Source organism: Flavobacterium branchiicola (assembly GCF_018383905.1).
In the GTDB taxonomy this organism is placed as follows: domain Bacteria; phylum Bacteroidota; class Bacteroidia; order Flavobacteriales; family Flavobacteriaceae; genus Flavobacterium; species Flavobacterium branchiicola.
Genome location: NZ_JAGYWA010000005.1, coordinates 173015 through 288357 on the forward strand (window position 1 = coordinate 173015; position 115343 = coordinate 288357).

A 115343-nucleotide genomic window follows, 5' to 3' on the forward strand; every position below is an offset into this window, starting at 1 on the left:
TGAAACAAGTGAAATAGAACATGCATTTGAAAATTTTGATATTGTCGAAGAGCAGCCAATAGTCATCAAAATAAATGAAACCAAAAGTACCCTGCCTTTACCAAAAGAATTAACAGATGAAAAAAAACAACTTTATCTGTCTAAACTCGAAAGCATTTTTGCCTTAGAAGAACTCTTCCTGAAGAAGGATTTAGTAATTCGTGACATTTCTAATGCCACAGGAATTCCGGTACATCACATTTCAAGTTTAATCAATTCAGAATTCAATCTTCATTTTCAGGATTATGTTAATCTGAAAAGAATTGAATATTTTAAAGAAAAAATAAACGATCCCGAATGGAAAGAACTTTCTCTGGAAGGTATGGCCTGGGGATCTGGTTTTAAATCAAGAACGACTTGTTTTAGGGCTTTTATAAAACATACAGGAAAATCTCCATCAGAATACTTTAAAGTAATCCGGATTAATCCTGATGATGAAAATACCTATTATTTAAATCAATCCTCTAATTGACATACAATTAGTTTACATGTTTCGTCCTAATTATTTCTAAAGCAATAATAAAATAAAAATGATGAACACAAAAACTGTTATACAAACTCGTAAATCTTTTCTGTTATCAATTTTAATATTGATTAGCTTTTGTGGTCAGGCGCAGCTAAAAGGAGGCCATATTCTTGGCTCAATGGGATTACAATCGGGGACACAGACACCTGCAAATACCCTGAGCCTTTATATTCCCGGATACATTTACACGGCCAATTCTTTGCGGGATGCCAATGGAGATAAATCTGTCGAAAATCCGGATATAAACATGTATGTAACTGGTTTGGGAGCATCCTATGTAAGCGACTTCAAAATTTTGGGAGCCAATTATGGCGCAACCGTTTTACTGGCTTTTGCAGCAAATACCATTCAGGGAAACAGTACAGAAGTCGATAACTCAATGGCACTCACAGATACTTACATTGTTCCTGTACAATTGGGCTGGCACCGCAAAAGAGCCGACTTTGTTTTTAGCTATCAATTGTATTTACCCACCGGAAAATTTACAGCCGGAGCCTCAGACAACAGTGGTTTAGGTATGTTCATGAATGAATTTTCAGGTGGAACAACCTTGTATTTTAATGATAAAAAAACCTTTCATTTTTCAACTTTAGCTTCTTATGAAATAAACGGAAAAAAGAAAGATACCAATATAAAAACCGGAGACATTTTAAGTATTGAAGGAGGTTTAGGGAAAACATTTTACGCCATGAATTCCGAAAAAACCGCTCCAACCGGAATTTTTAATGCCGGCTTAATTTATTATCTCCAATACAAAGTAAGCCACGACGAAATCCCGGTTCCCGTTCTTGGAATTGTTCAGGGACATAAAGATCGGGTTGGCGGTATTGGTGCCGAAGTAAATTACTTTCACATAGGCTGCAAAACTTCGGCAGGATTTAGATGGATAGCCGAAGTAGATGCCATAAACAGATTTCAGGGAAATACCTTTTTTATCACTTTAGCACACGTATTTAGTTTCAAAAAAGAATAGTTACACGATTATTTAAATACCACTTTTTTATTCGCACAATAAATTTTAATACAATTTAGGATGGAAAAAAATATTCGACTTACCACCGATAAGAAAAGAGCAAATTTCCTCCGGAAAATTATTCTGATTAATCTTCTTTTACTTTTATCATCGAGTATGATGGGGCAAAAAATGAAAGTCAGTTTAAAAGATTCATTAGACGGAGCAGTCGATTTGAGTGATTTTCTTATTTACGCCAACGGATTTATTGTAGTTCCAACCATTATTACAGAACCAGCCGTGGGAGGATTTGGTGGTGCGGTCGCCCCTATTTTCTTAAAAAAACATGCACCGGTTATTGAAGAAGACGGAAAAAAACGTTTTATAAACCCCGATATTACAGGAGGAATCGGAATGTATACTGCAAACAAAAGCTGGCTTGCCGGCGGTTTTCGTTCTGCAACGCTTATAAAACCAAAAATATTATACCGCGTTTTTGCCGCTTATGGCGATATGAATTTATCCTTTTATGCCAATAATAGACCCAATCTTGCAGATCAGGAATTTAAGCTCAATTTTAAATCGACCATTTTTTATACCCAATGGCTCAAACAATTTAAAAATGCAAAATGGAGCGCGGGACCGCAGTATTTACTTTTAAATTCTAAAATAAATCTGCCCGACTTTAATCTCCCGCCACCATTTGTAGACCCAAAAGATATTAAAAGTACAGTCAGTCAGCTTGGGGGAGCAGTTCAGTTTGACGGACGCGACAATATATTTACCCCCGATAAAGGAATACGGATACAATCTGATTTTTTCTGGTCAGACAAAGGGTTAGGCAGCGATTATAATGCCTGGCGTATCAATTTGTCTGCGATAGGATATTATCCAATAAGTGAAAAATTAATTGGCGGGCTCAGGATAGAAGGAGAGCAGGCGTTGGGGAGTCCGCCTTTTTATCTTAAACCGGGAATTAATATGCGAGGAATTCCCGCAGCAAGATACATGGGCAACACCAGTATAGTTACCGAAGGCGAATTACGATGGGACTTGTACAAACGCTGGAGTTTAATGGGCTATGGCGGCGTAGCAAGCGCCTTTGATGATTGGGACAAAGCCTTTGCAAAACCAGTCGTGTACAGTTACGGAACCGGTTTTAGATACCTATTGGCGCGAAAATTCAAACTTAGAATGGGTATTGATGTCGCCCGGGGTAACGAAGAATGGGCCTATTACATTGTTTTTGGCAGCAACTGGATGAGATAATCCATCTAAAAAAATAACCTAAAATCCCCGACAGCATTTCTTGTAGGGGATTTTTTATTTTTAGTACTAATTAAGTATTTTATTTCAGTTATTTTCAGCTTATTGACTTAAAAACAGTTTATTCTGATTTTGCTTATTTTGTAAGTTTTTAATGCACAATAAAAATATTATATAAAGATTAACTGTTAAATAATAGTTTCTTTACCGAATATTTAATTGTTTTGTAACAAAAATAAATTTCTGGCTACTAACTAGTCAACTATTTAAATTATTGATTATGTATAAAATTACAATTAAATCAGTTTTCGCAGCATCTGCTTTTTTAGTAGGTGTAAGCAGCTGTTTTGCACAAGACGTTTTAGTTAACTCATTAAAGCTAAATGCAAGCGATAAAAGTAAAGAAGCTTTTAAATTTACCGAAGTAGTAAACTTAGGAACTACATCTGTAAAAAACCAGGGTTCATCTGGAACTTGCTGGAGCTATTCTACAAACTCATTCTTAGAGTCAGAAATGATTCGTTTAGGAAAACAGCCTGTTGAGCTTTCTCAGGTTTTTTCTGCAAGAAACGTTTATGTAGAAAAAGGAATTAACTACGTACGTATGCACGGAGCAATTACTTTGGGTGATGGTGGTGCTTTGCACGATGTTACCAACATGTACAAAAAATACGGAGCTGTACCTAGAGAAGTTTACACAGGATTAAACTACGGTACCGATAAAAATAAATTTGGTGAAATGGCAGCACTTATCGAAGGTGTATTGGCTGCTGTGGTTAAAAACCCTAACGGAGAATTAACGCCAAACTGGCAAAAAGCATACGCTGCTGTTATTGATTCTTATTTAGGAAAAGTGCCGGATAACTTTACTTACAAAGGAAAAAACTATACGCCACAATCTTTTGCTAAAGAAGTAGTAGGAATTAATCCAGATGAGTATATCGAAATGTCATCTTTTACAACCTCTCCATACTACCAAAAAACAACCATGATGGTGCCGGACAACTGGTCTCTTGATCAGGTTTACAATGTAAAAGTAAATGACATGACAGATGTTATCGACAATGCATTGAAAAAAGGATACACTGTAGCTTGGGCAACAGACGTAAGTGAGAAAAGCTTTAGCTGGAAAAATGGTGTGGCTTATGTACCAACAAAGAAATTTGATGATATGACTGCCGAAGAAAAAGCAGACATGTTTAACGGACCAAAAACAGAACCGGAAATTACTCCAGAAATGCGTCAGGCTGCATTTGATAACTACACAACAACAGACGATCACGGAATGCACATTATTGGTCTTGCAAAAGATCAAACCGGAAAAGAATATTATATCGTAAAAAATTCTTGGGGAGAATCAAACGACTACAAAGGTTTCTTGTTTGTAACCAAAAATTTCGTAAAATATAAAACTACTGCATTACTAGTAAACAAAGGCGGAATTCCTGCTGATATCGCTAAGAAATTAGGGGTATAATTTAAACTAGTTTTACAAAATAAGAAAGCGCCGCAATTTTTGGATTGCGGCGCTTTTTGCATAAAAAATTGTATAATTAAAATTTTTAAAGAAAAAAAAGGTATATTTATTTTTTATATTTTTCACAAAGAAATACTTAAAAATTTGAAAACCATTTCTTTGTATTTTTGTCTTAGCTCAGTAAATTAAAGAATAGAATCAACTTTTAACTATGGAAATCTTAAACATCATTACATCATTAGCAACTATATTTTCTTTTATACTAGCACTTTTAGTATATAATAAAGTAACTAAAATTGATAAGAGTTTGAATGTAAAAAAAATAAAAAAGGAAAAAAATAATACAGTAAAAGGAGATCATAATATTGTTTCAGGCAGAGATTCTAATATTAAATCATGAAAAATAATTCTGTAGACGGCAATCAAAATATTGTTGCTAATCGAGATAATATATTCTTGACACAGGCAGTAAGTCAAGAAATTGAACTTGGTGTAATTAATAATATATTCGATTTTGTAATTGAAGAAGCAAAAAATTTAGATTTAGAAAGTAGTAAAAAAGCTTTTACATCAGATAGGCTTGTTCATATAATGAAAAAAATTAATATTAATTTTTCTGAAAAAGAGGAAGTTGAAGAAGTAAAACGGTATTTCACTAATTTATATTCTAAAATTCACAGTGTTGAGAAATCTTTTCAGACTCTTAATGAAGATGATCAAGAATCTATTCATTTTTATGTTTCTAGTAAATATTTTGACCTTAAAAGGACTGAAATGAAACCTATAGAAATTCTAAAAAAACTAGCTGACATTTTTATCCCACCGCTAAATATTAAAAACCCTACTTATGTTAGTATTGCTCAATCTATTATACTTTTTTTCTTTGATGACTGCACTATCTTTGAAAAGACATTTGATGAAGGAAAACAACAAGATCTTTTTGCAGATTTATAATTATGTTATTACCAACTAAACATCAAGATTTAAATAGCAATATTCTAGTATTGGGTGCGGACATTTTATTTTTTTTAAAAAAAGATAGTTACACCCCAGAAGAAATTTTTCAAAGGCTCAAAAAAGAAAAAAATGTTACATTAGAGTATTTGTTCGATGCCTTAACTTTTTTATGGCTAATTGAAGCTATAACTTTTACAGATAATAAAGTCGCTAAATGTATTTAGAAAAAATTTATTCCGAACCAGACGGTCTTTTTAAAACAACAAAGTTTAGAAATGGACTTAATATTGTATATGGACAAAAGGAACAGCAAAGCCCAAAAGACTCTCTAAATAGTATTGGAAAATCCACATTTTTGGATTTAATTGATTTTTGTCTACTAGCGTCTTACCAAAAAAATCATAATCCAAGATTATTTGCTGCAAAGCACTTAATGGCAGGTTTTAATATTGTCTTGGAATTTTCTATAGGTGAAGTTAAATACATTGTCAAAAGGAATGTAGATGATCCAAATGTTGCAGAATTTGGGAGATTTGGAGAAGAATTAGGGCTATATTCGATTGACAATTTAAAGGTAATTTTTGCGGAACTGATCTTTTTCCAAAAAAAATATCCTGGAAAATTTAATCCAAAATGGTATAGGCAACTTATATCTTTTTATATAAAAATTCAAAAATTTAAGCAAGCAAAATTTTTAGATCCAATAAAATATATTCCAGAACTTTCGGAAGTTCAATTAAATATATTTCATTTCTATTTGCTAGGTTTAGACAACACGATCCCTTCTAAATTATTTAGATATAGAACTGATCAAAAGGGTTTAGAAACTTCATTGGCAGAAATTAAAAGATACGCAGAAGAGAAGTATGATTTAAAAAATCTTAAAGATACCCAAAACGAAATAAACAGATTAAAAGTTGAAATTACAAAGTTAGAAATAGCAATTAGCAAATTCGAATTAGGAGAGCAATACAGCGATGCAGAAACTGAAGCCAATAAACTCACAGAAGCAATTAAAAATAATTTATATCACAGTTTTGTAGATAGAGAAAAGATTAAATCTTATGAAGAAAGTTTTCTGTTGCCTGAAAAAGTAAATGTACGAAGAATAACTTCGATGTATAAACAAGTTTCAGAAGATCTATCTATTAAAGTTAAAAAGACAATCCAAGAGGCAATAGCATTCAGAACTGAATTATCTAATTCAAGAAGAGAATTTATTAGTAATGAAATTGATAGATTGAAAGAATTCATCAAAGATCGAGAAGAGATTCTAAAAGATTTAGAAGAAAAAAGAACAAAATTATTTTATTTTTTGTCTGCGAAAGAAGCTATTGCTGATTTAACAGAAGCGTTTTTTAATTTAAGTGACAAAAAATCTAAACTATCAGAATTAGAATCGAACACTAAAATCTTATTCGACTTGACAAGAGAGCTAAATGAGATAGAAGCAGAAATCAATAAATTAAAAAATGAGTCATTAAATTATATAGATTCAATTGCAAATATTATTGCAGATTTTTATAAAAATTTTAATGATGTATATAATTCGATTTATATCGGAAATAGCGAATTTTCTAGATTTTCAATAACGCAGAATTTAAAAAAGGATAGTTTAATAGAAATTGATATATCATTGCCAGATATGTTTGGAAAAGGAAAAAATCAAGGCAGAACTTTAATTTATGATTTATCTATTCTTATATCAAATATTATAAATACCGAAAATTTTCCAAGATTTTTAATTCATGATGGTATTTTTGACGGAGTAGACAAAGCTCATTTTGTATCTGTTTGTGAATTTATTGATGGTTTTTCGAACGTAGGAAAAAAAATACAATACATTACAACTATAAATGAAGAAGGAACTTTGACAGCAGACAAATTTGGAGACATTGATCATGTGGATCCCAAATATATTGAAGAAAACTCTATCCTAATTCTATCACCGAAAAACAAATTATTTGGTAATGATTTTGGACAATCATCTTAACTGAGAATTGTCTCTCTCTAAATATTTATTTCTTATTTCCCTCCCATCAACTTCTCCAAATACTCCACCTTATCTTTCTCCGCCTGAACCAAACGCTCATAAAGCTCTACAACTTTATCAAGAGGATTGAAAGTTGGCTGAACATTTATTCCATTAATAGTTGAGTTATCATGACTTGTAAAAGTATTATTGATAATATTCAAAACCACTTCTTCAGAGAAATTTTTAATTCCTTCAGCAGAAACACCTAAAACTTCGGCAATTGCCTGAAGTCTTTCTTCGTCTATAGTTTCACTGTTTTCAATAGCCGAAACAGCTTGCTGGCTTAATCCTAAAGCCTGCGCCAAAGCTTCTTGTTTCATGTCACGAAGTTCACGAATACGGCTTATTTTTCGCCCTATATGGCTTGGTTTTGTAAGTGTGCTCATAATTCAAAGATATTTAAAAATTCGCGAAAAAGTATTGGTGTCGTAAAATACCATTGCACATTTGTACAATACATTTTCTGCTTTTTCGAGACAAGACAAAAATACAATTTTTCGCACAGTAAATAATAAGCCTAAAAACAATTTACAGTTGCCCAAAAAGTAAATCGTACGCTTTGTCGTATTTATACGCCATTCATAGTAAAAACAGGGCTAACAGCAACAAAATCAATACCTTTATACTACACAAAAACACAAACCCACTTAATCGAATTCTAATGAAAACTTATGCAACACTTTTACTAGCGATTGTATTTGTTTTTCCTTTTACCTGTTTTTCTCAAAAACCAAAAAACGCAACTAAAAGCCCAGAAAACGGAAAAGCAATACTAACACCAAATAACAAGGACGATGACGCACCTGTTATAGCAGCTTATTATGTTGAGGAAACAATCAATATGACCTTCGGGAGAAGGATAACCAAATACGAGGTTTCGAAACTCGATATGGTTAACACATATGATCTCGGCCCGAACAACACCAGAACCGTAACTCCAATTTACCGAAAACCAAAAGCAAAACCCACAGAGGTTCCTTTAATGGCCAAAATAGTAGTAGATGTGCCCAACGAAACGGTTAAACCCGTTAAGGTAGAAGTGGCACATGTAAAAGAAGCGCCAAAATACATCGACATCGATATATCGCGCACCTACGAGAAAGTTTTAGACAAAGGGTACAAATCTCCCGACATGCTAAGAAAAGTCGCTGACAAGTCTTATTTTGACGGCGATATGGATGAAGCCGCCAAATACTACGGAGAACTCCTTAACATGACTCCAAATATGGAATCTATATATTACTACCGATACGCCGAAGCTTTGAAAGCAACTAATCAAACAGACAAAGCCAATGAAATGATGGTACTGTTTGAAAGTAAAAATACAAACAGCAAAGTAGCCGCTAAAAAATAGTAAAGCTAGATTTAAAGCAAAAAAAAAAGACTATCGTTGCGATAGTCTTTTTTTTTAAGCTCCCCCTCTTTCCCGATAGCTATCGGGAGAACCAACCCCGAAAGCTTTCGGGGCTCTGATTAACAGTCAGTATATTTTTCCAAGAGTTTCTTTGATATTTCAGGATATTTAAGCAAGTTTTCGACATACACTTTACTCTTCATATTCTTGATATGTCTTTCTATAGAAAGTGCCTGAGTTTTGCTTGTACAGCTTAAACTAAAAAACAATACCCAGTCATTTGCATTTGCTGTAAATTTATTTGGAGGTGAATTTCTATGAAATTCCAATCTTACATCAAAATTAGAAGTATAACCTATATAATATCGATTCAGCTTTTGAGAATGTAAAATATATACAATATGATTAATCATTGTCTTTCAAAAATATCCATTTACAATTTATTGATCTTATTTATAAAACTCCCCTCTTGAGCTCGAACCAACCCCGAAAGCTTTCGGGGCTCTGATTAACAGTCAGATGCTCTAACCAACTGAGCTAAGGAGGAATCACCTTAAAGGTAAATATGTTTGCTAAAAAAAGTTGCTCCCCCTCTTTCCCGATAGTTATCAGGAGAACCAACCCCGAAAGCCTTCGGGGCTCTGATTAACAGCAATTACTCCAAAAAAAAATACCACTTACAAATTGTAAAGAATATCTATTAAACTTCTTCTCTTGGGCTCAACCAACCCCGAAAGCTTTCGGGGCTCAGATTAACAGTCTTTACAGTAAAAAAACCACTTACGAATTGCAAGGAACATTTATTAAACTTTTTCTCTTGGGCTTAACCAACCCCGAAAGCCTTCGGGGCACTGATTAACAGTTATTACTCCAAAAAAAATACCACTTACAAATTGTAAGGAATATCTATTAAACTTCTTCTCTTGGGCTCAACCAACCCCGAAAGCTTTCGGGGCTCAGATTAACAGCAATTACTCCAAAAAAAAAAATACCACTTACAATTCGTAAGTGGTATTTAATAAGCTCCCCCTCTTGGGCTCGAACCAACCCCGAAAGCCTTCGGGGCTCTGATTAACAGTTATTACTCCAAAAAAAAATACCACTTACAATTCGTAAGTGGTATTTAATAAGCTCCCCCTCTTGGGCTCGAACCAACCCCGAAAGCCTTCGGGGCTCTGATTAACAGTTATTACTCCAAAAAAAAATACCACTTACAATTCGTAAGTGGTATTTAATAAGCTCCCCCTCTTTCCCGATAGCTATCGGGAGAACCAACCCCGAAAGCCTTCGGGGCTCTGATTAACAGCAATTACTCCAAAAAAAATACCACTTACAATTCGTAAGTGGTATTTAATAAGCTCCCCCTCTTGGGCTCGAACCAACCCCGAAAGCCTTCGGGGCTCTGATTAACAGTTATTACTCCAAAAAAAAATACCACTTACAATTCGTAAGTGGTATTTAATAAGCTCCCCCTCTTTCCCGATAGCTATCGGGAGAACCAACCCCGAAAGCCTTCGGGGCTCAGATTAACAGCAATTACTCCAAAAAAAAATACCACTTACAATTCGTAAGTGGTATTTAATAAGCTCCCCCTCTTGGGCTCGAACCAAGGACCCTCTGATTAACAGTCAGATGCTCTAACCAACTGAGCTAAGGAGGAATCACCTTAAAGGTAAATATGTTTGCTAAAAAAAGTTGCTCCCCCTCTTGGGCTCGAACCAAGGACCCTCTGATTAACAGTCAGATGCTCTAACCAACTGAGCTAAGGAGGAAGTTGTTGCTCTTTTTAGCGAGTGCAAATATAATCGAATTTTTAGTTTCTCAAAAATATTTTCACTCTTTTTATTAATTTTTTTTTCTACTTCATAATTGCCTTATAAATATCGTTCCCATTTGCGAACAAAAGCAGCGCTATAAGTAGTACGAAGCCAACCATTTGGGCGTTTTCAAGGAATTTATCGCTTGGTTTTTTGCCACTAATAATTTCGTATAATAAAAACATCACATGACCACCATCAAGAGCCGGAATTGGCAATAAATTCATAACTCCAAGCATAATTGACAGCAAAGCGGTAATTGACCAGAAGACTTCCCAACTCCAAGAACTCGGAAAAATATTATAAATCGCAGCAAAACCACCAACTTGTTTGTATGCTTTTGTCTCTGGATTAAAAATCATTTTCAATTGTTTTCCATAACCTACCAATTGATCTTTCCCTTTTTGAAGCCCAACCGGAATTGATTCTGCAAAACTATATTCTTTTGTACTTATTTTATAGTAACCTAGTTTTTCTAAAGATTGCATGTCTAAACCACCAGCCATAACTTCTAAAGTTCCTTTTGCAGAAACTTTTAACTCAAGTGGAGTTTCTTTTAAATCGCGTAAAACAACTGCCGGAATTGATTTTCCTTTATTAGCTGCCAGGATTGCTTTAGCTTCATCAAAATATTTAATCTTTTGTCCGTTAAGAGAAAGAACTAAATCTTTTGCTTTTAAATTTTGATTTGGAGACTCATCAGTAATTTTTCCAATTGCAAAAGGTCTGCGAATATCAATAAGAATCCCTTTATCTGTTTTAGAAAGCTGATCTACAAAATCAGTTGGCATTTTGATTGTTTGCTGTTGTCCGTTTCTTTCAATCAAAACTTCTTTTGCCATGATGACATTCATATTCATCTCTTTGTCAAAACTTTCAACAGGTTTACCGTCTATAGAAATAATTTTATCACCGGTTTTAAAACCCGCTTTAATCATAACAGGATTATCTATCGCAACTCCGTCTTTTAAATCGGCGTTTGCAATATAAGTATCACCGTAAGCAAAAGCCATTCCTATATATATAATAAAAGCCAGTATAAAGTTTACAGTAACACCACCAAGCATAATAATCAAACGTTGCCAAGCTGGCTTAGAACGAAATTCCCATGGTTGTGGTGGCAAAGCCATTTGTTCCTTGTCCATACTTTCGTCGATCATTCCGGAAATTTTCACATAACCTCCCAGCGGCAACCATCCGATTCCGTATTCTGTTTCGCCAATTTTCTTTTTTAACAGAGAATATTTAACATCAAAAAACAAGTAAAATTTTTCGACTCTGGTTTTAAACAATTTTGCAGGGATAAAATGCCCTAATTCGTGAAGAATAATAAGTAAAGATAAACTCAATAGAAATTGAGAGAGTTTGATAACTATATCCATTTTAAAATTTTAGTTCGTATTTAACGCACAAAAGTAACGTTTTCTATTTTAATTTAAGCCCGCAATATAATACTTAAGGTTTTAAATGTTTGTTAATTAATAAAGATTTAGATTTCTCCTTTTATAAGGATGCCGTAACTTTACTTTTTATAAGGTTACCTATTCAATTGGTAGCACAAATCCCTTAAAAGTTACAATTATGGCCTCACAATTATTTTCTCCCATAACTTTAAAAAACGTCACTTTAAAAAATAGAATCGTTATTTCGCCCATGTGTCAATACTCTGCAATCGACGGATTTGCAAACGACTGGCATTTGGTTCATTTGGGAAGCCGCGCAAGCGGAGGCGCCGGACTAATTATTCAGGAAGCAACAGCGGTTTCTCCCGAAGCCCGAATTTCTCCTGCCGATTTAGGAATCTGGAAAGACGAACATATCGAAAAACTGAAACAAATCAATGCTTTTATCATTTCACAAAATGCGATTCCCGGAATTCAATTAGCACATGCGGGACGAAAAGCAAGTGTTTCGGCCCCGTGGCTTGGTAATAAAAAGTTGGATTTCGTTCAAGGCGGATGGCAAACAGTTGCCCCAAGTGCCATCGCATATCACGATAACGAACCTTTTCTTCCCGAAGCTTTGGACAAAAACGGAATTCAAAAAGTAATTTCCGATTTTAAATCTGCTACAAAAAGAGTGGTTGAAGCCGGATATCAGGTGCTGGAAATTCATGGTGCACACGGTTACCTTTTACATCAGTTTTTATCGCCTCTTACCAATATCAGAACCGATGAATATGGAGGAAGTTTTGAAAACAGAATCCGTTTTACACTTGAAGTTTTAGAAGCCGTACAATCAGAATGGCCTTCAAACCTGCCACTAATAGTCAGGATTTCAGCAACAGACTGGGCAGAAGGTGGCTGGAATTCAGAAGAATCTGTAGCACTTTCGAAAATATTAAAAGAAAAAGGAGTAGATTTAATTGATGTCTCTTCTGGAGGATTGGTTTCTCATCAAAAAATTACGCTTGGACCGGGTTATCAGGTTCCGTTTGCAGAAAAAGTAAAAAAAGAAGCAGACATCTTAACCGGAGCTGTTGGTTTAATTACTAATGCAAAACAAGCCGAAGGAATTCTAACGAAAGGTCAGGCCGATTTAATATTATTCGCAAGGGAATCATTAAGAAACCCGAACTTACCTTTGGATTTTGCCAACGAATTAAAAGACGATATTCAATGGCCAAAACAATACGAAAGAGCTAAACTTTAATATTTCATTAGCCACGAATTGCACAAATAAGCACAAATCAGTGCACATAAAAAATTTAAATTCGTGAAAATTCGTGCAATTCGTGGCAACAAAAAAACAAAACAATGCAAAAAATAAGAACAGCATTATTATCATATGGAATGTCGGGAAAAGTTTTTCACGCGCCTTTCTTAGACATTCATCCCGGATTTGAACTATTAGGATCTTGGGAAAGAAGTAAAAAACTCATTCAGGAAGATTATCCTGAAGTAAAAAGCTACCCTTCTATAGATGCTTTATTAGAAGACGATATTGAACTTGTTATTGTAAATACACCCGTAGGCACACATTACGAATATGCCAAAAAAGTACTTTTGGCCGGAAAACATGCAGTTGTAGAAAAAGCATTTACAACAACCGTAGCAGAAGCAGAAGAATTAACTCAAATCGCAAAAGAGAAAGGACTAAAACTAGCCGTTTTTCAGAACAGAAGATGGGACAGTGATTTTAAAACAGTTCAGAAAATAATTAACGACGGCGTTTTGGGCGAATTAGTAGAAGCCGAATTTCACTTTGACCGCTACAATCCCTTATTAAGCGCAAAAGCACACAAGGAAACCGCAAATGACGGAGCCGGAATCCTGAAAGATTTAGGTCCGCATTTAATAGATCAGGCCGTTTGTTTATTTGGCTCTCCAAAGTCGGTTTTTGCTGATATCAGAATCACACGAGAAAATTCTTTGGTAGATGACTGGATTGATTTACTATTGATTTATGAAGTTTTCAGAGTTAGATTGAAAGCCGGATTCTTTGTACGAGAAGCCAATCCTGCTTATACCATTCACGGTAAAAAAGGTTCTTTCTTAAAACCACGCGGCGATGTTCAGGAAGATGAATTAAAAATTGGAGAAAAACCTAATTTAGAAAACTGGGGAACAGAATCTGAAGATTTACAAGGTCTTTTACATACTGAAATTGACGGAACACCTGTTCGCAAAAAAGTTCCGACACTACAAGGAAATTATTTTTCGTTTTTTGATGGCTTTTACAATTCTATTACCAACAACACAACAGAACCAGTTACCGGACAAGACGGTGTTAAAGTAATGCAGATTATCGAAGCCGCAATTGCAAGTAACAACGAACAAAGAGTTGTTGACTTGTAATTTGTTAATTAGATAATTTGATAATTTGATAATTTGATAATTTTACAACAAAATAACTTAGTATATCAACATCTTAGAAATTAAAAAAGATAAAAAGGACTTCGACTTCGCTCAGTCTGACAGCAGGACAACAATTTTAATCGTAAAAAACTCGTGTACGTTTGTCTCCCTGAGCGGAGTCGAAGGGCGATCCAATTGAAACAAAGGCTTCGACTTCGCTCAGCCAGACAGAAGAAAACCTTAGTACTTCAGCACCTTAGAAACAAAAAAAGCCCCAATCTTGCGATTGGGGCTTTTTGTATAGAGTGAAAAAAATTATTTTTTCTTTCCTTTTGCAGGAGCTTTTGCAGCTTTTGCAGCTTCTTGAGCAGCTTTCATAGCAGCACGAGAAATTCTTACCTGAGCAACAACAGTGTTCTCTGGGTGCATAATTTTGTATTCTGGTTTTCCAACTTTAGTAACATATAATTTGTTACCCATTTCAAGTGGAGTGATGTCAGCTTCAACAAAATCAGGAAGATTTGCTGGTAAAGCTTTAACTTTTAATTTACGAGTGTTAAGACGTAAAACACCACCTGCAAGAACACCTTTAGATGTACCAACGATTTTCACAGGAACTTCCATAGTGATTTCTTTATCATCAAATAATTGGAAGAAATCAATGTGTAAAATTTTGTCAGATACCGGGTGAACCTGGATATCTTGTAAAATTGCGTTGAATGATTTTCCTTTTCCAAGCTCAATCACAACTGTGTGTGCGTTTGGAGTGTAAACCAAGTTTTTGAACGCTGCAGCGTCTGCTGAGAAGTGTACTGCCTGATTTCCTCCGTATAACACGCAAGGAACCGCTCCAGCATTACGTAAGGCTTTAGTTGACACTTTGCCCACGCTTTCTCTTTCTGATCCTTTAATTGTAATCGATTTCATTGTAAAAAAATATAATTATTAATAAATATTATTCTTTGTTGTAAGCTTTAAGCAATACGCTTTAGGCTTTTTTTAATGATTTTTTTGCAAAATGCTTAAAGCTTACCGCCTAAAGCCTATTGCCAAAAATTACATTATGAATTTTCCACTAATGGAATTGTTGTGGTGCACCATGTGCATAACTTCTGCAAAAAGAGGTGCACAACTCACGACTTTTATTTTGTTTGACTGTTTCTTTAACGGAATAGAATCGGTAACGATTAACTCTGTTAATTTTGAATTTTCAATTTTCTCATACGCACTACCAGATAATATGGCGTGTGTGCAAATTGCTCTTACGCTTAGTGCTCCTTTTTCGATCATTAGATCTGCAGCTTTCGCCAAAGTTCCTCCTGTATCGATCATGTCGTCCACTAATATTACGTTACGTCCTTTTACTTCACCAATTAGCTCCATAGTGTCGATAACGTTGGCTGCTTTTCTTTGTTTGTAACAGATTACTACATCTGATTCTAAAAACTTAGAGTAAGCATATGCTCTTTTTGAACCTCCCATATCCGGAGATGCAATTGTCAGATTTTCTAACTTTAAACTTTCCACGTATGGTAAAAAGATGGTAGATGCAAATAAATGATCTACTGGTTTTTCGAAAAACCCCTGGATTTGATCTGCGTGTAAATCCATTGTCATTACTCTTGTCGCTCCGGCAGCATCTAATAAATTAGCTACTAATTTTGCTCCAATCGGTACTCTTGGTTTGTCTTTTCTATCTTGTCTTGCCCAACCAAAATAAGGCATTACAGCTGTAATATGTCTTGCCGATGCACGTTTTGCTGCATCAATCATTAATAACAATTCCATCAAATTATCTGCAGTTGGAAATGTTGAGCACACGATAAAAACGCGTAATCCTCTTATTGATTCTTCGTATGATGGCTGAAATTCTCCATCGCTATACGTTGACATCGTTACTTTTCCTAACGGAATTCCGTATTGTTCTGCAATTTTTTCTGCAAGATAAACACTTTGTGAACAAGCAAAAATTTTAGCTTCTGGTTCTAGGTGCGACATTATAATTGTTGTTTTTGCTCCGTTGCACTTAGTACAATTTTACTTTATCCTTTTAGATAAAGCGAAACGCGTATAAATGCCTCGGGTGTAGTTAGTTGTGTGTGCGTCGTTTTAACGAGGTGCAAATTTATAAAATTTATTGAACACTGAAAGGAAATATTTAAGTATTTTTATTAGAATGTTTAAATTTATTTTTTACATTTGCACCGTGTTAAAGGAATGACAGTATTTATGACTTCATTCTATTGCGTTAAAATGATCGTTTAGATTGTTTTTTCGTCTGCTAAGCCCGGATGGCGGAATTGGTAGACGCGCTGGTCTCAAACACCTGTGGGAAACCGTGCCGGTTCGACTCCGGCTCCGGGTACGTAAAACCTCTTCTTAACGGAAGAGGTTTTTTTATACCCAAAAGTCTATAACTTTTAGAATAAAAAACATACGACCGTTCTGTAAAATTACAACAAAACAACCCAAAACTTATACCTACTGTATGAAAACCAGATTATTACTCCTTTTTTTATTAGTATCATCAATTTCAATTGCCCAGAAAATCAGATGGGATAATTTAAACGTTAGAAGAGAAATACAACCTTCATTATTTTTAAAGGAAGATCCATTGGATGTTGGCTTTTTTTACACTTCAACAGATCACGAATTTTATGCTGATCCAACTATGCATTATAATGTATCAGATGCTGGTTTTTTGTATAATACCTATATTAGCAATAATCTCGGATTTCCTAAACTGGTTGCATTATTAGAATATAAATATCAACCGGCAACTTTACATTTAATTAAAAAAGATTTAAAATATCAGGTGGCTGTAGTTTCCCATATATATGCGAATCTGATTTTAATTGATCCCGAAAAAGGTGTTTTTGATGTTCAGGAAATCAAATTAGGCGATATTGACCTGGTTAATCCTGTTGGAAACATAAAAGGATTTAACTCTAATCTGGGTTATCTTGATTACCCAAATAACCTAAAAACCACATTATTAAGATCTGATTTATCAGAGTTTGAGGCCAATCAATATAGAGATCCGAAAAACACTACTCTACCAAGAAGTACAGATGTTAAAGAAGTAGACCAAATACAATTGGCAAAATTATGTTTTAAAGTGGGGAGTCTTCTTCATGGTAAATTTCACGTTCATGGAAAATATTCCTCGCTTTCATTTAATTATTTAAAAGACGATAAAAATTTTAATAGTGACAATTTCAATAAAGCCTCTCAATTAATCAATGCGGGAATTGATCCAATTGATGAATCGAAAGTCAGACAAGCTATCGAAATTTGGAAAACGGAAGCACAGTCCATCACTAATCTAGAAGACAAAAAGAATAAGAAATACTACATCGCTATTCAGGAAAACATTTTACAAAGTTATAATGTTTTAAGAGATTTCACTGAAACTGATGAACTTGCAAACAATCTTAAAACCATAGATACAAAGAATGAAATTGCCGATGCATTAATTTCTAATAAAAAGAAAAATGCAGTTCCCGCAGAAAAAAAGGAAATTGTTTACTCTCCGGTTCCACAACGTTTTGCGCAATGGGATATTACTCGTTTTTTAAAGAAAAAAAGCAACCAGATTAACCCTTTAATTCATTTGCCACCCGGAAAATTCGACATCAAGTTAAATGATATGAATCTTTATAAAAATGCAACTATATTATTTAAGGAAACCAAAGCTGATTCTGAAAATTACAACAAATTAATTAACATATTCCTTCAGATTACCACATACGAACGTAATTCCTCAAACTCTGCACTCCCAAAAGAAGCAAACGAAAGTGTTATTAACTTTAATTTATTTTGCGAAAAAATACAGGATGAGAAAAAGAAATTTGATGCAACATTCGATTTTAAGAATGACGCTAATTCCTATCAATTCAAATTAAAAAAACACCTCTTAACTCTTCATAAAATAGAAGAATTTACCGTTTTTAATGATGCTTTATCTATCGCTATAGATAAAACAATACTACATACAAAACCAAACAATATTGCTCTGGCACATGATTTTGCAGATTTTAATACAGCAGTTACTCTTAAAGGAGTAACAAATTCAAATAAATATGACAATACTATTGATGAAACATTAGCGCGTATCAACACTTATTTAAACGAAAAATATCCTGATCAAAATCTGGAAGCTTTTTTTGAATTTAAAAATATGTGCAGATTGATTAAAGAAAATAAAAAATTTACACCTCTTGAGATGAGTTATTTCTCTAACACTTTACGCTATATTTATACATATTGTTAAGTCGGGAAAATCACAAAAAAAACCTTTTCAGAATGAGAAGGTTTTTTTTGTGATTTTTTTGAACCATTTAAGTTATATAAGTTCATTTAATTCTATGGCCTTACCGATACAATGTTATATTTACTTATATAGTGAAGACCTCACAACTCGCATTATGCAAAACAGGAAAATTGCAGGAATTAGCAATAAAACACAATTGATTTGCTTTAAAATGTAACTCTAAAGCCAACTCTACTTTATCTGGGTTTACAATTGTAACTTTTGGATTTAAACACACTTCTATAATACGTCCGCTTCCATCTTCATTTACTTCAAGAGTTGCTTCTGCATTGTCTGAATAATTAATGACTTCTATTCCGTTTTGGGAGCAGACATATAAATACGACATCATGTGGCAGGAAACTAAACTGCTTAACAACAAATCTTCGGGATTGTATAATTCCGGGTCACCTTTGAAGCCTTTTGCTGCCGAAATGTCTAAAACTGGTTTTCCTTCAATTTTAATTTGATGGGTTTTGCTGTAGAATCTTTTGGAAGAATCTGCTGCATTTTGTTTGGAAGTCCAGTTTAATTGTGCTTTGAATAGATGTTTGAATCCCATAACTTATTTGATTATTGTACTGATTCTATTTTCTCAATAAACCATTTTGCGCCTATCTTTTTTAAAGAATACTTATAGCTTCCAGATATAGGTAAAACAAATTTAATCTCTGAATTAAACTCATCCTTTTGATTTACAACATATTTACTTTTATCGATATTTGAAAGATCTTCCTCAAACGCTTCTTGTGTGAGAAAAAAATGATCATAATCAAAACCATAAGGTGGCCCATCATTTTCTGGATTTTCCTTATAATATTTGTCTGCTTCTAAAAACAATGTTTCTTCGTTTTTAAGAAGATTATCCGTCAAAAAATCACTTTTTTTCAATTCCAAAATATATTTTTCAGCTTCGTTAAAATCTACATAATAATTCTCAGCCTCTTCGTTTTCTTTTGTATCTATTTGTCCTCCTCCAACAACTTCATATTTACCCAATACATCTCTATTTTTAATATACCATTTCATGAAGTTTTTGACTAATTCAATTTGCTCCTGACTATTATCAGATATATCTGAATTTTTGCCTGAATCTACTTTAACAATAGAACTTTTCTCTTGCTTACTTTTATCTTTATTTTCACAGCTTTGAAGAAATAAAAGAGATAATAAAATATAAATAATTTTCCTTTTCATATTACAATTTTTCAGTTATCTAAAATGAAATTAAGTTCGCTAAGTTAAGGTTTTATAAATCTAGGGGAATTAATTTCATTTTAAAACAAAAAAACCTCAAAAGCCACAACTTTCGAGGTTTTTAGAAAATTACTAAATTAATAAACAGATGCTAAAACTATTTCTGCACAGAGAATTTAAACGTAGTTTTAGTTTTATAATTTTCTCCCGGGTTTAAAACCGTTGTTGGGAAATTTTTCTGGTTCGGAGAATCCGGATAATGTTCTGTTTCCAGGCATAATCCTGTTCTGTGTGCAAAAGTTCCGCCGTTTGGCATTGGCAATGTTCCGTCAAGGAAGTTTCCAGAGTAGAACTGAATTCCAGGTTCGTCTGTTGTCATTTCCATTACTCTTCCGCTTGCGGCGTGGTATACTTTTGCAATGATTGTTTTTCCTTTTTCAGGATTGTTCAATACCCAGCAATGGTCGTAACCCTTTCCTCTTTCTAATTGCTCGTTTTTAACAGCAATATCTTTTCCAATTAATTTTGGCGTTCTAAAATCGAAAGGAGTTCCCGCAACATCATCTAATTTTCCTGTCGGAATTAAAGTCGCATCAACCGGAACTAATTTATCTGCATTTAAAGTCAATTCGTGATCTAAGATTGTTTTTGTAAAATCTCCGGATAAATTGAAATAAGAATGTTGCGTCAAGTTAACAACCGTTTTTTTATCTGTTGATGCTTCGTAAAGTACTTCTAACTGATTGTTGTTTGTCAATGTATAAGTCACAATTACTTTTAAGTTTCCCGGATAACCTTCTTCCATATCTTTACTCAAATAAGATAATTTTAAAGAAGCTGTTTCACCAGATTTAACCTCATCGGCTTTCCAAACTACATTAAAAAATCCTTGCGGACCTCCGTGCAAAGCATTTGGAGCATTGTTAATTGCTAACTGATATTCTTTTCCGTCAAGCGAAAATTTACCTTTAGCAATTCGATTTCCGTATCTTCCGATCAAAGCTCCGAAGAAGGGATTTTCTTTTTCGTATTGTGCCAAATTACTAAATCCGATTACTACATTTTCTGAAACACCTTCTTTATTCGGCACTTTTAAATCTGTGATTCTTCCACCAAAAGTGATAATATCAACTTCCATCCCTTTTTGGTTTTTCAGTTTATAACTCTCGACTTTTTCTCCTTTAGCGGTTGTTCCGTATTCTGATTTTTCGATCGTAACCTTCGCTTTTTGATCCGAAGAAACTGCAGTGGTATCCATTTTTTTATCGTTTTTGCATTGAACAGAAATCGCAGCCAAACTCAAAAGACTCAGGCCGAAAACACAACGTTTTAATACATTCATAATTGATAATTTATTTTTTGTGAAATGTGAAATGTTAGATGTAAAAGCTAAAAATAAGAAAAACTTAGAACCTTAGCAACTTAGAATCTTAGCATCTCAGACTAAAGTCCGTGTTGAAACAAATGGAAATAAGCTTCGTTGGCATTGATTTTATCTTTGAAATCTCTTACTGTAGTTTTTTCATCAATAACCAACAATTCGATTCCTGCGATGTCTGCGAAATCTTCCATGTATTCTGTTGTGATTGATTGGCTGTAAACCGTGTGGTGTGCTCCACCAGCTAAAATCCAGGCTGTTGCTGCCACTTCCAAATTTGGTTTACAATCCCATAAAACTCTTGCAACTGGAAGTTTTGGTAATTCTGCCATTGGTTTCACCGCTTCAACTTCGTTCACGATCAAACGGAAACGAGTTCCCATATCCACCAAAGAAACATTAATTGCATCACCTGCAGGAGAATTGAATACCAAACGAGCCGGATCTTCTTTTCCTCCAATTCCTAATGGATGCACTTCACAAGAAGGTTTTCCGTCAGCGATTGATGGACAGATTTCTAACATGTGAGAACCTAAAACATATGATTTTTGTGGTGTGAAATGGTACGTGTAATCTTCCATGAAAGAAGTTCCGCCTTCCAAACCAATACACATTACTTTTAAAGCTCTTACCATTGCAGCGGTTTTCCAGTCTCCTTCTCCACCAAAACCATAACCATCGGCCATTAATCTTTGTGTTGCGATTCCTGGTAATTGTTTCCAAACGCCAAGGTTTTCAAATGTATCTGTAAAAGCACCAAATCCTCCTTCTTCAAGGAAAGCTCTTAATCCTAATTCGATTTTTGCTGCTTCAACTAATGAACTTCTTTGCGCTCCGCCTTCTTTTAAAGAATCAGTTAAGTTATAAGAAGACTCATAAACTGCTAATAAATCAGCTAATTGTTTGTCTGTTACTTTCTCGATATGTTTGGTAACGTCTGAAGAATCGTATCCGTTTACCGACATTCCGAAACGAATTTGAGCCTCAACTTTATCGCCTTCTGTAACGGCAACTTCACGCATATTGTCGCCAATACGAGCAACTTTTAAGTTTTGAAGTTCATCCCATCCAAGAACTACTCTTGACCAGATTCCCAATTGTTTTTGAACTCTTTGATCTTCCCAGTGTCCAACTACAACTTTACGTTTTTTACGCAAACGAGACATGATAAAACCAAATTCACGATCTCCGTGCGCCGATTGATTCAGGTTCATGAAATCCATATCGATACTTCCCCACGGAATTTCAGCATTGTATTGTGTATGTAAATGACATAATGGTTTTTTAAGAATGCTTAATCCGCCAATCCACATTTTTGCTGGAGAGAAAGTATGCATCCATGCAATAATTCCGATACAGTTTTTAGCTGAATTCGCAGCCAAACAAACATCTAAAATTTGCGAAGGAGATTTTACTACATCTTTATAAACCACTTTTACCGGAATTGAAGAGGAAGCGTCTAATCCTTTTGCAATTATCTGAGAATGTTCTGCTACTTTTCTAAGTGTTTCTTCACCATATAATTCCTGGCTTCCTACTACAAACCATACTTCTTTTTGAGAAATGTCTATCATTGTTTTTGTTTATTTTGTTTCAAGTTTCAGGTTTCACGTTATTGGAATCTATAAACTTGAATTGTTATGTTATTATTTTTGTTTTCTTTGTTTCACGTTCCAACAACTTGAAACTTGAAACAAAGAAAACCTGAAACAAAACTATTGTCCGTAGTACGAATCTTTTCCGTGTTTACGGTTGTAATGTTTTTTTATTAAAGAATCTTTTAATCTTGGTGCGTTTGGGTTTATTTGTAAAGTCAGGTATGCCATTTCTGCTACCACTTCTAAAACTTTACTGTTATAAACCGCTTTTGCAGCATTTTTTCCCCACGCAAACGGACCATGATTTCCAATTAAAATCATTTCTACTTCTTCATAAGAAAGATTTTTTTCTTTGAAGCAATCCAAAATCTGAATTCCGGTATTGTGTTCGTAGTTTCCTTCAATTAAAGAATCTGCCATTGGAGGCGCGCACGGAATATCTGCTGTTAAGTGATCGGCATGCGTTGTTCCGAAAATCGGAATATCTTGCTGCGCTTGTGCCCAAGCCACAGAATAGGTTGCATGTGTATGCGCCACTCCACCAATATTTGGCCAGTTTTTATATAAATAAGCATGCGTTTTTGTGTCAGAAGACGGACGCATTGTTCCTTCGATAACATTGTTGTCAAAATCGACAATTACGATATCTTCAGGTTTTAAATCTTCGTAAGGAACACCACTTGGTTTAATCGCAAACACACCATTTTTTCTGTCCACAGCGCTTACATTCCCGAATGTATACACAACCAGATTCAATGCATTTAACTGCATATTGGCTTCGTAACATTCCTGTTTTAAATCTTTATAAAGAGAACTCATTTTGCGAAATTTTAATGGTTGGATCTGCAAAAGCGCTTAGTTGCTCATAAGCAATAAGGAGTTTATTATAAGCGGCAACTTTATCTAATTGAGGAAAATATTCTCCGTCAAAATCACTTCCGATTTTTTGGCTTGCTTCGATTACGTTTGGATAAATTCCGGCTGCAACTGCTGCATAAATTGCTGCGCCTAAAGCAGGAGTTTGGTCTGAAGCTGCCACTTTAATTGGCTTGTTTAAAACGTTAGCCAAAGTCTGCATGATGAAAGGCGATTTACGAGCAACACCACCGATTCCGATTACGCTGTCGATTTTCACTCCTTCTTCTTCAAAACGATCTACTATTTTCTTCGCTCCAAAACAGATTGCGTTTACTAAAGCTTTAAAAATATGAGGTGCTTTTGTACCTAAAGAAAGATTTGAAATCGCGCTTTTTACTTCCTGATTGGCATCTGGAGTTCTTCTACCATTAATCCAATCCAAAGCAATTGGAAGACTTTCGGAAACTGGAATTTTGGCTGCTTCTTTCGTTAATTCAACAATTAATTTATCGCTGAACTCTTCTCTTAATTGTTCTTTTTGAGTTTCATTTAAAAGAGATGAAGTTCCTAATAAATGTTCTGTCGGCCACATTAGTAATTCTTTGTACCAAGCCAATAAATCTCCAAATGCAGATTGTCCTGCTTCCAGACCAATAAAACCTGGAATTACAGATCCGTCAACTTGACCGCAGATACCGCGAACGGTTTTTGTTCCCACTTCATCATAAGAACCAACCAAAATATCGCAGGTTGAAGTTCCCATAACGCGAACTAAAGTATTCTCTTCGATCTTAGCTCCAACTGCTCCTGAATGCGCGTCGAAAGTTCCAACCGCAATTACTGTTTCTGTTGAAAGCCCTAAACGATCTGCCCATTCTTGGCTTAAATTTCCGGCAACTAAATCTGATGTATAGGTCTCATCGTATAAATTACCACGTAAAGTCGCTAAATACGGATGCAATTTTTCTAAAAATTCAACTGGCGGAAGTCCGTTCCAGTCTGCATGCCACATTGCTTTGTGACCTGCTGCGCAACGGCTTCTTTTGAACGTTTTTAAATCTTTATCTTCGATCAATAAATATGTCATTAAATCGCAGTGTTCCATCCAGGTGTATGTTGCATTTCTAACCGCTTCGTCTTGTCTTGCAATGTGAAGGATTTTGGCCCAAAACCATTCCGAAGAATAAATTCCTCCAACGTATTTTGTCACGTCTTCTCCGCCCCAGCTTACTGCCAGTTCATTGATTTCGTTTGCTTCATTTATAGAGGTGTGATCTTTCCATAAAACCATCATCGCATTTGGATTTTCTTCAAAACCTTTTGTCAATGCTAATGGCGTTCCGTCTTTTGTAACGGGAACCGGAGAAGATCCTGTTGTATCGATACAGATTCCGCGAACCAATGACGGATCAACTTTGCTTTCTTTAACAACGGTTTGAATTGTAATTTCTAAACCTTCTATATGATCTAAAGGATGCTGACGAAACTGATTTATCGATGCATCGCAATATTGCTTGTTTTTCCATCTTTTATAATGAGAAACATTGGATGCCAACTCTTGCCCATTTTCAGTGTCTATTAGCACCGCTCGAACAGAATCTGTTCCATAGTCCAATCCTATTACGTAATTTTTCATCAGAAATTTATTTTATAATAATGACAAAGATAAATATAAATATTTTATAAGTGTATAAAAAACACTTAATAAAAATACACTCCTGAATTTTTACAAATAATGCATCAAAACAGCAGTTTAATATCAAAACAAAAAATAAATGTCAATGTTACATTTATTGTGTTGCGATTATTTCAACTTAATTTTTAACACGGTTACAGAATAAGCCGGAAAATCATATTGAACCTAACTTCCACTCACTTTAAAATCGCTTTCTCTTGGGCTAATTTTAGTTGGTATTGCAAATGATTTTTCGCTATTACTATTTGGAATTTTTAGTTAAATTCAAATATTGGCGTACCATTTTTATCAAATTTTAATTTCATCATTCTCGCATGACGATTAGGATCATATAACGGATCTTCAATAATTTCTTTCAACGGTCTTTTATCTGTCGCAGGCACAACTTTTGGATCACCAACCGCTTTTTCGTAATCTCTTGCATGATAAATTACTAACGGTTCTCCGTTTTCATCTACTGTAAATGAGTTATGGCCCGGCCCGTAAATATGTTTTGCTTCGTTGGTTTTTAATACTGGATATCTGGATTTTTTCCAGGAATTTCTATCTAGTAAATCAGCATTTTCATCTGCTTCCATCATTCCCATACTATAACAAGAACCAGTCGCACTTGCCGAAAAAGTAATGTAAATTTTTCCTTTATTTTTAAGAACCGCTGGACCTTCATTTACCCAAAAACCGATGCGTTCCCAATCATAATCGGGAGTTGTTAGCATGAATTGAACTGTTTTTAGTTTTACGGGCGATTCCATTTCGGCTAAATACAAATTAGAAGCCGCGAATTGTCCGCCTGTTTTTTCTGCCCAACAGAAATAGCGTTTATTTTTATGCTCAAATACAGTTCCGTCCAGAGAAAAATCGGTAAAACTTTTTGGATCTGCGTCAGCCGCCTGCATTTGTCCAAGTTCAATCCACTTGTCATGTAAAGGATCCTGACCTGTGCACTGCAAAACATAAGGTCTTAATTTCCAGATATCGTCTTCCTGGCTTGCTGCAAAATACACGTACCATTTTCCATCTAAATAATGAATTTCAGGAGCCCAGACATGACGGCTCATTGGTCCGCTTTTATGTTTTTCCCATACTCTAAAGGTTTCTGCATTTTGAAGTTCATCAATAGATTTTGCACGTCTTAACTCTATAGCGTCGTAGGTTGGTACCGATCCTGTAAAATAATAATACCCATCTGTATGCTTGTAGATAAAAGGATCTGCTCTTTGCAACACAATAGGTTTGTTTGTTAAGGTTGTTTTTGTAGTAGTCACTTCTTTTTTAGACAGTTCTTTTTCTGCCTTTTTATCTGTACAAGATGAAACACTTATAAAAACAACGGCTGAAAGTGCCCAATTTTTTAATACGTTTATTTGCATGTTATTTTTGTTTATTTACATTTCATTTATTGGTGAGGAATTCAATTTTTAAAATCAATCCACACTTTCATTTTTCCAACGCCTCGATTTGACCAGGAATAATATGGAATGGCCTTGAATTTTGAGTTTTCGATTACATTTACGCCTTGTAATAAATTTTCTTCTTTTTTTACTTTAAAAGTATCTGAAGATGAAATATCGATTTTATCAAAATTGGTTTTGTTGTCAATTTCTTCAACCGCATAAACCAATGGACCGTACTCTAAAGACACTTTGTTTTTATTGGTTTCGACTTTCGAATTGGTTTCAACTTCCTGAACTTCCATTGGGAAATTAAGTGCGATTTTGTCTCCTTTTTTCCAAGTTCTTATTACATTGAAATAACCATTTTCAGGCTGAATTGCTACAGCTTCTCCGTTTATTGTAATCGTAGGTTTTTGAGTTGAAGCCTTTTTATAGGTGTATAAATCTCCAGGAAGGACTTCGTTTCTTGCCCAGCCAGGAACGCGTAGTTTAATTGTGAATTTGCCTTCTTTTTTTGGATTAACCGAGATTCCAACTTTACCGTTCCACGGATATCCCGTTTGTTGTGCAATCTGTAAGTCTGTTTTTCCTAGTTTAAAAGAGGCATTGTTTGAGGCATATAAATTTACGTATAAAACATCATTTGTTTTCGAATAAATCAATCCCGGAATTGAGGGTATAAAACGAATCAAATTAGTTGGACAACAGGAACAATCAAACCAAGCCTGACGCGTGCAAGATCCTCTGTTTGATTTATAAACGCCATCGGCTTCTAAGGCATTTGGATAAAAAAATTGTTTTCCGTCAAGCGAAATTCCTGAAATTAACCCGTTGTACATCGTTCTTTCGATAATATCAAAATATTCTGATTTTCCATATAAATTATGCAATCTATGATTCCAATAGACATCACCAATTGCGGCACAAGTTTCATTGTAAGCGGTTAGATTTGGCAATTCGTAATTTACTCCAAAAGCTTCCCCATCATGTCTTGATCCGATTCCACCTGTGATGTACATTTTTTTGTTCACCATATTATTCCATAAATTATTTACGGCATTTTCATAAGCTTTATCTTTGGTCATTGCCACAATATCAGTCATCCCAGCGTACATATAAACCGCACGAACGGCGTGTCCTACAGCTTCTTTTTGCTGAATTACAGGGATATGATCTTGAGCATATTCGCCATACAATTTATGATTGTTAGGATTTCCGCGATTGTCCAAATAGTATTTTGCCAATTTCAGATACTCTTCTTTTCCTGTAATCTGGTACAATTTGATTAAACCCGTTTCTACAATCTGATGCCCCGGAACACCTTTTACCTGCTCTGGATTATCTCCAAAAGTTCGCACCAGCATGTCTGCCGCTTTTATGGCAATATCTAGAAAATTGGTCTTTCCTGTTGCTTCGTAATGTACGATTGCGGCCTCAATTAAATGCCCAGGATTATACAATTCATGGCTAATCTGCAACGATTCCCAACGTTTTCCTTCAATTACAGGAACCCAAGGTGCTGGCGGTTTTGCTGGATTTATCGTTCTCCAAGTGGTAATATATCCGTCTGGTTCTTGACCAATTTTTACAATGGCAATCATAGAATCCAAAACTCTTTCCAATTTCGGATTTGGAGCACTAATTAAAGTATTCGAAGCGCCTTCAATAATTTTATAAACATCCGTATCATCAAAAGGCATATCACCTCTTGTTGTTCCCGTTTTTTGTTTTCCCGCAACTAAAAAATTCTCAAAACGGCCTTCTTCATCACATTTTTTAATCGCATATTCGATCGTTACTTCCTGCACTCTTTTAATAATTGGAAGCCAAAAAGAATCGGTTAGTTTTACATTTTGAATGTTCACTGGTTCGATTTCATAACCTGCTTTTAAAACGGATGTCTTATTCTGCACGACATTGTTTTTGGTCTCTTTACAGGAAGCCAAAAACAGAAATGACATGAAAATCGTTAAAATTGGTAAGTTGTATTTCATCATTATTCTCGTATTCTATTTTAAAACAGGCCACAAATCGGCGTCCCATTGCATTTCTCGAACTACTAATTTTGGCGTTCCGTTGGTTTTCTTTTCGTAAGCGTGGTAAAACATAAAATCTTTTCCGTCGAAAGTATAAGCGCTGTTATGTCCTACTCCGAAATAGTTTTCATCACCTTGAACGACTAAACTTCCTCCGCCTTCATTTAATGATTTTCCATCTTTATCCAAATAAGGTCCCGTCACATTTTTAGATCTTCCAACAACAACTTTATAAGTGCTTTTTTCTCCGCGACAGCATAAATCCCAAGAAAGAAATTGGTAGTAATAACCGTTTTTCTTGAAGATAAAAGGAGCTTCAAGTGCACCATCTCCCGGGTCAGAATCGGCTAATTCGAAAGTTCTTTTGCGTTTTGAAATCGTATGCCACTCCTGAGGTTCTGCAATCGACTTTAAATCAGAATTCAATTTTACCAATTTCAATCCTTCCCAAAAAGAACCGAAAGAAAGCCAAGGTGTGTTATTTTCGTCAAAAACTAAATTCGGATCAATGGCATTCCACATATCACGATTTGGCTGTGATTGAATGACAATTCCTTGATCGACCCATTTGTAATTTTTGTCTTTTGGGTCTAAAGTTGTATTCGTCGCTACTCCAATTGCCGAAGTATTTTTAGCGAAAGCGGAAACTGAATAATACAGATAATAAACATTATTATGAAATGAAATATCTGGCGCCCAAATATGGTTTTTGAAATCGGCTGCAACACCATCTGCCCAAACGGGTTTGTCTGCAAAAACCTGTGGTTGTTTGTCCCATTTTTTTAAATCTTTTGAACTGAAAACACTGATTCCGTTTCCTGTGCAATACAAATAATAGGTATCTTTCTGTTTGATAACCACAGGATCATGCACGACAATTTCCTGCGCCATAACCACTGAAGTTATGAGCATTAGAAAAATTGAAATTGCATATTTTATGTTTTTGTAAACCATATAAGTGATATAAGTAAATTTAAGTTCAAACCTCAACTAAAACTTTTTTAGAACATATAAGAATGCTTGAAACTGATCCCGATAGCTATCGGGAGCGACTGAGAACTATTGAATTCCTTCAGATGTCATAACAACACATTTCATTGTTCCGTCTTTGTTATAAAATAATTTGTCTACGCAAACCGATCTTCTAAAACTTCCTCCATGTGGAATTGATGCGCCATTGTGATATATGAAATACGATTGTCCTTTAAAATCAATTATCGATTGATGATTCGTATTGCTGTTTCCTGCTAATTCATTCAAAATTCCTTTAAATTCCCAAGGTCCTGTGATTGATTTGCTCATCGCGTAGGCAATTTTTTCAGGAAATTCATAAGCATATGATAAATAATACCATCCGTTATGTTTGTGAATCCAAGGGGCTTCGGTGAAATTTGGCAATTTTATATGATGAATTTCGCCTTCTATTTCCGTCATGTTTTCTTTTAATTTAGCATAATGACAGGCGGTATTTCCCCAAAATAAATAAGCTTGTCCATCAATATCGATAAAAACTGTCGGGTCGATATCGTCCCAGCTTATATCGCTAAATTTGGTCATATCGTTGGTGATTAATGCTTTTCCTAATGCATCTTTAAAAGGCCCAAGCGGATTATCTGCTACAGCAACTCCAATGGATTTTCCGGGAACTGTACCATGTTCAACTGTTACGTACCAATAAAATTTTCCGTTTCTTTCTATTACTTGCGAAGCCCAGGCATCACTTTTTGCCCATTTAAAATCGGTTACTTTTAAAGGCACGGGATGCGATTCCCATTTTTTCATGTCTGATGAAGAATATACGACCCATTCATTCATTTTATAAAAATTAAAATCGTTTGGCGCTTCGTCATGACCTGCGTACAAATACACTTTGTCTTTGTAAACCAATGCAGCTGGATCTCCAGTATATTGATCTTTGATAATTGGGTTATTGAATTTTACCGATTGCGCAGTTGCTGCAATCGATAAAAGCAAAACGGATAGGCTTGTAAATAGGTTTTTCATCATTGCTGTTTTTTTTTTGCCACTCCCGATAGATATCGGGATCACGAATTTTAACAAATTATAATTCGTGAATTCGTGGCTATTTTTTTTCTCGCAGATTTAGCAGATTGCGCAGATTTTATTTTTAATTCCTAATGCTTGGAATTTGGATTTTAAAAAAATGGATTTTTTTAGTTTATTTTCTTGCCCCAAACCGGTAATCCAGCAGCGTTATAACCAGAATAACTCAAGGTTACTTTTCTGGTTGCCAGTTCCCAATCCCAAGAATCTGATACATTACATTTTACTCCATTTACCGTCAGGATTTTTTTGGTACTGTCATACGACCAGGTTCCTGTTACGTCACCGCTTACTTTTTTATCAGCAGTCAGGTTGATTGTTCCGGATTTCTGCATGGTTTTGTATTGATAGTTCATTGTGATTTGTTCCCAAGTTCCTACGAAACTAGCATCAGAAATTGTTGTTGCTGGTACTCCTGCATAACGTTCTGCTTCTACTACAGGCCAGCCATCTTCTGTCCACTGAATGGCGCGAACGTGTCCCATCATTACGGCATTTGAAGCTGCAATTCCGGCAACACCTTCAGGCAAACGCGCCTGCGAGGCATAATACCATTGTTTTGTTTCCGGGTTTTGAAAAACAGCACAATGCGAGAATCCAACCCAACCTGTATGATTTTTAAATTGATACGGATGTGTAACCATTGGAAAACATTCGGCACCGTTTGTAATACTGCTTCCGCTGATAGTCTGATATGGTCCTAAAATACTTTTTGAACGTGCTACGCGTGTATTATAAGCAACTGATAATTCATCATAGGCTAAAAACAAATAGTAATACTGTGTATCCGGATTGTACATGATTTCTGGTCCTTCAAGCGCTTGCCAACGGTTTGTACTGATGTTTCCGCGACCGGCAATTCGTGTTCCGTAATCGTCTATTGTCTTTAATTTATCCGGTTTTCCAGTTGTTGGATTTAATTTTAAAGCTGCAATCCCAGAATGCCATGAACCATAAATCAAATATTGATCACCTTCAGGAGTCTGAATAAAACTCGGATCAATGGCGTTAAATTTGAAATAAGCATCCCAATCGTTTCCTCCATTTCTCACATAACTTTTTACGCCGTCTGGTTCAGAACAAACTACCATTCCTTTGTCAACCCAATTGTTTGAAGCCAAATCTGTCGTTTCTGCCAAACCGATAAAAGCGCGTTCTGTCCAAGAAGTATTAGTATCTGGTCCAACAATTGGATTTGTAACCACAATACTGTAATACATTCTAAAAACATTTCCCACTTTACGAACACACGGTGCCCAAAATCCGTAATTTGGATTTTCTATCGGAGGAAGTGCCGGACTCATTCTCGCTCTTTTATTATTTAAAGAATCTTTTACCCAAGCCGGAGCCTGAGTCATTGACGCTCCCATGAATTCCCAATTGATTAAATCTTTTGATCTTCTGTAGAAAAAATGTCCGTTGCCTTCATGCGCATTTCCATAGGATGCATCGGTTTGGTACATATAATAATACTCTCCAGATTTCTCTACCGACGGATCGTGCACGTTAGCCAAATTCCATTGTGTTCTGTTTCCCCAAGATGAAATTGAAGTATAATTATCTGCATATGTTGGCCCCGGAAATGCCGGTGTAACCACAACTGGCGGAACTGGATCCGGATCTGGAGTTACAGGTGCATCCGGACTGTCACTGGAACAGCCGAAGACTAATAACATGCCTAAAAAAAGCCCTATGTACGGAACCATTTTTAGAATGGAATTTGATTTTTTCATGTTTTTCTCTTTTTATTTTCCTTCTAAAACAACAACTGAGAAAGGAGGAATTGTAATTTCAAGTTTTCCTTTTTTGTTTTCGAATCCTTTAAAAACTGTCGGAACAATTTTGTTTGGTGTATCGAAAGAATTGTAATCTTGTAATTTAGAAGATGTAATTACAGTTGCTGTGAAGTTTTTCACACCTAAGTCTTTTACATCAATTTCGATTTTGTTTTTGTTTTTTGCGTCTACGTTCACTAATGAAATATGAACTGCACCGCTTTTGTCTTTTGAAGCTGATGCTGATACTGCAGGAAGTGTTTCTCCATTAAAAGTATATAATGGCGATTGAAAACTTACTGGCAATAATTTAGCATCTTGATGTACAGCGTACATTTTCATTACATGATAGGTTGGCGTTGTAATCATTTTTGCTTTATCAGTAAGGATTACGGCTTGTAAAACATTCACACATTGAGCCAAGTTTGCCATACGAACTCTATCTGCATGATTATTAAAAATATTTAGCGTTGCTCCCGCTAAAACGGCATCTCTCATTGTATTTTGCTGGTATAAAAATCCAGGATTTGTTCCTTTTTCTACTTCATACCATCCTCCCCATTCGTCTACCATCATGGCTACTTTTTTCTCCGGATCGTATTTATCCATTATCGCAGAATGCTTGGTTACAAGCTCTTCCATTTTTAAGGCTGACTGCATAGTTTTGAAATATCCTTCTTCGGTAAAATCTCTGTCGTCTCCTTTTTTACCCCAATCGATTACAGCATAATGATGTACTCCAACTCCGCCTAACATGTTTAGCGGAATATTTTTCATTAAAACTTCTGTCCAGTTATAATCGGCACTATTTGAACCGGAAGCAATTCTTGTAAGTCCGCCAGTATTTTCCCAATCAGACATAAACGTGGCAAATTTTCGGTATTCTCCTGCATAATATTCGGCTGTCATATTTCCACCACATCCCCATGCTTCATTTCCAACACCCCAGTATTTTACTTTCCAAGGCTCTTTTCTTCCGTTTTTTTGGCGCAAATCACTCATTGGGCTTTTCCCTCCAAAATTGGTGTACTGCACCCAATCTGCTAATTCCTGAACGGTTCCGCTACCAACATTTCCTGATAAATAGGGTTCAGCTCCAAGAACTTCACATAAATTAAGGAAATCATGTGTTCCAAAACTGTTGTCTTCTGTTGTACCGCCCCACCATTTGTTTACAATAGTTGGTCTTTGTTCCTGCGGTCCAATTCCGTCTTTCCAGTGGTAGGTATCCGCAAAACAACCTCCAGGCCATCTTAAGTTTGGAATTTTCAACTCTTTTAAAGCAGCGATAATATCATTTCGAACTCCTTTTGTATTAGGTATTTTTGAAGTATCTCCCACAAAAAATCCTCCGTAAATACAGCGACCTAAATGTTCTGCAAAATGCCCATAAATGTTTTTGTTGATTGTTGGTGCATCGGCAGTATTTTTTAAGGTTACAACTGTGGTTTGATTTTGGGCAAAACTAACCTGATTACAAAGGGTAATAAGAAAGGTGATTAAAAGTGCTTTTTTCATAGTGGTTTTTATTGTAGAGGAAAGCCCGGAGACTTCCCTCTGAATTTTTAGTTTTTAATATGATAATGTTGGCCATCCTGATGACCATGTAAAATATACGATTTCCATTTTTGGATTTCCACTGTCGGCTCCGTCATAATAATGAACGGCTCCTTTTTGAGTTCCGGTAATTCTTGATAAATGCCCCGGGCCTATATAATTTCCCTGAGTTGCTAAAACAGTTGTACCGCCATTATTGGTCAGTGCCACTCCGTTTTTGTCAACAAAAGGTCCAAACGGACTTGTTGATCTTCCCACTACAATATAATACGTACTGTTTACGCCATTGCAGCAAGTCCCTCTGTTTACGAACATATAATAATAACTTCCTTCTTTTATTAAACAAGGAGCTTCCCATGAAGCACTGTTTCCGCCTGCTACTATAGTTTTACTTCCGGTGGTTTTTCCAGTTGAAGGATTAATTTGAATTACTCCAATTCCTGCATGCCACGAACCATAAGCCATATACACATTACTTCCGTCTACTAAAATAGAAGGATCAATCGCATTTACATCTGAAGCGCTTGAAGAAGAAACTACAACGCCTCTATCTGTCCAGGTTGTTCCTGCGCTTTGCGAAATGGCTGGTGTTGTAACCAATCCGATTGCTGATGTTGCCGAACCAAATGTTGAGCAAGAATAATACATATTCCATCTGTTATTAAACCAAGCCACATCTGGAGCCCAGAAGGTTTTAACAAATCCCGGAACATATCCTGTAATCCAGCCTGGTGTTGATGAGAATACTGATGTTCCCCATGTCCAGCTGGTCAAATTTGTTGAATAAGTCATTGGGATATTATCACCTGTTGTAAAAACATAATAGTTTACGCCGCTTTTTACAATGGTACTTGGGTCGTGTGACGGAACATTTCCGCTCACTGTTTTTGCTGTTAAATTTGTTACCTGAGAATTTTGAGTTTCTGCAACTGCGACAACCTCATCATTCGAAGGGATTATAGTATCTTCATTCTGACAACTTCCTAATAATACTGCTAATAAAACCAAACTTGTAATTGTTTTCATTTGTTCTAATTTTTAGTGAATGTTTAAATAATACTTGTTCTATAACCTCATTCTTTTTTTAACATAATATCACATGACGGATTTTTTTTTATCTGCCATATGATATTATGTTTTCAAACTAACTCAAATAAATATTCTTAATAACTGTCATTTTGGATTGTTCCGGGATTATTGTCCATTTCTAATTGCGGAATTGGATAATATTCTCTTCCTTTTGTATAAGAGTTAAACTCTGCATCTCTTGCTTTCAACCAAGCTAATTTAGTTGGGTTGTCAAGCCATCCCCAACGACGAATATCATCAAAACGGTGTCCTTCAAGCGGGAACTCTAAGAATCTTTCGTGACCTATTTGTTCTCTCATCTGGTCCTGGCTCAATCCTGGTTTTGTGGTTGCTAAATCTGGCAGGTTTACTCTGTTTCTAACCATTTGAATGTAAGTGTAAGCACCCGGAGTATCTCCTGTTTCGTTTAAACATTCGGCATACATTAAAAGAACATCTGCATATCTTAACAAACGCTCATTAATTCCTGAACGCCAATCGTATTCATCTGCAAACTGACCATCTGAATTTTGGTATTTTCTGCAGAATATGTCGTTTAGATCTGCCGGACTTGCTGCATAAAAAGTCGCAAAATCTTTCCCGTATAATTGCATCCCGCCTGGTTTGTTGTAGAAAATAGTTGCTTCTAAACGCGGATCATCTTCTCCTGTTTTTGTTTTTTCTTCTTTAAATTCATTAAATAATGCCCATGAAGGCTGCACATCTGTCCATCCAAAAGCTCTTGGTGCATAAGTAATAGCACGCGCAGATGTTTTCCCCCAGCCTGAAGCCGGAGCACCGCCCCAACCTAAATCTACACCACCGGCATCTCTGCTAAATTGTACCTCAAAAAGAGATTCAGAGTTGTTTTCATTAGCAGTAGTAAAATTGTCACGGTAATTGGAAACCAAAGAGTAAACTCCTGAATCTATAACTTGTCTAAAGGTTGCTTTTGCGTTTGCAAAGTCTTTTATAAACAAATATGTTTTTCCTAAATATCCTAAAGCTGCTCCTTTTGTAGCACGTCCTTTTTGGTTGGAATCTAATCCTGAAATTCCGCTATAAGAATTTGGCAATAATTCAGCTGCTGCTTTAAAATCGGCAATAACCTGAGCCCATCCTTCTGCCTGTGTTTTTTGCGGATAATAAACTGCTAGTTCTGTTGGCAGAGGTACGTTTTTAAACATGTTTACAGCATGAAATAAATACAATCCTCTTAAAAAATAAGCCTGTCCTAAGATTCTATTTTTAAGTGCTGCATCTTCAAAATCAATTCCAGGAACATTTGTAAGAACCTGATTGGCACGATAAACTCCCTGATAATAGGTTTCGTAAGCCCATCCATAAATTGAGGCATCGGCTACATTGGAGTTAAAGTGACCTGCATTGTACATGGAACCCCACGGACTATTAGTACGCGCATCATCTGATCTTGCATCAAGCAACAAAGGTGTACTTCTCATGTACGTTCCGTCTGTTAACAAACTTCCGTAAGCGGCATTTACACCTTCAAGTGCGTCTTCATCTGTTTTCCAGAAACTGTCAACAGCATTATTGTTTGGGTCAAGTTGCGTCAAATCTTCGTTATCTACACAACTTGTTGTTACCAACGCTAGTGAAAAGAAAACGGCTATATAGTTAAATATTTTATGTTTCATTGTGATTCTTTTTTAATTGGTTAAACCAGATTTAGAAATTTACTTCTACTCCCAAAGAAATTGTTCTTGGATTTGGGAAAGATCCTGCATCATATCCTCTTGATATTAATCCGTCGCTTGTAAAATCAGGATCGTAACCTGTATATTTTGTAATCGTCCAAAGGTTTTGTCCGTTAAGATATACTCTTGCTTTTTGGATAAATTTATCTTTCAACGGAATATTGAAACCTACTTCCATTGTTTGCAATCTCACATAATCACCGCTTTCAATAAATCTGTTAGAATCTCTGCTGTTTCCGTTTGGATCACCAATAACCGGAGCCGGAATATTAGTGTTCGTATTTGTTGGAGTCCAGTAATTCAGTTCGTCTGTACTGTGATTTCCGTATTGTCCGGCCATTAAATTGCGGTACATCGCATTAAATACCTTATTTCCTCCTGCACCTTGCCAGAACATTGAGAAGTCGAAATTTTCATAACTAGCACTAAAATTTAATCCAAAGCCATATTTAGGAATTGCTACTCCCTGAAAAGTTCTGTCAGCATCAGTAATAATTCCGTCATTGTTTACATCTCTAAATTTCACATCTCCAGGCGCTGCACCAGTTTGAGTTGGCGAAGCTGCAACCTCAGCCGCGTTTTGAAAAATACCAATCGCTTCCCATGCAAAAAGTTCTCCTGCAGATCTTCCAACTTCTGTTTTTGATACTGCTCCGTAAATTGGATTTCCGTTTACGCCGATTTTTGTAATTTCATTTTTAAGCGTACCTACGTTTCCAGAAATATCATATTTAAATTTATTATGGTGGTTGCTGTAAGAAGCTGTAAACTCAAAACCACTATTTTGCATATCTCCTGCATTTGTAGTGATATTGGCAGGAAAAGCTCCTGTTGAAAATGGTAATGGAACTCCTAACAATAAATCAGTTGATTTTTTAATGAAATATTCTCCTGTAAATTGTAAATCATTGTCAAAAAATCCTAATTCCAATGCAATGTTTTTACTGGTTGTTTTTTCCCATTTTACATTAGGGTCAAGTGCCGCTACAACGGTTGTTCCGGAAGCAAGCTCATTATTAAAATCATAACCTGCAAAACTGTTTACCGTTGAAGCAAAGAAGTACTGCGGAATTGTATTGTTACCCAATGTACCGTAACCTCCTCTAAGTTTAATATTGCTTACCCATGCTGGTAAATGAAGAAACTTTTCGTTACTGATTTTCCATCCTCCTGAAAAAGAGTAAAAGTTTGCTGAATTATTTTTTTCACTAAAAAGAGAAGTTTTATCTTGTCTGAAATTAGCCTGCAATAAATATCTGTCATCGTAAGAATAATTTAATCTTGTGATATAAGATATTCCGGTGATGGTATATTTATATTCGTTAGTGTTTCTTGCATCTGCAAACTGCAACATTGGAATTTCTCCCGGTTTGTATCCCACACCTCTCATCCAGTAATCCTGATGATCTCTTTTTTCCTGAATCCATCCGGCAAGAGCATCAATTTTATGTTTCCCAAATGAAATTTCATAGGTTAATAAATTATTCAGGAATGTTCTTAATTCATTTCCGGTAGCAACATCCAATGAAGCTTCGTCATTTGTAGTAATGTAATACCATCCTAAATCACTTGGCGGCATAAATTTTCTGGTTTCCCAATCGGTTCTGTCATAACTTACATCCAGTTTATATTTAAGACCTTTTACGATTTCAATCTCTGCCCATACATCGCCAATAAAACGGTTTCTTTTTCCGTTGTTGGTAATCAAATTATTGTATCCAATCGGATTCATCGAGATTGCTCTTTGCGTAAGGTTATCTGTACCACCGTAACCACCAAGTCTGTTTGCATCATAAACCGGCATTGTTGGTACCGCATTAAGAATATCACTAATTACCGTTTGTCCGGTATTATATTCGTTAAAAATCTCTTTGTCAGATTGTGTGTAAGCGATTTTTGCTCCGTATTTTATCTTTCCTTTTTTACCATTTAAGTTCAGGTTTGTTGATAATCTTTCGTAATCCTGAGGTGTTCTTACATAACTTGAGTTCTTAAAATAATCAACATTAAAACTATACGCTATACTTTCTGCTCCACCTGTAAATGTAAGCGCCTGGTTTTGAACAACACCTGTTTGTAAAGCCTCTTTCTGCCAGTCTGTATTTACATCAGTAATATAAGATGGACTAGTTGGATCATTTCCTGGTGCAATACTTACCGGAACACCTGCTCTGACATCTCTGTTTCTTTCTGCTTCACTGGTAATTTTTTGGTAGCCTAAACGATCCGTTACATCCCATTTTTTAGTTACATTCTGAAGACCTACGATCGATTTAAATTTCACATCCGTTTTACCGGCTTTACCTTTTTTAGTTGTAATAATAACAACTCCATTAGCTCCACGTACACCATAAATTGCTGCCGAAGAAGCATCTTTTAAAACCTGCATCGATTCAATTTCGCCCGGTGCAAAGTCATAAGGTGCATCTACCATAATACCATCAATAACAAAAAGTGGATTATTATTACTGAATGAAGTTATTCCTCTAATTTTGATATTAACAAAACCTCCCGGTTCTCCTGACGATTGTACTGTTACTCCCGGAACCTGACCCTGAAGCATTTTTGCAGCATCATACGTTACTGTTTTTTTTGCCGATTCGATGTTTACAACACTTACAGATCCTGTTAAGTCAGATTTCTTTTGTGTCCCGTAACCAATAACTACGACTTCATTTAGTTTGTTGGTATCTTCTCCTAAAACTGCATCAACTTTTGACTGATTTCCTATTGTTATTTCTTTATTCTGAAATCCTATAAATGAAAAAACTAAAACATCATTTGGAGATGCTTTAATCGAATATTCTCCATCAAAACCGCTTGTAGCAACAGTTTTGGTTCCCTTTATCATAATATTCACACCCGGCAAAGGCAGTTTATCTTGTGCCGAAGTAACAACTCCGCTAATCACTTTGCCTTGAGCCGACATTTGATTCGCAGAGAATATTAGCATAAGTAATGCTAAAAGCCATTCTTTTTTTGGCAATAAAAAATTGCAATAAAAAAATAATCGTTGGTTTGTTATCATATTGGTTAAATTAAGTTGGTTAGTCAAAGTTATAAGTGTTAATTTTACATTTGTAAATTTAAATAAAAAAAAAGCTTAAAAACAAATTAAAATCACAAAAAAAAGTACTCAAAAAAATACATATCATAAATTAAGTGTGAAAAATACATTAATAATTTGAGGTTATTTTCAAAAAAAAGGTTTTTTTATTAAGTTATTTGTGTAAAATCTACACTTTTAATCAAAAACCAGCTTTTTACTCAAAATTTAAAAGAGGAAAAAAAATAACAAATCGACTGTTTTATAATAAATTAAAGGTCAAAAAAGCATTGTTTTTGTAAAAAAAATCCTGTTTAGAGTTTGTAATTTTTCCTTCAAATTTGCCCAGATTTGAAAAATCTGACTTACTTTTGTTCCGAAAACGTTTGAAAAAGACAAAATCGGATCTAAAATGCTCATTTTAAATCTATTTTTTTAACTCTCCTTTAGTAAATAATTTATATAAGTGTAAAATATACATTAATAAATTATGATTCATATTAGGAAGTTTATATATTTACCAATAAATAATTGATTATGCTAAACAGTTATAGCTCTGCGGATAAAGCATTATTAGCAGTAGATTGTATCATTTTCGGATTCGACAATGAAGGTTTAAAAATACTTTTGATTAAAAGAGACTTTGAGCCGGAAAAAGGTAAATGGTCTTTAATGGGAGGTTTTTTAAAGCGTGATGAAGTATTAGATAATGCCGCAATCAGAATTTTAAATACATATACAGGTTTAAACGATATTTATATGGAGCAGCTTTATGCTTACTCTGAAATTAATCGTGATCCTGTTGAACGAACCATTTCGGTTTCCTATTATGCTTTGATTAATATCGAAAATCATAATGCTGAACTGATAAAGAATTATCACGCCCAATGGTTTAGTATTGCCGATGCTCCCAACTTAATTTTCGACCACAACCAAATGGTGGATCATGCCATAAAAAGATTACGTTACAGAACTTCTATAAAACCTATTGGTTTTGAATTGCTTCCGGAGAAATTTACGATGCGTCAGTTATTAGAATTGTATGAAGCAATTTTGAGTAAGGAATTAGATAAACGTAACTTTATCAGTAAAATTAATTCATTAGAAATTTTGAATAAATTAGACGAAAAAGACATGCAGTCATCCAGAAAAGGTTCTTATTTGTACACTTTCAACAAAGAAAAATACGAAGAAAAATTACTTAACGATTTTGTTCTGAATTTATAATATTTGGAATGCGGATGACGCGGATTATACGGATTTATATTTTTTTTATAAAAATAAATCTGTGCCAACCCGTTCAATCCGTGGGCAAAAAAACAAAACCCTGAAAGCCACAAACTTTCAGGGTTTTTTCTTCAATAAAACTAAAAATTATTCTTAAGTATATCAGACCACGGATTGAACGGATTGAACGGATTAACGCAGGTAATAAAAAATCAGTGAAAACCCGTTTCATCCGTAAGATCCGTGGGCAAAAAAACTAACTATTTCCTTTCTGGTAATCTGCTAAAAATTGTGCTAAACCAATATCTGTTAAAGGATGTTTTAGTAAACCTTCAATTGCACTTAATGGTCCGGTGATTACATCAGATCCGATTTTTGCACAATTGATAATATGCATTACATTTCGAACAGAAGCTGCCAAAATCTGAGTTTCATATCCGTAATTATCATAAATCAATCGAATATCTTCTATAAGTGTCATTCCGTCTGTAGAAACATCATCCAGACGACCAATAAACGGCGATACATACGTTGCTCCGGCTTTTGCAGCAAGTAATGCCTGTCCTACTGAAAATACTAATGTGCAATTGGTTCTGATTCCTTTATCGGCAAAATAACGAATGGCTTTTACCCCGTCTTTTATCATCGGAATTTTAACTACAATCTGTGGATGTAAAGCGGCAAGTTTTTCGCCTTCGGCAATCATTCCTTCAAAATCTGTTGAAATAACCTCGGCACTAACATCACCTTGAACCAATTCACAAATTTTTATGTAGTGCGTCAAAATATTGTCGGCACCTGTAATTCCTTCTTTTGCCATTAATGAAGGGTTTGTGGTTACACCATCTAAAACGCCTAAATCATTGGCTTCTTTAATATCTTTTAAATTTGCTGTATCTATAAAAAATTTCATCTTTCTATTATTTTGATAGGTTATAATTTTGTTCTTCTAAATATTTAAGGATTTGTTGAGAGGCATTTTTACTTGTAAATCCAAATTTTTCATCTAAAACTGACGCAGGTGCCGAATAGCCAAAATGTTCCAGTCCGAATACTTTTCCATTTCGTCCTGCAAGATTTTCCAGATTTACCGGAAGTCCGGCTGTAAGTCCAAAAACCAATCCGTCTTTCGGAATTACATTTTCCTGATAAGCCACTGATTGCGATCTGAAAAGTCCTTCAGAAATAATTGAAGCTACATTTATTTTTATTTTAATGATTTGTTCCAGTTCCTTTGCCGCGGCTATTAATGTCGCTACTTCAGATCCGTTTGCAATTAAAGTAATATCCGGATTTTGATGTTCTTTTACCAGATAACCTCCTTTTTTGGAATTTGAAGCTTCTTCAAAACGAGATTTTCCATTAGTCGGAAGGTCTGCAATTTCTTGTCTGGAAAGAATAAGACCTGTTGGGGTTTTCTTGTTTTCAAGTGCCATTTGCCAGGCCACAGAAGTTTCGACAGCATCTGCCGGACGAAGCGCCAGTAAACTCTGCTCTCCTGAATGGTTTTTAATTTTCTCCAATAAACGTATCTGTGCTTCCTGCTCAATTGGCTGATGCGTTGGTCCGTCTTCCCCAACTCGAAAAGAATCGTGAGTCCAGACATATTTTACTGGTAATTCCTGAATAGCAGATAAACGAATTGCAGGTTTCATATAATCTGAAAATACAAAAAATGTTGCCACAACCGGAATGACTCCGCCATGAAGTGCGATTCCGTTTGCAATTGCCGCCATTGTTAATTCGGCTACACCTGCTTGCAAAAAGCCTCCGCTGAAATTATTCTTTTGTAAAACAGATGATTTTTTTAAGAATCCGTCTGTTTTATCACTATTAGATAAATCGGCAGAAGAAACAATCATGTTCTCTACATTTTCAGCCAAATATCCTAAAACAGCTGCCGAAGCATCTCGTGTTGCTGCATTTGCTTTTTGTACAACAGAACTAAAATCTAAATTGGGTAAATCACCTGCAAAAAACTGTTTGATCTTTTTTGCTAATTCTGGATTCTTGTTTTCCCAAACCAAAAATTTAGCCTTTCTTTCTGCTGCTTTTGTGGTTTTATTTGCTAAAACATTTTTATAGAAATCGGCAACCTCTTTATAAATTGCAAAAGAATCTTTAGGATCTGCTCCCAGATTTAAAAGCGTTTTTTCAAAATCGGCTTTTGTGCCACCAATAGGTTTTCCGTGCAATTCACATTGCCCTTCGTACTTAGAACCGTCAGCGGTAACACATCCTTTTCCCATTATAGTACGACCAATAATCAGAGTTGGCTTTTCTGTTTCGGCATTTGCAGCGTTAAGCGCAGAACGTATTTCATCATGATTATGAGCGTCAATTGTTATCACTTTCCAGCCCCATGATTCATATTTCATTGCTGTATCTTCGTTTGTAACCTCATCGGTCATTGAAGAAAGCTGCACATCATTTGAATCATAAAACATAATAAAATTATTCAAGCCTAAATGCCCTGCGATACGTCCTGCACCCTGAGAAATTTCTTCCTGAACTCCACCATCCGTAATAAATCCGTAGATTTTATGATCGAATAAATTATCAAATCTGGCCGATAAAAACTTAGCAGCAATTGCAGCTCCAACTCCCATAGCATGTCCTTGCCCTAATGGTCCGGAGGTGTTTTCGATTCCTCTTTTTACATCAATCTCAGGATGTCCAGGTGTTGCTGAACCCCATTGTCTGAAGCTCTCAAGATCGGCTTTCTCATAATTTCCAAGTAAATAATACTGGGCATACATTAAAGCCGAAAGATGTCCGGCATCCATAAAAAAACGATCTCTAAAAATCCAGTGCATATCGCTTGGATCGTATTTTAAATATTCTGTATATAATATATGCATGAAATCTGCGCCGCCCATCGCTCCTCCCGGATGGCCAGAATTGGCTTTTTCGACCATAGAAATGGCTAAAGCTCTTATGTTATCTGCGGCTGATTGGTCTATTTTATTGTTCATCTCTAATTTTTAATTTTGAAATTTATTAGGTTTGATAAAGAGTAGTTTTTGATTCATTTTCATTGAATTTCAAACAGAAAGGTTTCATTTAAAATGAAACAAATAATAAGTGTAAAATTTACATTTACAAATGTATGTAAAATAATTCCATAAAAACAAAAAAATTGTTTCCTTATTTTTTTAAATAAAAAAATGGCGATTTATCAAACAAAATCGCCATTACTTATATAATTAAAAGAAAAAGAAGAAAATCTTCAGATAAAAAAGCTACAATGAATTTCGCATAATCAAAGCCGATTTATTTTCAATTTGCTCCTTTTTTCCTTTTAAAACCATTTCTGCCAAAATTTTTCCCATCGTTTCAAAATGAGTTGAAATTGTCGTGATTCCATTTGCAACAATTCTTTTTAAGGGAGTTTCGTTATAAGAAATAATTCCAAAATCACTGCCTAATCTTAGATTGTGATTTCTGGCATTTTCAATAACATGAACCAGTTCACGATCAGTTGGCGTGATATACACATCGCCTACGCTAATTTTTCGGTCTTTAAATTCACTAACAATCTCATAATCAAAATTATAATTTTTACAAAAAGCCTCAAACCCCATTTTCATACCTGGCGGTTCTCTGAATCCCGGAAAAATTAAGATCAGTTTTTGATATTTACTCAATCTTGCTTTGGCATTGAATAAACCTTCAAAAATATCTTTTTCATGATTTTGATAAATTGCCGGAAAATCTTTTAACGCTGCATTGGTCTGATCCAGTATGATAACTTCGTTTACTGGTAGGGTTTTTATAGAATCGGTTATATCAATTAAGTTGGTTGGCATAATAATATATTTGGTATAATTCCCATTACTGTCATTTATGAGCTTTTTAAAAACCTGAACATTAAAATGATGGAAAAATATGTCGACCTGAACATTCTTTCCAATGTTTTTTAAAAACGAATTATAGATATCTTCTTTAAAAATATTTAGCTCATCAAACAATAAAAAAATCTTCTGCTTAATTGTAGTTTCAACACTTTTAACGTAATAGCCTTTACCGGGAATGGCATAAATGATTCCTCTTTTCTTTAACTCATCATAAGCGAGTAAAACGGTATCACGAGATAATGAAAAAGCCAGACAGACTTTATTTACAGAAGGGAGCCTGTCGCCTTTTATCAATTTTTCTTCATCAATAGCTTTTTCAATTGAAAGAATAATCTGTTTATACTTTGGCAAACCAAGATTATTTTGAATAGAGATAATGTTCATGAATTGCGGTTTTTTTGTGCAATATACAAAAACTGGTAGGTACTGGTATGTAAAAAGAGAAAATGTTTCTATTTTTGAATTTCACTTTTGGCAAAAATAGTATGGAAATAAAACATATCTCTCAATTTGAAGACAAATCTGCTTGTAAATCTTTTGGTTTAACGGCTGATAACGAAGAAATTCTTTCTTTCGAATTATCAAACAAAAGCGGAATGAAAGTTCAGTTAATCAATTATGGAGCAACTGTAACTTCATTAAAAATACCTGTTGACGGAAAATTGGTAGATGTTGTTTTGGGTTTTGATACTTTAGAATCTTATTTGGATTCTTATAATTTACCGAGTGCTCCTTATTTTGGAACCACTGTTGGCCGTTATGCCGGAAGAATCAATAAAGGTATTTTTAGTTTAAATGATACAACTTATCAATTGGCAGGAAATAACAATGGCAATGCATTGCACGGAGGAAATGTAGGTTTTGGAAAAAAAGCATGGAATGTAACTGATTTAACTGGCGGCGAAAATCCTTCTATAACATTTAGTTTGTTGAGTGAGAATCTGGATCAAAATTATCCTGGTGCTTTACAGGTCGATTTAAAATATACTTTAACAGAAGCAAACGAATTGCAGTTGGAGTATAAAGCAACCACAACAGAAGACACGATTATAAACTTAACACATCACAGTTATTTTAATCTAAACGGACATGATTCGACTGTTTTGAACCAGGAAATGGCTATTGTTTCAGATAAAATACTGGAGACAAATTCAGAGAATATTCCAACCGGAAAATTTACATCGCTTTCTGATCACGCTTTCGATTTCAGAACGGCAAAAAACTGTCCGGCTTCTATTGATAATTCATTTGTTATTGAGCCTTCAAATCAAGTTGTAGCGACTTTATACAGTTCAAAAACAAAACTAAAAATGAGTGTTTATACAGATCAGCCAAGTGTACATATTTATGTAGGCGGAAATTGTTTTGATATTTTGAAAGGGAAAGAAAATGCGGTTTATCATCCTGCAAGCGGTATTTGTTTTGAAACTCAAAATTTTCCCGACGCGCCAAATCACAAACATTTTCCTAATTCTATTTTGAAAAAAGGCGAAGAGTATCAGCAAAAAACGATTTATAAATTTGAAACTTTAGATTAGTTCTTAAATTTAAAGAACTAAAGAAAATACTATTACAATCACAAAATAATGAATGAAATTCTAATACAAAATACCACTTCTTTTTTTGAAAAGTCTTTTGGATCTGCCCCACAAAAAATTGTTCTTTCTCCGGGAAGAATCAATATTATTGGTGAACATATTGATTATAATGATGGTTATGTTTTACCGGCTGCAATCGACAAAATAATTTGTTTTGCTTTTGAAAAAAACAATACTACAAAAGCCAAAATAATTGCCATCGATTTAAATGAAGAATTCGAAATTGATTTGACTGAAGAAGTAGCATTAAACGATGCCGTTTGGACCAATTATATTCGTGGTGTTATCAAACAGCTTCAGGATAATGGTTTTTCTTTTGAAGGTTTTAACTGTGTTTTTAGCAGTAACATTCCGGTGGGATCCGGATTATCTTCTTCGGCAGCTTTAGAGTGCGGAATGATTTTCGGAATTGCGGCACTTTTTGATTTAAAAATTGAAAGGAAAGACATCGCATTATTAGGGCAAAAAGCAGAGCATTGGGTTGGTATTAACTGCGGAATTATGGATCAGTTTTCAAGCGTTCACGGTCTTGAAAACAAAGTAATTCAGTTAGACTGCAACACCCTGGATTTTGAATATCACAATGCCGATTTCAAAGATTATTCTTTGATTCTGATGGACAGTAATGTAAAACATTCGCTTTTTACTTCAGAATATAATACTAGACGAATTGAGTGCGAACAAGGGCTGGCGATTATAAAAACGCATTTTCCGGAAGTAAAAACGTTTCGGGATTGTAAAGAAGAACAACTTTTAAGTATTCAGGATAAAATTGATCCAACGGTTTTTAAAAGAGTGCATTTTGTTGTAAAAGAAATCAATCGTGTTATCAAGGCGTGTGAGGCGCTGGATAAAGGAAATATAGAACTTTTAGGACAATTACTTTTTGAAACACATTATGGCTTATCGCAGGAATATGCTGTAAGCTGCGAAGAGCTGGATATGCTTGTAGATACTGCAAAAGCTGATGATGCGATAATTGGTTCCCGCTTAATGGGAGGCGGATTTGGTGGCTGCACTATAAATTTAATTAAAAAAGGTCATGAAAATGAGGTAAAAAGTAAGTTTTCAAATCTTTATTTAGATACATTTGGAATTGAATTAAAATTCTACGATGTAAAAATCTCAAACGGAACAAAACTACTTTAATACCACAACAAACAAAAATGAAAAATTTCGACATTAACGAAGATCCTCACAGACGATTTAATCCTTTATTGAACGAATGGGTACTAGTTTCACCTCATCGTGCAAAACGCCCATGGCAGGGACAAAATGAAACCATTGCCACAGAAACTTTGCCAAAGTACGACCCAACCTGTTACTTATGTCCGGGAAATGTACGTGCCAATGGAGTGAGCAATCCGAAATATGAAAGCAGCTTTGTTTTCGAAAATGATTTTGCTGCCATGAAACAGGACGAAATTATTTTTGAAGAAGATATTAAACATACTTTTTTTAAGGCAATACCAGAACAGGGAATTTCAAGAGTGGTTTGTTTTTCACCAAGACACGATCTTACTTTACCTGAAATGGAAGTTGACGGAATTGAAAACATCATTAAGACCTGGCAAAGAGAATATACCGATTTAGGAAATATTAAATACATCAATCACGTTCAGATTTTCGAAAATAAAGGAAGCGTCATGGGCTGCAGCAACCCGCATCCACACGGGCAAATCTGGGCACAATCTTCTTTGCCAACTCAGGTCGAAAAGACACAAAACAATTTAAAAGCGTATTTTGATAAAAACAACAGAACGCTTCTTAAAGATTATCTGGATGCCGAATTAAAATCTGGCGAGCGTGTAGTAATAGAAAATGATCATTTTGTTGCTTTGGTTCCGTTTTGGGCAATCTGGCCTTATGAAACCATGATTGTAAGCAAAAGAACTTTTGGTAAAATCACCGATTTAACCGCTGATGAAACTACCGCTTTTGCTAAAATTCTGAAACAGCTTACAACGAAGTACGACAATTTATTCAGCACTTCTTTCCCATATTCATCCGGAATTCATCAGGCGCCTACAGATGGCTTAGAACATCCGGAATGGCATTTCCACATGCATTTTTATCCGCCATTATTAAGATCAGCAACGGTTAAAAAATTTATGGTAGGTTACGAAATGCTGGGCGAATCACAACGTGATTTAACTCCTGAAAAAAGTGCCGAAGTTTTAAGACAACAATCAGACGTTCATTATAAAAGATTATAAAGCACATACGAAAAATAAGAAAAAACGGTGGTATTTTAAAATTTAACATAATAATCTGTTTATAAATGTAAAAAACACATTTAAAAATAATGTCTATATAGAATTTTATTATACTTTTGGCTTTTGTTCTTATTTTCATAAAAAAATAACAAAATAAAAACACATATTTTATTTTAACCAATATAAAATAGCATAAACCGGATTTTGAAATTTTTAGATTTTTAAGTCTTTCAAAAATCAATATTAAACAAACAATCACCTATACTAATTTTAAAAAATACTACTAACAATGAACCAGAACCTCGCTATCGCAGATTATGCGGTTTTTATTATTTATTTTATCGTAGTTTCTGCCTACGGTTACAGCGTTTACCGCAAGCGTAAACAAGACGAACACGATGCCAAAGCTTACTTTTTGGCTGAAGGAAATTTAACTTGGTGGGCTATTGGAGCTTCATTAATTGCCTCAAACATTTCTGCAGAACAATTTATCGGAATGAGTGGTGAAGGTTTCTTTTTAGGAATCGCTGTTGCGGCTTACGAATGGCTTGCTGCTGTTGCACTTATTATTGTAGCAGTCTGGTTTATTCCTGTATATCTTAAAAACAAGATTTACACGATGCCACAATTCTTAAAAACACGTTACAACGAATCTACTGCTTTGATTATGGCGGTTTTCTGGTTGTTCTTGTATGTTTTTGTAAACTTAACTTCTATTTTATATTTAGGAGCAGTTGCTATTAATGGTTTAGCAGGCGGAGAATACTTGCACGTAATCATGATTGGATTGGCTGTTTTTGCTTTATTCATCTCTTTAGGAGGTATGAAAGTTGTCGCTTATACAGACGTTATTCAGGTTGCTGTTTTAATTATTGGAGGTCTGGTTACTTCATACATTGCACTTACAACAGTGGGCAGATATTTTGGAGTTGGAGAAAATGCAATTGAAGGTTTCAAAGTTTTAATGAGAGAAGCTCCTGAGCATTTCAAAATGATTATCCCAAAACCAACTGCTACCTCATCTCAGCTTGAAATCGATAAATATTTAACTTTCCCGGGCTTGATGTCTTACCTTGCCGGTATCTGGATCATCAACTTAAACTACTGGGGATGTAACCAATACATTACGCAAAGAGCTCTTGGTGCAGATTTACAAACTGCACGTACAGGAATTTTATTTGCCGGTATGCTAAAATTATTAATGCCGCTTATTGTTATGCTTCCTGGTATTGCTGCTTACGTTTTATACCAAAACGGGCATTTACCTCAATTAGTTGGTGGAAAAGATGGTGCATACTCTGCAGTTTTAACTTTCCTTCCAACAGGATTAAAAGGACTTTCTGTCGCTGCATTAACAGCTGCAATCGTAGCTTCTTTGGCTGGAAAAGTAAACAGTATTTCTACAATCTATACATTAGACGTTCATAAAAAATACATCCAGAAAGAAGCTGGAGAAAAACAACAAGTAAACATTGGTAGAATTGCAGTTTTTGCTGCGATGCTTTTAGCTGTATTATTTACATGGAATGACATTCTGGGAATTGGTGGAGTTGGTGGATTCACTTACATTCAAAAATATACAGGTTTTATTAGCCCTGGGGTTTTTGCTATGTTCTTCCTTGGTATGTTCTGGAAAAGAACAACTGGAACTGCTGCAATCGTGGGTGTAATTTTAGGATTTGCATTATCGGTTTTATTCAACGAATATGCTCCAGCTTTATTCGGAAACGAAACTTTATTATACACGGCTTATCCTAACGGAAAAGGAGCTTTCGAAATTCCATTCCATATTTGTATGGGATTATCATTCTTCTTTACCATGTTAGCGATGATCGGAATTAGTTTTGCAGGTCCAAAAGTAAACCCTAAAGCGTTTGAAATTGACTCTGAAATGTTTAAAGTAAAACCACAAACTACAGTATTAATCGTAATTACATTATTGATTATTGTAGCATTGTACGTTAAATTCTGGTAGTATAAATTTTTTACTATATTATTTTTTGAAGATTAAAAAGGCCGTCTGTTAGATGGCCTTTTTTTTGAGGTTAATGATTATAAAAATCTTCCAATAAAAAAAGCCCTGAATTATTCAGGGCTTTGTTCTTTTTATATGTTTAGTAAATTAAAAAGCTTATTTCAGCTTCATTAATTTCTCTAAATATTCGACTTTATCTTTTTCCGACTGAACTAAACGCTCGTAAAGTTTTTTATTCTCTTCATAAGATTCAACTAATTTGTCTAAAGGATTAAAGTTGCAAATATTCTGATTACCAATTGGCCCCTGATTTATACTATTGTCGCTAAAACTATTAAAATAATTAATCATACCTTCTTCAGAAAAACTCTTAATTGCTTCTACAGTTACGCCTAAAGCTTTTGCAACTTCAATCAATCTTTCTTCATCAATAGTTTCACTATTTTCAATAGCAGAAACCGTTTGCTGGCTAGTTCCTAAAGCCTGCGCCAGGGCTTCCTGCTTCATGTCTCTCAGTTCACGAATACGGCTAATTTTTCGCCCTATATGATTTGGTTTTGTTATTGTGCTCATAGCTCAAAGATAATAATTATGAATAAAAATAGAACAGGTATCCTACATTATGATACTTGTAAAATACCACTTAATGCATTCAGACAAACAAATATCTGAGGTAACAAAAATACAACTTTTCAGACATGTTTAAGTCTTTTTTGGGGTCATTCGGGTCTTTTACTTTTCGGCTTACTTGTATTGCAAAACGTAGCGGGTTTGTTTCGGCATCGGTCAGGTGTTATTCTTCGGTTGTGAAACTGAGGTCTAATACCCCATCAAGACCTACTTTTTCTTTTTTTAGAAGCAATTACTCTTCACCTGGCAAAGAAATCCCATCACCTTCTATTTTTGCTTGTTTCCATTGCTTTTCAAATTCCGGAATATTATAATAATTTTTAAGCTTAAACTCTTTAGAGTACTTGTTATCTGAATCGTTATATTCTGCAAATTTTCCCATAAAGTTTTCTATTCTATAATCTTTAGCGTGACTATAAATAAAGCTTTGTATTTGGGCAATTATTTCGGCTTTTTGTGAAAAAGTGAGTTCACTACTATTTTTATCACTTAATAACCAATCCATATAGTCATATCTTATAAGCTCGTAAAATTGAGTTGCTTTTGCTTCATCTTCAACAAGTACATTTAGCATTTGCCGATCGAAAACTATTTTTCCATCACACTTTTTATTATAAATGATTTTGTTTACCTCATCTATATTTTTATTAGTAAATTCTGTTTTATCAACTACCCACTTTACTAACTCTTTATCATCATAATAACCAAAAGTTGTTACTAAACTTCGCATGAAGATTTCATCATTTAAGATTAGCCATTTAAAATAAGCACGACTATCGTTGAATAAATACATATTGCGAGCAACTAAAATTTGGATATTTTTTTTTCGTAGTTCAGCCAGGTCTTTGACATCTTTCCATTGGGATGCCCGAATCTTAATATTTTCAATTTTATCTTCTATGATAATATCATCATCTTCATATTTTTTTAATTGTGGAAATATTTTTTGATAATCAATTATTTCTGGAAGTGGATAAAAATAAGTAATGAATTTACTTGATTTAGTTATATAGAGATATTGTGCATCAACAGAAAATGGATAATATTCTAATTTTCTGTTGCAAATGTTATCTTTGTATGTATCAACCTTTAAATATGGAATCTCTGATTTTTCATCAATTACTCTTCCAAAAATATTTTTGATTTTTGTTGAAAAATCTTCATTGCTTATTTTTTTATATCCATTATTATTTAATATTGTATCTATAATTTTCACAGATTCATCTAAATCACTTTTATCATAATCTATGAACGCACTGTATGTTTGATCATTTCCGGCTTCAATCTGCTTTGTTAATATTTTTATTAAGTTCGCATCTTTCATAATACTTTCTTTTTTAATAAATCCATTTTGATTATTGATATTTGACTCATCCTTTTTTTGGCAACTGACAATATTTACAATTAGGATACATAATATTATACTTCTTATTTTCATTTTTAATATTTTTTTAATCATCTTTTTCCCCTGAAACAGTTTTAACTTCTCCTAATCCAATTTTTTTATTAGCATCATCTACACTTAAATAATTATCGGATTCTGTTAATTTGTCTATATTCTTTATTTCAAAATCTATAGGTTTAAAAAAGCCTATAAACTTTTTATATATTTCTCTCTTTCTTTTAGAACTATAATGGCTATAAAAAACATTACCACTACAATCATAAGGAGAAACTTTTATCATGCCTCCCTGATTCCCTCCTAAAACAGCATATTTCTCATCTGCTAATTTTCCATAAACAAAAGTTACATGTCCAGAACTTTCAACAACTCCATCTTTGCTACAATCAGAAAATGTTGCAATTGCACCAAAAAAAACTTCTGATCGTATAACTGTTTTATGATCAATAAATGACCTAGAACCTGCTGAATGTGGGGAATTATATTTAGGACTTGAATTTTCCAAGCACCAACATGCAAAAGAGGAACACCAAGCATCAGTACCTACATTATAATTAGCCCCTTCTTTATGATATAAAGTTACTCTGGATTGAATAATATCTTGTTTCTTGCCCCCGTATTTCTTTGCCTCTGTAACCGCAACCTCCATCCATGGTGCTCTACCAGATAACTCAAGATTAGTTGCATTTCTACAAGAGCCAATAAATATTTCATTTTTTCCAGGTATGTAATGATCTTCTGTTACTACTTTGGTTACTTCCCACATATAGGTTTTTCCATTTTTAAATCCGCGTCTGGTTTTATAACTTTGTGAACTGTAATGCCAAGCTTGTCTTGAATTTTCATGTTCACCGGTTTCTTTCATAAAAGGAGCATTCGAAGCATATCCATATTTTGTAACCCAAGGGTGTTTTGTTATGTTCGCTTTTCGTTTTTCTAAACTGCTTTCGATACCATTATCTGGAACAGTAATACTTTCATTAAATACTATATAATTTGGTTCAGAACCATGCCCAACATGACTAGGTAGGAGTACTTGTAAATAAAAATCTGTAAGCGTAGTCATCTTATCTTTATTTTGTTTAAGGTATTTTTCAACATATTCCAATTGTTTTATAAAGGTCATTTCTCCCAAAGCATCATATGTGGTGCCCAATGATTGAGCTGTAGTAGCACTAAATTGAACCAAACCTATATATTTGGTTCCAGACGAACTTACTCCTTTTTGAGAAGGACTAAATGTTTTTCCTGTTTCTAAGTGCATAATTGACATAAGCATACTAGCCTTTTCTATTTTATTTTCTTCTCCCCAGATATTGGCGCAAACTTCTAAAACTTTTTTTCTTTCATCGCAAGTAATTCTTGAACTCCAATAAAAATTATTTTCTTTACAAGCACAAACTTCATTTGTTTGAACCTCTGCCATCTCCAGATCCACCATTATAGGAACAGTACAATTTTCAATAGCTTCCTCGGTTAAAATACCTTTTTGCACCATCAACGCCGTATTTTTAAAACAAATGAGTTGTTTTCTTAACTCTATTTTCTCTTCTTTGGTAAAAGATGTCCCATCTTGTTTGGTGGCTTTTATACCTACACTTTTCATGTCTGGACTTCTGACTACTCTGACATTGGGGTGCGGGAGTATAACCAATTGATCATCTTCAAAAACATAAACCTCTTTTTTGTCATCATTCGGGTCTTTTACTTTTCGGCTTACTTGTATAGCAAAACGGACAGGATTTGCTTCTGCATCGGTCAGGTCTTTTTCTTCGGCTGTAAAACTCAGTTCTAATAATCCATCATTACCTACTTTTTCCTGATAACTTTTTATGCTTTGCAGTGCTGTTATGGTGCCGTCTTTTTCTTCCATGCAGTCAGAATGTACAAAAGCCATCACCTCAACTCTTAGCTCTTCTTCCTGCATATTGGCGGTATGCACCCAGATTTTGTGTTTTTTGTTTTGATGGGTTAGGGTTTGCTGTACGCCTTTACCATCTTCGGTGGAGAAAAATATTGATTTTATGTTTTTATTGCTGGTTACAGCAAGTTCTTCGTTACTGTCTAATACTTCGATGAATTTTGTTCCTATTACGGGTTTGCCATTTTTTATAGCCATATCGTCAGGCAAGGTTATTGCTCCTTGACTTCCGGTGGGCATTTCTACCGTAAAAATCAAACTTATATTCGGGTTTGGTGTCTCGGTTGTTGAAGGAAGGGCTTTGTTTATTTTTTCTTTGTATTTCTCATCGGTTGTAATTTTAAAAGAACCTTTGCCTTTGTTATCAAGGGTTATCTTTTTTTCTTCGAGAAGGTAGGTTTCCGGTTCTAAATAAAAAGATTCGTTTGTGCCTCTTACCCAAACTTTTATGGTAATGGCTTGATTTTCTAATCCGGTAATTTCTACAAAGGCATGGGTTTCCTCTTTATAGCCTGTTTCGATACGTTTATAACCTGTACCATAAGCCCATAAAGCACGTTTTAGCTCTGGGGCTGCAACTTTTATTTTTGCTTTTACGTTTGTGTCGAGTGTTTCATTTCCGGTAAGACAGGCGGCTATTTCAAACGCTCCTTCACGAGTAAAAGTCAGTGTTCCGTCGTGGTTATTTACTATGCCTTCGGGCAGTTTTAAATTGATTTCTTCAAAACTTTCCAGCGGCATTATTTTAGCCGAAAATTCATATTTTACTTTTGCTCCTTTAATTATAGAGGCGGGTAAAATTATTTTGTCTGCGTGGTTTCGTATTACCTCAAAAGAAAAACTGTCTGACCCTAAAAAATTAGGTTCTCCCGGTTTTGCATATCCTTCAATTACATATTTACCATAACAGTTTGCACTGCGGTTGGCATCAAATAGTATGTCCTTAATGGGTTTGTTGATGCTTTTTTCCTTCGAAAGATCAGAGCTTTCAAAAGTTCTCAATCGTACTTTATCTTTTTGTAAATACCATTGCATTTTGTCACTATTGACTGGCAGGAAATCGACATTGTATTTTGAAACCTCTACTTTTAGGTTTTCATTGTATCGAAGAAGCTGGTTACAAGTTGCCTTTACGGTATTTATGCCTAATGATTCTAAAACTTTAAGCGTTATTTTTATAGGTTTTGTATTATCTGGTGATGTATAAGCTTCGATTTGGTATTCACCGGGATTTCTGAATGAAAAAACGGCCAATGCGCCTGTTTTTGCTTCTACTTTTACCAGAGTTGAATCTTGCTGGTTCTCGCTGTTATAAATTACGATTTTCTCACTTATTATTCTCCAGCTTGCAATTGGAATAACATTTTGAAACATGGAGCCTGAAAAGTTGAGCGTTTTTAGTTTGTCTATAATGGTGGTGGCCTTAAATTTGACTGTGAGCGGGATGAGGGTGTTTTTTAATAAAGTGTTCCCCGGAGCTGTAATGCCTTCGACCCTGTCTTTTAAGTAATCGATAAGGATAAAACATTTCTCTGATCCGGGAATTTTACAATAGGCTTCAATTCTGTAAACGCCTTCTTCCTGATCTTTAAAAAGTTTTTCGAGAGCAAATGAAACATTCGCTCCAATGCCTACAAAAGTCTTTACCTTGTCTTTTGTATTTTCTCCTTTAAATAAAGCCCACATTATTTTTGTTGGGTCGCCTGTGTAGGTTGCCTTTAAGTTTAGTTGGGTTTCTTCTGCCTGCTTTTGGGCTGGTGGCCAAGGTACTGAATGTGGAAATGTGGAAGTTGATGGTGTCCCTGCAGGATTTACCGCTTTTTCTATAAAATAGTATTTCCCTGTTGGTTCTTCTTCTACAAAAGGCAAAGTCATGCTGATTTTAGAAACCGAATCTCCTTTAGTAGGATTTGGGACTTCCCATTGTCCAGAAATATTGGTAACGGTAAAAGGATCGGCTTCTTTTACATCTATTGTATTGGCTCCTTTTTTTTGCCCGGTGGTTGCAAATTCAATATTGCCAGTTACACCATAGCCAAGGCAAGTACCTGTAGATATATTCAGCAGTACTTTCATGCTTTTATTAAAATCTACATTCTCGTAATAGTTTTTGTATGTAATTTTACAATTTGGTTTACATGGGTACGATTTATTGTCAGCCCCTTTACATTCCCCAAAGCCATCCTCTGCTCCAAAGGATTTTGCTGAGTTATCAAGATTGGTTGCAATGGGTTTTTCCTGTGCGAAGTATTTGTTGGCTTTTAAGTTTGCAATCTGGCTTTTTACTGCCAATGGTACCGTTTTGGACTTGTTATTGTTAACAACTGCTCTGGAGCAAAAACATTTAGCTCCTTCAACTATTATTTCTCCTTTTGCCATATCCGTTTTATTTATAAAAATAAATGTAAGGTTATTTTTATAAATAAAATAATTAATTCGTAAAAAAGAAGCTTTTATCTTATAAAAAATATTTACAGGTCTGTTTTCTTATTTAAATAAAAAGCCCTGATTATTCAGGGCTTTGTTCTTTTTGCATATTCAGTAAATACGCCATATTGGCTATTACGTGATCGTGTTTCTTGACAAACGGGTTTTCCTCATTCCAGACATAACCCGCCAAAACCGCACATATTTTTTCTTTTACCTCAGGATTTTCAGGCTGATGAAAAAACAATGTTTGCAAGTTTCCTGTATACCATTCCTGAACATAAGTCGTGAAAACCGCAATTCCGCGTTTCATATATTGAGTGAATTCTACCTCCCAATCAACAGGAATTCCTTGTGACTCTTTCAGATATAATTTTGCTGCCAGCATTCCGGATTCCGTCGCAAAAGCAACTCCCGATGAAAATACGGGATCCAAAAATTCAGAACTGTTTCCTGTTAAGGCAAAACCATCTCCGTACATTCTTTTTACCGCTCTCGAATAATTTTCGAGTTTTACAGGTTCAAATAAAAACTCTGTTCCGGCAAATCTCTTGATATAATAATCCGATTTCTGGATCGCATTTCGCAACGCTTCAGCATTATCTTTATTTTCAGAAAGTGAATTGATAAAATCGGTCGGACCAACAACGCCCAAACTTGTATTTCCGTTCGAAAACGGAATTACCCAAAGCCAAACTTGCGTTTCCAGAATATCAAAAGAAATCTGAGTTCCCTCCTCGCCTTCTTCTCTATTAATATCTTTTACGTGTGTAAAAATCGAAGAATGCGGATCTAGTTTTGAAGGTGTATCCAAATCTAAAAGTCTTGGCAATACACGCCCGTATCCGCTGGAATCAATAATAAAATTGGCGTGGATTTCTTTTAAGTTTCCAGCCGCATCTTTTACAATTGTTTTCGATTTTTTTCCTTCAAAAGAAACTTCCAGAACTTCACTTTCAAATTCCAGATCAATTCCTTTTCTTATAATTTCCTGCGCCATTGTGTTATCAAAGTCGGCTCTTGGAACCTGCCAGGTCCAATCCCAGCCCTCTCCAAATTTGATACTGAAATCAAAATTGCAGATTTCTTCTCCCCTTATAAAACGAGCTCCTAATTTCTTTTCAAAGTTCATTGCATCAAGAGCGTCAAACAATTCAGCTTCAGCAAAATGATCCATAACCCGAGGAATAAGGCTTTCACCCACTACAAGTCTTGGGAATTTTGCTTTCTCTACAACTTTAACCTTTACCTTATTTTTATGTAGATACGATGCCGAGACACATCCCGAAGGTCCTGCACCAATCACTAAAACATCAACAAACTCCTTTGTCATAATAAAAATGTTATGAATTATTAACTTACATTTGCCATCATCAAAATAACTACATTTATTTTGATTAATAAAATTAAATTAGCACAACCAAAAACGATTTAATGAATACAATTAATGAATATTTAAGTTTAGCAGAATTCGAATCTATTATATTTGGAAATAACAAAGTTGCAATCAGTGATGTAGTTTTAAACCGGGTAAACGAAAGCTTTAACTTTCTGAAAGAATTTTCGGGAAACAAAATTATATATGGTGTAAATACAGGCTTTGGTCCAATGGCTCAATATAGAATTAAAGAGTCAGACCAAATTCAGCTGCAATACAATTTAATAAGAAGCCACTCGTCAGGAACAGGAAAACCATTAAGCCCTGTTTGTGCAAAAGCGGCAATCCTGGCAAGATTAAATACGCTGTCGTTAGGAAATTCAGGAGTTCATCCTTCTGTTATTCATTTAATGGCGGAGTTAATCAACAAAGATATTACTCCCTTAATCTTTGAACACGGAGGTGTTGGAGCAAGTGGAGATTTGGTACAATTATCACACTTGGCTTTAGTCTTAATTGGCGAAGGCGAAGTTTTTTATAAAGGCGAAAGAAGACCAACTCCGGAAGTTTTTGAAATTGAAGGTTTAAAACCAATTCAGGTAGAAATTAGAGAAGGTCTGGCTTTGATAAACGGAACTTCTGTAATGACAGGAATTGGCGTTGTAAATATTCACCATGCTAAAAAATTATTAGACTGGTCTTTAAAATCGTCTTGCGCTATCAACGAATTAGTTCAGGCTTATGATGATCATTTTTCTGAAGAGTTAAACCAAACCAAACGTCATAAAGGACAACAAGAAGTGGCTGCGCAAATGAGAAAAAATCTTTCGGACAGTACTTTAATCCGTAAAAGAGAAGACCATTTATATTCTGGAGAAAATACTGAGGAAATCTTCAAAGAAAAAGTTCAGGAATATTATTCTTTACGATGTGTGCCTCAAATTCTTGGACCGGTTTTAGAAACCATTAATAATGTTGCTTCTATCCTTGAAGACGAATTTAACTCGGCAAACGACAACCCAATTATAGACGTAAAAAACAAACATGTTTATCACGGAGGAAATTTCCACGGCGATTATATTTCGCTTGAAATGGATAAACTGAAAATTGTTATCACAAAATTAACGATGCTGGCAGAACGCCAATTGAATTATTTATTAAATTCAAAAATCAACGAATTACTGCCTCCATTCGTAAATCTTGGAACTTTGGGCTTTAACTTCGGAATGCAGGGAGTTCAGTTTACTGCAACCTCAACAACTGCCGAAAGTCAAATGCTTTCAAACCCAATGTACGTACACAGTATTCCGAACAACAACGACAATCAGGACATTGTAAGTATGGGAACAAATGCTGCTGTAATTACATCAAAAGTAATCGAAAATGCTTTTGAGGTTCTGGCTATCGAAATGATCACTATTGTTCAGGCAATTGATTATTTAGATCAGAAAAATAAAATTTCATCGGTTACTAAAAAATGGTACGACGATGTTCGAAATATTATTCCGGAATTTAAAGAAGATCAGGTAATGTATCCTTTTGTTCAAAAAGTAAAAGATTACCTTATAAATAGTTAATTATTTATTTCACATATTAATATTGAATCTTAAAAATCATGAAAAAACCGCTTATTTTTTTATTGCTAGTATTCATTCAATCTGTTAATAGTCAAGAACTGGCATTAGTTAAAAAGAATTCAAAAATTGGCTATCTGTCTAAAGACGGATCTTTTGCCATCGAGCCTCAGTTTAAATCTGCCAAAAGTTTCTACGAAGGTTTAGCTGCCGCTGAAAACGGTGGAAAATGGGGATATATCGACACAAAGGGAAACTTTGCAATTCCTGCTACTTTTGATAATGCTAAAGATTTTAACAGCGGAATCGCTATCGTACAAAAAGATAAGAACTGGGTTTATATTAATACGAAAGGAGAGATTCAAAAAGCACCCGATTCAGAGAAATTATTTGACTTTAATTATGGTGTGGCTTTTATTAGACAAAATAACAAAGTGGGATTAATCAATCCAAAAATGGAAATTGTTCTACAGCCAAAATACGATCAGATTAAATCTTTTGAAAATGGTTTTGCCAGAGTTGAAAACAACAAAAAATGGGGAATCATTAATACCCAAGGAAAAGAAGTCGTAGAAGTTGCTTATGACGAAGTAGGTAATTATTTTAAAAATGTAGCCTGGGCAAAAAAAGAGAAAACTTTTGGTCTGGTAAATTCAGGGAATTTTATTCCGGTAGATGGTGCCGAAAAAATCTGGGATTTTGAAACACAAGATTTGACATTTGCCAAAAAGAATGGAAAAATCGGATTTATTGACCTTAAAGGAAACTGGGCTATTTTGCCTATTTATGATAAAGGAAAAGCTTTTTCTAAAAATTTAGCTCCGGTTTTAGTTGGAAAAAAATGGGGATATATCAATTTAAAAGGTGATTTTATAATTGAACCAACTTATAATGATGCCGAAGTTTTTGGCTCAAATGGTTTGGCTCCGGTTAAAGAAAGTAACTGGGGATTTATCAATGAAAGTGGAAAACTGGTAATTCCGACACAATACGGAATCACAGCAAACGGAATTGTGGCTATGTTTATCGATCAGGATAAAGGTTTTATAAATGGTGTTGCGAGAGTAAAAAATGAAGGAAAATGGGGATTTCTTAAACCAGACGGAACAGTTTTAGCCAACCAATGGTTTGATAACGCAGAACTTTTCTCTAAAACAGCAGAGAAAAAAGTAATAGCTGAAGCTCCTGCAGAAAAACCAAAAGAGGAGACAAAAACGGCAAAAGCTGCACCAAAAGCAGTAAAAAAACCGGCTAGTAAAAAAAAGTAATAAAATAGCTTACGAATAAAGAATAAATATGAAATGTGTATTAGTAACAGGCGGTTCAAGAGGAATTGGAAGTGCTATTTGTAAAAAATTAGCCGTTGAATCTAATTATCATATTCTGATCAATTACCATTCAAACAAAACCGCCGCCGAAGAGACACTTCAGGAAGTACAAAAATTAGGCAAAACTGGAGAAATCTTAGGTTTTGATGTTTCTAATTTTGAAGAAGTTCAGAACGTTTTAACAAAATGGCAGGAAACAAATCCCGAAGCTATTGTTGAAGCTATTGTAAACAATGCCGGAATTACAAAAGACGGTCTTTTTATGTGGATGACTCCCGAAGACTGGAACGGTGTTGTAAACACAAGTCTAAACGGATTTTTTAATGTAACGCAGTTTTTTATTCAAAAAATGCTGCGCAATAAATATGGCCGAATCGTAAATATGGTTTCGGTTTCGGGAGTAAAAGGAACTGCCGGACAAACTAATTATTCGGCTGCAAAAGGAGCAATAGTTGCTGCAACAAAAGCTTTGGCACAAGAAGTTGCCAAACGTAACATTACAGTAAATGCTGTAGCACCGGGTTTCATAAAAACAGACATGACAAGCCAGCTTGACGAGAAAGAATTATTAAAACTAATTCCGGTAAATCGTTTTGGCGAAGCAGAAGAAGTAGCCGATTTGGTAAGCTTTTTGATCTCTAAAAAATCAAGTTATATCACTGGCGAAATTATTAACATAAACGGAGGAATATATTCTTAAGAATACTATGTTTGCATATTATTTTTAAGTTTTAACTAAAAATAGTCAAAATTGCTCACAATCCCGATAACAATCGGGAGCCAAATCGCAAAGTTTAATTAAACTAAAATTTAAATAAAATAAAAACTTTGCGCCTTTGTGTCTTTGTGAGATTAAATATTAAAAACCTTTGTGCCTTTGTTTAAAAAATTACTTTGAAAGATGATGAATAAGAGAGTTGTAATTACTGGAATGGGAATTTATTCTTGTATCGGAACTTCTTTAGACGAAGTAAAGGAATCTTTGTACGAAGGAAAATCCGGTATTAAATTTGACCCAGAACGAAAAGAATTTGGTTTTCAATCTGCCTTAACTGGTATAGTTCCGAAAGCAGATTTAAAAAATTTACTGACACGCAGACAGCGTATGAGTATTGGTGAAGAAACCGAATACGCATACATGGCTACTATAGAAGCATTGAAAAATGCCAATATCAACGATGCTTTTTTTGAAGAAAGAGAAGTTGGAATCATGTACGGAAACGACAGCGTTTCTAAAGCTATTATTGATGCTACAGATATTGTTCGCGAGAAAAAAGACACCGCTTTAATAGGTTCTGGTGCGATTTTCAAATCGATGAATTCTACTGTTACCATGAATCTTTCTACTATTTTTAAACTTCGTGGTATCAATTTAACGGTTAGTGCAGCCTGCGCGAGCGGCTCACATTCTATAGGACTGGCTTATTTTTTAATCAAAAGTGGTTTTCAGGATATAATTATTACCGGAGGAGCGCAGGAAATTAACAAATATGCCATGAGCAGTTTTGATGGTTTAGGTGTTTTTTCTAACAGAGAAAGTGATCCTGAAAAAGCTTCAAGACCTTTTGACGCAGGTCGCGACGGATTAATTCCGAGCGGTGGCGGTGCAACTTTAATTTTGGAAAGTTATGAATCTGCTATTGCCCGAGGTGCCAATATTATTGCCGAAGTTGTAGGTTATGGTTTCTCATCAAATGGCGGACATATTTCGACTCCAAATGTCGAAGGCCCGTCTATAGCCATGCAACGAGCACTTGACGATGCAAAATTAACAGCTTCAGACATTCAATATATAAATGCACATGCTACCTCAACTCCCGTTGGTGATGCAAATGAAGCAAAAGCAATCTTTGAAGTTTTTGGAGAAAAAAATCCTCCTGTAAGTTCTACAAAATCAATGACAGGCCACGAATGCTGGATGGCTGGGGCCAGTGAAGTCATCTATTCTATACTAATGATGCAGAACGATTTTATCGCGCCAAACATCAATTTAGAACATCCGGATGAAGATGCATCTAAATTAAATTTAGTTAAAACTACGTTAAACAAAAAATTTGACATATTTTTGTCCAATTCTTTCGGTTTCGGAGGAACCAACTCTGCGTTGGTGGTTAAAAAGTTTAAATTAAACAATGAATAAAGAAGAGATTATAACGAGAATTAATGGTTTTTTGGTTGATGAGTTTGAAGTAGACAATGATGAAATTGAACCAGATGCTAATTTAAAAGATACACTTGGGTTAGATAGTTTAGATTATGTTGATTTAGTTGTTTCAATTGAATCTAACTTTGGTGTAAAACTGGTTGAAGCAGATTTCGTTGGAATTGCGACTTTTCAGAACTTCTATGACCTGATTGAAACCAAGATAAAAGCTAAAACTGCTTAATGAGTCAATGGGATGGCAAATCTAAAGGAACAGTTTTAGGCTATAAAATATTCGTTTTTTTAATACAAAAAGCGGGTGTTAAGTCTGCTTATGTCTTACTTTATTTTGTTGCTACCTATTATTTCCTGTTTCTTAAAAAAAGCAATCAGGCGATTTTTTATTATTTTAAGGAAAGACTTAATTACTCTAATTTCCAATCCAAAAAAATGGTTTTCAAAAGTTACTACACTTTTGGACAGACTATTATTGATAAAATTTCGATTTCGGCTGGTCTGCGAAATAAATTCTCCTATGAATTTGACGGAATCGAAATTCTGAAAAAACTTTTGGAAGAAAAAAAAGGCGGTGTCCTAATTAGTGCACACGTTGGAAATTTTGAAATCGCCGAGCACTTTTTTGGCGATATTGATCTTGATTTTCAGATTAATTTAGTTACAACAGATTTAGAACATTCGGCTATTAAAAATTATCTGGAAAGCGTTACTCAAAAACCTAATGTAAAGTTTATTATTATCAGAGATGATCTCTCTCATATTTTTGAGATTAATGCAGCTTTAGCGAATAATGAATTAGTCTGCTTCACAGGCGACCGTTATTTTGAAGGTACCAAATCTCTTTCGGCAGAAATTCTGGGTAAAGAAGCCAATTTTCCGGCTGGTCCGTTTTTAATTGCTTCCCGATTAAAAGTTCCGGTTGTGTTTGTTTATGTTATGAAAGAATCCAATCTTCATTATCATTTATACGCCCGCGAAGCCATAGTAAAACACCGCGACGAAAAAGCGTTATTACAAGAATATGTAAAAAGTGTTGAAACTATTGTAAAAAAATACCCTTTGCAATGGTTCAATTATTTCGATTTCTGGAATGATTTGAAATAAAAAATTGCCACGAATTTCACGAATTTACACCAATTACTAGACTTCTTTAGATTTGTGAAATTGCAAAATATCGATTTTAAAAGGTTTTTTTTCTGCGCTTGTATTTACGAAAATTCGTGAAATTCGTGGCAAACAAAAACAAGAAAATTCGTTTAAATAAATTTACCTATTTTTGCTTGCAACCAAAGCAAATAACCCTAAATGAAAAATGTTCTCGTTATCTTTTATTCTCAATCCGGGCAACTGGAGTCTATTGCTCGTAATATTGCCAAACCCTTTTTAAATTCGGAGGATATAAAAGTAACTTTTCACGAAATTCAATTAGAAAAACCCTTTCCCTTTCCGTGGAATAAAACCACTTTTTTTGATGCTTTCCCGGAATCTTTTCTGCAAATCCCAACAGCTTTAAAACCCGTTTCAGATGAGATTTTAAACACAAAATTTGATTTGGTTCTTTTACATTATCAGGTTTGGTATTTATCGCCTTCGATTCCTATGAATTCATTTCTAAAAAGTCCCGAAGCAAAATCCATTCTCAACAACACCCCGGTTATTACCATAAACGGTTCAAGAAACATGTGGATAATGGCGCAGGAAAAAGTAAAAGTTTTATTGAAAGAAGCCAATGCAAAACTGGTAGGAAATGTAGCGTTGGTTGATCGCGTTGGAAATTTAATCAGTGTGATTACGATTGTAAACTGGATGTTTTCGGGTGTTAAGAAAAGGTATTTAGGCTTTTTCCCTTTACCCGGAGTTTCAGATAAAGACATTCAGGAATCGGATAAATTTGGAGAAGTTATACTTTCAGAATTCAAACAAAACAAATTAGACACTTTACAGCCAAAACTAGCCGAAATTGGAGCCGTAAAAATCAGTCCATATTTAGTTACCGTTGACAAAACAGCTAACAAAATATTTAATAAATGGTCTAATTTCATTCATAAAAACAATAAAAACAGAAAAGTACTTCTTAAATTATTTTATGTTTATTTATTCCTTGCTATATGGTTAATCTCACCAATAGTATATATATTGCATGTTATTACCTATCCATTAAAGTTCAAAACCATAAAAAGACAAACTCAATATTATCAGGGAGTTTAGAAGACCATATTTAGATTATGTTTGACGTATATATTACCAAAGCCGCAAAGTATTTGCCAAATGAAGCTGTTTCAAATGATGAAATGGAGAATTATTTAGGGCTAATCAATGACACCGCTTCAAAAGCAAGGCGTATTATTTTGCGCAATAATAAAATTACAAGCCGATATTATGCTGTAGACAAAGCCGGAAAAAGCACACATACCAATGCGGAGCTTACCCGAAATGCCGTTTTACAGTTATTTGATGAAAAATTTACAGATCAGGATCTAGAAGTACTGTCTTGTGGTACCTCATCACCGGATATTTTAGCACCTTCGCACGCTGCAATGGTTCACGGATTATTGAAAAATAAATCTGTCGAATTAAATTCATCTATGGGAATTTGCTGTTCTGGAATGAATGCCTTAAAATACGGTTTTCTTTCTATAAAATCAGGAAACTCAAACAATGCAATTTGCACAGGATCTGAAAAAGTTTCTACCTGGCTTTCTGCACAAAAATACAATCACGAAATCATCAATTTAAAAAATCTGGAAGAGCAGCCTATAATTGCCTTCAAAAAAGATTTTTTAAGATGGATGTTGTCTGATGGCGCCGGAGCATTTTTATTGGAAAATAAACCTAGCGGAGAAATTTCATTAAAAATTGAATGGATGGAAGCTTATTCGTATGCTTACGAATTAGAAACCTGTATGTATGCCGGAGGAGACAAACAAGAAAACGGAGATATAAAACCTTGGAGTAATTACGGACCGGATCAATGGTTAAACGAATCTGTGTTTGCCGTAAAACAGGATGTAAAATTATTGGACGAATTTATTCTGCCAAAAGGGGTTGAAAGTATGAGTGATGCTATGGCAAAACACAATATTACGGCTCAGGATGTCGATTACTTTTTACCACACGTTTCCTCTCACTTTTTTGTTGAAGGACTTAAAAAAGGATTAGACGAAAAAGGAATTATCATTACAGACGAAAAATGGTTTATGAACCTTTTAAGAGTTGGTAATGTTGGATCGGCTTCAATTTATATTGCACTTGAAGAATTAATGCATTCAGGAAAATTAAAAAAAGGAGATAAAATTTTATTATCTGTTCCTGAAAGTGGCCGTTTTTCATTTGCTTATGCCTATTTAACGGTTTGCTAATGAATATTTCTTTACTTCTGGATAAAGAAGCAGTCGAAAATCTGATTCCGCAAAAGTTTCCTTTTGTTATGATAGATCGTATGTATTCTTATACAGAAACGACATTAGTTTCCGGATTCAATATTAAGGAAGGAAATATTTTTTTAGAAGGAAACTCTTTTTTAGAAGCAGGTTTAATCGAACATATGGCACAATCTGTTGCCTTACATACCGGTTATCAGTTTTTTTTGAAAAATGAAACCGCTCCAACCGGATATATTGGCTCAATTAAAGAGATTGATATAAAAAAATTACCTGAAATTGGTGACACGATTCTATCAAATGTTACCATTTTACAGGAATTTGCAGGAGTTACTTTAGTTGATATTGTAACTTTTTTAAACGATGAAGAAATTGCTAGCGGACAAATGAAAACCGTTTTAGCTAAATAAAACAAAATATGACGGCTGGTGTTGAAATACAAAATTACTTACCTCATCGAGCTCCCATGCTCATGGTCGATTTGATTTTAGATATCGATACTAACTTCGTAGAAACTATTTTTTTAATCGAAGAAGACAATATTTTTGTTGATAACGGGATTTTTACTGAAGCGGGATTAATCGAAAACACAGCTCAGACTTGTTCTTCGATCGTGGGTAAAAAATATTTTTTTGATGAAAACGGCACAGAAAATGGAAACGTAAACGTTATTGGTTTTATCAGCGCCATAAAAAATCTAAAGATATTTTTATTGCCAAAAGTTGGCAACACAATAACAACAAAAGCAACTTTAGTTTCAAAATTTGTCGGCGATGATTATACTTTATGTACAATGAGTTGTCAGAGTTCAATCGAAAATAAAACACTTTTAGAATGCGAAATTAATTTGTTTATTCAAAAGACGATTTCAGTTTAATGAGTTCAAAAAAAATCCTTTTACATTTAGTAACCCGAATTGGGATTTTAATACTTTTATTTGGATTGGTTTTCTTATTTTGGTATTTCACTAATGATCCTCATAAACATTGCGACGGAAATGGACACAGACATTTTGATAGTGGTTTAGGATTTTTTATTATGGAGTTAATGATAACTCTTGCATTTTATTCGGGATTAGTAATTGAAATGCTTTATTTATTTGTGAAAAAACAAGAACGTTTAGCTTTCGCAAATCTTGGTTTTTTAATATTTAGTATATCTGCAGCATTGGCTTGTATGTATCTAATAAATTAAATTTAGTATATGGAAAAGGATAATGTACCACAGCACGATGGAAATTTAAGCAAAAAGAATCTTAAAGAACTGGTTTACGCCACAGACGAAAACGGTGAATATACAACCGCTTTGAGTACAGGCTGGGAACCAAAAGCAATCGCACTTTCTAACGCGATTGACGACATAAAAGAACGCGCAGAAGAAGCAAAACAGCAAGTTCTAAACGGAGAATTAAGTCCGATTTGTTATTATATGGAACTTAACAAAATGGATCTTTCGATTCTTGCCGGTTATGTAGAAATGTGGAAATGGCGTGTAAAAAGACATTTTAAACCGTCTGTTTTTGCTAAATTAAACGACAAAACTTTACAAAAATATGCTGACGCTTTTGATATTTCAATTGCCGAATTAAAAAATAGTATCTCAAAATAATGCAAGTTACTTTTACACATCATCAATCTGCTCATTGTGAAAACGGAGTAGCTTCAAACCTTTTAAAAAATAGCGGACTCAATATCAGCGAACCGATGGTTTTCGGAATTGGTTCGGGACTTTTTTTCGTGTATTTGCCTTTTTTAAAAGTAAATCATGCACCGGCAATCAGTTACAGAACATTGCCTGGACAAATTTTTAATAAAGTCGCAAATCGTTTAAATCTAAAAATAAAAAGACAAAAATTTTCTTCGGTAAGCAATGCCAATAAAGCGTTGGAAGAAAATCTAAAAAATAATATCCCAACAGGATTACAAGTTGGTGTTTACCATTTAAGTTATTTCCCTGACGAATATCGTTTTCACTTCAACGCGCACAATTTAGTCGTTTACGGAAAAACCGAAACCGATTATTTAATCAGTGATCCGGTAATGGAAACCGTTACTACTTTGACACATGAAGAAATGGATAAAGTACGTTTTGCCAAAGGTGCTTTTGCACCGAGAGGTCAAATGTATTATCCAATTCAGATTCCAAGCAATGTTGATTTGAAAAGTGCGATTATCAAAGGAATCAAAAATACCTGTCGCGATATGCTGGCACCAATGCCAATTGTTGGTGTTCGCGGAATTAAAATGGTTTCGCGCCGAATTCGACAATGGCCTAAAAAACACGGCGTTCGAAAAGCCAATCATTATTTGGCTCAGATGGTTCGTATGCAGGAAGAAATTGGAACAGGCGGCGGTGGCTTCCGATTTATTTATGCGGCATTTTTACAAGAAGCATCGGTTATTTTGAATAATGAAGAATTGAAAAATCTTTCTAAAGAAATGACAAAAATTGGCGATTCCTGGCGTGATTTTGCCGTTGAAGCTTCCCGAATTTATAAAAACAGAAGTGCCAAAGAAGATGCTTACAACGCAATTGCCGATGAACTTCTGGACATTGCGAATCGCGAAGAAATCTTTTTCAAAAAACTAAAAAAAGCAATCAGCTAATTATATTTTGAATTCCATTATAAAAATAGAATCTCTTTCTAAGAAATACAAAGAAGCAGAAATGTTTTCTTTGAACGATGTTTCGATGGAGATTAACGAAGGACAAATTTTTGGTTTGCTTGGACCAAACGGAGCCGGAAAAACAACTTTAATTTCCATGCTTTGTGGTTTGGTAAAACCCACTTCCGGACATTTCACGATCAATGATTTAAGTTATTCCAGTCATTCGCTTAAAATCAAAAAAATTATTGGCGTTGTTCCTCAGGAATATGCCTTATACCCTACTTTGACGGCAAGAGAAAATCTGCACTATTTTGGAAGTATGTACGGTTTGAAAGGTGCCTATTTAAAAGATAAAGTAATCGAAACTTTAGATCTTTTGGGCTTATTAAAATTTGCCGACAAACCGGTTCAGACTTTTTCTGGCGGAATGAAACGCCGTGTAAATCTGATTGCCGGAATTCTGCACAATCCAAAAGTTTTGTTTTTAGATGAACCAACCGTTGGTGTTGATGTTCAGTCAAAAAATGCAATTTTGGATTATCTAAAAGTTCTGAATCAAAACGGAACTACAATTATTTATACTTCTCATCATTTGGCCGAAGCCGAAGATTTATGTGATACTATTGCTATTTTAGATCAAGGTCAGATTTATGCAAAAGGAACTCCGAAAACCTTAATTGATTCTACAGAAAATGCACGAAACCTGGAAGACGTTTTTATTTCATTAACCGGTAAAGAACTGAGAGATGATATATAAAATTTGGATGTCAATAGTAAAAGAATTTCTTTTATTAAAAAGAGATTTAGGCGGTTTAATTATTTTATTTATCATGCCTTTGGTTTTGGTAATTACGGTGACTTTAATTCAGGACAGCACTTTTAAAACCATCAGCGATAATAAAATTCCCATTTTATTAGTCGATAATGATAATGGTTCCGTTTCAAAAACCGTTTTTGATAATCTGGAAAAAAGCCAGTTGTTTAGTGTTGTAACGCAAATTGACAATAAACCAATCACGGAAGAAATTGCCAGAGAAAATGTATACAAAGGAAAATTCCAACTAGCAATTATAATTCCGAAAAATTTAAGCATTGATCTGCAAGCAAAAGTTGATCAGAATGTAGAGAATATTGTAAGCAAAATGGGCTTCACGGATTCAATTGCAAAACCTGAAAAACCAAAAGCAATTCAGCAAAAAGAAGTGAAATTGTATTTTGACCCGGCGGTTCAGTTGAGTTTCAAAAACTCAGTCATGAGTTCGATTGACAAAATGATTTCTCAAATCGAAACCAAATCAATTTACACGACTTTTCAGAATCAGTTAGGCGAAGAAAATACTCAATTTGATCAAAAGAGTTTTATTACGTTCAAAGAAATAATTCCGAAAATAAACAACAAAGAAGTATTACCAAATTCGGTACAACATAACGTTCCGGCCTGGACACTTTTTGCGATATTTTTTATTGTGATTCCGCTTTCAATCAATATTGTAAAAGAAAAATCACAAGGAACTTTTGTTCGATTATTAACCAATCCGGTTTCAAATTTGGTTGTCATTATTGGTAAAACTATCACTTATTCTGTAATCTGTATGATTCAGTTTTATATGATGGTTGCCGTTGCGATTTTCCTTTTCCCACATATTGGACTTCCTCCATTAAATATTGAAGGACATTTATTTTTAATGAGTGTCGTAGCTTTATTTTCAGGTTTTGCCGCAATTGGATTCGGAATTTTATTAGGAACCGTTGCCAGCACTCAGGAACAATCGGCACCATTTGGCGCAACGAGTGTTATTATTCTAGCGGCAATTGGCGGAGTTTGGGTTCCGGTTTTTGCCATGCCAAAAATTATGCAAATCATTGCCAAATCATCACCTATGAATTGGGGATTAGAAGCTTTTTATGACGTTTTATTGCGTAATACCTCTTTCCTTGAAATCATTCCAAAAATAAGTTTGTTATTTTTGTTTTTCATAATCACAACTTCCATCGCATTATTTTATGACAAAAAGAAAAGAACAGTATAACGAAGCCACAGACTTGACGGTTTCTCACGAAATCAGAATTCGTTTTAACGAAACTGATCCGTTGGGGATTGTTTGGCACGGCAATTATATTACCTATTTTGAAGATGGACGTGAAGCTTTTGGGCGTCAACATGGTCTTACTTATCTGGATATTGCAAAAACGGGATATACAACACCAATCGTAAAATCAAAATGTGAACATAAATTGTCGCTTCGTTACGGCGATGTTGTAACTATCGAAACAACGGTTGTTGATACACCAGCCGCAAAAATGATTTACCGCTTTAAAATTATTGATGCTAAAGGTGACGTGGCTTGCACTGGTGAAACAGTTCAGGTTTTTTTGGATAAAGAAGGAAATTTAATGCTGACAAATCCTCCTTTTTATGAGGAATGGAAACGAAAAGTTGGGTTGTTGAAGTAAAACACGTTTCCTGCAAGGTTTTCAAAACCTTGTAGGTATACATAGAAATCAAATAAATCAGCTTAATCTGCAAAATCTGCGTGAAACCTTTTTCATATAAAGCTCTAAAATAAAACACCTACAAGGTTTTGAAAACCTTGCAGGAAATAAAACATAAAATGATACGAGAAATATACATTACCGAAACAAATTGTATCACGCCATTAGGTTTTGATGTGGAATCCAACATTGAAGCAATTCTTCGTGGCGATTCTGGAATTCAACTTCATGATGAAATTTCTTTAATGCCGAATTCATTTTATGCTTCTATTATTTCTGATGAAAAAATAAACAGTGCTTTTACAAAAATCAGCAATGAAACGAAATATTCCCGTTTAGAGAAAATGATGATTTTGGCTTTAGAACCAATTGTTAAAAATTCTAAAATTGAATTAAACTCAAAAACTGCTTTTATACTTTCTACTACAAAAGGAAATGTAACAGCTTTGCAAAATCAATCTGAAGAAAATTTCAATAACGCACATTTAGATGTTTTGGCAAAAAATGTTGCAGACTTTTTCAAGTTTCAAACACAGCCAATTGTCGTTTCAAATGCTTGTGTTTCTGGAATTTTAGCCGTTTCAGTTGCGAAAAGAATGATTCAGTCGGAGCTTTATGACAATATTTTTGTTGTGGCTGGCGACGAAGTTTCCGAATTTGTTTTGTCTGGTTTTAATGCTTTTCAGGCAATGAGCGATTTGCCTTGCAAACCGTATTCTCAAAATAGAACGGGTGTAAGTTTGGGAGAAGCAACGGCTGCGGTTTTAGTTTCGGCGGAAGCCAGAAATGCTAAAATAAAAGTAATTGGAGATAGTTCGATAAACGATGCAAATCATATTTCTGGTCCTTCAAGAACAGGCGAAGGTTTGTTTAGAAGTATTCAAAATGCTTTGAAAGAAGCTCAAATTGAAACCAACAAATTAGATTATATATCAGCACACGGAACCGCAACGCCTTTCAACGACGAAATGGAAGCGATTGCCTTAAATCGTTTAGATTTGCAAAATGTTCCTATCAATAGTTTAAAAGGATTTTACGGTCATACGTTAGGCGCATCGGGATTGTTAGAAACGGTAATTGCAATAGAATCTGCGAATCAAAATATGCTTTTTGAATCAAAAGGTTTTGATGAAATAGGCGTAAGCGAAACTATTAATGTGATTGAGAAAAATCAAGAAAAGAAAATTGATTATTTCCTGAAAACGGCTTCGGGATTTGGAGGTTGTAATACGGCTGTGGTTTTTGAAAAGGTAAGGTAGTATGGAAAATCAAACGAATTGGACACCGTTTCCTGATGATAATTTATTAGGTTTAACAGATAAAAATCAAATCAACGAAATTGAAGCGATAGGTATTGCTAAAGCTGAACTTTATACTTTTGAATTAGAAGTTGATGTTGAAATCTCTACAATGCTTATTCTTGAAATTCATAAAATTGCTTTTGAACAACTTTACGATTGGGCTGGAAAATGGAGAAAAACTGAAGTTTCAGTTGGGCAACTTATTCCGCCAAAACCTACTTTAGTTTTACAAGCCATGTTTCAATTTTTGGATAATTTGAATTTTAAAATTTCCATTTCTAAAACTCAAAACGATCATATTGAATGCTTAGTTTATGCTCATTATGAGTTTATAAGAATACATCCGTTTAATAATGGAAATGGAAGAACCGGAAGGATTCTTATGAATCTTATCGCTTTAAAATTTGGATATCAGCCATTGGAATTATATCATAGAGAAGGCGAAAGCAGAAAATTTTATATTAACGCCATGAAACTAGCTGATAATGGAGATTATAAATTATTAAACCAATTAATTACCGAAGAACTGATTTCCTTTTAATTCTTTTTCTTTTAAAATGGCATCGACAATTTTAACAACTTTACTTTTCGAAACTTGCTGCTCTTCTAATGACATTGTAGAAAATACGGTATCAGCAAGCACCTTTGATAAAAAAGTCTTGTTTTTTAATTGTGGATATTTTTCGTAGAATTTCATAACTTGACAAAGTTAGTTAATTTTCAACATAAGTAACATATTAAATGAAACTATCAAAATTCATATATATAACTCTAATTCTTCTTTCTCTTTTTGGATGTAAAAAGAAAGAAGTGTTTGACGAATCCAAATTTGGAACAGATGTTTTGAATAGTGTCTTTCTCGAAATTGTAGATTCAGTTTATATGGATAGAAGAACTATGCTTCCTCCACCAATGCCAAGATTAGATTTTAAAACCAATAAGGAAGATACTACTGGATATCATGACAATTTAAAAAGGTATAATTTTGAACAAGACAGTATTAAAAAAGATAAACACAGAATTTTAATTGGTGTTCATGATTTTGTGGTAAGCAATGGAATTAATGATAGCAAATTTGATTTAACTCCTTTCAAAAACAATAAAAAATTTGATTTTCAATATATCTCTAAATTTCCTCCAGAAAGACTTTGGGATATCAATGATAAAAAAAGCAAAATGCCCGTCGGCACTATTACCGTTCACAGAATTAATTTTAATAAAGAAAAAACATCCGGAACTTTAGATGCAAGTGCTTCTTGTGGCGGAGGAAAATGTGGGTGCGGATTTACAATTAAAATTGAGAATAAATCCGGTAAATGGCATATTACAAAAATTTATAGTACTTGGGTTTCATAAATTCAAGTATACAATAAACAAACAATGACTAAAAACAAAACATATATTCATTCCTACATCAAAATAGAAAACAACGAAATTGTTCTCAACGGGACTTCTGTATTCAAAATTGAACCAACCGATTTTGCCGATTTTTCTAAACAAGCATATCGAAATTTCGAAATTCAATATCCAAAGTTTTTCAAAATGGATGCTTTGAGCAAACTGGCTTTTTTAGGATCAGAACTGCTTTTGAGTCCGATTGTTTCTGAGGAACAGGAAAATAATATTGCTTTGGTTTTGGCCAATAAATCGTCAAGTTTAGATACCGACGTAAAATATCAGGAATCGATTTCAGACAAAGAAAACTATTTTCCGAGTCCGGCGGTTTTTGTTTATACGTTGCCAAATATTTGTCTGGGCGAAATAAGTATTCGTCATCAGCTGAAAAGTGAAAATTCTTTCTTTATATTTGATGCTTTCAACGCTGAATTTATGTCGAACTATTCAGATATTCTCTTAAACACAAACAAAGCCGATATGGTTTTGTGTGGCTGGACAGAATATTTTGATAATAATTACAAAGCTTTTCTTTGTATTATTAGCAAGGAAGAAAACACAGAATATACAAAAGATACTATCAATACATTATATAATAAATAATCATGGAAGCATTAAAAGAAGAATTAAAAAATAAAATCATTACTACTTTAAACCTTGAAGATATTGCAATTGAAGACATTGCTGATAACGATCCTTTGTTTGGAGACGGTTTAGGTTTAGACTCGATTGATGCACTTGAATTGATCGTGATTCTGGATAAAGATTACGGAATTAAATTAGTTGACCCGAAAGAAGGAAAAACAATTTTCCAGTCTATCGAAACTATGGCAGCTTATATTAGCGCTAACAGAACTAAATAAGACTGCTTGGACTGGCTTAGATTTTTAGACTTTTTAGACAAGTCTTTCATCTAAGAAGTCTAAAAATCCAAAAATCTAAGAAGTCTAAAATGAAAAAAGGTGTTGCAATAACGGGCATGGGAATTATTTCTTCGATTGGGAATTCAGTCGAGGAAAATTATATTTCTTTGATCGAAAATAAAATCGGTATTTCCCGTATTGAAAATATTCCGACGGTTCATGCTGATGTTATAAAAGTTGGTGAAATCAAAAAAACCAATGACGAACTGATTGCTGAATTACAGCTTTCTGAAAATAATAATTTTTCGAGAACCGCTATGATTGGTACTTTGGCAGCAAAACAAGCTGTTGAAAATGCCGGAATTTCATCAATAAACGAATTCAGAACCGGACTTATTTCAGCCACTAGCGTGGGCGGAATGGATATGACGGAAAAACATTATTATGATTATTTCGAAAAACCGGAATTGGTAAAATTTATCACTTGTCATGATGGTGGTGATGTAGCGCAAAAAATCGCAGACGAATTAGGTTTAAAAGGAATCGTTACTACTATAAGTACCGCCTGTTCGTCGGCAGCAAATTCAATTATGTTGGGCGCAAGACTAATCAAAACAGGGAAATTAGATCGAGTAATTGTGGGCGGAACAGATGCTTTGGCAAAATTCACCATCAACGGATTTAAGACTCTGATGATTTTATCTGACGATTACAACAAACCTTTCGACAATACCAGAAAAGGTTTAAATCTTGGAGAAGCGGCGGCTTTTTTAGTTTTAGAATCGGATGAAATTGTGGCTAAGCAAAACAAAAAAGTATTAGCAAGAGTTTCCGGTTACGGAAATGCAAACGATGCTTTTCATCAAACTGCTTCTTCAGAAAATGGAGACGGCGCTTATTTGGCGATGAAAAAAGCTTTTGAAGTTTCGGGTTTACAACCTTCTCAAATTGACTATATCAACGTACACGGAACGGCAACTCCAAATAACGATTTATCTGAAGGAAGAGCTTTACTTCGAATTTATGAAAACGAAAAAGTACCGGATTTCAGTTCTACAAAGCCTTTTACCGGACACACTTTAGCGGCCGCAGCTGCAATTGAAGCCGTATATAGTGTTTTGGCAATTCAGAATAATGTGGTTTATCCGAATTTGAATTTCGAAACTCCGATGGAAGAATTTGATCTTCAACCGCAGACTTCCTTAAAAAACAAAAATATCGAACACGTTTTATCCAATTCTTTTGGTTTTGGAGGAAATTGTTCTACCCTTATATTTTCAAAAAGCTAATGACAAAAAAAACATATATAAATGGAGTAGGCTGTATTTCGACTCAAAAAACATTTGATACTGTTTTTTTAGAAGAAGCCATTGTAAACCAAAATGAAACAGTACTTTCTATCGTTTCACCGGTATACAAAGAGTATATTTCTCCCGCTGCTATCAGAAGAATGGCAAAAGGGGTAAAAAACGGAATCGTAGCTTCGGCTTTGGCAATGAAAGATGCAAATGTTGAAAACGTAGACGCGATCATTACCGGAACAGGTTTGGGCTGTATAGAAGATTCTGAAAAATTCCTGAAAAATATTCTGGATAATAACGAAGAGTTTTTAACTCCAACTTCGTTTATTCAATCGACTCATAATACGGTTGGTGCTCAAATTGCACTTTCTTTACAATGCAAAGGCTATAATTTTACGTATGTAAACGGTGCGGTTTCTTTTGAATCGGCGCTTTTGGATGCCAAAATGCAGATTGAAGAAGACGAAGCCAATTCAGTTTTAGTTGGTGGTGTTGACGAAAATGGAGATTATACAATTTCACTTTTCAAATTGGCCGGAAGAATTAAAAAAGAAAATGATCTTCCATCTCAAGTTTTAAATGCAAATTCAAGTGGTATTGTTTATGGTGAAGGTGCTAGTTTTTTTGTTTTAGAAAATGAACGAAAAGAAAACACATATGCCGAAATCTTAGATGTTGACATACAAAATTCATTAGAAGAAAATGAGGTTGAAACTGCCATTGTCAATTTTCTAAAGGCAAATAATTTAGAAATTTCAGATCTTGACGCTGTTGTTTTAGGTTTTGACGGAAACGCAGATTCTGATTTTTATTATAAGAATCTTGCCGAAAATACTTTCATAGAAACACCTCAGCTTTATTACAAACATTTAAGCGGCGCATACGACACGGCTTCGGCTTTTGCTTTGTGGATGGCTTCTAAAGTTTTAAAAACGCAGGAAATTCCAGAAATTATAAAAGTAAATTCGGTTGCAAAATCAGAATACAAAACCATTTTACTATACAATCAGGTAAATGGAAAAAATCATAGTTTTACGTTGCTTTCAAAATGATAACGCATAAAAACATCTCACTCTTTTTTATTTTTTTATTGCTTATTCTGAATCTACTGAATCTTTATACGGCAATTAACTTTTGGTGGTTTGTTTTGATTATTTTGATTTGGATCGGAATAAATGCTTTCGGTTCTGCCCGAATTTCTTCCAATTATCACGTAAAAGCCTTCTGCAATAATCCATCGGAAACCGAAAAAAAAATCGCTTTGACTTTTGATGACGGTCCGAGCATTTATACTTTAGAAGTTTTAGAACTTTTAAGAACGTATAATGCCAAAGCCACTTTTTTCTGTATTGGAAAAAATATTGAAGCTCATCCGGAAATTCTTCAAAAAGTGATTGATAAAGGTCATTTAGTTGGAAATCATTCTTATTCGCATTCTAAATTTTTCGATTTTTATCATGAAGCGAAAATAACTGATGAACTTCGTAAAACAGATAAATTGCTGGAAAAATTTACTTCTGGAAAAATAAACTTCTTTCGTCCGCCTTACGGAGTTACTACTCCTTCCATTCGCAGAGCTTTAAAAAAAACCGGACACAAAGTTATTGGCTGGAATATCCGTTCGCTTGATGGAGGGATAAAAGATGAAAAACTCATTTTGAATCGGATTAAAAAAAGGGTTTCTCCCGGCGGAATTGTACTTTTGCATGATACTGCTCCACATTCTGTTTTGGTACTGGAACAGTTTTTGCAATTTTTACAGCAAAATAATTATGAAGTTGTTTCTGTGGAAGAACTTTTGAAACTTAAGGCTTATTTAACTGACTCTGATAAAAGTAATTTATTAGATTAATATATAGTTATACGAAAATGGCTGAAGAATTATATTTTTTAAAACTAAACCCTAATGTAGCTAAAATTAAATTAGTTCATTTTCTTAATGTTAAAGATGAATTTTCATATCGAGAATACATTAATAAACATTCGAACAAATCATTGATTTTTGATGATATTTTAAAAAAAATTGAAGTCAATATTGAATTATTATCAAGGGATGAATTTATGAGTATCTTTTATTGGTTTTACAGAAGGATTGAATCTCTAAATTCTAATTTAAATTATACAGACCAGGAAGAAAAACTTCATAATCAACTGAGTAATTGCGGAATGGAATTGTTTTTTGAAATACCTTCTAAAACACCAGTCAGAAAATTTCATAGTGTTTTAAATGATTACGAATGCCAAAAAACAGATTTAAGTTTTATATGTAAATCAGAAGAATTTAATGATTTTTTAAAATATGGGATCTGTTTTACAGGAGAGTTATTTCTTTTTCTTAATAAATATTACTATAAAGATGAAAGTGATACAGAAATTCAAAAAGAAATTGAAAAGATAAATTTAAATTACGGAAAATCTTATCATGAACTAGCTTTAAAAGAATTTATGATAACCTATGAATTTAATATAGAAACAATAAATCTATTACCATCATTATTAGAATTTAGAAGAAATACCATGCATTTATCTTCTGTTTCTTATCCAGATGAGCTTAGTGATTTATTAAGTCGAGAAGATGATTTAATTAATTTAGCAAGCATTTATTACTATTTCTTAGATCTAAGAGAAAAGTTAGATAATTATTCTGGTACAATTTTAAGGTTGCATTCTTTTTAATAATTTTAAATCAAGCAGGTTTTAAAATCAAATATCTGTCAAACAATTTATAAAAATATGAAAACTAAAATAGCGCTATTAATTCTATTTATTTCAGGCAGTTTGTTCGCTCAGGAACAAAAAATGACGGATGCTGAAATTGCTTCTTTTAAACAAGATGTAAATGTAGTGGCCAAAAAAATCAAAACTTTAAGTACCGATTTTGTTCAGTACAAACATTTAGATTTTTTATCGAAAGACATTGAAACTTCCGGAAAAATGGTTTTTAAGGAACCGGCGTTATTGTCATGGCAATACAAAAAACCATACAATTACAGTATTGTTTTTAAGAACGGAAAAATCCTGATTAACGATGAAGGAAAGAAAAGCGCGGTTGATATTGGCAATAGTAAAATATTTGCCCGCATCAACAAATTGATTATTGGAAGTGTTAGTGGAAATATGTTTGATGACAAAGAATTTACGATTTCGTATTTTAAATTAAAAGGTCAGAATCTGGCAAAATTTATTCCTAAAGATGCTACGCTGAAAAAATACATCAAACAAATCGAGCTGACATTTGATAAAGAAGAAGCAACTGTAGTTCAGGTAAAATTATTAGAATCATCTGAAGATTATACCCGAATTGTACTTAAAAATAAAGTGATCAATGCAAAAATCGACGATTCAGTTTTTACTAATTAATTGTTTTCTGGCAATTGTTTTAGTTTCTTGTGGCTCGGTCACGAAAAATTATACGCCTAAAACATTAGATAAAACCAAGATTGAGATTCCTTATTTCTCTGACGCCAAAACAGATTATGTTTATAAAACCAACATTACGGTTTATGGTCATGAAATGTCCGGAATTTTTATTGCCAAGAAAATAAACGATACTACACATCGTGTTGTTTTTACAACTGAATTCGGGAACAAATTGATGGATTTAGAAATTTCGCAGAACAGTTTCAAAGTCAATTCAATAGTTGCTGAACTCGACCGAAAAATTCTGATTAATACGCTGGAAGAAGATTTCAGACTGCTTTTGAAAAACGAATATTTAATTCAGGAGCAATTCGAAAATGAAGAAAATAACATTTATAAATCGGCAGACGGGAAACGCGACAACTATCTTTTCTTTTCGAAAAAAGATCAGAAATTAGAAAAAGTAGTGCGTTCTTCTAAAACAAAAGAAAAAATAACATTTACTTTTACTTTAGAAAACGATACTTTTGCTAAAAAAGTTGTCATTTTGCATCAAAATATCAAGCTGAAAATTGAGCTGAATTATTTTAAATCAGAATAAAAAACCAAATTAAACCCTACCAAACATGAAAAAGATAAGCTTAATTACATTCGCTTTATTTGCGGCTCTAATATCATCACAGGCACAAGTAAAAGTTAGTCCCGGTTTAAGAGGTGGTTTAAACCTTGCGAGATTAACTAATATTGATGATAATAATGTAAAATCTGATTATTACATTGGTGGTTTGGTCGAAATAAAATTCAATAAATATTTTACGCTTCAGCCTGAATTAACGTATTCAAGACAAGGTTCTGAAGGAAGAGAATATACTATAAGTCCTGATGATTATGTTTCTTTCAGACAAGTAAAATATGATCTAAATTATATTACTGTCGGTGCTGTAGCAAAATTTAATTTCCACGGAAGTGGTTTTCACATTTTAGCGGGTCCATCGCTTGATTTAAAAACAGATGACAATTTTGGTCGTTATGGTTATGATCCTATTGATGTTGATCTTGCATTCACGGGCGGAATTGGATATACATTACCAAACGGTTTAACTTTTGAAGCACGTTTTAAACAAGGTTTAATCGATATTTACGGTTATGATGATCTTGATTACCACAATAATAATAACGATTATTACTATTATGATAATGTAATTCTAAACCAGGTTTTCCAGTTTGGAATTAGTTATACGTTTAAAACAAAATAAAAAAAATGGTTTTAAAAGACTTTTATAAAGTTCTTTCAGAAGAAAAAACGGGAGATTCCAAGCATACGATTACTATTCTGGTAAACAAAAATCATGAAGTTTTCAAAGGGCATTTTCCTGGAAATCCAATTATGCCGGGTGTTTGCATGATTCAGATTATTAAAGAACTTACTGAAAAAATTACAGAGAAAACTTTAATGATTCAGACGCTTGCCAATGTAAAATTTATGGCATTGATTAATCCGGAAACAAATCCGGAATTACGTTTGGAACTGGACATTACCTCAACCGAAGAAAATTTGGTTAAAGTAAAAAATACCACTTATTTTAATGATACTGTTGCTTTAAAATTGAGCAATGTGTACAAAAAACTGGAACTATGAAACTGTTACTGACTTTACTTTTGTGGGTAAATTTTGCCGCTACTCCAGATCTTGGAACTATTAGAAAATTGTATACCGGCGTTACAAAATCGGAAAGCAATGCAAAAGAATTCTCAGAAAAAATGGCAGGTGTTTCTAACAGTGATGATAAACTTTTAGTAGCTTACAAAGCGGCTTCGATTTTGTTGGATTCAAAGTACGAAAAGAAATTACAGGACAAAATGGATCGCTTTAAAGAAGGTGCAAAATTACTTGAATCGACTATAAAAAGTGAACCAAACAATATCGAAATCAGAATGATCCGATTGAGTATTCAGGAAAATGTACCCGGAATTACAGGTTACAAAAAGAATATTAAAGAAGACAAAAAATATCTAACAGAGCATTATGCCGAACAAAGCAATGCTTTAAAAGAATATTTAAAAGACTTTATTTTACAATCTAAAAGTTTTTCTGAAAAAGAGAAACAGTTCGTGAAGTAAGCGAAAGCAAAACTCCAGATGAAATCTATTTTAACCCCACACGACTTTCTTAATACCACTTCGTTTTGTGTTATTGTACCAACATACAATAATCAGAAAACGTTAAAAAAAGTATTGGATTCTATTTTAGATTTCACTTCAGATATTATTATCGTCAATGATGGTTCGACAGATGAGACTTCGCAAATTTTAAAACAATATACTCAGCTTACACAAATTCATCATCCTAAAAACATAGGAAAAGGAAGAGCGCTCAGAAATGGTTTTAGAAAAGCGATCGAACTCAATTTTGAATATGCTATTACGATCGATTCTGATGGACAACATTTTGCATCAGATATCCCTGTTTTTATTGAAGCAATTCAAAATGAACCCAATACTCTATTGATTGGAAGCCGAAATATGACGCAGGAAAATGTGCCGAAGAAAAGTAGTTTTGGTAACAAATTCTCTAATTTCTGGTTCAAATTTGAAACTGGAATTGTACTCGAAGATACTCAGTCCGGCTTTAGATTATATCCGTTACGATTACTCCCAAAACAATTTTACACCAATAAATTTGAGTTTGAAATTGAAGTTATTGTGCGTGCGGCGTGGAAAGGAATTGTGGTTAAAAATATTCCGATTCAGGTTTTGTATGATCCGGCAGAACGTGTTTCGCATTTTCGTCCGTTTCGGGATTTTACCCGAATTAGTATTTTAAATACTGTTTTGGTGACCAATGCTTTACTGTATATTAAACCAAGAGATTTTTTTAGAAGAGCAAAAAAAAAAGGTTTTAAAAAATTCTTTCTCGAAGACATTTTAGAGAGCAAAGATTCGAACTTTAAAAAAGCAGCAGCAATTGCTTTAGGTATTTTTATTGGCCTTTCGCCTTTTTGGGGATTTCAGACTATTTTGCTTTTTACATTCGCGGCCTTATTTAAGCTTAATAAAGTTATCGCTTATCTAACTTCAAATGTGAGTTTCCCGCCTTTTATTCCTTTTATAATTTATGCTTCACTACAAATAGGGAGTATTTTTGTTTCAAGCGATGCGCCTTTAATTTTAGACAGTTCGATAACATTAGACGATATTCAGAAAAATGCTACGCAATATATCGTAGGAAGTCTTATTTTAGCATCCGTTTCTGCGCTTATTGTTGGTTTAATAAGTTATTTACTTTTGACTACTTTTAGCTCCAAAAATAAAACGGATATTTAAAAAGTTTTGCCACTCCCGATAGTTATCGCGATAAATGATCTACAAAGTTTTTTTTGCCACGAATTTCACGAATTTTCACCAATTAAAATTGTAATCGTTGCAACTTAAACTAAACTAAAGTCATTTTTAATACTTTAATCTATAGCAAAAAGACAATTTCATAATTTTTGTAATAATTAATTCGTGAAAATTCGTGAAATTCGTGGCTGAAAAAAATTTAAGCAATAATCATGCATCAATACTTCTACGCCATTCATTTATTTGTAAATAAAAGAAAATCACTTTCGGTTTTTTTGGCTTTTTTGATGCTTTTTATATTTGGCTTTTTTGCATCTCAAATCAAGTTTGAAGAGGATATTACCAAACTTATTCCAACAAACGATAAAGCAGATGCAACAGCAAAAGTCCTCAAGCAATTAAACTTTGCTGACAAAACCACTGTAATTTTCAAGCTCGAAAAAAACGGTTCTGAAGAAGATTTAAAAGAAATGGCAGCCGCTTTTTCGGACAGCGTTTCTAAAACCTGCAAACCTTACATTACCGGAATTCAGGGAAAAGTTGACGAAGAAAATATTCAGGAAACTATTGATTTTGTTTACAATAATCTGCCTCTTTTTCTGGAAAACAAAGATTATAATACCATTCAGAATAAACTACAAAAAGACAGTATTGCAGCAACCGTTGAAGGCAATTACAAATCGATTATTTCTCCATCCGGATTTATTACCAAAGATTTTATTCTGCAGGATCCACTTGGGATTTCTTTTATCGCTTTAAAAAAATTACAACAACTAAATATTGGTGACGATTTTACGCTTGACAATGGTTTTGTCATGACCAAGGACAAAAAGAAATTATTGCTTTTTATTACTTCTGATATTTCGTCAAGCGAAACAGAAAAAAATACACTTTTTGTCGAAAAACTAAAATCGATTCAGGAAAATTTAAATCATAAATTTAAAGGCAAAACTTCTGTAAGCTATTTTGGATCGGCTTTGATTGCGGTTGCAAATGCTACTCAAATCAAAAGTGATATTGTTTTGACAACAACAATCGCAATGATCACGCTAATGTTGATTCTGATTTTATTCTATCGAAAAATATTAATTCCGCTGATTATTTTTCTTCCAACCGTTTTTGGAGCCTTGTTTGCAGTTGCCTTTTTATATTTCGTAAAAGAACAGATTTCAGCTATTTCACTCGGGATTGGTTCTATTTTACTCGGAATTACGATCGATTATTCCATTCATATTCTTACACATTACAAGCATAACAGCGATGTAAAAACATTGTACAAGGATATTACGATGCCTGTAATTATGAGCAGTTCTACTACGGCTGTTGCATTTTTATGTTTGCTTTTTGTAAAATCTGATGCCTTAAATGATTTAGGGATTTTTGCAGCTGTAATTGTAATGGCAACCGGAGTTTTCTCTCTTTTAATTGTTCCGCATTTGTACAAACCAAAAGAAAACAATTTTGAGCACAAGAAAAATGTGATTGATAAACTGGCACATTTCTCCTTTCACAACAATAAATTCCTGATTGGGTTTTGTGTTTTAATTACGATTGTTTGCTGTTTTACTTATAACAATGTTGGTTTTAATAATGATTTGTCGCAATTAAATTTTGTTCCAAAAGACATTAAAGCGGCAGAAAAACAGCTGGAAGAAAGCACCAGTTTAACTTCCAAAACCATTTATGTGGCTTCGTACGGAAAAAGTATGGACGAAGTTTTACAAAACAACAGTCAGTTTTTTACCGATTTATCCAAAGAAAAAGAGCAAAATAAAATCTTAAACTTTAGTTCTGTCGGAGGAATTATGCTTTCGCAGAAACAACAACTTGAAAAAATCGCAAAATGGAATTCTTTCTGGGATGCCAATAAAAAACAGCTTTTACAATCACAGTTAATTTCTGAAGGTTCAAAACTTGGCTTTAAACCCACCACTTACACAGCCTTTTTTGAGCATTTAAATTTTGATTTCAAACCGATTTCTGCCAATGAATATTTAAAAATTCAGGCGCTTCAATTGAAAGAATTTGTAACTGAAAAAAATGGTTTTTATACGATTTCGACTTTAGTAAAAGTAAAACCGGAACAACGTGATGCATTTGTAAAATCTACTTCAGCCAAAAATAATTTAATTGCTATCGATCGTCAGCAAATGAATGAAACCTTTTTCAGTACATTGAAAACCGATTTTAATTCGCTTGTTAATTATTCTTTCGTTGCTGTAATTCTGATTTTGTTTTTCTTTTTCCGAAGAATTGAATTGGTAATTGTAAGCTGTATTCCAATTGCCTTAACGGGAATTGTAACTGCGGGAATTATGGGCATTTTTGGCATTCAGATGAATATTTTCAGTATGATTGTCTGTACCTTGATTTTTGGTCACGGAGTCGATTTTAGTATTTTCATGACCAGTGCTTTGCAAAAAGAATATACCACCGGAAAAAATGAAATTGCGATTTACAGAACTTCAATTATTCTGGCTGTTATTACCACTATTTTAGGAATTGGCGCCATGATATTTGCTCAACATCCTGCTTTGAGATCTATTTCGTCAGTTTCATTAATTGGGGTTTTTGCCGCACTGATTATTACGTTTATCTTCTACCCGATTCTTTTTAAAGTGTTTTTGTCCAACAGACCCAAAAAAGGAAATGCCCCTTTTGAGTTACGAAGTTTAATCTCGGGAGTTATCTCCTTTTCTTATTATGGTCTTGGCGGATTGGTAATGTCGCTTTTCAGTCTAATCATCATGCCGATTCTTCCGATAAAGGCAGAAACAAAAATGCGCGGTTTTAGATATGTTATTTCAAAATTCATGAAATCGGTGTTGTATTCAAATCCGTTTATTACTAAAAGAGTCATTAATAAATTTAATGAGAATTTCGAAAAACCAGCAATCATAATCGCTAATCATTCTTCGTTTGTCGATATTTTATCGATGGGAATGCTGAGTCCAAAAATTATATTTCTGGTAAACGACTGGGTTTACAATTCTCCAATTTTTGGCGCAACAGTTAGAAAAGCCGGTTTTTATCCTGTTTCTGACGGAATCGAAGGCGGTGTAGAACACTTACGTCAAAAAGTAAAAGAAGGTTATTCGTTAATGATTTTTCCTGAAGGAACACGATCAGAAAGTAATCAGATCAAACGTTTCCACAAAGGCGCTTTTTATCTTGCCGAAGAATTTAATTTAGATATCCTTCCGGTTTTAATTCATGGTGCTTCAGAGGCAATTCCGAAAGGGGATTTTGTAATTCATGAAAGCCATCTTACGGTTTCAATTCTTGAAAGAATCACTCCCGAAAACCTTTCATTTGGAAAAAATTACGCCGAAAGAACCAAATTAATCAGTGCGTTTTTTAAAGCAGAATTTAAAAAAATTCGTCAGGAATTAGAAGGCCCTGATTATTTTAAACCAATGTTACTACATAGTTACGATTACAAAGAAATTGAAATTGTAAACAGTGTAAAAAAAGATTTAAAAATACATTTAGAGCTTTACTTTGAGCTTAACAAAGCTATTTCGGCGAAAGCCAAAATTTTGCATTTAGCCAATGATTATGGGCAATTGGATGTGTTATTAGGTCTACAGGAACCACAGCGAAAAATAGTTTCGTTTATTGCTGATGAAGAAAAACGAGAGGTTGCCAAAACAAATTATATCGGTAAAAAAAGGAAAATCTTGTATGCTGATACTTTAGAAATGACATTGGACGATCAATATGATGTTGTTTTAATTTCTAATGAAAACTATAAAGACAATATTCTAAAAATTGCTGCTTTAACTTCTTGCGTAATTTTAGTGGATTGTTCTCATTTAAAAAACACAATAACTAACTTTGGTTTTGATTCTGTTTTAGAAGAAAACGGTCTGATTGTATTTAAGAAAAATTAAAAAATGAAAGAACATTACGATGTAGTCATTGTAGGCAGCGGTTTGGGCGGATTGGTTTCTGCTATTATTCTGGCGAAAGAAGGCTACAGCGTTTGTGTACTCGAAAAAAACAATCAGTATGGAGGAAATCTCCAGACTTTTGTTCGTGATAAAACTATTTTTGATACCGGAATTCATTATATCGGGGGTCTGGATGAAGGTCAGAACTTACATCAATATTTCAAATATTTAGGAATTATCGATAAGCTAAATCTAAAAAAGTTAGATGAAAATGCTTTTGATATTATTTCTTTTGATGATGATCAAACTGAATATCCGCATGCTCAGGGTTATGAAAATTTTATACAGCAACTAAGCAAATACTTTCCGGAAGAAAAAGAAAATATTGAAAAATACTGCGAGAATTTAAAAACGATTTGTAATTCTTTTCCTCTCTATAATTTAGAATGGGAAGGCAAATACGATCCTGAAATACTGACTCTTAATGCAAAAGAAACAATTGATTCATTTACTGAAAATGAGAAACTAAAAGCCGTATTGGCGGGTTCTAATTTTTTGTATGCGGGTATTCCTGATAAATCTCCTTTTTACGTTCATGCCTTAATCGTCAATTCGTATATTCAAAGTTCGTGGCGTTGTATTAACGGAGGAAGTCAGATTACGAAACAGCTTTTAAAACAGCTTAAAAAATACGGCGGAGAATTTTATAAACGCAGAGAAGTTACTCGTTTTGATGTCGAAAACCACAAAGTAAATTTTGTTGAGATGAAAGACGGAACTCAGGTTTCCGGCACTTATTTTATTTCGAATATCGAACCCAAAACGACTTTGAAAATGGCAGGTGAAGAAAATTTCAGAAAACCATTTTTTAATCGAATTCAAAATCTTGAAGGCGTACTTTCTGCTTTCAGTTTATATCTTGTTTTTAAACCTGAAACGTTCAAATACATTAATCATAATTATTATCATTTTAAAAATAGCAGCGAAGTCTGGACGGCACACGAATACGATGAAAATTCCTGGCCAAAAACATACATGGCTTCTATGAACGCTTCTAAAGAAGATGAGATCTGGGCCGACGGAATGACTTTTATAACGTACATGAAATTTGATGATGTTTTACCCTGGACAGAAACCTTTAATACCACTGTCGAAAACAATGATCGTGGCGAAAGTTATGAAGAATTCAAATCCAGAAAAGCGGCTAAATTTTTAGACGAAATAGAACTAAAATTCCCCGGAATAAGAGATTGTATAAAATCAATTCATACCTCTACTCCGCTTTCTTATCGCGATTATATTGGCGGTGATAACGGAAACATGTATGGTTATGTTAAAGATTCCGGAAACCCAATGAAGACTTTGATTCCGTCTAAAACTAAAGTAGAAAATCTGTATCTTACAGGTCAAAGTATTAATATGCACGGGGTTTTGGGCGTGACAATTGGAGCCGTTGTAACCTGTTCTGAAATTGTTGGAAAAGAATATCTGATCAATAAAATTAATCTGGCGACTGAATAAGGAATTATGAAAAACCGAATTACATATTTATTCATTATCGGTTTTTTGGGAATTCTGGTTTCTTGTGGTACAGCAAAATCAAAAAATCATCAACCCGATATTTCCAATTATAATGCAGAAAAACCTGTTGTAACCAAACTTTCAGACAGCAGTTTTATTTCAGGAAATAATTCACTTTTAAAAAACAAACAGGGAATCTGGGAATTATATGTTGAAGGCGATCCTCTGGAAATTGGTCTAAATACCGGTGCTTTATCCGATTCGCTTTTGCAAAGACAAGAACAGATTTTTTTCTCGAAAATTAAAGATTTAGTTCCGTCCAAATTTGAGCAAAAAATGCTGCGCTATTTTCTAAAATGGTACAATCGAAAATTATATTCGAATGTTTCGGCAGAATATCAAACCGAAATTTTTGGAGTCTCACAATATACTTCACATAACTTTGACAATATCGCACCGCAATATCAGCGTGGTTTATATTTGCATGCGGCGCACGATATAGGACATGCGCTGCAGGACCTGGCCTTAGTAGGCTGCTCATCTTTTGCTGCATGGAATGAAAAATCTGAAGACGGAAATTTAATTCTCGGTCGTAATTTTGATTTTTATGTTAATGACGCTTTCGCGGAAAACAAAATCGTTGCGTTTATAAAACCGGAACAAGGCCACAATTTTATGATGGTTTCCTGGCCCGGAATGATTGGAGCTGTTTCCGGAATGAACCAGCAAGGTTTAACGGTTACGATTAATGCGGCAAAATCGGAAATTCCGTTAAGTGCCAAAACACCAATTTCAATTTTGACTCGCGAAATTTTGCAACATGCAACAACTATTGAAGAAGCCATTTCTATTGCAAAAAAAAGGAAAGTCTTTGTTTCTGAATCGATTATGGTAGGAAGTGCATTAGATAATAAAGCAGTTTTAATTGAGGTTTCTCCCAAAAAATTGGATGTTTACGATGTCCCAAACAGTAATCAACTAATTTGTTCGAATCATTTTCAGAGTGACGCTTTTAAAAATGACGAACGAAATAAAACACAAATTGCAGAAAGTCATTCTGAATATCGTTTTGAAAGAATGCAGGAACTTTTATCTGAAAACAAAAAAATCAATCCGCAGATTGCTTCTCAAATTCTTAGAAATAAAGAGGGTTTAAATGATATTCCGCTAGGTTTTGGAAATGAAAAAGCATTGAATCAATTACTGGCACATCACGGAATCATTTTTAAACCAAAGGAAAAACTCGTTTGGGTTTCGGCAAATCCATATCAATTAGGCGAATTTGTTTGTTATAATCTGGATTCTGTTTTTAAAGAAAATAAATTGAATAAGGCGATTTCATTCGAACTGGAAAATTTAAATATTGCAAAAGATCCTTTTATAAAAACAGCCGCTTTTCAAAACTTTAAAAAGTTCAAAGCCGAAAATCATCAAATGGATTTATATCTGAAAAAGAAAGAAACCATTTCTCCTGAATTTATTCAGCATTATCAATCGCTAAACCCGGATTATTGGGTTGTATATTACAAAGCAGGGTTGTACTTTTATCACAAAAAACAATTCCGCGCTGCTCAGACTAATTTTGAAAAAGCACTAACGAAAGAAATTACCACTGCTCCTGAAAAAGCAAAAATTGAAAAATATTTAAAAAAACTCAAAAGAAAATTACAATGATTCCAGCAATAGAAAAAAATTCTTTAGAAGAAATTAAAGTTTTTCAGGAACAAAAATTAGTTGAACTTTTACATTACATCAGCGAGAATTCGCCTTTTTATAAAAGACTTTTTGCCGGAAGAAATATTGATATTTCAACAATCAAAACACTGGAAGATTTACACTATTTACCCGTAACCACTAAAGAAGATTTACAGCAATACAATGATGATTTTTTGTGTGTTCCGCATCATAAAATCATTGATTACGCCTCAACTTCAGGAACTTTGGGTGATCCTGTAACTTTTGGTTTAACCGATTCTGATCTGGATCGACTGGCTTATAATGAAGCAATTTCTTTTGCCTGCGCCGGAATTGCAGAAGGTGATGTTGTACAATTAATGACTACAATTGATAGAAAATTTATGGCTGGTTTAGCCTATTTTCTGGGATTAAGAAAATTGAAAGTAGGTGTTATCAGAGTTGGTGCCGGAATTCCGGAAATGCAATGGGATTCTATTTTAAAATATAATCCAACGCATTTAATTACTGTTCCTTCTTTTTTATTGAAGTTAATTGAATACGCCGAAATTCACGGAATCGATTATAATAATTCGAGTATAAAAGGTGCGATCTGCATTGGAGAATCTTTGAGAGATCAGGATTTTTCAATGAATATTTTATCTAAAAAAATTACAGATAAATGGAATATTAAGTTGTTTTCGACTTATGCTTCTACCGAAATGAGCACCGCTTTTACAGAATGTGAACATGGAAAAGGCGGACATCATCATCCGGAATTGATTATTGTCGAAGTTTTGGACGAAGACAATATGCCGGTAAAAAATGGTGAAGCGGGCGAATTAACTTTTACCACTTTAGGTATTGAAGCAATGCCGTTATTGCGTTTTAAAACCGGAGATATTGTTCAGCTTCATAACGAACCTTGTTCTTGCGGAAGAACTACTTTGCGCGTTGGCCCGGTTATCGGACGCAAAAAACAAATGATAAAATATAAAGGAACTACACTTTATCCGCCTGCAATGAATGATGTTTTGAGCGGTTTTGATAATATCGAAAATCATATTATTGAGATTTCTACAAACGATTTAGGCACCGATGAAATCGTAATTAAAATTGCAGTAAAAAATCAAACTACGGAGTTTCTGCAAGAAATAAAAGATCATTTCAGAGCCAAACTGAGAGTTACGCCAAAAATAGAATTTGCCTCAAAAGAAACTTTAAACCCTTTAGTTTTTAATCCGATGAGCCGAAAACCAATTCGTTTTTTTGATTACAGAAATATCATATAGAACTTTTTTTTACCATATAAGTGATATAAGTTCATTTAACATTTGTGTAAATGGCAGAATGTAAAACTAAGTGCATATAAATTAGTGAAACGCCTTTTTTGAGTCTCAAATATCTATATCTCTATGTGTTGAAATATTTAGGTTCAATTTTAAATGAACTTATATCACTTATATGGTTTAATTTCAGCTTCTTAAATGTTTTGCTGTGAATTAAACTAAATGTTGTAATTTTGCAAAAAATATTGAAGATGGTCAAGATTGGCAACATAGAATTACCCGAATTTCCTTTATTACTCGCACCGATGGAAGATGTTAGTGATCCGCCGTTTCGCAGATTATGCAAAGCGCATGGAGCCGACATGATGTATTCTGAATTTATTTCGTCGGAAGGATTGATTCGTGATGCTATAAAAAGCCGCATGAAACTGGATATTTTTGATTACGAACGTCCAGTTGGAATTCAGATTTTTGGTGGTGATGAAGAAGCAATGGAAATGTCGTCTAAAATTGTTTCCACCGTAAAACCTGATTTAGTAGATATCAACTTTGGATGTCCGGTAAAAAAAGTAGTTTGCAAAGGTGCCGGTGCCGGAGTTTTGAAAGATGTTGATTTGATGGTGCGTTTAACACAAGCGGTTATCAAAGGAACTGATTTGCCTGTAACCGTAAAAACACGTTTAGGCTGGGACGAAAACTCCATTAACATTGATGAAGTTGCCGAAAGACTTCAGGATATTGGTGTTCAGGCTTTAACGATTCACGCCAGAACCCGCGCTCAAATGTACAAAGGCCACTCTGACTGGTCGCACATTGCACGAGTAAAAAACAACCCGAGAATTACAATGCCTATTTTCGGAAACGGTGATATCGATAATCCTGAAAAAGCATTAAAATATAAAAACGAATACGGAATTGACGGGATTATGATTGGTCGTGCGGCTATTGGTTATCCGTGGATTTTCAATGAAATTAAGCACTATTTCAAAACCGGCGAACACTTACCTGCTCCAACAGTTATTGATCGTGTAGAAGCTGCCAGAAATCATTTGCAATGGTCAATGGACTGGAAAGGCGAACGTCTTGGAATTGTAGAAATGCGTCGTCATTATACCAATTATTTTAAAGGGATTCATTCGTTTAAAGAATTCAAACAAAAATTAGTTACAACCGATGCTCCTGAAGATTTATTCGCAATCATGAAAGAAATCGAACAGGTTTATGCAGGATATGAATTTGCTTAAATAAAGAAGGAGAAGTTTAAAACTTCTCCTTCTTTATTTTACTCTTTATTTTCAATCTTTAATAACCTTTTCTCTATATCAACAAGTTTTATATTTTCTTCTTGAAGTTTTTCAATTTTATTATTTTGCTCAATAGCATAAAGAGTTAATTCTTCTATTTTCTGTAAAAGCCTGGCATTCATTTCTCCTAAATTAATACCACTCTTAATAACTTCCTTTTCACTTGGAATATTTTCTAAATGACCTTTTTCTGCAATGTGTTTTTCAACCTCTTTAAGTGTTGGTAAATTATATTCTTTTTTAAAAACAAAATCTGACCAATCTTTCAGTTCCACTTTTACTTCTTTAGAACGAATTGTACCATTTACATCAAGTGTATTCCTTGGATTTATTGTACCAATACCCATATTACCATTTTCAGCAATTCTTACTTTTTCGGTCAAATCACCATTATTATCTGCCTTGGTCCAAAAAGTTAGATAACCTGTATAAGCTCCTCCTGATCTGGGCATTCCAATTCTTGCTATTTCACCATATGCTTGTTTAGCACTTATTCGACCTACATCAACAAACTGTCCATCATTTCTATTGCTTCTCAAAGAAATAACAGCTGGCGTTGTGTCTGAATTATAAATTTCCAATTTTTCAGTTGGATTTGAAACTCCAATTCCAACATTACCCGTTATCGTTTGATTCCCTGAGAAATTATTTGCACCTCTGGTTGCTAATTCATACCAATTTGGATTAATTGAAGAAGTATCACCAGATGCTAATTTTCTGAAATATAATTTATCATTATCAGCTATCGATGAAGCTATCTGTAATTGATAATTATTATTTAGATTTGGATGTCTAATTACAAATAAATGCTGCCAATTATTTTCTGGTATCGAACCAGTTGGATTTAGACTACAGTAAGCTCCTGAAAGAAGTGGAACTGTAAAATCATTTATTCCATTAGCTAATCCGTTTCCTATTTGCTGAGAATGTATAGTCAAAGCAAATAGACTGGCTACAATTGTAATTTGAATTTTCTTAAATTGATTTTTCATTATTTTAAAATATTATATTTCAGAAAGCAAAAGTAAGATTAAAGCTATACCAATCCTTGAAGTAATACTAAATTTTTGAACAAAAAACGCCTTCAACATTGAAAGCTTTTTTTGCTTCATTACACCTGAACTCTTTTCCACTTTCCTCTTTTATAGAAAACGATTCCTGCTAAAGTAATTGCAGTTTCTGCAACCGGAATAGCAATAAAAACTCCTGTTGGTCCCATGTTAAAATGTTTAGCCAACACATAAGCCAAAGGTATTTGGAACAACCAGAATCCGAAGAAGTTAATTCCTGTTGGTGTCCAGGTATCGCCTGCTCCATTGAAGGTATTAATTAAAACCATTCCAATTCCGTAGAAAACAAATCCAATGCTCATTGTTCTTAATGCTTCAGCAGCAATGTTTTTTACCATTTCATCATTCGTGAAAAAAGAAATAATATAATTTCCGAAACATAATGTAATAATCATAATCGATGCCATGAAAATCACATTGTATTTTGCAGTCGTATAAACTGATTTTTCTGCACGTTCTATTTGTTTGGCACCTAGATTCTGCCCCACCAATGTGGCTGCGGCATTACTTAATCCCCAAGCTGGAAGAATGAAAAACATCATAATTCTTAAAGCGGTCTGGTAACCTGCAGAACCATGGTCACCTCCTGTTGTTGCAACTAACTGTGCCAGAAAAATCCAGCTGCAGGAAGCAATTACGAATTGTAATATTCCGGGAGCAGCAATTTTTACTAAAGCTTTTATTTGAGGAAAATCCGGTGCAAAATATTGAATCTTGATTTTTAAAACTCCGTTTCCAAAAAACAAATGATAAACCTGATATAAAACTCCGACACTTCTTCCAGCTGTTGTTGCTAACGCTGCTCCAACTAAACCAAAAGCAGGAATTGGTCCAAAACCATTTATTAAAATTGGACATAAAATGATATTGCAAATATTGGCAATCCAAAGACTTTTCATTGCGATTGCAGCATTTCCTGCTCCGCGAAAAATTCCGTTGATTAAGAACAAAAGCATAATGCATAAACTGGAACCAATCATAATTTGTGTGAATCTGAAACCATGTTCAGCCGCATCAACTGAAGCGCCCATAAGCAGTAATATGTCTTTTGCATAAATAATTCCCAAAATGCTCATTACACTATTTACTGCTATTGCAATAATAATAGCCTGCATTCCGGCTTTTGCAGCTGCAACCGGATCTTTTTCGCCAATGCGTCGGGCAACAACTGCGGTCGCTGCCATACTCATTCCTATTGCAAGGGAATATATAATTGTTAAAACAGATTCTGTCAATCCAACGGTTTGAATGGCAAAACTACTGTGTTCTAAATGCCCAACGAAATATAAATCGACCAAAGCAAAAACCGATTCCATCATCATTTCCAAAACCATCGGAATTGCTAATAGAATTACAGCTTTTTTGATACTTCCTGAAGTATAATCAAAAGATTCGTCTCCTTTTAATGCTTGTTTTAAAGTGGTATAAATTTTAGAAAATAAACTTTTCTTTATTGTTGTTTCTGTCATGATATGTTAGGATAAATAATAATATTGGTCCAGATCTAAAGATCTGAACTCGAGAAAAAAAACGTAAGTATCCTAATTATTCAAAAAATAAAATAGGATTAGGCAGAAACAATCATAAACTGTAGATTTTTAAGACGATAAATATAAGTAATATTTTTTAGGCAGAAATATTAATCCAGTAGCTTTTTACTAACACGGCTGCAAGCTATTAAAGAAGCCAGAAAACCAAGTGAAACTATGGTTCCTAATACGATTAAAATATTCTCAACCGTAAACACAACCGGAAATGCCAAGGTTGGCGTGATCATAATGAGTTCATATCGTTGCTGTAACAATACTAAAATTACTCCTAAAATCAATCCAATTATACCGCCAAAAACGCTTAATAAAGTTCCTTGAAGTAAAAATATTTTTCGCAGATGACTGATTTCTGTTCCAAGATTAAAAAGGGTTTTAAGGTTTCCTTTCTTCTCTAAAATCATCATAATTAAAGCGCCAATTAAATTAAAAAGTGCTACAATTATTACTAAGGTAAAAATCAGATATACCGCTATATTTTCGGTATTAAGCATTTTGTAGAGCGACTCATTTAATTGCGCTCTGTTTTTTAAAGTAACTTTATTTTTAAAAATCTCTTCCAGCTTTGATCTGATTGCATTTTCATTGGCATTTTCTTTCAGATTAAATTCTAGTCCCGAAATTTGATTTGGCTTGTAGGTTAATAATTCCTGCACCAAACCTAAATCGGCAAAGACATATTTTGAATCTAAATCTTCACTGATAGAATAGGTTCCAACGGGTAATACATCTGTTTTTGCAAAAGCATTTTCAGGATTTTCGATTGCACCTTTTCCAGGTTTGGGTGCAAAGATTTGTAAAGGGTTTTCGAAATCCAGAATTCCTAATGAAAAATCACGTGAAATTCCATAACCAATCACAACCTGATAGGTGTCTGGTTTTAACCATTGTCCGTTAAAAAGCTTTTTCTTGATATCGTTAACTACAGGATAATTACGATCTACGCCTTTCAGGTACGTTACTTTTTGTTTGTCTTTAAATAAAAATAAAACCCGTTCTTCGATTATTTTGGTATACGAAACAACGCCATCCATTTTTTTTATCTGACTTTCCTGATCCGGAGTAATCAAAAATGATTTTCCGAGTGTACTGGTCAGTTTTAAATCAGGATCAATTTCATTTGTAAATGAAAGACTAAAAACTTTTAATCCGCTAAAAACGGACAAAACCACAAACAAAGCCATTGTACCAACGATGATTCCCATGCTGGCGATACGGTTAATAATATTGATAGCATTGTTTTTACTTCTGCTAAAAATATAACGTTTGGCTATGTAAAGGGGGAAATTCAATTTATGATTTTCTTCTTTTTTCTAAAAGATCACGGTTTTCAATTGGATTTTCTCTGTTTGATAATGCATTATCAATCTTCTCAATATAATCTAAAGAATCATCTATAAAAAACACCAAATTGGGTACACGACGCAATTGTAAACGTACGCGCTGTGATAAATCATGTTTAATTAAAGTTGAATTCGATTTTATTCCGTCTAAAGTTTCTTGTGCTTTCTCCTGAGGAAAAATACTTAAATATACTGTTGCTACAGATAAATCTGTAGTTACACTAACTTTGGATACTGAAATTACTAAATTGGTAATTCCGTTTTTTCGCACTTCACCTTGCAAAATATCAACCAAATCTTTTTGGATGACACCGCCTATTTTTTTCTGTCTGTTTGTTTCCATAGTGCAAAAATACTATTTTTAAATTCAATCGATACAATTTCAAATAAACAATAAAATGATTTTTATATCGATAACTTCTTTTCTTAAAATTAATTCTTGTTTCGACTCTCCAAATACCCAATTAAAAAACAACTAACAATCTTATTTACAACAAGTAAAGATGATAAAAATCATATTATATGTTTCCAATAATTCTCAACTTTGATAGAAACATAACAACTTATTACCATGAAAAAAAGAGAACCAATTAGTCACATTATGACCAAAACGGTCGTGACTGCAAATGAAAAAGAAGATTTGAAAACTGTAGTTGAAAAGTTAAGAAAAAATGCAATACGCCATATTCCAATTGTAAAAGGCAAAGAAGTAATTGGAATAATTAGTAGAACAGATATTAACCGACTCACTTTTGGTGCTTTATTTGAAGGTCAGGAAGGTGCAGATGAAGCAATATTAGAAATGCTAACAATTTCTCAAGTTATGACTTCGAAACCAAAAACTGTTGCCTCGGACATTACTGTGAGGGATTTAGCTGAGATTTTTGCTAAGGAAGAATTTCATGCTTTACCAGTTGTTGACAACGGAGAATTAAAAGGTATAGTAACCACAACCGATGTTATTAAATATTTTATAGAACAATATGATTAAATAAAAAAGGGAGCTATATAGCTCCCTTTTTTATTATCTGTTTTGTAACCATCCTTCCGGATTATTGTTTGATGTATTCTGAAGAATCAGGAATTTGATAATCGTTTTTCCGGTATCTCCACTAGTTCTTACTTTTCCGATAACTTGTTTAACTTTTACTTTATCTCCTTGCTCTACCGAAACCTGACTTAAGTTTTGATATACGGTAAAATAATCTCCATGCTGAATAAAAACAGCTCTGTTTACAGGAGACAAGGCTATAACTTTTGATACTACACCTTCAAATACGGCGCGTGCGCTTGCTCCTTGTTCTGTAGTAATTTCTACTCCGGAATTATGAACTGTAAGTGTTGGATATATTGGATGAGGCTGATCTCCGTAACCAAGAGATATAAATCCTTTTTCTACCGGCCAAGGCAATTTTCCTCTGTTTGCTTTAAAATCGGCAGCTAAAATTTTACCTTCTGGTGTTAATGTAATTCTGTCTGATGAATAACTTTTTGGCGCTGCGGCTTCTGCTTTCTCTGCTTCGCTGGCTTTACCTTCTGCGATTCTTTTTCGTCTTTCTTCTTCGGCTCTTTGATTCGCTAATCTAATTTGCTCACGAATAAGCTCCTTAATTTTAGCATCAATTTTTCTCGATTCCTGCTGTTTAGCCCTTGTATCGGCAATAATTTTACTTTTATCTTTTTTAATCGAATTAACGAGTTTTTGCTGCTCCTTCTTTTCGGCTTCAAGACTTACTTTTTCTTTCTCGTTTTCTGCAATGATTTTTTTCTTAACCTGTCTCTGTCCGTTTAATTTTGCATTAAAATCTACCAATTGATTTGATTTAGACTGAATTTCTAAACCTTGATTTTTTCTAAAATTGGTATATTGTTTTAGATATTGTGCTCTTTTGTAAGCTTGTAAAAAACTTTCTGAAGATAAAATAAACATGGCTCTGCTTTGCTCCGATCTGCTTTTGTATGATTTTAAAATCATCTTAGCATAATCTGCTTTTAAAATTTCCAGTTCTTTTTTTAGTTTATTAACCTGAACCTGGTTTATATACATATCGTTACTTAAAACTTTCTCCTGCTTAGCCGTTGTATTAATCAGTTTTTCTTTCAGCTTAATTTTATTAGCCTGAATTAAAAAAACATTAACTGCTGATTTTTCTTTTTTCTTTACAGACTGCAACATTTTTTCGTTATCTCTAATTTCCTGCTGAATCTGAGCTTTACGTTGTTCAAGTTTTTCTTGCTGCGAATCCTGTGCCCACATAAAAGTTGTGGCACAAATAAAAATTAGGCTTAGGAGAAATTTTGGCATGTTTCTATTTTCTTTTTTGCAAATTTACTTAATTATAACATTTTTATATCCACTAGGAACACTATATGGAAAAGAAAGTTCTTCATTAAATGAAATCGTATTATAATTCAAACTGATATTTGTTTTTCCTTTTGGCTGAACTGCATTAATTTCAATACTTGTAGGAAGTGTTCCCTGATTGAAAACTTTACTATCAGAATAAACAATGTCCAGCATTATGTTTTCTGAAGTTTGAGAAATCTCTTCTTTCTGAATTAAATATTTTTCTGAATCCAGGTAAAATACTTTCTTTATTTTATCTTCTTTTTGATCTTCTAATCTAAAAAGGTTTTCTACGATTGTTTGCGTATATTTTCCTTTTCGCAAATCATCCAGAGCTTCACCAACCAACAAATTCTGTACTTTACTGTAATTTAGTTCTGTACCCAGCCATTTACTTAAACTGGTAAAATCACCTTCATAATAAGTACCCTTTATTTTTTCGTAATAACTAACCGTTGTTGGCGTAATCAAAGCTTTTGCCATTGTGATTCCAAGAAAACGAACGCTTACTAAAATTTGTTTGTCTTTTTCTATCTTAATTTCTGCTGTAACGTTCTGACTTTGTTTTTCGTCAACGTATTTTGCACTTGCTTTGATATATAATGTAGAAAAATCTAACTTATTGTTATAATGTTTCTCAACTACTTTTTTATCTTCTTTTGGTGCTTCTTCAGTCTTATCGGTATTATTTTGTACTGCGACAGCTTTTGATTTACATGAAATCACAAAAACTGAAAGCAATAGTATTGTAATATATTTTTTCATTTTTTACTTCTTTTGTTTTAATAACTCATTGGCCTTCAAAAAGTATTCCTCTTTTTTCTTGGCATCTCCTAAACCATTATATGCCTCTCCAAGCTGAATATTAAAACCTGCTTCAAGTTTTTTGTCATCAACAACATAATCAAGTCCCATTTCAAGAACGGTTTTTGCGTTCTTAAATTGTTTTAACTGATTGTTTCCCAGTCCTGCATAGTAATAAAATTGCGGCTGACTAGGATAAACTTCTATCATATTCATCGCTCTTTTGGTCATGGGATCAAATTGTTTTGCCTGTGTATAAGCTTCAAGCAAAAGCAAATTGGTTTCACGATCTGTATCTGAATGTGCTTTTAAATCTTTTTCATAATATTTAATTGCATTTTCAAATTGATTTTTACTGTGATAAAATTTTCCAATTTCTTTTGCAACATCAACATTCGGATCGTTGTCAAAATATCCAATCGCTTTTTCTAAATCTGGAGCGTATTGTGGATTTTTCGTCACATAAATCAAAAACTCATTTAAAGTTCGATGTTTTATTTTTGAATCAATTTTTGAACTTGATAAAATTACATTCATCGATTTAATTGCTTTGTCGGCTTGATTCGCATCTAAATATACTTTGAACAAACTTACCTGTGCCCATTCAGAATTCGGAACTTCTTTTGCTAATTGTTTTGCAACTTCCAGCGCTTTGTCTGTTTCATCTGTTTTTGAATATAAAAAAATCAGATTTACATAATTTGATTCTTCTTTTGGATCTTTCTTAATCTGTTCAATCAGATTGGTAATTTCGGTATTTTGATATTTTCCCTGAGATAAAATCTGCTGTTTATATCTTTCACGATCTTCAGATTTACCAAACTTATCGTTCATTTCGTTAATCGTAAAAAGCGCTTTATCAAATTGACTTGTCAGCATGTATAGCGAAATCAGATCGTCTTTATATTCTTCGTCAAAGGGAATAATCTTTTGAATTGTTTCAATCGCCAAAGGATAATTTTTGGTTTCGAAACTTACATCGTAAATTCCCAACCAATACCATTTATTTTTGGGATCTAATTGTGTTGCTTTTTCAAAAGAATCCTGTGCGCTTGCATATTGTTTTAAGGATAAATAGTTTTTTCCTAATTCGAAATATGCAACAGCATCATTAGGTTTTAGTTTTATACATTTTTCTAATGAAACTATGGCTTTATCATAATTCTCAATTCCCTTTTGTTTTAAAGATTCATAAAAAGCATCCTGATATTCATCTGTCGCCATAGCAATATCTTCCGGTTCAGTCTGAGCCAAAACCGAATTTGAATTGCCAAGCAAAACAAAAAATAAAATTACTAAAACGCCTTTTTTCATTCTTTATATAATTTCATTTTTAAACCAAAAAGAATCCTGAAAAATTCTTTTTATTCTAAAACCGAATAATCTCCAATACTAATGCTCGTAAACTTACCATCATAACTAACGTGATTTCCAATCATCGCATTGTCTAAGTTAGCATTTTTTATCTGAGAATACGTTTGAATTAAACTATTTTTGATTACACTGTCTGTTACATGACATCCTTTTCCTAACGAAACATTTGGTCCAACGGTTGTGTTTTTCAACACTACATTTTCGCCAATAAAACAAGGAGGTATAATTGTTGCGTTTTCTAACTGAACACTATAATCTACTAAATGTTCTCCGTCGTTATGCAAAAATCCAAGCATTCTACTGTTTGTCTCAACTGTAACATCTTTATTTCCGCAATCCATCCATTCGTCAACGCTTCCTGTTTTAAAAACTTTTCCGTTTGCCATCATGGCTTTAATTCCGTCGTTGATTTGATATTCTCCACCATTTTGAATATTGTTATCCAAAACACCCTGAAGTTCTTTTTTCAAATCACCAACTTCTTTAAAATAGTAGATTCCGATAACGGCTAAATCACTAACAAACTCTTTTGGTTTTTCAACTAACTCGATGATTTCGTTATTTGAATTTAATTTTACAACTCCAAAAGCTTCCGGATGATCCACTTGTTTTACCCAAATTACAGCATCTGCTGCAGGATCTAATTCAAAATCGGCTCTGATTAAAGTATCCGCGTAAGCGATAACTGCAGGACCTGATAAAGATTCTTTTGCACACATAATCGCATGACCTGTACCTAAAGGCAAATCCTGACGATAAATAGAAGCTTTTGCTCCAAGACCTTTGGCTAAGCTCTCTAAATCTGCCACAACATCATCGCCAAAAAAAGCTTCATCGCCCAAAATAAAAGCAACCTCTTCAATTGGTTCTTTTAATATTTTGGCAATATCTTCAACTAATCTATGTACGATAGATTTTCCTGCAACCGGAATTAATGGTTTAGGAACAGTTAATGTATGTGGTCTTAATCTCGAGCCGCGGCCCGCCATTGGAACAATTATTTTCATTTTTATTCTTTATTTTTTTAGGAGAGGATTCAAAATCTTCCTGGTTTGGTTATTTTTTTATAATGCAAAGATCACAACGGATTTTGCGACCTATTTATTTTACGCCTGTGCTTCCGAATCCGCCGGCTCCTCTTGAAGTTTCTGAAAGTTCTTCTACTTCAATCCACTCTGCTCTTTCGTGTTTGGCGATAATTAATTGTGCAATTCTTTCTCCGTTTTCAACTACAAATTCTTCATTTGATAAGTTTACCAAAATCACACCTATTTCACCTCTGTAATCGGCATCTACAGTTCCCGGAGAATTTAAAACGGTAACTCCTTTTTTTGCTGCCAGTCCGCTTCTAGGTCTAACCTGTGCTTCGTAACCAATTGGCAATTCAATAAAAAGCCCTGTTTTTACAATTGTTCTTTCTAAAGGTTTTAACGTAATTGATTCTGTTAAATTGGCGCGCAAATCCATTCCTGCCGAAGCAATTGTTTCGTAGTTTGGCAAGTCGTGTTGCGATTTATTGATAATTTGTATTTTCATTTTTATTTTAAAAGATTAAAAAGTATGGTTACTTTCTATTCATAATTCCTTTGATTGTATCTTTTTCGTTATGATAAACAAAATACATAAAGCCTAGTAATAACGGAATTCCAACAAAATAATTTTCTCTGAATCCATAAAATGAAATAGCCGAGAATAAAATCGAAATTCCTAAATAGGCTGAAATTTTGTTCATATCATAAGGTATCGGGTAATATTTATTTCCTAAAGTATAAGAAATCAACATCATACTTCCGTAAGCAGAAATTGTCGCAATAGCAGAACCGTAATAACTGTATTTTGGAATTAAAAAGTAGTTTAAAACCAGTGTTACTATTGCACCAACAATTGAGATATATGCTCCGATTTTTGTTTGATCTGTTAGTTTATACCAAACTGATAAGTTGTTGTAAATTCCTAAAAAGAAGTTCGCCAAAATAATTAAGGGAACTACTTTCATTGCTTCCCAATATGATTTATTGTCTAGTAAAAGAAACTTTAAAATATCGGCAAAAACAATTACTCCCAACAAAATCAAAGAACCTAAAATCACAAAATATTTTGTAATTACGGCATAAGTCTGTGGAGCATTTTCATTTTTTGCATGACTAAAAAAGAAAGGTTCAATTCCGAGTCTGAAAGCTGTTGCAAACAAAACCATAAACAAACCTAGTTTATAACAAGCAGAATAGGCTCCAACTTCAGATTTAGCTAGGTTTTCGGGTAACAAATATCCTAAAAGAATTTTATCAAAATGTTCGTTAACTGCAAATGCAAGTCCGGCAACTAAAATTGGCAGACCGTATTTCATCATTTTTTTCCAAAGTACAGGATCAAATTTTCTTCCAAGTGAAAGATAATTTGGCGAAAGCACAATAAATGTTGCTAAGCTTGCTAAAAGATTCGCAATGAAAATATAGGCAATCTGGAAATTCTGAATGTATAAGTTATCCCAAACTGAATTTGGACTTGACGCTGCAAGTTTAGGTAAATACATCAAAAAGAAAATATTCAACAATAAATTGATAATCACATTTCCAATCTTAATTGCTGCATATACCATAGGTCGCTGGTTGGCTCGTAATTTAGAAAATGGTACTAAAACCAAAGCATCCAGAACTAAAATCCAAACAGAATAGGTAATATATTGTGCATCTACTTCTGCCCAGGTTGCCAGGGTATTTCTAAAAATTAAAGCGACAAACAAAAAGATGATTGATGACCAGAATATTGATATTGTAGAAGTTGCAATTACATTTTTCTTATCCTCTTCGGCACTGTAAAATCTAAAAAATGCCGTTTCCATTCCGTAAGAAAGTACAACATTAAAGAAAACCATCCAGGATAAAACAATCGAAACTTCACCATATTCTGCAGTTGGCAAAATACCTGTATATAGTCTCACCAATAAAAAACTTAGCATTCTGGGCAAGACTGTCGCTAGTCCGTAAATTGCTGTTTGTTTGAATAGATTTTTATATAATCCCAAAATAATTTTATAATAAAGTTCGTGAAACAAAAATAACCAATTCTTTGGTTTATTAATGATTTTGCGGGTTCAATAAAAAAAGTTGCACCCTTTTTTATCGAGTTAGTTTATTTTCGTCTAAAACTTTGACAAAATGAAAACCTTTTGGTCCATATCCCTGATTGTAATAGAAACGATGCGCTCCAAAATTTCCGGTAAAAGCATCTAAAACGATACTGCTGCAATCGAGATCTATTGCTTTTTTTTCAATATAATCTGTCAGTAATTTTCCAATTCCTTTAGATCGATGTTCCGGATTTACAACAAAATTATCGATCTCAAGATATTTGCCTGTCCAGAGTTTTGTTGCAGACCAGCAACCGGTTATACCTACACAAACACCATCCTCAAAAACTCCAATCTGAATATAATTATGCGGCAACATCTCTAAAAGAAATGATTGATATTTTTCGATCGAAAGGTTTGGATAAAGAAATCGCATAGTCTCAATTTGAGCCAGCATTTCTTCTATAGTAGTAAGTTCCTGAATTTGCAATTTCATTTTGTAAAAAAATAGACTTCAAAAATACTTATTTTTTTTCAGTTATATAATTAGCAATACCCTTATGTGTGAAATGTATAATAAAGAGTATAAATTATATAATTTCTCAAGAGGGCTTCTACAGTAACTTTGTATCACAGGGAATGAGCAAAGCTAAACTACAACCCTTATAAAAAGAGAGCATTGGGACTAATAAAGCTTGTTTGTTCCCACAAAAGACAAAGCAAACAGACGGTGATAAATCTGTTCAAATAATTTTATAAAATGGTATTGATTCTCGGTTTTTGGATAAATTGAGAATCACCATTTTATAAGTTTTTAATCTGTACATACTCCAAAAAAATAAAACGAGCCAGTAGTACTACTGGCTCGTTTTTTTATATTTCTTTATCTTTCATTTCGAGATTAACTTTTTGTTCTGTCTCTTTTGGTTCCGGAATGTCTTCTTCGGTAAGGGTTTTCAAAACTTTATTGGTTACTTTCTTTAGTTTGACAATTCGGTTTGCCTGATTCTGAACACACTTCTCAAATAAATTTCTAACTACTCTCGCATTTCCAAAACTTTCATTTTTGCTTTCGTATAATAATTCAAAAGTATCTGTTAGTTTTTCTTTTGCTTCTTCCGAAATAATAAAATCCGACTTTGAACAAAACGATTCAAAAATTTGAAATAATTCTGCCGGACTAAAATGACTAAAATGAAAATATCTATTGAAACGGGAACGCAATCCTGGATTAGATTCAATGAAAATTTTCATTGGTTCTGTATAACCTGCAACTACAACAGCCAGATCTTCACGATGATCTTCCATTCGTTTCAGCAGCGTATTTACAGCTTCCGCTCCATAATCATTCCCAAATGCATTTTGAGTTAAGGCGTAAGCTTCATCCACAAACAAAACGCCACCAAGGCTTGACTCAACTGCGGCATTAACTTTTGTTGCCGTTTGTCCTACATAACCCGCTACCAAACCTTCTCTGTCTGTTTCATACATTTGACCTTTTGATAAAAAACCCAAATGTTTAAAAATCCTGCTTAAAAGTCTGGCTACAGATGTTTTTCCTGTTCCGGGCGGGCCTAGAAAAACAGTGTGTAACGTAATTTCAACATTTTTTAATCCTTGTTTGGAACGCTTTTTTTGTATCTCTAACAAATTGATAAGTTCCGAAACATCTTTTTTGACTTCAGCTAAACCTACTAATTCGTTTAATTCTTTAAGTACTTTTTCCAGCGTATCTTCCTCTGGAAGATGATCAATCTCTTTTTTATCTGTTTTGGATTTACTTAAACCTAAATTAGCCGTAAAATCCGCTGTATTTTGAAACTTTTTATCAAATACAAAATGAATGAAGTTTTGATATCTAATTAGAATTTCTTCTAAACGAGGATTCTTTATTTCAGATAAAACTTCCGGAAGCAAATATTGATTTTCTTTCGGATCTGAGAATAGAATTTTGTTCTCTTTTTTTATTTTGATCAAATGATTTTTGAAGTTTTCTGTAAAAACCAGCTGATTCAATTCATTCACCGAGTTTTCATCTGCAAAATGTTTGTTACGCAATGCATCATAATAATAGGCCAAAACAAATTCTTGCTTTTCGCTTTTTTTCTCCTTTTCTCTTTCATAAAGGTCAATGATATCCGAAAGAAAAAAATGTTCTGCTTTTAGCAATAATCCTTTTGAAAAAGCAGGATTTACCTTTTCATTTATTTTTTGAATAAAAGCTGTATCCTGATTTAAGACACTGCAAATTTCAAGAATCTGCTTGGTTTCTTTTTGCAGTTCTATAATAAGTGAAGCCGTAAAAACGGCTTCACTTGTAGAAATGTTTGTTTCTAAATATTTTTTCAGAGACAAAAATGATTCTTCTAAAATCGATATCGGATTGTTTTTCTTTGACATATTCTAATTTAAGAAATCATCATTTGATGAATAATTTCTTTTGATAATTTTAAGTGATCGTCGCAATATTCTTTCCAGGATAATCCCATATCCCTTAGATCGTATTTGGCAACAATAGTTCCGTAATGTTCTTGTTTTCCATTAATGGTAGGATATCCAATTACATAAATAGTTTGTGCTAATTCGATTGCTAATTCAATATCATGTGTAGAAAAAATAACCGTATTAAACTCTGATGAATTACCCAATAATTCAAAAGATTTTTTTACTTCTTCAATATTTCCAACATCTAATCCCGAAAAAGGTTCATCTAAAACAATAAACTGATCTGACGAAAACAATTGTTCAATAATAGCCGTTCTTTGTCTTTGACCTCCGGAAAGTTCGTTAGGATATTTATCTGCGCAATTTTCCAGACCCCATTCTTTTAAATATTTTTTGATTTTTTCATCCTTTTCAGTATTCGAAAGTGTTGTTTTTCTTAATGAAAATTTCAAAGCCTGGGTAACTGTTTTATGTCTGAATAAAGTATATTTCTGATCTACAAAACCAATATCGCCTTCATTTACTGATTTAGCGGCATTCGGTTCTTTGTTTTCAAAATCTCTAATTAATATTTTTCCTGTATTGGTTGGGATTAATCCTGTCAATGCTTTAAAGAAAGTTGATTTTCCTCTTCCGGATCTTCCCACAAAAGCGATAACTTGTCCAGTACAGTCTTCTCCTTCGCGAACTACATCTTTTTCTACAAGATTTATATCTTTTATAATAACAGTATCATCGTAGGCAACGCTAAGATTTTCAACATATAAAAGCGTTTCTTTATATTCGTGTTTCATGATTATATTTTTGAATATCTAAATACTGCTTTTCTCAAGAAATTTATTCCCGCATCTAAGCCAAGACCTATTAATAAAATAATTATTTGAAGTGCAATAATTCGTCCTGTATTCATGAATTTATCAGAGTTTTTAATTAAAAAACCTAATCCTCCAGAAGCCACAACAATCGACTCAACGGTTACAAGCATCATCCAGGTAATGGCAAGATTTTGTCTTATTACATCAATTACATAATCTATTCTTCCTAAAATAATAACTTGCCACAACACTTCCAGTCTTGTACATTTTAGCATTTTGGCATGATCAAATTCTTCCTGCGGAATATCTTTGATTACTGCAATTAATGATGTTGTCAAAAAAGTAGTCAGGAAAATTACTAAAATCCAGACCTGCATTGATCTCGCATCATGCACTACCATTGTGATATAAAATGAAAGTCCGGTAAATGGTAAAAATCTAAATTTTGTAACGAATTCAGAAACTGATTTCAATAACGGGATTGGCCATGCATAAGCAAAAAGTAAAGAAATTATCGTAGCTAAAAAAATCGATATAAAACATAAAGACAATGAATTGAAAATATGTACTACCAAACCTTCTTTATACAAATCTTGAAAACCAGTTAAAACCTGAGACGGAGACGGGAAAAGATGTTTTTCACCAGATGTGGCCACAAACCAAATAACAATCAAAAGAACTAACCAACCTGCTAAAATCAAGGTTCTGTTCAGTTTTGATATTTTTTCAAAAGGGGTTAAAAATTTTACCATGTTTATAAGAAAGAAAAGGCTATCTATTAAGATAGCCTTTTAAATATTTATTTTATTTTAATAAAGTAATAACAACACGTCTGTTAGCTGCTTTTCCTGAAGCCGTGTTATTGTCAGCAATTGGGTTATTCTGACCTTTTCCGTCAACTAACTGGAAACGATTTGCAGGGATACCTTTTTGTTTCAAATAATTTACAACTGCTTCTGCTCTGCTTTTTGACAAAGCTAAATTAGCATCAGCATTTCCAACATTATCTGTATGTCCAACAACAGTTAATTTTGTGTTTTCTGCCTGAACTAAAAGGTTGTAGATTTTTTCAACTTCTTTACTAGAGGAGTTTGAAATTTCTGCACTTGCTGTATTAAAATTAATTTTCCATTCTCCCGAAGCTACAACTTCAGTTGCTTCTGTACTATAATCTGCTTTATCTGCAGAAGTTGATTCGATATCATTAATGTTTTTCAGGAAAAACAAGTTTACCGCCTGATCGTAAGGAACAACTGCGCCAACATTTTCGTTAAATCCAAACGGATTCAATTCTGTTAAATATCCTGAAACCTGATTGTAAACTGATTTATATCTGTTAACACCATCAGACAAACCGTAATATTGCATTGCATCAGCATAATTAAATACTTTTGAACCTCCCATATTATAAGTCAATCCACCTTTTGTTCCTTGTTGCCCTTTGAACATTTTATACCAATATTCAGGAGTTTCAAGTTTATAAGTTGCAGCAACTGCTTCTGAAGCTCTTACTTTCCAGTCTTCATAATTTTTCATTTGGTTTGAAGCCGTCAATGCCGATTTCAAAATATTTGAAACAATGTCCGGATTTTTTTCAGCCCATTCTTTCACACCAATAATTGTAGTTGGCATTTGATTGTTGAATTCTTTTGTAGAAACAATATCAATAAATCCAGTCAATTTATCAAAAACTGTTTTATCACCAGGAGTCCACGTTGCACAACCGTCAATTTTTCTGTTAACAGATTTCCCGGTTAACTTTCCGTCTACAACTTCTTTCAAACTTACTGTCCAGCCCGTTGTTTGCGATTTAATTAATTCTTCAGCCGATTTAATATAATCGTCATTTTCTGAAGGATAAATATTTACTGCTTCTGCATCATAAGTTGTTGGATCAGGATTTACTTTTAATCCATTTGCAAAGCAATAGTTAACTGTTGTAACCCAGTCACCATCTCCAAGAACTGCAGAAATTACAGAACCTTTCATAGATTTTGGATTTGATTTCCAGCTTGGAGGTCCAATTAATTTATCTTCTCCATAACTCATACCTACAGCTCCCATTACCTGCAAGTGATATTTATCTTTTCCGTATTTTTCGTCAAGTGATTTTTGAACAGAACTAATGTAGAATGGCGCACCATCACCCATAATAATAACTGCAAAAACACTTTTCTCTGAAGATGGAAAAGCTTCTCCTTTATCAAATTCTTCAATAAATTTCATTTGCATGTTACGCAATTCTGAAAGCCAGTCCTGACGGATGATTTCAAGATTAACTCCGTTTTTTTCCATCAATGATCCTTTTGTTGTTCTTGGACCACCATTAGAAACAATAATTCCCGACTGCGCATTCCATGCATATGCACCAATTCTAACTAAAGGTTTATTGGCAACTTCTGAAGAAAGTTCTGTTGATGGAAGCGGAATTTTCGCCGCGTTAGTAACATTATTAACATCAGTCTGATTTAACTCAATACCATTTAATTGCTTTGATACTGCAGTTTTAATCCCTGGAGATAAATAATAAACTCCTCCCAAGATTACTCCAATTCCAACAATAACGATTAATAATTCAGAAAGCGTTGTTAACTTTTCTGTACGTAAAATTTTTCCCATTTCTATTTATAAAATTAAAATTATTGTATTAAAAAATATCTCCAAAACCACCACTAGACAATTTATCATCTTTGGTCATTTTATAATTTGGACTCGTATATTTTGTTGAATCCGGAATTGTATTATCACCCGTTTTGATTTCATCTGCTAATGAATCTAATCTTGAATAAAGCTCATCATTATCAACAGAATATTTAGAAGTCAGGGCATCAATATCGATTAAGTTTTCAGAAGTTTTAGCAATATCCTGTGCAATAGTAGATGTTACAACTTCAAGAGCATATTCTAATTCCCAGTCTTTTGTAAACAACATGGCACTTTTTGCACTTTCTGTTGCTTCTTTAGCATTTCTTGCAAATTCATATTCTTTCTGAAGCATTTTTACCGTTACATCAAAATCGGCAATTTTAATGTCAATTGCAGTTCCTGCTAAAGTTAGTTTACGATCCATTTTACCCAAAACATTCGCACGAACTCCATATTTCTGAATAAAACCTTTGCTTTGCTCGTACTGTGTTGAAACTCTTTGAGAGTCGCTAAGTTTTCTGGCTAATTCACTTTGCAGCGCTACATACTCATCTGTATCTTTTGCAGCAACACCGTTTATCTTTACCATTTCATCCATTGCAGATTTCAATCTTTCAGATTGACGTTGTAAACTCAACACATCTTCCTGAAATTGTTTTGCTTCTTTTTCAGATTTATTGGCTTCAATTTCCATTTCATTTTTAAGACCTTTTAGTTTTGCTTTAGTGTTCTTAAAAACTTCACGGTTTTTGATCATCTTTTGTTTTTGCTCTTCTAATTCATTAAAAGGATTACTTTGTATTAATGCTTTATGAATATTTTTTGTTGCAAAACGCAATGCTTTCATTATTACAGGAGCCATCATTACCAAAAAAACCAAAAATACTCCAGTCGCAGATAAGGCAATTGCCTGACCAAGCATTGTAAATAATGGTGGTATAATATAAGTCCAGATTAAATAACCTCCTACTCCTAACAGACCAAGCGCCAAAGCCAGAAATAAAGACTTCTCTCCTTTTTTAAGTGTTCCTGATTTTAACGCGATTTCACCCTTTGACTCGTCAAAATGTTTTAGTATTGGCAATGTCAAAAGAGTGCTTCTTTCTTGTTCGAATTTGTCCATTATAAGTATTGATTAATTCCTGTAATTACAGTATTGATTGAGGTTAGTATTTTTTGTTTTGCCAAATTGTTAGCTTCCATTTTTAATTGAATTTCCGAAAGCTGTTCCATATTTACTGGATCAATTTTTTGAAGTTCTATTTTTTTCGCTTCCAATTCTTTTTGAAGTTCAAGGATTTTCGCCTCCAAATCGGCAATACTTTTAGATAAATTGTATTTATCTTTAGTAATTGTATTGTCTAATTCGGCTTTTTTAGTTTTCCCAATAGTGTCATATTTGGCGTAAACTTTCTCAATTTCTGTAATATAAAAGCTTCCTTTTTGTAATAGAAATTCTTTAGTTAAGTCCGATTTTATTGACTTACCCATAGTAAAAGCCATCTGATAACTTTGTGGATTATTTACTCCAACTGCTATGACAGATTTATAAAGTTCAAAAAAATCAAAACCTGATTCATTCAAAGATTCAAAACCTTTGTCATAAACTTCAAAAATTTCATTTAAAAAAGGATTCGTCAATGCGCCAGTTGGAATAGATTCTGCTGCGTGATCCGGAAATTTAGTATCCGATTTTGGTAGAATAGGCGCTGCCGGCTGAACTGGAGCCGTACCTTCTGAATTATTTGTCTCATCATTTATGAAAAGACTTTTCCAATTAAAACTTTCTTTTGCCATGTTTTTAGTTAATCTATTTTTTAATAACTTTTTGGTTGTTAAATGTTATACGTAGGAAATGTTAAAAAGTTACTAATTTCAAATGCATAAATATATACTTTTTACAATTAAAAATGTAACTATTTCATATCAGGTCAGTTAATTCTCATTTAAAAATCAAAAAAAAATCATTTTTTTTACTCCTTTTATTTTTATCTCATTAAAAACATAGCTTTCAAAAATACTTAATAAAAAATGGATTCTCTCATAAAATTTTATAATTTGTAAGTTTTTTATATTTGTTTTTAGTTTGTGCTTTTGAGAGAAATATTTTAAGCAAAAAAAAAGAGCCAACATAAAGTTGGCTCTTTTATATAATTTCTTAAAATAACTTTTATCCGTTCAAAGCTTCTGCTCCACCAACGATCTCTAAGATCTCGTTTGTAATAGCTGCCTGACGTGCTTTATTGTAAGTTAATTTCAATTGGTTTCTTAATTCTGTTGCGTTGTCAGTTGCTTTATGCATAGCTGTCATACGTGCTCCGTGCTCTGAAGCGAAAGAATCGCGAATACCTTTGTATAATTGAGTTTTTAATGACTTAGGAATTAAAGTCAATACAATTTCTTCTTTTGAAGGTTCAAAAATATAATCTCCAGCCGAAACAGAAGCATCAGATTTAATTGGTGCTAATGGTAAAAATTGCTCAGTTTGAATAATTTGAGTTGCAGCATTTTTAAACTGATTATAAATCAATTCAATTCTGTCATATTCTCCAGATAAGAATTTTTCAGTTAAATTGTCCGCAATACCAGCAACATTTTCAAAAGTTAAATGATCAAAAATAGCATTATGATGACCAAGTACATTATGAGTTTTGCTTAAAACATCATTTCCTTTTTTACCAATAGCAAAAACGTCAACTTGTTTTCCGGCATAAAAATCTGTACGATTTTTAATTTCTTTAATTACGTTTGAATTGAATGCACCACATAAACCTCTATTAGAAGTTATAGCTACAAGCAATACTTTTTTTACTTCACGTTGTGTAGTGTAATCTCCTCCAACTTCACCGTCAAGTGTAGCAGAAAGATTTTGCAATAACTCCGTTAATTTCTCGGCATAAGGGCGCATCGCAGTGATTGCATCTTGTGCTTTCTTCAGCTTTGCAGCAGAAACCATTTTCATAGCCGATGTAATCTGCATCGTCGATGAAACGGAAGTAATTCTATTACGGATTTCCTTTAAATTTGCCATCTATTAATTAGAAAATGTGACAATTTGAAAATTAGATAATTAGAATAATGTTTATACATTCTCTAATTATCTAATTTACCAATTATCTAATTAGTTATATTTTGCTGAAATTTCTTTTGCTGCTTTTTCGATAACATCAGTAATGTTGTCATCCAATTTACCAGCTTTCAACGCGTTAAGCGTATCTTTATGTTTACTGTTTAAGTAAGCGATAAAATCAGCTTCAAATTCTTTTACTTTATTTACAGGAACGTTTCTTAATAAGTTTTTAGATCCAGCGTAAATAATTGCAACTTGGTTTTCAACAGGATAAGGATCGTTTAAACCTTGTTTCAAGATTTCAACGTTTCTTTTTCCTTTTTCAATTACGTTTAATGTAACAGAATCCAAGTCAGAACCAAATTTAGCGAAAGCTTCTAATTCACGGAATTGAGCCTGATCTAATTTTAAAGTTCCAGAAACTTTTTTCATTGATTTAATCTGTGCATTACCTCCAACACGAGATACAGAGATACCTACGTTAATAGCAGGACGAACTCCAGAGTTGAACAAATCTCCATCAAGGAAAATCTGACCATCTGTAATCGAAATTACGTTTGTTGGGATATATGCAGAAACGTCACCAGCCTGAGTTTCGATAATTGGTAAAGCAGTTAATGAACCACCACCTTTTACGATACCTTTGATAGAATCTGGTAAATCATTCATGTTTTTAGCAATTCCATCATCAGCAATTACTTTACAAGCACGCTCTAATAAACGAGAGTGTAAGTAGAAAACGTCTCCAGGATAAGCCTCACGTCCCGGTGGTCTTCTTAATAAAAGAGAAACCTCACGGTAAGCAACAGCTTGTTTAGATAAATCATCATACACGATAAGTGCAGGACGACCTGAATCTCTAAAGTATTCCCCAATTGCAGCACCTGCGAAAGGAGCGTAAACTTGCATTGGAGCTGGGTCAGAAGCATTTGCAGCAACAATAACTGTATAAGCCATTGCACCTTTTTCTTCTAACATTTTAGCGATTCCTGCTACAGTTGAAGCTTTTTGCCCAATTGCAACATATATACAGAATACAGGTTTACCTGCATCATAAAATTCTTTTTGATTTAAGATTGTATCGATACAAACAGTTGATTTACCTGTTTGACGGTCACCAATTACAAGCTCACGTTGTCCACGACCAACCGGGATCATAGCATCTACTGCTTTTACTCCTGTTTGTAATGGCTCAGTTACTGGCTGACGGAAAATAACTCCTGGCGCTTTTCTTTCTAAAGGCATTTCGTATAAGTCTCCACCGATTGGTCCTTTTCCATCAATTGGAAAACCAAGCGTGTTAACTACACGTCCTACCATTTGCTCACCTACTTTAAGAGAAGCAATACGTTGTGTTCTTTTTGCTGTTGAACCTTCTTTGATTCCAGTTGATGGTCCTAAAAGTACCACACCAACATTGTCTTCTTCAAGGTTCAATACAATAGCTTCAAGTCCGTTATCAAATTCAACTAACTC

General features: G+C 33.9%; 100 protein-coding genes and 4 tRNA genes (2 of these 104 running past the window's edge). 54 read left to right on the forward strand and 50 right to left on the reverse strand.

The annotated features are described in order from the left end of the window. The 7 genes from KHA98_RS13900 to KHA98_RS13930 form a co-directional block, all read left to right on the forward strand. On the forward strand, window positions 1-511 hold the final stretch of the coding sequence (locus tag KHA98_RS13900; protein WP_213258534.1) for a helix-turn-helix domain-containing protein. Its footprint begins 704 nt before the window's first position; only the last 511 of its 1215 coding nucleotides appear in the window; its start codon lies beyond the left edge, outside the window; its stop codon occupies window positions 509-511. Window positions 512-569: 58 nt separating this feature from the next. After that, entirely contained in the window at window positions 570-1538 is a 969-nt protein-coding gene (locus KHA98_RS13905; RefSeq protein ID WP_213258535.1) for a SphA family protein, read from the forward strand. Between the two features lie 171 nt (window positions 1539-1709). Beyond that, window positions 1710-2786 carry a BamA/TamA family outer membrane protein gene (locus tag KHA98_RS13910; protein WP_246522343.1) on the forward strand — a complete coding sequence of 359 codons (1077 nt, stop codon included), beginning with the start codon at window positions 1710-1712 and terminating at the stop codon, window positions 2784-2786. Between the two features lie 277 nt (window positions 2787-3063). After that, a complete protein-coding gene (locus KHA98_RS13915; protein WP_213258537.1) occupies window positions 3064-4260 on the forward strand; it encodes a C1 family peptidase in 1197 nt (398 codons plus the stop codon). A 396-nt stretch (window positions 4261-4656) separates the two neighbouring features. After that, window positions 4657-5214: a hypothetical protein gene (locus tag KHA98_RS13920; RefSeq protein ID WP_213258538.1), complete on the forward strand. Its 558-nt coding sequence runs from the start codon at window positions 4657-4659 to the stop codon at window positions 5212-5214. Between the two features lie 2 nt (window positions 5215-5216). After that, window positions 5217-5441 (forward strand): ABC-three component system middle component 6, encoded by a 225-nt coding sequence (locus KHA98_RS13925; RefSeq protein ID WP_213258539.1) that lies wholly within the window; start codon window positions 5217-5219, stop codon window positions 5439-5441. Continuing rightward, window positions 5432-7210: a DUF2326 domain-containing protein gene (locus KHA98_RS13930; protein WP_213258540.1), complete on the forward strand. Its 1779-nt coding sequence runs from the start codon at window positions 5432-5434 to the stop codon at window positions 7208-7210. The genes KHA98_RS13925 and KHA98_RS13930 overlap by 10 nt, the downstream gene beginning before the upstream one ends. A gap of 32 nt (window positions 7211-7242) precedes the next feature. On the opposite strand, the gene KHA98_RS13935 is transcribed toward KHA98_RS13930, so the two are convergent. After that, window positions 7243-7638 carry a helix-turn-helix domain-containing protein gene (locus KHA98_RS13935; protein WP_213258541.1) on the reverse strand — a complete coding sequence of 132 codons (396 nt, stop codon included), beginning with the start codon at window positions 7636-7638 and terminating at the stop codon, window positions 7243-7245. Window positions 7639-7913: 275 nt separating this feature from the next. Between KHA98_RS13935 and KHA98_RS13940 the strand changes: the two genes are divergently transcribed. Beyond that, a complete protein-coding gene (locus tag KHA98_RS13940; protein WP_213258542.1) occupies window positions 7914-8606 on the forward strand; it encodes a tetratricopeptide repeat protein in 693 nt (230 codons plus the stop codon). A gap of 119 nt (window positions 8607-8725) precedes the next feature. Here the strand turns inward: KHA98_RS13940 and KHA98_RS13945 are convergent, their stop codons facing one another. From KHA98_RS13945 to rseP, 5 genes are all read right to left on the reverse strand, one after another. Then, window positions 8726-9019 carry a GIY-YIG nuclease family protein gene (locus KHA98_RS13945; RefSeq protein ID WP_213258543.1) on the reverse strand — a complete coding sequence of 98 codons (294 nt, stop codon included), beginning with the start codon at window positions 9017-9019 and terminating at the stop codon, window positions 8726-8728. Between the two features lie 48 nt (window positions 9020-9067). After that, window positions 9068-9153, reverse strand: a tRNA-Asn gene (locus KHA98_RS13950). A 1039-nt stretch (window positions 9154-10192) separates the two neighbouring features. Then, window positions 10193-10266, reverse strand: a tRNA-Asn gene (locus tag KHA98_RS13955). A 38-nt stretch (window positions 10267-10304) separates the two neighbouring features. After that, a tRNA-Asn gene (locus KHA98_RS13960) sits at window positions 10305-10378 on the reverse strand. Window positions 10379-10464: 86 nt separating this feature from the next. After that, on the reverse strand, window positions 10465-11805 hold the full coding sequence (rseP, locus tag KHA98_RS13965) for an RIP metalloprotease RseP (RefSeq protein ID WP_213258544.1): 1341 nt from the start codon (window positions 11803-11805) through the stop codon (window positions 10465-10467). 199 nt (window positions 11806-12004) lie between these two features. Here rseP and KHA98_RS13970 point away from each other — a divergent pair, with 199 nt between their 5' ends. Continuing rightward, window positions 12005-13075 (forward strand): NADH:flavin oxidoreductase/NADH oxidase, encoded by a 1071-nt coding sequence (locus tag KHA98_RS13970; RefSeq protein ID WP_213258545.1) that lies wholly within the window; start codon window positions 12005-12007, stop codon window positions 13073-13075. A gap of 104 nt (window positions 13076-13179) precedes the next feature. Then, the gene (locus tag KHA98_RS13975; protein WP_213258546.1) at window positions 13180-14220 is read left to right on the forward strand and encodes a Gfo/Idh/MocA family oxidoreductase; all 1041 of its coding nucleotides are present in this window, start codon (window positions 13180-13182) and stop codon (window positions 14218-14220) included. A gap of 315 nt (window positions 14221-14535) precedes the next feature. Here the strand turns inward: KHA98_RS13975 and KHA98_RS13980 are convergent, their stop codons facing one another. Further along, window positions 14536-15147 (reverse strand): 50S ribosomal protein L25/general stress protein Ctc, encoded by a 612-nt coding sequence (locus tag KHA98_RS13980; protein WP_213258547.1) that lies wholly within the window; start codon window positions 15145-15147, stop codon window positions 14536-14538. Window positions 15148-15276: 129 nt separating this feature from the next. Beyond that, window positions 15277-16218: a ribose-phosphate pyrophosphokinase gene (locus tag KHA98_RS13985; protein ID WP_213258548.1), complete on the reverse strand. Its 942-nt coding sequence runs from the start codon at window positions 16216-16218 to the stop codon at window positions 15277-15279. A 287-nt stretch (window positions 16219-16505) separates the two neighbouring features. Here KHA98_RS13985 and KHA98_RS13990 point away from each other — a divergent pair. Beyond that, window positions 16506-16585: transfer RNA gene (locus KHA98_RS13990), tRNA-Leu, on the forward strand. 123 nt (window positions 16586-16708) lie between these two features. Continuing rightward, window positions 16709-18493 (forward strand): hypothetical protein, encoded by a 1785-nt coding sequence (locus KHA98_RS13995; RefSeq protein ID WP_213258549.1) that lies wholly within the window; start codon window positions 16709-16711, stop codon window positions 18491-18493. A 124-nt stretch (window positions 18494-18617) separates the two neighbouring features. Here KHA98_RS13995 and KHA98_RS14000 read toward each other — a convergent pair whose 3' ends face one another. From KHA98_RS14000 to KHA98_RS14070, 15 genes are all read right to left on the reverse strand, one after another. After that, window positions 18618-19094, reverse strand: coding sequence for an OsmC family protein (locus tag KHA98_RS14000; protein ID WP_213258550.1), 477 nt, complete (start codon window positions 19092-19094; stop codon window positions 18618-18620). A gap of 11 nt (window positions 19095-19105) precedes the next feature. Next, on the reverse strand, window positions 19106-19729 hold the full coding sequence (locus KHA98_RS14005; RefSeq protein ID WP_213258551.1) for a hypothetical protein: 624 nt from the start codon (window positions 19727-19729) through the stop codon (window positions 19106-19108). Between the two features lie 157 nt (window positions 19730-19886). Beyond that, the gene (locus KHA98_RS14010) at window positions 19887-21071 is read right to left on the reverse strand and encodes an aldose epimerase family protein (protein ID WP_213258552.1); all 1185 of its coding nucleotides are present in this window, start codon (window positions 21069-21071) and stop codon (window positions 19887-19889) included. A gap of 101 nt (window positions 21072-21172) precedes the next feature. Next, window positions 21173-22681 carry an L-arabinose isomerase gene (gene araA, locus KHA98_RS14015; RefSeq protein WP_213258553.1) on the reverse strand — a complete coding sequence of 503 codons (1509 nt, stop codon included), beginning with the start codon at window positions 22679-22681 and terminating at the stop codon, window positions 21173-21175. A 141-nt stretch (window positions 22682-22822) separates the two neighbouring features. After that, entirely contained in the window at window positions 22823-23524 is a 702-nt protein-coding gene (locus KHA98_RS14020) for an L-ribulose-5-phosphate 4-epimerase (protein WP_213258554.1), read from the reverse strand. Further along, window positions 23508-25199, reverse strand: coding sequence for a ribulokinase (locus KHA98_RS14025; protein WP_213258555.1), 1692 nt, complete (start codon window positions 25197-25199; stop codon window positions 23508-23510). Before KHA98_RS14025 ends, KHA98_RS14020 begins: the two co-directional genes overlap by 17 nt. A gap of 314 nt (window positions 25200-25513) precedes the next feature. Further along, window positions 25514-26629 (reverse strand): glycoside hydrolase family 43 protein, encoded by a 1116-nt coding sequence (locus KHA98_RS14030; protein WP_213258556.1) that lies wholly within the window; start codon window positions 26627-26629, stop codon window positions 25514-25516. 41 nt (window positions 26630-26670) lie between these two features. Beyond that, the gene (locus KHA98_RS14035; RefSeq protein ID WP_246522345.1) at window positions 26671-28650 is read right to left on the reverse strand and encodes a glycoside hydrolase family 127 protein; all 1980 of its coding nucleotides are present in this window, start codon (window positions 28648-28650) and stop codon (window positions 26671-26673) included. A 12-nt stretch (window positions 28651-28662) separates the two neighbouring features. Continuing rightward, window positions 28663-29601, reverse strand: a complete 939-nt coding sequence (locus KHA98_RS14040; RefSeq protein ID WP_213258557.1) for an arabinan endo-1,5-alpha-L-arabinosidase — start codon at window positions 29599-29601, stop codon at window positions 28663-28665. 147 nt (window positions 29602-29748) lie between these two features. Next, a complete protein-coding gene (locus KHA98_RS14045; RefSeq protein WP_213258771.1) occupies window positions 29749-30693 on the reverse strand; it encodes a glycoside hydrolase family 43 protein in 945 nt (314 codons plus the stop codon). 170 nt (window positions 30694-30863) lie between these two features. Further along, the gene (locus KHA98_RS14050) at window positions 30864-32486 is read right to left on the reverse strand and encodes an arabinan endo-1,5-alpha-L-arabinosidase (RefSeq protein ID WP_213258558.1); all 1623 of its coding nucleotides are present in this window, start codon (window positions 32484-32486) and stop codon (window positions 30864-30866) included. 12 nt (window positions 32487-32498) lie between these two features. Next, window positions 32499-34046 (reverse strand): alpha-N-arabinofuranosidase, encoded by a 1548-nt coding sequence (locus KHA98_RS14055; protein ID WP_213258559.1) that lies wholly within the window; start codon window positions 34044-34046, stop codon window positions 32499-32501. Between the two features lie 54 nt (window positions 34047-34100). Beyond that, window positions 34101-35111 carry an arabinan endo-1,5-alpha-L-arabinosidase gene (locus tag KHA98_RS14060; RefSeq protein WP_213258560.1) on the reverse strand — a complete coding sequence of 337 codons (1011 nt, stop codon included), beginning with the start codon at window positions 35109-35111 and terminating at the stop codon, window positions 34101-34103. Window positions 35112-35248: 137 nt separating this feature from the next. Then, window positions 35249-36811, reverse strand: a complete 1563-nt coding sequence (locus tag KHA98_RS14065) for a RagB/SusD family nutrient uptake outer membrane protein (RefSeq protein ID WP_213258561.1) — start codon at window positions 36809-36811, stop codon at window positions 35249-35251. Between the two features lie 31 nt (window positions 36812-36842). After that, window positions 36843-39899: a SusC/RagA family TonB-linked outer membrane protein gene (locus KHA98_RS14070; RefSeq protein WP_213258562.1), complete on the reverse strand. Its 3057-nt coding sequence runs from the start codon at window positions 39897-39899 to the stop codon at window positions 36843-36845. A 555-nt stretch (window positions 39900-40454) separates the two neighbouring features. Here KHA98_RS14070 and KHA98_RS14075 point away from each other — a divergent pair. Next, entirely contained in the window at window positions 40455-41144 is a 690-nt protein-coding gene (locus KHA98_RS14075; RefSeq protein WP_213258563.1) for an NUDIX hydrolase, read from the forward strand. 256 nt (window positions 41145-41400) lie between these two features. On the opposite strand, the gene fsa is transcribed toward KHA98_RS14075, so the two are convergent. The 3 genes from fsa to KHA98_RS14090 form a co-directional block, all read right to left on the reverse strand. After that, the gene (gene fsa / locus KHA98_RS14080; protein WP_213258564.1) at window positions 41401-42057 is read right to left on the reverse strand and encodes a fructose-6-phosphate aldolase; all 657 of its coding nucleotides are present in this window, start codon (window positions 42055-42057) and stop codon (window positions 41401-41403) included. A gap of 7 nt (window positions 42058-42064) precedes the next feature. Next, the gene (locus KHA98_RS14085) at window positions 42065-44119 is read right to left on the reverse strand and encodes a transketolase family protein (RefSeq protein ID WP_213258565.1); all 2055 of its coding nucleotides are present in this window, start codon (window positions 44117-44119) and stop codon (window positions 42065-42067) included. 267 nt (window positions 44120-44386) lie between these two features. Further along, entirely contained in the window at window positions 44387-45385 is a 999-nt protein-coding gene (locus tag KHA98_RS14090; protein ID WP_213258566.1) for a GntR family transcriptional regulator, read from the reverse strand. Between the two features lie 101 nt (window positions 45386-45486). Between KHA98_RS14090 and KHA98_RS14095 the strand changes: the two genes are divergently transcribed. The 4 genes from KHA98_RS14095 to KHA98_RS14110 all read left to right on the forward strand — a co-directional run bounded on the left by KHA98_RS14095 (window position 45487) and on the right by KHA98_RS14110 (window position 50790). Continuing rightward, a complete protein-coding gene (locus tag KHA98_RS14095; RefSeq protein WP_213258567.1) occupies window positions 45487-46539 on the forward strand; it encodes an aldose epimerase family protein in 1053 nt (350 codons plus the stop codon). Between the two features lie 48 nt (window positions 46540-46587). Continuing rightward, the gene (gene galK, locus KHA98_RS14100; RefSeq protein WP_213258568.1) at window positions 46588-47748 is read left to right on the forward strand and encodes a galactokinase; all 1161 of its coding nucleotides are present in this window, start codon (window positions 46588-46590) and stop codon (window positions 47746-47748) included. Between the two features lie 17 nt (window positions 47749-47765). After that, window positions 47766-48815 carry a UDP-glucose--hexose-1-phosphate uridylyltransferase gene (locus KHA98_RS14105; RefSeq protein ID WP_213258569.1) on the forward strand — a complete coding sequence of 350 codons (1050 nt, stop codon included), beginning with the start codon at window positions 47766-47768 and terminating at the stop codon, window positions 48813-48815. 289 nt (window positions 48816-49104) lie between these two features. After that, on the forward strand, window positions 49105-50790 hold the full coding sequence (locus tag KHA98_RS14110) for a sodium/sugar symporter (protein WP_213258570.1): 1686 nt from the start codon (window positions 49105-49107) through the stop codon (window positions 50788-50790). A gap of 156 nt (window positions 50791-50946) precedes the next feature. On the opposite strand, the gene KHA98_RS14115 is transcribed toward KHA98_RS14110, so the two are convergent. The 4 genes from KHA98_RS14115 to KHA98_RS14130 all read right to left on the reverse strand — a co-directional run bounded on the left by KHA98_RS14115 (window position 50947) and on the right by KHA98_RS14130 (window position 58503). Next, the gene (locus KHA98_RS14115) at window positions 50947-51363 is read right to left on the reverse strand and encodes a helix-turn-helix domain-containing protein (RefSeq protein ID WP_213258571.1); all 417 of its coding nucleotides are present in this window, start codon (window positions 51361-51363) and stop codon (window positions 50947-50949) included. A gap of 289 nt (window positions 51364-51652) precedes the next feature. Next, the gene (locus KHA98_RS14120) at window positions 51653-52858 is read right to left on the reverse strand and encodes a hypothetical protein (RefSeq protein ID WP_213258572.1); all 1206 of its coding nucleotides are present in this window, start codon (window positions 52856-52858) and stop codon (window positions 51653-51655) included. A gap of 13 nt (window positions 52859-52871) precedes the next feature. Beyond that, window positions 52872-57122 (reverse strand): PAAR-like protein, encoded by a 4251-nt coding sequence (locus KHA98_RS14125; protein ID WP_213258573.1) that lies wholly within the window; start codon window positions 57120-57122, stop codon window positions 52872-52874. A gap of 130 nt (window positions 57123-57252) precedes the next feature. Beyond that, window positions 57253-58503: an NAD(P)/FAD-dependent oxidoreductase gene (locus KHA98_RS14130; protein ID WP_213258574.1), complete on the reverse strand. Its 1251-nt coding sequence runs from the start codon at window positions 58501-58503 to the stop codon at window positions 57253-57255. Window positions 58504-58604: 101 nt separating this feature from the next. Here KHA98_RS14130 and KHA98_RS14135 point away from each other — a divergent pair, with 101 nt between their 5' ends. The 18 genes from KHA98_RS14135 to KHA98_RS14220 all read left to right on the forward strand — a co-directional run bounded on the left by KHA98_RS14135 (window position 58605) and on the right by KHA98_RS14220 (window position 73935). Next, window positions 58605-60125, forward strand: coding sequence for an HAL/PAL/TAL family ammonia-lyase (locus tag KHA98_RS14135; RefSeq protein WP_213258575.1), 1521 nt, complete (start codon window positions 58605-58607; stop codon window positions 60123-60125). A 38-nt stretch (window positions 60126-60163) separates the two neighbouring features. Next, complete coding sequence (locus KHA98_RS14140; protein WP_213258576.1) at window positions 60164-61390, forward strand: WG repeat-containing protein; 1227 nt, start codon at window positions 60164-60166, stop codon at window positions 61388-61390. 28 nt (window positions 61391-61418) lie between these two features. Further along, window positions 61419-62150 carry a 3-oxoacyl-ACP reductase FabG gene (fabG, locus tag KHA98_RS14145; RefSeq protein WP_213258577.1) on the forward strand — a complete coding sequence of 244 codons (732 nt, stop codon included), beginning with the start codon at window positions 61419-61421 and terminating at the stop codon, window positions 62148-62150. Between the two features lie 204 nt (window positions 62151-62354). Further along, window positions 62355-63590, forward strand: coding sequence for a beta-ketoacyl-[acyl-carrier-protein] synthase family protein (locus KHA98_RS14150; RefSeq protein WP_213258772.1), 1236 nt, complete (start codon window positions 62355-62357; stop codon window positions 63588-63590). Then, window positions 63583-63837 (forward strand): acyl carrier protein, encoded by a 255-nt coding sequence (locus tag KHA98_RS14155; protein WP_026982485.1) that lies wholly within the window; start codon window positions 63583-63585, stop codon window positions 63835-63837. The genes KHA98_RS14150 and KHA98_RS14155 overlap by 8 nt, the downstream gene beginning before the upstream one ends. Then, the gene (locus KHA98_RS14160; protein WP_213258578.1) at window positions 63837-64715 is read left to right on the forward strand and encodes an LpxL/LpxP family acyltransferase; all 879 of its coding nucleotides are present in this window, start codon (window positions 63837-63839) and stop codon (window positions 64713-64715) included. The genes KHA98_RS14155 and KHA98_RS14160 overlap by 1 nt, the downstream gene beginning before the upstream one ends. A 201-nt stretch (window positions 64716-64916) precedes the next feature. Further along, window positions 64917-65819: an NADPH-dependent FMN reductase family protein gene (locus KHA98_RS14165; protein WP_213258579.1), complete on the forward strand. Its 903-nt coding sequence runs from the start codon at window positions 64917-64919 to the stop codon at window positions 65817-65819. A gap of 17 nt (window positions 65820-65836) precedes the next feature. Next, window positions 65837-66970 carry a beta-ketoacyl-ACP synthase III gene (locus KHA98_RS14170; protein WP_213258580.1) on the forward strand — a complete coding sequence of 378 codons (1134 nt, stop codon included), beginning with the start codon at window positions 65837-65839 and terminating at the stop codon, window positions 66968-66970. After that, entirely contained in the window at window positions 66970-67401 is a 432-nt protein-coding gene (locus tag KHA98_RS14175) for a hypothetical protein (RefSeq protein WP_213258581.1), read from the forward strand. The genes KHA98_RS14170 and KHA98_RS14175 overlap by 1 nt, the downstream gene beginning before the upstream one ends. A gap of 8 nt (window positions 67402-67409) precedes the next feature. Then, window positions 67410-67868 (forward strand): ABC transporter permease, encoded by a 459-nt coding sequence (locus tag KHA98_RS14180; protein WP_213258582.1) that lies wholly within the window; start codon window positions 67410-67412, stop codon window positions 67866-67868. Further along, complete coding sequence (locus KHA98_RS14185; RefSeq protein ID WP_213258583.1) at window positions 67868-68185, forward strand: hypothetical protein; 318 nt, start codon at window positions 67868-67870, stop codon at window positions 68183-68185. Before KHA98_RS14180 ends, KHA98_RS14185 begins: the two co-directional genes overlap by 1 nt. Before the next feature lie 9 nt (window positions 68186-68194). Beyond that, window positions 68195-68599, forward strand: coding sequence for a hypothetical protein (locus KHA98_RS14190; protein WP_213258584.1), 405 nt, complete (start codon window positions 68195-68197; stop codon window positions 68597-68599). Then, window positions 68599-69597 carry a BtrH N-terminal domain-containing protein gene (locus KHA98_RS14195; RefSeq protein WP_213258585.1) on the forward strand — a complete coding sequence of 333 codons (999 nt, stop codon included), beginning with the start codon at window positions 68599-68601 and terminating at the stop codon, window positions 69595-69597. Before KHA98_RS14190 ends, KHA98_RS14195 begins: the two co-directional genes overlap by 1 nt. Window positions 69598-69658: 61 nt before the next feature. Further along, on the forward strand, window positions 69659-70357 hold the full coding sequence (locus KHA98_RS14200; RefSeq protein ID WP_213258773.1) for an ABC transporter ATP-binding protein: 699 nt from the start codon (window positions 69659-69661) through the stop codon (window positions 70355-70357). Next, window positions 70347-71630 carry an ABC transporter permease gene (locus KHA98_RS14205; RefSeq protein WP_213258586.1) on the forward strand — a complete coding sequence of 428 codons (1284 nt, stop codon included), beginning with the start codon at window positions 70347-70349 and terminating at the stop codon, window positions 71628-71630. The genes KHA98_RS14200 and KHA98_RS14205 overlap by 11 nt, the downstream gene beginning before the upstream one ends. Beyond that, window positions 71605-72054, forward strand: coding sequence for an acyl-CoA thioesterase (locus tag KHA98_RS14210; RefSeq protein WP_213258587.1), 450 nt, complete (start codon window positions 71605-71607; stop codon window positions 72052-72054). The genes KHA98_RS14205 and KHA98_RS14210 overlap by 26 nt, the downstream gene beginning before the upstream one ends. 158 nt (window positions 72055-72212) lie before the next feature. Further along, window positions 72213-73352, forward strand: a complete 1140-nt coding sequence (locus KHA98_RS14215) for a beta-ketoacyl synthase N-terminal-like domain-containing protein (protein WP_213258588.1) — start codon at window positions 72213-72215, stop codon at window positions 73350-73352. 1 nt (window position 73353) lies between these two features. Then, window positions 73354-73935: a Fic family protein gene (locus tag KHA98_RS14220; protein ID WP_213258589.1), complete on the forward strand. Its 582-nt coding sequence runs from the start codon at window positions 73354-73356 to the stop codon at window positions 73933-73935. On the opposite strand, the gene KHA98_RS14225 is transcribed toward KHA98_RS14220, so the two are convergent. After that, complete coding sequence (locus tag KHA98_RS14225; protein WP_213258590.1) at window positions 73906-74091, reverse strand: hypothetical protein; 186 nt, start codon at window positions 74089-74091, stop codon at window positions 73906-73908. The genes KHA98_RS14220 and KHA98_RS14225 overlap by 30 nt on opposite strands. 44 nt (window positions 74092-74135) lie before the next feature. Between KHA98_RS14225 and KHA98_RS14230 the strand changes: the two genes are divergently transcribed. From KHA98_RS14230 to dusB, 18 genes are all read left to right on the forward strand, one after another. After that, the gene (locus KHA98_RS14230) at window positions 74136-74750 is read left to right on the forward strand and encodes a hypothetical protein (protein ID WP_213258591.1); all 615 of its coding nucleotides are present in this window, start codon (window positions 74136-74138) and stop codon (window positions 74748-74750) included. Window positions 74751-74774: 24 nt separating this feature from the next. After that, the gene (locus KHA98_RS14235; protein WP_213258592.1) at window positions 74775-75392 is read left to right on the forward strand and encodes a beta-ketoacyl-[acyl-carrier-protein] synthase family protein; all 618 of its coding nucleotides are present in this window, start codon (window positions 74775-74777) and stop codon (window positions 75390-75392) included. Between the two features lie 2 nt (window positions 75393-75394). Beyond that, complete coding sequence (locus KHA98_RS14240) at window positions 75395-75652, forward strand: phosphopantetheine-binding protein (RefSeq protein ID WP_017496902.1); 258 nt, start codon at window positions 75395-75397, stop codon at window positions 75650-75652. 89 nt (window positions 75653-75741) lie between these two features. Then, the gene (locus KHA98_RS14245; protein WP_213258593.1) at window positions 75742-76941 is read left to right on the forward strand and encodes a beta-ketoacyl-[acyl-carrier-protein] synthase family protein; all 1200 of its coding nucleotides are present in this window, start codon (window positions 75742-75744) and stop codon (window positions 76939-76941) included. Then, a complete protein-coding gene (locus KHA98_RS14250; protein ID WP_213258594.1) occupies window positions 76941-78005 on the forward strand; it encodes a beta-ketoacyl synthase N-terminal-like domain-containing protein in 1065 nt (354 codons plus the stop codon). The genes KHA98_RS14245 and KHA98_RS14250 overlap by 1 nt, the downstream gene beginning before the upstream one ends. Then, on the forward strand, window positions 78002-78805 hold the full coding sequence (locus KHA98_RS14255) for a polysaccharide deacetylase family protein (protein WP_213258595.1): 804 nt from the start codon (window positions 78002-78004) through the stop codon (window positions 78803-78805). Before KHA98_RS14250 ends, KHA98_RS14255 begins: the two co-directional genes overlap by 4 nt. A gap of 17 nt (window positions 78806-78822) precedes the next feature. Then, window positions 78823-79629: a hypothetical protein gene (locus KHA98_RS14260; protein ID WP_213258596.1), complete on the forward strand. Its 807-nt coding sequence runs from the start codon at window positions 78823-78825 to the stop codon at window positions 79627-79629. Between the two features lie 57 nt (window positions 79630-79686). Next, a complete protein-coding gene (locus KHA98_RS14265; RefSeq protein WP_213258597.1) occupies window positions 79687-80313 on the forward strand; it encodes an outer membrane lipoprotein carrier protein LolA in 627 nt (208 codons plus the stop codon). Next, window positions 80279-80914, forward strand: coding sequence for a hypothetical protein (locus tag KHA98_RS14270; RefSeq protein WP_213258598.1), 636 nt, complete (start codon window positions 80279-80281; stop codon window positions 80912-80914). Before KHA98_RS14265 ends, KHA98_RS14270 begins: the two co-directional genes overlap by 35 nt. A gap of 25 nt (window positions 80915-80939) precedes the next feature. Beyond that, on the forward strand, window positions 80940-81569 hold the full coding sequence (locus KHA98_RS14275) for a porin family protein (RefSeq protein ID WP_213258599.1): 630 nt from the start codon (window positions 80940-80942) through the stop codon (window positions 81567-81569). 5 nt (window positions 81570-81574) lie between these two features. Next, the gene (locus tag KHA98_RS14280) at window positions 81575-81952 is read left to right on the forward strand and encodes a hotdog family protein (RefSeq protein WP_213258600.1); all 378 of its coding nucleotides are present in this window, start codon (window positions 81575-81577) and stop codon (window positions 81950-81952) included. After that, a complete protein-coding gene (locus KHA98_RS14285; protein ID WP_213258601.1) occupies window positions 81949-82434 on the forward strand; it encodes a hypothetical protein in 486 nt (161 codons plus the stop codon). Before KHA98_RS14280 ends, KHA98_RS14285 begins: the two co-directional genes overlap by 4 nt. An 18-nt stretch (window positions 82435-82452) precedes the next feature. Then, the gene (locus tag KHA98_RS14290) at window positions 82453-83637 is read left to right on the forward strand and encodes a DUF2062 domain-containing protein (RefSeq protein WP_213258602.1); all 1185 of its coding nucleotides are present in this window, start codon (window positions 82453-82455) and stop codon (window positions 83635-83637) included. Window positions 83638-83867: 230 nt separating this feature from the next. Beyond that, window positions 83868-87548, forward strand: coding sequence for a 1-acyl-sn-glycerol-3-phosphate acyltransferase (locus KHA98_RS14295; RefSeq protein ID WP_213258603.1), 3681 nt, complete (start codon window positions 83868-83870; stop codon window positions 87546-87548). Between the two features lie 3 nt (window positions 87549-87551). Further along, window positions 87552-89069 carry a phytoene desaturase family protein gene (locus KHA98_RS14300; protein ID WP_213258604.1) on the forward strand — a complete coding sequence of 506 codons (1518 nt, stop codon included), beginning with the start codon at window positions 87552-87554 and terminating at the stop codon, window positions 89067-89069. A 6-nt stretch (window positions 89070-89075) separates the two neighbouring features. Beyond that, on the forward strand, window positions 89076-90743 hold the full coding sequence (locus KHA98_RS14305) for a C45 family autoproteolytic acyltransferase/hydolase (protein WP_213258605.1): 1668 nt from the start codon (window positions 89076-89078) through the stop codon (window positions 90741-90743). Continuing rightward, window positions 90740-92035, forward strand: a complete 1296-nt coding sequence (locus KHA98_RS14310) for a phenylacetate--CoA ligase family protein (RefSeq protein WP_213258606.1) — start codon at window positions 90740-90742, stop codon at window positions 92033-92035. Before KHA98_RS14305 ends, KHA98_RS14310 begins: the two co-directional genes overlap by 4 nt. 248 nt (window positions 92036-92283) lie before the next feature. Further along, entirely contained in the window at window positions 92284-93276 is a 993-nt protein-coding gene (gene dusB / locus KHA98_RS14315; protein ID WP_213258607.1) for a tRNA dihydrouridine synthase DusB, read from the forward strand. Between the two features lie 38 nt (window positions 93277-93314). Here dusB and KHA98_RS14320 read toward each other — a convergent pair whose 3' ends face one another. The 4 genes from KHA98_RS14320 to rbfA all read right to left on the reverse strand — a co-directional run bounded on the left by KHA98_RS14320 (window position 93315) and on the right by rbfA (window position 97639). Further along, complete coding sequence (locus KHA98_RS14320; protein WP_213258608.1) at window positions 93315-94328, reverse strand: hypothetical protein; 1014 nt, start codon at window positions 94326-94328, stop codon at window positions 93315-93317. A gap of 119 nt (window positions 94329-94447) precedes the next feature. Continuing rightward, entirely contained in the window at window positions 94448-95875 is a 1428-nt protein-coding gene (locus KHA98_RS14325) for an MATE family efflux transporter (protein WP_213258609.1), read from the reverse strand. Window positions 95876-96045: 170 nt separating this feature from the next. Then, window positions 96046-97245, reverse strand: a complete 1200-nt coding sequence (locus KHA98_RS14330) for an ABC transporter permease (RefSeq protein WP_213258610.1) — start codon at window positions 97243-97245, stop codon at window positions 96046-96048. A gap of 1 nt (window position 97246) precedes the next feature. Next, a complete protein-coding gene (rbfA, locus tag KHA98_RS14335) occupies window positions 97247-97639 on the reverse strand; it encodes a 30S ribosome-binding factor RbfA (RefSeq protein WP_213258611.1) in 393 nt (130 codons plus the stop codon). 228 nt (window positions 97640-97867) lie between these two features. Here rbfA and KHA98_RS14340 point away from each other — a divergent pair, with 228 nt between their 5' ends. Beyond that, window positions 97868-98287, forward strand: a complete 420-nt coding sequence (locus KHA98_RS14340; RefSeq protein WP_213258612.1) for a CBS domain-containing protein — start codon at window positions 97868-97870, stop codon at window positions 98285-98287. A 33-nt stretch (window positions 98288-98320) separates the two neighbouring features. Here the strand turns inward: KHA98_RS14340 and KHA98_RS14345 are convergent, their stop codons facing one another. The 15 genes from KHA98_RS14345 to atpA all read right to left on the reverse strand — a co-directional run. Further along, window positions 98321-99601, reverse strand: a complete 1281-nt coding sequence (locus KHA98_RS14345; protein ID WP_213258613.1) for a murein hydrolase activator EnvC family protein — start codon at window positions 99599-99601, stop codon at window positions 98321-98323. Window positions 99602-99625: 24 nt separating this feature from the next. Beyond that, window positions 99626-100408, reverse strand: a complete 783-nt coding sequence (locus KHA98_RS14350; RefSeq protein ID WP_213258614.1) for a DUF4292 domain-containing protein — start codon at window positions 100406-100408, stop codon at window positions 99626-99628. A 3-nt stretch (window positions 100409-100411) separates the two neighbouring features. Next, window positions 100412-101761: a tetratricopeptide repeat protein gene (locus KHA98_RS14355; protein WP_213258615.1), complete on the reverse strand. Its 1350-nt coding sequence runs from the start codon at window positions 101759-101761 to the stop codon at window positions 100412-100414. Window positions 101762-101811: 50 nt separating this feature from the next. Continuing rightward, on the reverse strand, window positions 101812-102828 hold the full coding sequence (locus KHA98_RS14360; RefSeq protein WP_213258616.1) for a sugar phosphate nucleotidyltransferase: 1017 nt from the start codon (window positions 102826-102828) through the stop codon (window positions 101812-101814). A 94-nt stretch (window positions 102829-102922) separates the two neighbouring features. Further along, window positions 102923-103357, reverse strand: a complete 435-nt coding sequence (gene dut, locus KHA98_RS14365; protein WP_035646609.1) for a dUTP diphosphatase — start codon at window positions 103355-103357, stop codon at window positions 102923-102925. Window positions 103358-103385: 28 nt separating this feature from the next. Beyond that, a complete protein-coding gene (locus KHA98_RS14370) occupies window positions 103386-104846 on the reverse strand; it encodes a lipopolysaccharide biosynthesis protein (RefSeq protein ID WP_213258774.1) in 1461 nt (486 codons plus the stop codon). Between the two features lie 94 nt (window positions 104847-104940). Next, on the reverse strand, window positions 104941-105387 hold the full coding sequence (locus KHA98_RS14375) for a GNAT family N-acetyltransferase (protein WP_213258617.1): 447 nt from the start codon (window positions 105385-105387) through the stop codon (window positions 104941-104943). 377 nt (window positions 105388-105764) lie between these two features. Then, window positions 105765-107291 (reverse strand): AAA family ATPase, encoded by a 1527-nt coding sequence (locus tag KHA98_RS14380; protein WP_213258618.1) that lies wholly within the window; start codon window positions 107289-107291, stop codon window positions 105765-105767. Window positions 107292-107299: 8 nt separating this feature from the next. Continuing rightward, complete coding sequence (locus KHA98_RS14385; protein WP_213258619.1) at window positions 107300-108130, reverse strand: ATP-binding cassette domain-containing protein; 831 nt, start codon at window positions 108128-108130, stop codon at window positions 107300-107302. Window positions 108131-108132: 2 nt separating this feature from the next. After that, window positions 108133-108903 carry an ABC transporter permease gene (locus KHA98_RS14390; RefSeq protein ID WP_213258620.1) on the reverse strand — a complete coding sequence of 257 codons (771 nt, stop codon included), beginning with the start codon at window positions 108901-108903 and terminating at the stop codon, window positions 108133-108135. A 52-nt stretch (window positions 108904-108955) separates the two neighbouring features. Beyond that, entirely contained in the window at window positions 108956-110770 is a 1815-nt protein-coding gene (locus KHA98_RS14395) for an OmpA family protein (RefSeq protein ID WP_213258621.1), read from the reverse strand. Window positions 110771-110798: 28 nt separating this feature from the next. Next, entirely contained in the window at window positions 110799-111920 is a 1122-nt protein-coding gene (locus KHA98_RS14400; RefSeq protein ID WP_213258622.1) for a hypothetical protein, read from the reverse strand. After that, window positions 111920-112594: a hypothetical protein gene (locus tag KHA98_RS14405; RefSeq protein WP_213258623.1), complete on the reverse strand. Its 675-nt coding sequence runs from the start codon at window positions 112592-112594 to the stop codon at window positions 111920-111922. The genes KHA98_RS14400 and KHA98_RS14405 overlap by 1 nt, the downstream gene beginning before the upstream one ends. Window positions 112595-112967: 373 nt before the next feature. After that, complete coding sequence (atpG, locus tag KHA98_RS14410; protein WP_213258624.1) at window positions 112968-113828, reverse strand: ATP synthase F1 subunit gamma; 861 nt, start codon at window positions 113826-113828, stop codon at window positions 112968-112970. Window positions 113829-113918: 90 nt separating this feature from the next. Continuing rightward, window positions 113919-115343, reverse strand: partial view of a F0F1 ATP synthase subunit alpha gene (atpA, locus tag KHA98_RS14415; RefSeq protein WP_213258625.1) — the 3' portion only. The gene runs 153 nt beyond the window's last position; 1425 of the gene's 1578 nt are visible here — the last part of the coding sequence; its start codon lies beyond the right edge, outside the window; the stop codon is at window positions 113919-113921.

What these genes read in the sequence shown, in the direction of transcription:
- KHA98_RS14205 (WP_213258586.1), top strand. Translation starts at nt 70,347, where the DNA reads ATGATATATAAAATTTGGATGTCAATAGTAAAAGAATTTCTTTTATTA.
- KHA98_RS14190 (WP_213258584.1), top strand. Translation starts at nt 68,195, where the DNA reads ATGGAAAAGGATAATGTACCACAGCACGATGGAAATTTAAGCAAAAAG.
- fsa (WP_213258564.1), bottom strand. Translation starts at nt 42,057, where the DNA reads ATGAAATTTTTTATAGATACAGCAAATTTAAAAGATATTAAAGAAGCC.
- galK (WP_213258568.1), top strand. Translation starts at nt 46,588, where the DNA reads ATGAATGAAATTCTAATACAAAATACCACTTCTTTTTTTGAAAAGTCT.
- KHA98_RS14400 (WP_213258622.1), bottom strand. Translation starts at nt 111,920, where the DNA reads ATGGACAAATTCGAACAAGAAAGAAGCACTCTTTTGACATTGCCAATA.
- KHA98_RS14185 (WP_213258583.1), top strand. Translation starts at nt 67,868, where the DNA reads ATGAGTTCAAAAAAAATCCTTTTACATTTAGTAACCCGAATTGGGATT.
- KHA98_RS13930 (WP_213258540.1), top strand. Translation starts at nt 5,432, where the DNA reads ATGTATTTAGAAAAAATTTATTCCGAACCAGACGGTCTTTTTAAAACA.
- KHA98_RS14055 (WP_213258559.1), bottom strand. Translation starts at nt 34,046, where the DNA reads ATGAAAAAAGCACTTTTAATCACCTTTCTTATTACCCTTTGTAATCAG.
- KHA98_RS14340 (WP_213258612.1), top strand. Translation starts at nt 97,868, where the DNA reads ATGAAAAAAAGAGAACCAATTAGTCACATTATGACCAAAACGGTCGTG.
- KHA98_RS14290 (WP_213258602.1), top strand. Translation starts at nt 82,453, where the DNA reads ATGAAATCTATTTTAACCCCACACGACTTTCTTAATACCACTTCGTTT.
- KHA98_RS13915 (WP_213258537.1), top strand. Translation starts at nt 3,064, where the DNA reads ATGTATAAAATTACAATTAAATCAGTTTTCGCAGCATCTGCTTTTTTA.
- KHA98_RS13985 (WP_213258548.1), bottom strand. Translation starts at nt 16,218, where the DNA reads ATGTCGCACCTAGAACCAGAAGCTAAAATTTTTGCTTGTTCACAAAGT.
- KHA98_RS14250 (WP_213258594.1), top strand. Translation starts at nt 76,941, where the DNA reads ATGACAAAAAAAACATATATAAATGGAGTAGGCTGTATTTCGACTCAA.
- KHA98_RS14060 (WP_213258560.1), bottom strand. Translation starts at nt 35,111, where the DNA reads ATGAAAACAATTACAAGTTTGGTTTTATTAGCAGTATTATTAGGAAGT.
- KHA98_RS14235 (WP_213258592.1), top strand. Translation starts at nt 74,775, where the DNA reads ATGACTAAAAACAAAACATATATTCATTCCTACATCAAAATAGAAAAC.
- KHA98_RS14140 (WP_213258576.1), top strand. Translation starts at nt 60,164, where the DNA reads ATGAAAAAACCGCTTATTTTTTTATTGCTAGTATTCATTCAATCTGTT.
- KHA98_RS14135 (WP_213258575.1), top strand. Translation starts at nt 58,605, where the DNA reads ATGAATACAATTAATGAATATTTAAGTTTAGCAGAATTCGAATCTATT.
- KHA98_RS14040 (WP_213258557.1), bottom strand. Translation starts at nt 29,601, where the DNA reads ATGCTCATAACTTCAGTGGTTATGGCGCAGGAAATTGTCGTGCATGAT.
- KHA98_RS14245 (WP_213258593.1), top strand. Translation starts at nt 75,742, where the DNA reads ATGAAAAAAGGTGTTGCAATAACGGGCATGGGAATTATTTCTTCGATT.
- KHA98_RS14210 (WP_213258587.1), top strand. Translation starts at nt 71,605, where the DNA reads ATGACAAAAAGAAAAGAACAGTATAACGAAGCCACAGACTTGACGGTT.
- KHA98_RS14360 (WP_213258616.1), bottom strand. Translation starts at nt 102,828, where the DNA reads ATGAAAATAATTGTTCCAATGGCGGGCCGCGGCTCGAGATTAAGACCA.
- KHA98_RS14175 (WP_213258581.1), top strand. Translation starts at nt 66,970, where the DNA reads ATGAATATTTCTTTACTTCTGGATAAAGAAGCAGTCGAAAATCTGATT.
- KHA98_RS14305 (WP_213258605.1), top strand. Translation starts at nt 89,076, where the DNA reads ATGAAAAACCGAATTACATATTTATTCATTATCGGTTTTTTGGGAATT.
- KHA98_RS14380 (WP_213258618.1), bottom strand. Translation starts at nt 107,291, where the DNA reads ATGTCAAAGAAAAACAATCCGATATCGATTTTAGAAGAATCATTTTTG.
- KHA98_RS14025 (WP_213258555.1), bottom strand. Translation starts at nt 25,199, where the DNA reads ATGAAAAATTACGTAATAGGATTGGACTATGGAACAGATTCTGTTCGA.
- KHA98_RS13920 (WP_213258538.1), top strand. Translation starts at nt 4,657, where the DNA reads ATGAAAAATAATTCTGTAGACGGCAATCAAAATATTGTTGCTAATCGA.
- KHA98_RS14180 (WP_213258582.1), top strand. Translation starts at nt 67,410, where the DNA reads ATGACGGCTGGTGTTGAAATACAAAATTACTTACCTCATCGAGCTCCC.
- KHA98_RS14125 (WP_213258573.1), bottom strand. Translation starts at nt 57,122, where the DNA reads ATGGCAAAAGGAGAAATAATAGTTGAAGGAGCTAAATGTTTTTGCTCC.
- KHA98_RS14350 (WP_213258614.1), bottom strand. Translation starts at nt 100,408, where the DNA reads ATGAAAAAATATATTACAATACTATTGCTTTCAGTTTTTGTGATTTCA.
- KHA98_RS14345 (WP_213258613.1), bottom strand. Translation starts at nt 99,601, where the DNA reads ATGCCAAAATTTCTCCTAAGCCTAATTTTTATTTGTGCCACAACTTTT.
- KHA98_RS14295 (WP_213258603.1), top strand. Translation starts at nt 83,868, where the DNA reads ATGCATCAATACTTCTACGCCATTCATTTATTTGTAAATAAAAGAAAA.
- KHA98_RS14010 (WP_213258552.1), bottom strand. Translation starts at nt 21,071, where the DNA reads ATGAATGTATTAAAACGTTGTGTTTTCGGCCTGAGTCTTTTGAGTTTG.
- KHA98_RS14165 (WP_213258579.1), top strand. Translation starts at nt 64,917, where the DNA reads ATGAAAAATGTTCTCGTTATCTTTTATTCTCAATCCGGGCAACTGGAG.
- KHA98_RS14150 (WP_213258772.1), top strand. Translation starts at nt 62,355, where the DNA reads ATGAATAAGAGAGTTGTAATTACTGGAATGGGAATTTATTCTTGTATC.
- KHA98_RS14120 (WP_213258572.1), bottom strand. Translation starts at nt 52,858, where the DNA reads ATGAAAATAAGAAGTATAATATTATGTATCCTAATTGTAAATATTGTC.
- KHA98_RS13910 (WP_246522343.1), top strand. Translation starts at nt 1,710, where the DNA reads ATGAAAGTCAGTTTAAAAGATTCATTAGACGGAGCAGTCGATTTGAGT.
- KHA98_RS14110 (WP_213258570.1), top strand. Translation starts at nt 49,105, where the DNA reads ATGAACCAGAACCTCGCTATCGCAGATTATGCGGTTTTTATTATTTAT.
- KHA98_RS14240 (WP_017496902.1), top strand. Translation starts at nt 75,395, where the DNA reads ATGGAAGCATTAAAAGAAGAATTAAAAAATAAAATCATTACTACTTTA.
- KHA98_RS14050 (WP_213258558.1), bottom strand. Translation starts at nt 32,486, where the DNA reads ATGAAAAAATCAAATTCCATTCTAAAAATGGTTCCGTACATAGGGCTT.
- KHA98_RS14320 (WP_213258608.1), bottom strand. Translation starts at nt 94,328, where the DNA reads ATGAAAAATCAATTTAAGAAAATTCAAATTACAATTGTAGCCAGTCTA.
- KHA98_RS14255 (WP_213258595.1), top strand. Translation starts at nt 78,002, where the DNA reads ATGATAACGCATAAAAACATCTCACTCTTTTTTATTTTTTTATTGCTT.
- KHA98_RS13975 (WP_213258546.1), top strand. Translation starts at nt 13,180, where the DNA reads ATGCAAAAAATAAGAACAGCATTATTATCATATGGAATGTCGGGAAAA.
- KHA98_RS14275 (WP_213258599.1), top strand. Translation starts at nt 80,940, where the DNA reads ATGAAAAAGATAAGCTTAATTACATTCGCTTTATTTGCGGCTCTAATA.
- KHA98_RS14035 (WP_246522345.1), bottom strand. Translation starts at nt 28,650, where the DNA reads ATGATGAAATACAACTTACCAATTTTAACGATTTTCATGTCATTTCTG.
- KHA98_RS14395 (WP_213258621.1), bottom strand. Translation starts at nt 110,770, where the DNA reads ATGGGAAAAATTTTACGTACAGAAAAGTTAACAACGCTTTCTGAATTA.
- KHA98_RS14065 (WP_213258561.1), bottom strand. Translation starts at nt 36,811, where the DNA reads ATGAAACATAAAATATTTAACTATATAGCCGTTTTCTTTTCACTAGCG.
- fabG (WP_213258577.1), top strand. Translation starts at nt 61,419, where the DNA reads ATGAAATGTGTATTAGTAACAGGCGGTTCAAGAGGAATTGGAAGTGCT.
- KHA98_RS14215 (WP_213258588.1), top strand. Translation starts at nt 72,213, where the DNA reads ATGATACGAGAAATATACATTACCGAAACAAATTGTATCACGCCATTA.
- KHA98_RS13970 (WP_213258545.1), top strand. Translation starts at nt 12,005, where the DNA reads ATGGCCTCACAATTATTTTCTCCCATAACTTTAAAAAACGTCACTTTA.
- KHA98_RS14220 (WP_213258589.1), top strand. Translation starts at nt 73,354, where the DNA reads ATGGAAAATCAAACGAATTGGACACCGTTTCCTGATGATAATTTATTA.
- KHA98_RS14385 (WP_213258619.1), bottom strand. Translation starts at nt 108,130, where the DNA reads ATGAAACACGAATATAAAGAAACGCTTTTATATGTTGAAAATCTTAGC.
- atpG (WP_213258624.1), bottom strand. Translation starts at nt 113,828, where the DNA reads ATGGCAAATTTAAAGGAAATCCGTAATAGAATTACTTCCGTTTCATCG.
- KHA98_RS14310 (WP_213258606.1), top strand. Translation starts at nt 90,740, where the DNA reads ATGATTCCAGCAATAGAAAAAAATTCTTTAGAAGAAATTAAAGTTTTT.
- KHA98_RS14195 (WP_213258585.1), top strand. Translation starts at nt 68,599, where the DNA reads ATGCAAGTTACTTTTACACATCATCAATCTGCTCATTGTGAAAACGGA.
- KHA98_RS14005 (WP_213258551.1), bottom strand. Translation starts at nt 19,729, where the DNA reads ATGAAAAGGAAAATTATTTATATTTTATTATCTCTTTTATTTCTTCAA.
- KHA98_RS14030 (WP_213258556.1), bottom strand. Translation starts at nt 26,629, where the DNA reads ATGCAAATAAACGTATTAAAAAATTGGGCACTTTCAGCCGTTGTTTTT.
- KHA98_RS14300 (WP_213258604.1), top strand. Translation starts at nt 87,552, where the DNA reads ATGAAAGAACATTACGATGTAGTCATTGTAGGCAGCGGTTTGGGCGGA.
- KHA98_RS14105 (WP_213258569.1), top strand. Translation starts at nt 47,766, where the DNA reads ATGAAAAATTTCGACATTAACGAAGATCCTCACAGACGATTTAATCCT.
- KHA98_RS14085 (WP_213258565.1), bottom strand. Translation starts at nt 44,119, where the DNA reads ATGAACAATAAAATAGACCAATCAGCCGCAGATAACATAAGAGCTTTA.
- araA (WP_213258553.1), bottom strand. Translation starts at nt 22,681, where the DNA reads ATGATAGACATTTCTCAAAAAGAAGTATGGTTTGTAGTAGGAAGCCAG.
- KHA98_RS14000 (WP_213258550.1), bottom strand. Translation starts at nt 19,094, where the DNA reads ATGGGATTCAAACATCTATTCAAAGCACAATTAAACTGGACTTCCAAA.
- rbfA (WP_213258611.1), bottom strand. Translation starts at nt 97,639, where the DNA reads ATGGAAACAAACAGACAGAAAAAAATAGGCGGTGTCATCCAAAAAGAT.
- KHA98_RS13995 (WP_213258549.1), top strand. Translation starts at nt 16,709, where the DNA reads ATGAAAACCAGATTATTACTCCTTTTTTTATTAGTATCATCAATTTCA.
- KHA98_RS14405 (WP_213258623.1), bottom strand. Translation starts at nt 112,594, where the DNA reads ATGGCAAAAGAAAGTTTTAATTGGAAAAGTCTTTTCATAAATGATGAG.
- KHA98_RS14390 (WP_213258620.1), bottom strand. Translation starts at nt 108,903, where the DNA reads ATGGTAAAATTTTTAACCCCTTTTGAAAAAATATCAAAACTGAACAGA.
- KHA98_RS14130 (WP_213258574.1), bottom strand. Translation starts at nt 58,503, where the DNA reads ATGACAAAGGAGTTTGTTGATGTTTTAGTGATTGGTGCAGGACCTTCG.
- KHA98_RS13945 (WP_213258543.1), bottom strand. Translation starts at nt 9,019, where the DNA reads ATGATTAATCATATTGTATATATTTTACATTCTCAAAAGCTGAATCGA.
- KHA98_RS14090 (WP_213258566.1), bottom strand. Translation starts at nt 45,385, where the DNA reads ATGAACATTATCTCTATTCAAAATAATCTTGGTTTGCCAAAGTATAAA.
- KHA98_RS14160 (WP_213258578.1), top strand. Translation starts at nt 63,837, where the DNA reads ATGAGTCAATGGGATGGCAAATCTAAAGGAACAGTTTTAGGCTATAAA.
- KHA98_RS13925 (WP_213258539.1), top strand. Translation starts at nt 5,217, where the DNA reads ATGTTATTACCAACTAAACATCAAGATTTAAATAGCAATATTCTAGTA.
- KHA98_RS13980 (WP_213258547.1), bottom strand. Translation starts at nt 15,147, where the DNA reads ATGAAATCGATTACAATTAAAGGATCAGAAAGAGAAAGCGTGGGCAAA.
- dusB (WP_213258607.1), top strand. Translation starts at nt 92,284, where the DNA reads ATGGTCAAGATTGGCAACATAGAATTACCCGAATTTCCTTTATTACTC.
- KHA98_RS14260 (WP_213258596.1), top strand. Translation starts at nt 78,823, where the DNA reads ATGGCTGAAGAATTATATTTTTTAAAACTAAACCCTAATGTAGCTAAA.
- KHA98_RS14075 (WP_213258563.1), top strand. Translation starts at nt 40,455, where the DNA reads ATGCTAAACAGTTATAGCTCTGCGGATAAAGCATTATTAGCAGTAGAT.
- KHA98_RS14095 (WP_213258567.1), top strand. Translation starts at nt 45,487, where the DNA reads ATGGAAATAAAACATATCTCTCAATTTGAAGACAAATCTGCTTGTAAA.
- KHA98_RS14115 (WP_213258571.1), bottom strand. Translation starts at nt 51,363, where the DNA reads ATGAGCACAATAACAAAACCAAATCATATAGGGCGAAAAATTAGCCGT.
- KHA98_RS14070 (WP_213258562.1), bottom strand. Translation starts at nt 39,899, where the DNA reads ATGATAACAAACCAACGATTATTTTTTTATTGCAATTTTTTATTGCCA.
- KHA98_RS14355 (WP_213258615.1), bottom strand. Translation starts at nt 101,761, where the DNA reads ATGAAAAAAGGCGTTTTAGTAATTTTATTTTTTGTTTTGCTTGGCAAT.
- KHA98_RS14375 (WP_213258617.1), bottom strand. Translation starts at nt 105,387, where the DNA reads ATGAAATTGCAAATTCAGGAACTTACTACTATAGAAGAAATGCTGGCT.
- KHA98_RS14045 (WP_213258771.1), bottom strand. Translation starts at nt 30,693, where the DNA reads ATGAAAAACCTATTTACAAGCCTATCCGTTTTGCTTTTATCGATTGCA.
- KHA98_RS13905 (WP_213258535.1), top strand. Translation starts at nt 570, where the DNA reads ATGATGAACACAAAAACTGTTATACAAACTCGTAAATCTTTTCTGTTA.
- KHA98_RS14280 (WP_213258600.1), top strand. Translation starts at nt 81,575, where the DNA reads ATGGTTTTAAAAGACTTTTATAAAGTTCTTTCAGAAGAAAAAACGGGA.
- KHA98_RS14020 (WP_213258554.1), bottom strand. Translation starts at nt 23,524, where the DNA reads ATGAGTTCTCTTTATAAAGATTTAAAACAGGAATGTTACGAAGCCAAT.
- KHA98_RS14155 (WP_026982485.1), top strand. Translation starts at nt 63,583, where the DNA reads ATGAATAAAGAAGAGATTATAACGAGAATTAATGGTTTTTTGGTTGAT.
- KHA98_RS14200 (WP_213258773.1), top strand. Translation starts at nt 69,659, where the DNA reads ATGTTTTCTTTGAACGATGTTTCGATGGAGATTAACGAAGGACAAATT.
- KHA98_RS14270 (WP_213258598.1), top strand. Translation starts at nt 80,279, where the DNA reads ATGCAAAAATCGACGATTCAGTTTTTACTAATTAATTGTTTTCTGGCA.
- rseP (WP_213258544.1), bottom strand. Translation starts at nt 11,805, where the DNA reads ATGGATATAGTTATCAAACTCTCTCAATTTCTATTGAGTTTATCTTTA.
- KHA98_RS14170 (WP_213258580.1), top strand. Translation starts at nt 65,837, where the DNA reads ATGTTTGACGTATATATTACCAAAGCCGCAAAGTATTTGCCAAATGAA.
- KHA98_RS14230 (WP_213258591.1), top strand. Translation starts at nt 74,136, where the DNA reads ATGAAACTATCAAAATTCATATATATAACTCTAATTCTTCTTTCTCTT.
- KHA98_RS14325 (WP_213258609.1), bottom strand. Translation starts at nt 95,875, where the DNA reads ATGACAGAAACAACAATAAAGAAAAGTTTATTTTCTAAAATTTATACC.
- KHA98_RS13940 (WP_213258542.1), top strand. Translation starts at nt 7,914, where the DNA reads ATGAAAACTTATGCAACACTTTTACTAGCGATTGTATTTGTTTTTCCT.
- dut (WP_035646609.1), bottom strand. Translation starts at nt 103,357, where the DNA reads ATGAAAATACAAATTATCAATAAATCGCAACACGACTTGCCAAACTAC.
- KHA98_RS14225 (WP_213258590.1), bottom strand. Translation starts at nt 74,091, where the DNA reads ATGAAATTCTACGAAAAATATCCACAATTAAAAAACAAGACTTTTTTA.
- KHA98_RS14285 (WP_213258601.1), top strand. Translation starts at nt 81,949, where the DNA reads ATGAAACTGTTACTGACTTTACTTTTGTGGGTAAATTTTGCCGCTACT.
- KHA98_RS13935 (WP_213258541.1), bottom strand. Translation starts at nt 7,638, where the DNA reads ATGAGCACACTTACAAAACCAAGCCATATAGGGCGAAAAATAAGCCGT.
- KHA98_RS14265 (WP_213258597.1), top strand. Translation starts at nt 79,687, where the DNA reads ATGAAAACTAAAATAGCGCTATTAATTCTATTTATTTCAGGCAGTTTG.